We start from the raw sequence: 98,421 nt of genomic DNA, 5'->3' as shown, positions 1-98,421 counted from the left end.
GGTTCCCCTCACTGAAATCTTCCGTGCGGCACTGAAGTCTTCGCTGCGGTCCGACACCCGGCCAGACGGGCGTGAAACTCAGCGCGGCGCTCCACTGCGGCTGGTACTGCTCCTTGTAGCCGGTCTGCCCGTTGGTCTCCGCCGTGCGGCCGAGGTCCAGACCTCTGAACCCTTGGCTGGTCAGGTCGTCGATGAGCCGGCGGAGCAGGAGGTGTCCGGGAGCCAGACGGGCGGCGCCGGGGTCCATGGCGGGTCTGAGGGACCAGCACATCGTGCCGCGGAAGAGGCAGAGCTGGGCGGCAACGAGTGCACCGTCGATGGTGAGGGTGGCGATGAAGGAGGTGGTGTCGGTGAGGTCGCTCAGCACGGCTCCCCAGTCGGGCGCTGACGACCTGGGCCAAGAATCCGATGCCCAGCGGGCAGCGTGCAGCCGCTCCAGTTCCGGTTGCAACCGAAGGAGTTCGTCGGTGGAACGGGTGCGGGCGTAACTGATCGAGTGGCCGGTGCAGGCCCGTCGTTCCCGCTTGGCGTGCTGGCGCCGCAGGCTAGCGGGCAGGACATCCCAGTCCAGTGGAAGCGGCACGAGAGCCGTGCGCGCGCGGGTTGCTCGCCAGGTGCGTCGGCCGTCGAGAGCGCGGCCAAGCACCGAGTGGGCAGGGACGTGGGCCAGTTCGGCGTACTTCCAGTCCTGGAGGAGCTGGTCGAGACCGTCAGCGAGGGCCTGCGCGATGTGCGGGCGTCGGGCGCCGGGGCCGACAAGGTCGTTGTACTCGGCGTACGGCGTGAGGGCGGAGATCACGTCGGTGGCTCCGGTGCGGTGCCGGGCGAGCGGGAGGGCGGCACTGATGCCCCCTTCGTCGGCGACGGTCATGACGACGGGGGTGCTGGTGGCGGGCAGTTGGCGCAGCCAGGCAGTCACCCATTGTGGCGACTGGTAGGCGCTCGCACACGGGTCAGCTTCGTAAAGGGTGGGCCACCACCGGCTGATCCATGTGGCGGCCGCATCGTTCTCGAGCGTGCGGACGTGGGGGTTCTGGGGAATGGGCATCGGGATTGCTCTCCTCTTCGCGGGGTTCGCCGCAGCGTGGAGGAGAGCGCCTGTGGATGGAGGCCGGCGAGAGACAACGGGGGGCGCTCGGCCGGGCGGATCGAGGCCCCGCCGATTGACGACGCCGCGAGGCACGAGGTGTTTCACGATCAGCCCATCGGTGCTCCCTGCCGGTGCAACCTTCCCCGATGACGGTGCCGTTGCCGTGTGGGTTCCCTGGTCCCGGGTGACCGGTCTGGCAGCTGGGCGGCATCAGGCCTGTCGGTCGCGGGCGGCGCACTCCCACTCCTGCCAGGCGGTGTACTCCTGACGTACGTAGCCGCGCAGGCCATCGGGTGACTGCCATTGGGGCAAGTCGGCGCCCAGCGCTCCTTCGACGTGGACCTGGTCGAGCTCGAGGTCGAGGTGCAGGAGCAGGTCGGCGGCCATCACGGCGGCGTCCGCGGCGTCGGCGGCCTGCTGGGAGGTGATGAGCCGGCCGCGGGCGGCGACGGCCATCGCGTGGGCGGCCCGGTCGAGGTAGGCGGCCTGGCGCAGGTAGAAGAGTCGGTAGCCGCCGGGGTGGACGGCCGCTCCCTGGCCGTTGCGAGCGGCGTGGGCGCGCAGGTTGATGCCCTCGGCCCACATTGCGAGGGTCAGTTCCTCCTCGGCGAGGGCGGGTGCTGTGCCGTACGCCTGGTCGTAGTCGGGCGCCAGGACCTGCGGCAGCTCACTGGGGTGCCAACGGTGTCCGCACAGCAGGCAGGCGAGTGCCGGGATCGTCGACGGGTCGTTCGGGATGGGGTGTTGGGTCTCGACTTCGTCGCTCGGGCAGGCGGGGCAGTGGATCACGAGGTGGCCGGGCATCAGGGGGCCTTTCGCCGTGCGGATGGGGGTGGGCTGCTGTCGGTTCTGCGGCGGGCCCGGGACCGGTTCATGACGGCGGCCCCGATCATTGATGTGGTCGGGGCCGCCGTAGTCGTGTCGTGGGGTGCTCATCGTGCTCAGCCGGAGGACGGGGCGAGCGCCGTCGTCTCCCTTTCCTTCGGCACGGGCTGCGCGGGCTCCTGTTCGGAGGTGTCGGCCGCCGGCGTCGTCGTCGCGCGCGGGGCGGTGGGGGTGCGCAGACTGCGGGCGAGGGGATAGCAGGCGGCGACGGCGAGCGCGGCGCTGGCCGCGAGGAGGACCGCAACCAGGGGGCGGCCGCCGGCATCGAGAGCGACAGCGATGCCAAGGGGCGGCAGAGAGGCGAGCGCGGTGGCTCCGCTCACGACAGCCTGATAGCGGCCGGTGGCGCCGGGCGGGGCGGCGGTGGAGATGTAGGCGCCGACGGCGACGCTGAAGCAGATCTCACCGGGGGTCAAGACGATCGCGGCGATCGCGTATCCGAGGACGGTGTGCTGGAAGGCACCAACGGTGATGCCGAGTCCGAGGATGGCGGAGCCGGTGGCGAGCACGGGCACGAACGGAAATCTGACGGTGTCGCCGCTGCCGACGAGCAGGCGCATGAGCGGCGGCGTCAGGACGAGGACGGCGAGTGTGTTGGCGACCATGGTCCAGCCGTAAGCCGTCGCGGGCAACGAGTCGTTGGTCATCAGCAGCGGGAGGACCGAGACGAGCCCCCAGGCGCAGACCATCGAGCAGACGGCGACCACGGTGATCCAGCGCAGGGTGGGATCGCTCAGGACCTGCCGATAGCTGACCACTGGTTGGTCGGTGGCTGCGGGCTTGGGTGCCAGGGTCCGGCGGGCGATGAGCGCGAAGGCCAGGCATACGACGGCGTTGACGACGAACAGGGCCCGGTAGCCGTGATGCTGGGCCAGGTAGCCGCCGGCACCACCGCAGATGGAGATGCCGATATTGGCTGCGAAATACAGCCATGCCTGGGCGCGGGTCCGGCCGGCCTCGGTGGGGATCGCCTCGTTGATGGTGGCTGATACGGCCGGCCGGTGGGCCTCCATGGTCAGCCCCAGGCAGAGGGCGACAACCAGCAGGGCGGGCAGCGAGGTGGCGACTGTGAGCGCGAGGCACGCGACGGCGGAAAGGATCATCAGGGCGATGAGGGCGGCCCGTTGGCCGAGCCGGTCGGTCAGCGCGCCGGCCCAGACCTGGCCCAGGCACCAGCCGATGCCGAACGCTGTCAGTGCGGCGCCGGCCGCGGTGGTTCCGTGGTGGGTTCCGTCTGCCACGTAGTAGCCGAGGAAGTCCCAGCTGAAGCCCCCGGCCTTCACGGCGAGGGAGCTGATGACCAGGATCCAGACGGCGGATCGTGTTGTTTCTACGGACGGTACGGCAGTGGTCGCGGGTGCGTGCGTGGCCATGCAGCGTCTCCCTGCAGGCCCGGCCTGCGGTCGTCATGAACAGGGGCGGACAGCCCGAAGGCGGCCGAACCAGGGGCCGGCCGCCTTCGGAGTGGTGCTGGTGTGCCTTAGCGCACTGAGCGGACGCAACGGACGGAGCTCTTGCGGTAGGGGCGCATGGGTGTCTCCTCTCTGGTGGTGCCGACCCCCCGACGTCCGGGGATAGGGCGAACGTATGACCAGTCCAAAAGCGCAGAGGCCGCTGCGGTCCACCCCGGACATGGTTGAAAGGCAGAGCATGTCCGGGGTGCACCGCTTCGACGGCACACCGCAAGATCGGCTACTCAGCCTTCGTCACTCCCGGTCCGGGACGGTGCCCGCGGGCGTGATCGCGGCGCCGGGTAGGCCGGCGCGGAGCAGCTGGATAGTGTCCTGGCGGGGGTAGCGGAAGCGGAGCTCGGCCTGCTCGGCGATGGCGGTGACGCTCTGCTCGGCCACGTCGGGGTGATACAGGCTGAGCCACCCGAGGACCTCCTCGGCGGCCCCCGAAAGGACCTGTCCGGTAGCGAGGTTGGCGAGGACGGCCTGGGTGACGAGCTCGGCGAGTGCGGGGGCGGGGACGTCGTCGTGCAGTCGCTCAGCTGCGAGGTGTGCAAGGTCCGCGGCGACCTCGTGGACGGCATCGCGGGTGCGGTGGCGCAGCACCCACCGGGCACGCCGCTCGGGGTCATGCCACAACGCCGCGAAGAGGGCCGGGGTGAGGCGTCGGCGGATCTGCTCGGCGCCCTTCGGCAGGGCCTGACGGGCGTGATGGGCCGGCCAGCGGGTGGCGGGCGGGCGGCGCCGGTGGGCGGCCCAGTTCTCGGCTACGGCACGGGACCACATGGGCCGACCGCCGACGACCGCCTGAGGCTCGGGGACGGAGCCCTGGCCGCGGCTGATGTAGGCGCGCAGCGCCGAAGGGCTGATGGAAGCAACCTTGGCCAGCGCGGGGGCGCCGAGCAGCCGGTCGCCGGCCAGTTCCGGGGCGGTGAGGCCGACCACGCAGCGTTCCAGTGGCGGCCGCCCGTCAGCCGGCCTGCGCTGGGTGGCCCAGCGAGCCAGATCGTGCAGCCACTGTCCAGTGTCTGGGGCGGCGTCCTCGCGGAGGTCGGCCACCTGGTGCAGGCGTCCGCGGCCGGCGTCGGCCAGCGGATCGTCGAGGAGGCCGGCCGCGGTGATGGTGGAGGCGGCTGGCACGGGCTGTCGCTCGAAGCGGCCCGTGGTCTCGTCGCAGAGCTGGGGCGGGCGGAACCAGCGGGTGCCGTCCCACCAGTAGCCGCCGGCCCGCGCCACCAGCGGCCGCTCAGTCTGCCACTCCCACGGTCCGCTGCCATCGGGGCCGGCCTCGTACAGCAGGACGATCCGGCCAAGGTGCCGGTCGCTGTGGACGACCCACACGAAGCCGGCGCGGGATGGGTCCCTGGTCCAGGCCGGCCGGGCTGCAAGAGCCATCCCGAGCGCAGGGGCGCCCAGGTGAGTGTCGTCGGCGAACGGCAAGCCGGAGATGGGGTGATCGGTGCTGGCGCCGTTCGCCAACAGCCGGTGTGCGGCCATGGTGATGGTGTCCTTGGAGGTCTGAGTCACAGGGTCAGGCGGCCCGGCGGGCGGGCGCGGAACGAGGCTCGCGGCCGGCGGAGGTCATCGAGGTCCGGCTTGCGGCCCGACGCAGCAGAACCGCGAACTCCTGCGCGCACAGCGGATCGTGGAACAGGGAGTCGGCCCCGGTGAGGCTGAGGACCGCGACCAGGTGCTGCCCGCGCAGGACGGGCGTGGCCATCGTGCAGATGCCGGGGCAGCGGTGCAGCGCGATCCGGGTGGAGCAGATGGTGTCCCGAGTGGCGGGTGGCAGGGAGAGCGGCCGGTCGTCGGCGTCGGTGGCGAGTTCGGCGGGAACGTACGCGAGGGCCGCACGTCCGGCAGCCGTTGCCCGCGGGTCGCCGTCCATCTGCGCGGCCGCGGTGCGCAGATGGGGGCTGGGACACGCCAGGTCGACCAGGGTGAGGTGCAGGCCGCGGCCGGGCCGGAAGTGCGGCTCGTGCCAGGCCACGGCGAGCCCGGTCTCCTCCCGCAGGTGCTCGACGATGCGGTGTACCGCAGCCGTGGTCTGCGCGGTGTTCACCGGGGCGAGTGGCACAGCGTCGCGGGTGATGCGGTAGGTGCCGCGGCGGATGCCGTGTTCGACGAGGTCCTCCGAGGCCGCGGCCTTGAGGAGCTTGGAGGCGTGCGAGGGCTGCAGATGGGCGGCACGCGCGATGTCGGCGAGCTGGTGTTCGTCATGGACACCCAGACGCAGGAGTGCGTGCAAGACACGGAAGCCGCGGCCGGCGGACTGTGGCGGCTGACGCCCCTCGCTCACGGCAGCGAGGACCGACGGCACGGCGGGCGCAGACCGGCCGGCGGACAAGGAGAGTCTGGGCGGGACATCGATGCTGGACATGCAACCTCCGGGCCGGTGTCGGCGGTAGGGCCTTCGACGTCGAAAAGGCAGGGGAAGAGGGAGCCGGGCAGCAGGGCCCGGCTCCAGGCGGCGACATCGGCGACGGTCAGGGGCGATAGGGGCGCCGGCGGGGGCGGAAGGCCGGCGGTTCGGCCTGCGCCGGGACAGCGACCTCGTCGGCGTCGGTGTCGTCGCTGTCCGCCGCCGTGCTGAGGAATCGCGGCTCGACGAACAGGTGTTGAGCCCGCCACTCCGGATGCGGGGACAGGGGTGCGGGCCGAGGCCGGCGCACGGCCCCTTCGGTCCGGCGCGGCGGGATGCGGCGCTGGTTGTACACGGCTTCTCCTGTTGCTTTCGGGTCCGGCTGGGGCGACGCCCCTTGCTGACCTCGGTGGGCGGTGACTGGCCGGGACACATGGCCAATAACGCTTCGTGGCCGAGTTCTCTGATCCCTCGACCGCCTTGGAAGGGAGCGGGTCGCTCCCCAGGGCGAGGCAGGCAAGTGAGCCCCGCAACGTGTTCGCCGGTTCAACTCGGCGGCACCTTCATGATTCGGGCCCGGCCACGGTTCCATCACCCGCTGATGCTCACCCTGGGAGTGCTTGTGAGGAACCGGCCCGGTGCAGGGCGCGGGCGAAGGCCCTGACCTGTTCCATGGCACCGTCGAGCGCGCCGGCTGCAGTGTCGTGAAGAAGGGGACGGATCAGCGGCGAGCCAACTACTACCGCGTCGACGTACGGGGCAACGAGGGCAGCGAGGCGCGGCGTGGAGATACCGATCCCCCCGACCACGGGCAGCGAGGTGGTCGTGCGCAGCCGTGCGGTGAAGGCGTCCAGCGCGGGAAGATCCAGCTCGCCCTGGTAGCCGGTGGCCGCGGGGGCGGCCGGCGCGTAGACCCAGCCGGAGGCCGCCTTCGCGATGGCATCCAGTTGGTCGTCGTCGGCGCTGCGCGGGGCGAACTGCGGTGTGTGGATGCCGGCGGCGCGAGCCGCTGTGATCCACTCCCCTGCCTCCGTGACGGGAAGGTCGGGAATCATCGCGCCGGCGGCGCCGGACCGGGCCAGGTCCTGGGCGAACCGCTCGACCCCGTAGTCGAGGACGGGGGCCCAGTAGGTCATCGCCACCACGGGAACGCCTGTGCTGGAGGCAGCAAGGCGGATGGTGGAGAAGACATGAGCCATGCGGGCGCCCTGGCCCAGGGCCTGCGCGTAGGCCTGGGTGATGTCCGGGCCATCCAGGGTCGGCATGCTGTGCGGGACGCCGACCTCAAGGAAGTCGGCCCCGTGGCGGACGAAGGAGCGCAGGGTCTCAATCCCGGCCGTCCAGTTGGGGAAGCCGGCGGGCAAGAACGCGCCGAGGGCCGGGCGTTGGCGGTGGGCCAGCAGTGATGTCAGCCCGGTGGCGGCAGGGGTCAGTGCGGTCATGACAGGGCGCCTTTCGCAGGGCATGGTGCGGTGGGGCTCGCGGGGTGGAGGTGGGCAGCCACGTACGCGCAGGGGGAAGAGGGCCGAGCCCCGGCCGCCATCTGACGGCGGCCGGGGAGACGCCGGAGCTAGCCGGCGAGGTGGATGTTGATCATGTCCTCGCGGATCCAGCCGGTGGTCCCGGCCTGGAGTCCGCCCTTGGACCGCGTGATGAGCTTGGCCTTGTACCAGGCCCCGCTCTTGCAGTAGAGCCCCAGCTGGTCCTTGTCGTAGACCAGGCCCTTGCTCGCATACGAGGTCGAAGGTCCGGTGCGGAAGTTAATGCCGTTGCCGGCGACTTCGGCGCCCTGGTCGTAGCTGGAGCAGTCGCTGCCGGCGGCTGACGCTGCGGGCGCCAGGACGGCGGCACCGCCTGCCAGCAGTGAGACGGTCAAGGCGACCGTGGTGAATCGCTTCAGAGTCATGTGGTGGGTCCCTTCAGCAGGTGGGTGGGCGTTCCCGGTGAGCCGCAGGGCGCGGCCACCGGTGGTCGGGGCACGGCGTGGTGTCCCGGTGAGAGTGGTGCCGTCAGCCCTGGTCGGCGGTGCGGCGGTTGGCCCGGCGCTTGCCGTAGCCGACAGCACCCGCAGCCGCGAGACCGGCGGCGAGGAGTCCGCCCGCAGTGAGGGCCAGAGCAGTGGTCCCGTCCGCTCCCGTGTGCGCGAGGCTCCCGGCGGGCGTGACGGTGTTGCTGGCGCTGACCTGCTCGGCTGCCCCGCCCTTGGGTGAACTGTCCGAGCTGCCCGCCTTCCCTGAGCCTCCCTTGTTGCCCGAGGCCGGGTCAGGTGCCGGCTGAGTGGTCGGATCCGTGCCCGGGTTGGTCGGATCCGTGGTGGGCGGCTTCGTGGGGCCCGTGGTCGGCGGCTTCGTGGGATCCGTGGTGGGAGGAGTCGTCGGGTCTGTGGTGGGTGGGGTCGTCGGGTCTGTGGTGGGTGGGGTCGTGGGATCCGTCGTCGGCGGTGTTGTCGGGTCTGTGGTCGGTGGGGTCGTCGGGTCCGTGGTCGGCGGCGTTGTCGGATCGGTCGTGGGCGGCTTCGTCGGGTCCGTCCCCGGCTCGGTCGGATCGGTCGTCGGCGGCTTCGTCGGGTCCGTAGTGGGCGGTTTCGTCGAGTGGGTACCCGGTTCCCCCGTCGGGCCAGGAACCGGCGTTCCGGCGGCATGCACCGAGACCTCCGCCTTCAAAGCGGTCGACGCTCCATCCGCCGCCGAAGCCGACACCTTCGATGATGGTGAGTCGGTGAGGGCGAGCGCCGCCGGAGCGGCCAGCGCCCCTGACGCGGCAACAATCGCGGCGGTTGCCACGACGTGCCGCATAACGCGCGTACGGGTCATACGCATGAGTGGGATCAGCCTCCACTGGTCCACGGCAGGCTCGACCGTCAGCGCACGCTGCGCCGCGGCGAAGTACCTGCTGGTGAACTGATCTTGGAAGTGATGGCCTGTGGATAGAGTCCGGCGATTCCCGAACCCACCGGTCGCAGACACCCGACGCGGCCCCGTAGTTGGCCACCAAGTCACAGCGGTGGGCAGCACGCCCATCGCTGGTGTTGGCATAACCCGGGCTGGCGCCCCATCACGGGTGAAAACATGACGCCCGGCACACCCGCACAGGGCGGGACGGAAATGGAGAGCAGCACATGCTCGATCTGGATGATCGCGTCAATCGCGTGTACAACCCCGAGGTGCGTCCCCTGGTGCAGGAGGCACACCGCTGCTATTCCTCAGGCTCAGCACGCGGAGCGATCGTCCTGGCCTGGACAGCGGTCTGTGCGGACCTGATCACGAAGGCGCAGACCCTCAAGGAGGACGGGGAAGCCGCTGCGGCCGATCTGGTCGCGACCGTGGAGAAGGCCCAGGGGAGCAAGGAAGAAGAAGCAATCCCGCTCATGCTCGCCGTCGAACGGACTCTGCTCGACACCGCGGAGACGCTCGAACTCATCGACCACACCCAGAAGAAGCAGCTGGAGAGGCTGCGCGACGACCGGAACATGTGCGCTCACCCCTCGCTCCGCCCGCTGGGCGAGCTGTACGAGCCGACCATGGAGTACGCGCGCGCACATCTCGCCGCCGCGCTGGAGGCCGTCCTCATACACCCGCCGAGCCAGGGCCGGAAGATCGTCAAGAGCTTCGCGGCCCACGTCGCCGACCCGGCCTATGCGTTCGACGCCGCCTATCTCGCCTACGCGTTCTTCGACCGGGTGCGGCCCTCCGCCCGAGCGAAAGTCGTGGAGTTCGCGGCGAAGTTCGCCATTCTGGAGATCGACGCTCCGGAGCTCAGCATCACGCCGGAACGGTACGCCGACCGGATGGCGGAGTGTCTGCGCTGCTTCGCCGCACGGGATGCGGCCCTGGCGAAGTCCGCTGTGGCCAAGCAGATGGCGCGCCTGGAGAGGGCCGACCCTGGGGTGCAACTGCGTGCTCTGGCGCGACTCGGCGATCTCCCGGCTTTCTGGGCGTCGATGGCCGCTCCCATGCGTGCCTTGTACAACACCCGCATTGAGGGGATCACGGCGACGCTGCCGCCCGGCCGGATGAGCAAGGAGAGCATCGACGTCCTTGCGCTGGTCGCCCACCCCGAGATCCGTGCGTGCCTGCCGGCGCTTGTCACTGCCTTCGAGGCGCTGAGCACTTCCCGCACTGTGCGCGTCATCGCGGCCCGCCCCGACCCGTACTTTGTCCCCTTCCTTCCTGACCTGCTGAAGCAGGCGGGCTCGTTTGACGCCGGCGAGTTCAGGGCGGCCAATGCGGTCCTGCCTTGCGCGGCGTTCTTCGATCTCGAACAGCTGCGGGCGGTCCTCAGACAGTGGCAGGACAACGATCAGTGCTGGGGACGGGAGATGCCGTCGTACCTGATCGAGTTGTACGAGCTGACCGCCCACCTCGGTGCGGAGCGCGACACGGTGTGGCGGGCCTTCCTGACTGAACTGCTTCCGTACGACGACGTCTACGAGACGCTCTCCAGCGGCATGGGGCTCACCGTCGACAGGCCCGACGAGGACGCGTAGATATCATCCGCCGCCAACTGGCCGCAGATTCCTGTTCGTCCCCGGCAGCGTAGACCTGCGGTGCTTCCGTCAACGGGGCAGGTGTGAAGGGGAGATGGCCGCCAAGCAGGTCTGGAGCCGGGTGGCGGACGGGAGGGCGGCACCGTGAGCGTACGGGGAAGCGGCGGTGGGATCACCTAGGGGTTCAAGCTGCGGCAATCTACAGGCGCAGCACCGTTCCCTTCCGGGCGGCCGGGCCCCCGGCCTGGGGTCCCTGCTCCGAACCGGTGGGGCCCTCTGCCGTGCCCGAGTGCGCGGGTCCAGCCTGAGTCAGTCGGTCCAGCGCAGCATCGAGCCTCCCGTTGATCTCCTTGGTGTGATCAACTCCGTCAGAGGTGACGAGCCGAATGGAGTCCTTTGCCGCGAGGGCGGCACGCTTTGCGCCGCTGCGCCGCTCGGTCTCGAACACCAGCTGCATCGTGGCCTTGGCGAAGAGGACCTCGATGACGAAGCGCCGTTTGTCGTCGACACCCGTTGTGATCTCCACCCCCTCCCGGTCAGCCAGAGCCTGCTTCAGGCCAGACACCTGCTGATGGATCTCTACGGGGAGGCGGGTGCCGTCCGGGATCGGCGCCAGCGTGGGAAGGGCTGCAGAGCTGTCTTGGTCCGTGTGGTCGGTCCCTTCCGACAGTTCGGCGAACAGCGCGGCGTACTCGCCCCAGGAGCCCACCGGCGGTCGCTTCTCACCGTCCTGGAACAGCTGAGAGGAGGACCTCTTCCAGCCTTGGCTGCTCTTGCGGTAGATCGTCTCCACCCGCAGCCGGCTATGACCGTGGCTGATGCGGATGACTCCCGTGCCGTCATGCGACATCTCGGCTTCGGTGCCTGTGTGTTCGCCCAGCCAATCGGCCTCCTTCTGAGCTGCCGGAGGGATGTACCCCGTGGGTGAAGGGTGAGTTGCCACGTGCCTGCCTTCCGCGTCGAACGATGATCTGACTTCAGCCTATGGAGCGAAGGTGGGTGGCGGACCGGGTTCAGCCAACTGCCGCCCACGGATTCTTTTTGCGCCGATGGCGGGGGCTAACCGGCCCGGGGGAAGAAGGGCGGTGTCCAGCCCACGTAGTGGGCGCCCCACTTGCTTTCGAACAGTTCGGCGGGGACGACGTCGATGTAGCCGACTCTCAGGATGTCGTTGGAGGCGACCTTTCCGTTGCCGACGTAGACGGCGATGTGTCCGGCCCTGTGGCCCGTGGTCCAGTACATGAGAGCGCCGGGAGGTGGGTGGCGGTCGCCGTCGTGCCGCATGTCCTTGGGCACGACCTGGTAGTGGTCGATTGCGTAGTCGACGCCGGAGAAACTCCACCCGTAGACGATCGCGGTGAAGGCCAGACAGCGCTGGTACCAGCCGGGGCTGGAGCCGAGGCCGGAGTGGGTTTTTGCCCAGGCGATGGCGTCGTTGACCGAGCGGGGGTTGGTGAGCTGCCAGGTCTGGGTGCCGTCGGTGAATGTCCCGCCTGCTCCGCCCCCTGCGCCACCGGGAGCGGCGGGGGTGGCGCCGCAGCTGTTGTTCTCGCTGGTGACTGGCTCGCCGGCGCCGGCCGGGACGGTGGCCGACCCGCTCTGTTCGAGATCGATGCCGGCGTCCTTGGCGAGCTTGCGCATCTCCGTCTCGTGACCGCTGTACAGGCCCGGGAATCCGCTCTTCTGGACCTTCTGGGCGGCGGTGCCCAGCGGCAGTCTTTCCCAGCCCAGGATGCTGATCAGGCCCGGGTTGCCGCCACGGCCGAGGAAGAACGATTCGGCGGCGAAGCTGGGTGTCATGATCTGCTGCTGGGTGCCCCAGTTCATGGAGGGCCGCTGCTGGAAGAGCCCCAGGGAATCGCGGTCCCCGTGGTCGAGGTTCTGCATCGTGCTTTCCTGCATCGCGGTCATGAGCGCGATGAGGGTGGCCCGGCCGGGCAGCTTCGCCTTCCTGGCCGCAGTGTCGATGATCTTGGCGTACTGGATCTGCTGCTGGTGGAGGCTGCCGGTGGCCTGCCCGCCGGAGGTGTCGGAGATGGCCGAGGCGTTGCCGGTGCCGGGGCCGGAGTCCTCGCAATCGGAGGCGTCTGCCGTCCCGGCGGGGAAGAACGCTCCGAGCAGGAGCAGCCCGACGACGAAGACGACCAGGGCGATGGCGCCGAACTTGAGTTGGGCGCCTTTCTTGACGACGCCGGCGGCTTTGACCGCGCCGCGCATGAGTTCCCGCTCGTCCACGGCTACTCCTTCAGCCCGAGGACACGGGTGACCATCCAGCGGGAGACGGCGTCGGCGCGCGCGACTTCGATGGTCAGGTGGCGGGTGTAGGTGTAGGGGTCGGTGGCTTTGACGTCGAGGGTGACGTCGGCCTGCAGGTACACGCGGACCGAGGTGTCGGGTGCGGGCCGGTTCGAGGTGGGCGGCCCGATGCTGACCTTGGTGGGGGTGGCTTCGGTGGCCTGCGCGGCCACCAATTCGTTGAAGTCCCGGTCGTCGTGCTGTTCGAGGTTCTCCACCAGCGGGGTGGAGGCGTAGGGGGCGGCGCGTTCGACGGCTGCCCGGTGGCTGCCGTCCTGGAGCGGGCGCCGGGTGGTGTAGGCGGTGACGAACGCGGTGGCGATCGCCTCGGGGGTGTCGGCGACCGTGGGCGTGCTGGCCGAGGGGGTGGGTGAGGGGCTGTCCGGGGCAGCGGGTGCCTGGACGGTCGGGGACGTCTTGGCCTTGGCGGGGGTGCTGCGGTGGTCGGGCCACAGCAGGGCAGCGCCGGCGACCGCCGCGGCCAGGATCAGCGCGATGACCGGGACGACGACGGGGGTGGGGGTCTTCTTGCGTTCCTGGCGGATCCACTGGGTGCGCTCGTCGCGGCGGGCGGAGCGCCAGTGCCGTTTGGCCTTGCGGCGCTTACGGCCGCGCAACTCCCCGATTTCGGGCGGCAGTTCTTCCTTGCGGAGCAGTTCGCGCCATTCGGCGGCGCTCTGCGGCACCGGTGCCCGGCCGGGAGTGCGGCGGGACGAGGCGGACTCGGCGTCGGAGGCGTGGGGGCTGGGGGGATCGGTCTCGTGCGTCACGGCGGGCTCCGTACAGGGGGCAGCGCAGAAAAAGGGGTGTGCGGGCATGGCGAGATGGCCCCCGGGGTGGTCCGGCCGCGGCTGCGGCCGGACCACCGGGGGATGTCGAGCGGGTGGAACCGGGGGTGTTTGGTGTCAGGCGGGCTCAGGAGCTCCCGCGCGGCCTGGGCGGTCCGTTGCGGGTCCCGCTGGCCGGCAGTGCACCGCCGCCGGGCGTACGCGGCGGCCGCGGGGTTGAGGCCGGCGGGTAGGTGCGAAACCGTGCTCCGGCCGGGTTGGCCGGCCGGTTGATGACGGTGCCCTGGATGACACGTCCGCTGCCGCCGGAGGGGCTGGCCGGCGGGGGCCCGGAGGGCCGGGGCGCGCCGGGCCGCACGGTGTAGCCGCCCGCGGTCGTTCCGGGCGAGCCGGCGCGTCCGGGGGTTGTGGGCCGGCGCGGCCCGGGGCGGGGGCCGGTGCCGGGGCGGGTACGCCGGCCGCCGGGGGCGCCGGGTCCGGCACCGGCGGGACCGGTGGGGCGCGTCGGTCCGCCGCCTCCCCCACTGGGAAGGCCCGCGGGGGGCGGATAGCTGGGGGGCGCCGGGATCGTGCGGCTGGGCCGGCTGCGGACGTCGCCCGTGCTCGGCGATCCGCTCACGCTGCCGTCACCGCTGCCCGGGCGTCCCCCGCGGGGGTCGGGAGCCGGACGCCGGTCCATGTCGCCGAAGCGCCCAGCTCCCCGGCCGCCGGTGACTGCGTTGCGCAGGCGGCGGGCGGAGGCCATCCGGCCGATGGTGTTGAGCATGCCGCGGCCGGCCATCTGCGCGCCACCGGCGCTCACGATGCCGTCGAGGCGGCCCTTGACCTTCCAGGCCATCACCGCCGCGCAGATGTTCAGGGCGCTGACCATCAGCCAGCCGTAGGTCGGCAGCAGCGACATCATCGAGACACTGACCACGAGGACCGACCCGAGCAGCATGGTCGACGTGAACGAGACCATCACCAGGCCCAGGAGCATCTCGAACCACTGCACGCCCCACTGCCGCGGCTTGCCTGGAATGCACCACAGGGTCGCGAACGCGACGCCGCAGACCAGCAGCATGAGCGCGCCGATCAAGGAGGCCAGGGTCGTGAACGCCATGGCCATCACGAGGGCACAGAAAATGATGCAGCTGACGATGCCCGCGATGAGGACACCGATCCGTCCGCCCGGAGTGTGTCCCTGGCGCCAGTCCACGGCCTCGCTGCCGACGACTTCCTTTTTGAGGGTGCCGGAGAGGTAGTCCTCGCGCGCCTTCATATCGGTGCCGCGCTTGACGACCTCATTTCCCCACTTCTGACAGGCCTTGACCGATCCAAGATCGGCAATGCACCAGGGAGTTGCCACATAGGTGCGCCACACCGCGTCGGCGGCCCTGCGGACGGTGTTGTCCTTCTCGCTGTTCGACCAGGCAGGTTCTGGGGTCTTGAACGGCATCGCGGCATCGCTGCTGCCCGACAGGCCGGAACCGATCGTCGTCATCGCGACGGAGGCTCCCAACTGGCGCCCGTTGTCGACTCCCTTGACCCAGGTCGACGGGGCGACGAGGAAGGTCGTGGCGATCGCGGCGGAGGCTGCGACCCAGGCCAGCTGTCCGAACGGTGAGGACTCGGATTTTTTGGCCCAGGCCATGAACCCACCGACGGCGACCGCGGTCGGCAGGAACGTGGTCAGCATCGGGCCGGCCGCGGCGCCGATCGCCTTCGAGATCGAGGTTTCGATCTCGGGCAGGGACACCACGTTGAAGCACCAGCCCACCACGACCACGGCGGCACGGCCGATCAGCGTCAGCACCTGCATCAGCATGTTCCCGAGCCCGTGCAGCCAGCCGTCAATCAGGTCGCCGCCGGTCAGCTTGCTCGAGAGCTGCTTGTCGAGCTGATAGACCTCGGGGCTGTAGGACTCGAACAGCGTGCCCTGGCCCGGCGGTTTGAACGGGCTCGGCATCATGTCGCCGATCCCGCCAGGCTTGTAGTCGTCCGGGCCGTCGGCGGCCGCGGCCGGCGCGAGCACGCCCAGGGTGGCCAGGATCCCGGCCGTGGGGATCATCAGGGTGCGCAGTCGAGGCCGGGCCTGCCAGAGCCGTATCACCGCGCAGCAGAATCGTTTCAGCAGATGCTTCATTCCGTCCGCTCCAGAACGTCGGCCACCGGGCGCCCGGCGAGAGCGTGGCGGGAGCCGGTGGGATGGCTGCCGCGGCGGCCGGCGGAGCCGGGGGCCGCGCAGACGGCGACCGTGCTCGGGATGCGCTGTCGTGAGGTCACGGCGGGCTGCCTCCTTGGCTCGCAGGCGGCCTGTGCCGGCCCGCTCCGGGTGGGGGTCATGCGGCCTCCGACTCTTCCTCGGGCGGGTTGTGGACAGAGTCCGCCGGATCACCGGCGGTGAACTCTCCTTCAGGTACGGCGTCCTGAAGGCCGGCCGCACGGTCTTCGGCCTGGTCCTTGGGGTTGGTGGACAGCGCCCGCAGCAGCTCGTAGGAGGGGGCGTCCCACTGCATGGTGGCCACGCGGTCGCGGCGGTCCCGCACGATGCAGTGGCCGTGCCGGATGTCGCCGTGTGCGTCCTTGCCGACCCCGTGGATCAGAGCGCGAGTGTTGTCGGAGACGGGCAGGCGCAGCAGTTCGGCCATGGCGTCCTGCTGGGGCCGGGTGCTCTGCTCGAACGCACACACGGTGGTGATGGCTTCCAGGACACCGTCCATACCCAGGAGGGATTTCGGGTCCTGGGTGTCGATCGCGAGCGAGGTGTCCAACGCCCGTCCGGTGCGGGCGATGTAGTCGACGAACCGCCGGCCGTCGTCGGTGCCGGTCAGGACATGCACCTCCGGGATGGCCACGACCTTGGGGAGGTTGCGCAGGTCGGCACGGGCCGACGTGTTCAGCGCGTACGCGATCAGGCCCCGCATCAGGGCGAGGGAGACGCGTTCGGTCATGGTCATCTCGGCCGGCCGGGTGCCTGCCTGCGGCATCGTCAGGCCGGGCACCTGGACCAGCCACAGGCCCGGTTCGGGGCGCAGCGGCGAGGCGCCCGGGCGGGGCCGGCCGAGCAGCGGAGCGCCGAGCTGGGTACGCGACAGCTCCGAGAGTGCCTCGCCTGCTTCGGCGGCGAGCGGGTCGCTGCTGTTCTGCAGCAGTTCGATCACCCGCCAGGTCGCCGCGTCCTCGTGCTGGGCGATGGCGTTGCACGCGCGCAGCAGGTGTGTTTCCACGCCGGCGTCGCGCATCCGCTCCGGCAGGATGATCAGCAGCTGGCTGACGACCTGCAGGGCGGCGTCGCCCTTGGGGAGCAGGGCGAACACGTCGGCCACGGCCGGGGTGTCGACACCGCAGGTGACGTGGTGGGAGGGGAGGCCGAGGTACTCGCCGGCGCGGATCAATCCCCCTTCATCGCCCTTGAAGCCGAGCATCAGGGAGAAGGCGCCCTTGAGGCCGGCGATGAGCGTGGCGAGCATCATGCTCGTCGTCTTGCCCCGGCCGCTTCGGCCGACGAAGGCGGTCGTCGTCGCGTCGCCGCGGGCCGAGCCGGCGGTGATGTCGATACGGCACACGCCGGGCGTGGTGCCGGTGAGCAGCCCGGCGATGGGGCCTTCGTCGTCGCCGGCCTCGCTGCCGCCCCAGAACATGCTGGCGGCCAGCGCGTCGGTCGTGCGGATGTGGCCGAGGTCCAGGACCCGGAGCATGTCGCCGATCTGCGCCTCCAGCCACAGTTCGCGCTGTTCCTCGGAGGCGACCGTGACGTCGATGGACAGGCCCGCGTAGTGGGAGGTGACAGCGTCGCACCGGGCGCGGAGGTCCTCGAGGGACTCGGTGGAGGAGACGAGGATCCGCGGGTGGTCCTCCAGCAGGGTCATGCCGTCGCGCGACATCTTGCGGCGCAGGTCCTCCATGACCGCCTCGGTCTCCTCGGTCTCCGCGAACGTCTCGCCGGCCGAGCCCTCGGCGGCCGAGCGGCGCTGCTCCTTGGCGGCCTGGCGCTGCTTGTCGACCGCCTTGATCGCGGCGCCCTTCTGCCACACCGAGAACCGCACCGAGGCCTCCGGGCACACCAGCGCCTCGTCGCCGGTGACCGGATGGGTGTAGCTGATCTCGGAGAGGCAGCGCAGCCACTCCTGTTCGCCGGGGGTGATGAGTTCCTCGGGGAAGGCGGGCATTGCCAGCACGCTGACCCAGGCGGCGGTCTCGCCGCGGGCGTCCATCATGCGTACGTGGTCGGCGTGCGGGATGGCCTTGGACTGGGTCAGACGGACCAGGGATGCGCCGCTGATGGTGGGCAGATGGGGCGGGGCGGGCTGCGGGCGGAAGCTCTCGCGGGAGACAGCCCAGGCCAGCAACTCGGCCGGTGCGATCCGCGCGCGCCAGGGGGTGGCTTCCAGGCGCCGCTCCATGCGGCGGGCCAGGCCGTCCAGGTGGGCGAGTTCGCTCTCCTCCAGCCCAGTGTGCCCGACGCCGAGCGCGCCTGTGATGCCGTTCTTGACGGTGGCGTTCGCCGCGGAGTCGCGCTCGACGAGCCGTATGCCCAGCAGGATGTGGCGCTGTGGCAGGTCGAGGGTGTCCAGGCGCTGTGCCCACATCGCGGCGACCGCCTCGACGTCGCCGGCGGTGAAGATCTGCCGGGCTTCTTCCCGGTAGACCTCGCCGTCCAGGCGCGCCCAGATGACCTTGAGGTGGCAGTCGTAGCCCGGCAGGACCTTGGCGAGTGCGAGGGCGGCCGCGTCCTGCTCCATGTCCTGGCGGTCCTCGGGCATCAAGTCGGTGTTCGAGGCCGACAGTGTGAACCAGGCCTCCGCTGCGACGTCGGTGACGACCAGCCCGTCGGCGATGGCCACCAACTGTGGTTCCCGCATGAGGCGTTCGGCGCCCAGGCCCAGCAGCCGGCCGAACTTCGAGGCGGACTTCTTCGCTGCCTTGGTGGTGGTGCTCACAGGTGGGACTCCTTGGTGGGGCCGGCAGCCCGGGACGGGGCTGGGGCAGGACGGGAGAGGGTGGCGGCGTCGGTGTTGCTGAGGTGGGCGGCCTGCACCAGCCGCAGGCCGGCCGGGCTCAGGTGGTGCCACAGGCCCGGGCGGGAGCTGTGGCCGGCGGGTGCGGCCGCGCCTGGCGGGCCCGTCCACTGCCAGGTACGGCCGGCGGGTTCGGCCAGCAGTCGGGTCGTGAACAGGTCACGCCCGATGTGGCGCAGGGGCGGCGGCAACTCCCGGCAGGCGAACACGACTTGTATGCCGGCGAGTCGGCCGTGGGCGAGGACGGCGGTGAGCGCGTCGAGGGCCGTGCCGTTGGGGCGGGGGTCGGCCGGAGAACGCAGCAGCGCCTGGGTGGTGCCGTCGTTCTCCACCAGGACCAGGCGCCGGGCGCCCGGAACGCCGGCGGCGGCCCGGCTGCGGGCTTGATGTGCGAGACCGACCAGGTGGCGGTGCAGCCGCTCCGGGTCCTCGACGTGCCGCACGCCGTCCAGGCCGCGCGCCCAGGTGTGTGCCCGGTGGTGGACGTCGAGGATGTCGACTCGCTGCCCGCCGGCCAGGGCCTGCGCGCCGAGGGTGCGCAGCAGGTCGGTGGCGCCGTGCCCGCCGGGGGCGACCAGGAGGAGGTGCCCGTCGGCCGGGGTGAGAGGTACGGGTGCGCGGTCGGCGTCCAGGCCGATCAGCGGGTGCTCGCGGGCGGCCGCGCGCCAGCCCCAGCCCGTGCGCAGGTGCACGGTCTTGGGCGGAAGCTGCGTCGCGCCGTCGGTCCAGGAGGGGCTGGTGGTGTTCATCGCCCCTCTCCCCTCGGGATGACGCCGCGGGCGAACGCGCGGGCCTCGGCGTCGCTGAGGTAGAGCGCCTGGAACGCGGTGGCCGACCGGTCGGCGACCACGTGCATGCGGCCGGGAATGAGGGAGTACGGCGGGACCGACCAGACCTCGGGGGCGACGCGCTGCCACAGCGCGGCGCCGGCGTAGGCCAGCACGCGGGTGGGGAACACGTCGGCGACCGGCACCGCGCCGAGTCCTGGGAGGCCGACGCGCGGGTTGCCGGCGAAGACCTGGATGCCGAACGCGGGGCCGGCGGCGAGGAGGACGCCGAGCGCCTCGACGCCGGGTGCCTCTTCCAGCTGGCTCTCGGGCCGGGTCTGGCTCCAGTACTCGCGCAGCCCGTACGCAACGGTTCCCAGGTGCTCGACGACCAGGACACGGCGTCCGCTCCAGCTGCCGTCCCACCGTGCGGTGCCGTCCTGCAGGGCGGCGACGTTGATCTGCAGGTGGTCGTGGATCTCCGCGATCCTCGACAGGTAGCGCACCCCGGGCAGGTCACGGGCCCAGCGGTGGCCGGCGCCGCCCGGGTCGATCAGGTCGACGCTGGCGCCCAGGGCCAGGGCCTGCGCGGTGAGCGTGCGCAGCAGGGTGGTGGTGCCTCCGCCGGCTCCGGCGGCGACCAGCGCGTGCTCGACGCCCGCGGGCAAGGTGAGGGGCCGGTCGCCGTCGGCGAGGCCGAGCAGCGGCGCGGTTGCGGTGTTCAGGGCGGCCAGGGTGTGCCGGTCGCTCAGGCGCACGGCGTTGCGCAGCGCCTGGACCGGGATGGAGGTCTGTGTCGTCATCAGTGGGAGTCCTTCGGTGCGTGCCGGGCGGTGCGGCGCCGCTTGGCGGTCTTGGCGCGCGCCCTGGCCACGGCATCGGGCCCGTACATCCGCAGGCGGGGCCGCAGTTGGGCCGGCTTGCCGCAGGACTCCGCCGCGTCCGGGATGTCGTCGCTGGTGGTGAACAAGGAGGAGAAGGCCGGCATCTCGGCGAGCTGCGGGGCCCGTTCGGCCAGGCGCCGGGTGCGCAGCCGCAGGCCGCCCTTGGGTGCGGGGATGCGGCCGCGGCCGATGACCGGGCGCACCCCGTGGTTGAGGTAGTTCAGCCGCACCCCCCAGACCAGGAGGTTGGTGCGCCGCCAGTAGGCGGTGGAACGTTTCGCCCCGTAGTAGGTGAAGAACAGCGGCGGCAGCAGGAACAAGGGCACCAGCGGCCGCAGGGGAAACCCGAAGAGCATCAGCCAGGTGCCCCACCACAGGGGGAACAGCACCGCGCCGTACTTCAGCGTGGTCCGCGGCAGGCCCTCGCCCAGGTCCCACCCGAGCAGTTCGTGCTGGCGGGTCTCCAGGTCCCAGTGCCGGCTGTAGGTGTTGCTGGTTCGCATCGCCGCCGCCTCAGCCCGTGAAGACCGAGGCGATCTTGGCGCCCACGCTCTTGAGGATGGTCACGGCCAGGGTCGGCGTGAAGATCATGACGGCGACGACGGCGCCGCCGACGATGTGGCTGATCAGCGCGCCCCACTCCTTTTTGAACCAGTGCCCGAAGGCGCGAACGGCGAGCACAGCGGCGAACAGGGAGCCGACGACGGCCAAGATCCAGGTAACGAGCGCGTTGTCTCCGCCCATGGGGGATCCACTCCTTGGGTTGGTGGGGATGGTGAAGAGCCGCCCGGGCGGCGGGCCCATGGCAGCGGCCCGGAAGAAAATGGGGGCGGGGCCGGCTAGGCGGTCTTCGCGGTGACCGCCGCGACCTGCCAGCGGCTCGCGCTGCTGGCCGAGACCTTGATGAGGGTGATCTGGTACGTCTGCTGCAGTTGGGCGCCGCCGAGCTGCCAGCGCACGGACGCTGTGCCGACACGCTTGTCGCCGCTGCCGGCGTCCACGGCCCAGGAGTCCAGCGAGTCGAGCGCAAGGCCCGCGCCGAGCGGCTGGATGTCGGCACCAGGCGCGGCGGCCTGGTCCGCACTGCCCGCGGCCCAGGCCTTGAGGAAGTCCCGGACGGTGTCCCGGGTCTCGCCCGAGAGCTGGAGGTCGGCTTCGGGGGCGGCGGGCGCCGTGTAGCCGGCGGCGGTCGGCATGCCGACGATCGCGGGCTGCCCGGTGACCACGACGCGGCCCTCGCCCTGGGCGACCGGCACCTCCAGGCCACGCCAACTCGTCGCGGTCTGCTGGCCTTTGCCGTTGTTGGTGACAGTGCTCACCCGGACGTCGACACGCACACGGGCCCGCTTGCCGCCGACCTGGGTGACCGTACCGGGGATGGTCTGCGCGACCAGCTGGACGCCGGCGCCGTTCCACCCGAGTTTCGGGTCGGTGCCCTTGGCGAGGTCCGCCCCGAGCTCCTTGGCCCGGGTGTCGGGGTCCTGCGCGTTCCAGGTCATGTACGACCGGGCGAACCGGGCCGCTACCTCCTGAGCCTCGGCCTCGGGAACGTCGTTCTTTTTCGCCTCGGCCTGCGGGTCCGCCTTCTCCACGGGGGCAGGCGGCTTGGCGGGGAAGATCCACGTCCTGACCCCGGTGAACGCGGCCAGTCCGATCACCAGCCAGATCGCCACCCGGCCCGCCCGCCGGGCCGCCGACCGCCCCGAGGACTCCTCCTCTTCCGCCCAGCCGATCGCAGCCGGCGTCCGCGTCGGCTTCTCTTCCCCTTCCTTCGTCAAGGGCACCTCCACCGAGGAGTCCGTTTCAGCGGTGTTTCCGTCATCACCGCCCTTGGGCTCTTTCGGTGGAAGATTGAGCATCTTCCGCAGCGCACTCATCCCGTACTCCTCGGCCAATTCTCAATAACCGGCCTCCGCACAAAAGGGCATGACGGATCGTCATACGGCCTTACGCCTTTCGCGGAAAGCTCACACGGAAAACGTAGGAGCGCCCGCCTGTGGATAAGTTCCGGCGAATGCGGACCGCCGCACCAGCCAGGCCCGGCGGGCATGACAAACAGGGGGCCACGGGAATATCCCGTGGCCCCCTGAGGTGCCTATGCGGCAGTCCAGTCAGCCGTGACCGGCGCCGTGATGCGTGGCTCTACTCGTCGTCAGCCTCCTGCTCGCTGTCGTCCTGGCCGTCCTGCTCGGCCGGGACCGGCTCATCGGGCTGGTAGTACTCGGCGAGGTCCGCCAGGGCGAACAGCTCCTTGTCGTTCACGACGTGGCCGGCTGGGAAGTTCTTCCGGCGCCGCTTGTGCTGGCGCATCAACTCGGCACTGACCTCGATCCCCTCGACGGCCAGCCGCCGGGAGATCTCCGCCAGCGGCAACAACTCCACCTCGGCCACCGCCTCGTCAACCGGGACAGAGCCATCGCTGCTCCCCGGCTCCACTGGAGCGTCCTTGACCATGTTCACCGGCGGGGACTGCTCCGCATCGCCATCCTGACCTGCGGGTACAGCCTGCCTTTCCAAGGTGGTGTCCCTCTGGAACAGGGGCGTTGACTTCTGCAGCAGGGACGGCAGCCGCTGCGGACTGCGCCCGGGCGGAGCTCCGTACAAGTCCTCGGTGCTGTACCCGAACTCGGTACGCAACCCCATGCTGTGCTCGCGGAAAGCGTCCGGGTCTGCGTAGGGAACCTGGATCCAGACCCGCCGGTTCCCCTCGATGATCATCATGCGGCCAGCCCGGTCGACGGACTCCGGAACCGGAGTGGTATTGACAATCATTTTCCACTGGTTCGCGTTGTAGTTGCCCATCAAGATCATCCGGAACATGTTGCGCAGGCCCCGGCTGCCGACCGCGGCCTCCCGCAGGTCCTGGAACACGCCGATGATCGTGACGTTGACGTGCCGCCCCATGCGCATGATCGAGGCAATGTCACCCCAGATGGGATCGCTGGCTGGCTCGCCCTTCTCCTTGTTCTCGTTCCACCACTCCTTCGAGGCGTCCCCGAATTCATTGCCCTCTTCGAGAATGAGGGTCAGCCGGTCGAAGTCCTTGCGCGGATTCCCCTTCTTCACATAGTTCCGGGCCTCCACCTCCCGGGCCACCCAGGAGATCGCCGACCGCATGTCCCCGATATTTCCCGGGTCGGTGTAGAGGTGGACCCCCTCAACGCCTTCGAAGCAGTTGATGGACGCCATCTTCACGTCGATGCCGATAACCGTGGCCCGCTGCCGCACCAGCTGCGTGATGATCATCTGGAGGAACGAGGACTTACCACCACCGGAGCCCACCGACAGGGCCCACATCGCTGTCTCTCCGGTCATTGCCTTGACGACCGGCCGCTGCCGTTCGTCGAGCCCGAGGACCAACTGCCCAGGCTCGCACGCAGCGATCGCCTTCTGTACCTCGTCACTGAAGAAGTCGACCGTCTCGGGCGGCTCCAGCTTCGGCCTCGGCTTCTGCGGCGTGAACACCACATTGAAGGGGTGGTTCTTGAGGTTCCACTCCCCCGACCACAGTCCGCCCATCCGGTCTTGAACCAACTCGCGCATCTGGTCCTTGAACCCGCCCGGGTCGTGCCACCCATCGGGCAACCGAACCGCTACGAACGACCGGTCGATCGGGACGGTAAGGGCCCGCAACCGCTGCTGGTCATCCCACCCGGAGAGCAGCTCCTTGAGCGCCAGGGACATCGGAATCACCAAGGCCCGCATGTGCTGCCGCCGGCCGCGGCCACGGATCGCCCCCACGACCACAACCGGGACAGCCACCACCGCAGCGATGATCGACACCCAGATCACGCGGTCGTGGTCCTTCACCCACCACCACATCCACGCAGCCCAGCCAGCCCAAGCCAGGAACACCAGCCTCACCAGAGCAATCCCCCACCGCGGCAGACTGCCCGGGCCCCGCGGCTCACCGTCCAGCGGAGCTCCGCTGACGAACCGCCCGAAGACCATGACACCCTGCTCCAGGCCTTCCTCAAGCTGCTTGTCGAACTTGGTCTGCGCCACGGCCCACTACCCCTTCCACCCTCAACTCCCTCCCGACTCCCGCGCGCATGCGGAAGAACGATCAGGAGCGAACGTAGAAAGATCAGCCTGTGGACAGAGTCCACCAGAACTTTGCTGCGCATCCCACTGAACTGCATGTGACGACGCAGCACAGTCGGCAGAACAGAAAAAGGGGTGGCAAACGGCCAGGACGGTGCCCATGGAGCCCACCTCGATCTGCGCCGTCGAATCGGCTGCCTGCCAACTAACCTGCTTCACCGTTGCCAACCACGAGTCTTCAGGGCCGATCGCGCAACATGATCCGCCAACTACCCTGCTCGTCCGCAAGCTAGGAATCTCGGTCGCACCACTGTGGCCGAGGCTCATAGTTTGCGGTTCATGCTCAGTCCGGTGCAGGTCGGAGACCTGTCGAGGAAGCCAGTTTGCGGATCTTGAGAGCGGTGGTTTGCGGACCATGGCTCCGCGAGCCCCCGGCATGGATGCATCACCGCAGGTGACAGTGGCGGCCGTAGTTGGCGCATCATGGTCCGCCAACTACCGCGCTCGTCCGCGTACTAGGCGTCTCAGTCGCAACCACCGCCGAAGCCGCTACCAAGCCACCTCCGCTTAGGATCCGTCCTGACGAAGAATCGAACTGCTGAACATACGACTCCACCCGGATCCGCGGCGCGCTCGATGAAGCCTTCAGGCCACGTCCCCTTGGATGCCCCACACTCAGCGTGCGGCCCCGAACAGGTACGTCAGTCCGATGATCAGCCCGCCGTAGGCCGGCACCAGCATCGCAACGACCAGGAGTAGCTGACAGCAAGTCAGAATTGCGACCACGACCACTAGATGGCCCCGCCTACCGGCCGCTCCCGTAGGCGAGGGAGTTCCGACGAGTACCAGTTGCCCCGGAGAGGGGGAACGTGGGTAGCCCGCCAGTCCTTGGCGCGCTTCTGCAGCAGGACCGTCCAGCTCGCGAACGCTTGGAACATGAGCGACAGGCCGTGGCCGACCACCGCACACTGGCTAGACAACGCCGCAGGACAGCACATCGCCGACGTCCTCTCTCGCGGGCACCAGGCGAGCAACTCCTGGAGTTCTACGACCAAGACGTACACGACACGGTCACTGCGGCGTTCGGAGAAGTGACGCTGCCGGCGCCTACCCTTACGTCCACGTCATGGCACGGGCCGACCAGATCCTGACCGGCAGCGTGGAGGACTAGCCCGATGGAGTCCAAGACCGCACCGGCGCGGAGATAAACCACCGGATCACCGCCACCTGCTGGATCGCTCGGGAGCTGGACTCGCATAGCCGGGTCACCCATCGCTTGAAAGGCCGCCCTACCGATCACCGTCACACGGATGCCGATGAGCGATACACCACGCTCCCGGCCACGAGACGTCTCCTGCCATGCCGCCCGAGATAGCCGGCCAGTATCGCAACGTGTCGGGCATGAACATGGCGAGGGAGTAGCTACTGCCCCTGCAACAGCAAATAGCGGCGTCGCGAAGGGTGCCATAGCGGGAGCTCCACCCAGAGCAGCGGACCAACCGCTGATCCGCGCAGGAGTGTTATGGCCCTTACCGTCTGTCCAATCGGCCGCCGGCGCACTGTTGCCCGCCATGCGTTCTCCCCTCCTCCATCACATCACCACCTTCCGAGAGATGAGGCCGGAGAGGCCGTATGACGATCCGTCATGTCCTATTGTGCGGAGGCCGGCTGAGTTCGTTGCTGGCGCTCCTCCTCCCTCGTGATCCGATGCACTTGCCCGCGATTCACGTCACGACCGTGGGCAGCGAGCCATTTCACCACGGTCGGGGTGTGCGTGGAGCCCAGGGTTCTCATCGCGTACCGCACCGCAGCCGCATTCGACTGCAGCTCCCTGACAGCACACTCGTGCTCGGCACGCTCAGCGCTTCCAGCCGCCTCCAAATCCGCGATGTCAGATGCGCGACTCCCCGCCGCGGGTGGAGCCTCCTCGCCTGGGTTGGGGACGATGGGATCGGAGTCCGCTCTCCCTGTAGTCGCACAGTCGACTGGATCCTCGCCCAACACCTCGTCATCTGCTTTGTTTCCAGCAGCTGGCGCGCTGTCACTCGGGCCTGGCTCGGTGCTTGCACCCTGCTGAGAAGAAGCACCAGAGGACGCCAACGCGTCCCGCTCCGACGTGGTTTCGAATTCTTGGACTTCGACTCGGAGCGGACCTTGCTCGTGGCAGTCGGTGACGGACTCGTCTACCTCACCTCGCGACCGGTCACCGTGAAGTACCTCTTCCAGGACAACGAGCGACTCGTCCATAGACGGGGCTTCTTGTTCGGCGCCTCCGCCATGCTCGGGCCCTGCTGCGTGATGGAGGCGGTCACCTCCGTCGGGCAAGGAGTGCTTCTCCAGTTCGGTCGAGTGCCTTGCGCCCCCTTCCGGTTCACGAGGCTCCCTATATCTCGATACCTCAAGCGGCACGCCGTAGCGCGCGATCCGCAGGGGCAGCAGTTCCTCAATCGGGGCCTTCCAACGCCAGCGACGCCCATGACGACCTCGCAGTCGAGCCTGGTAGACGAGTCGCTGTTGCTCGGCCTGGATCACGTCGTCGTACGTCCGGATCTCCCAAAGCCTCATCCGACGCCAGAGCCTGAAGGTCGGCAGGGGGGCTAGCAGCCAACGCCACAGCCGAACGCCTTCCATGTGCCGGTCCGCAGTGATGGCCGCCAGCCGACCGACGGCATGCCGGGCCGCCTCCACTGTCACCACGAAGAGAAGGGGGATCACACCGTGCATGCCGACACCAACGGGGTCCGGCCAAGCCGCCGCGGCGTTGAACCCAATGGTCGCCGCGGTAAGGAGCCAAGCCGCTTGACGCAGCATCGGGAACGGGATGCGGAGCCACGTCAGTAGGAGATCCAACGCCAGGAGCACGGCGATGCCAGCGTCCACACCGATCGGGAAGACCACGGAGAAGGAGCCAAATCCCTTCCGGATCGCAAGTTCCCGAACTGCCGTGTACGAACCTGCGAACCCGATCGCAGCGATGACCATGGCTCCTGACACAACCACGGCTATCAGGCCGCGCTGGGTTCGGTTCAGGCTGATGCGCCCCGCGCTGCGCTCCACTTCCCACTCCTTTGGTCCAGGTCTAGGAAGCGTGCTGTGACCCACTTGTGGACAGAGTCCGCGACTGCCGTAACTACCCTGATGGACCCAGGCGAGTGAATCGCCCAGATAGTCGATGTGATCGATCCTCGGAGAGGGAATGGGTGAGTCTGGAGGGTCGTCTCTTCGAGGCGGTTGAGCTCCAGTTCCTCAAGGCCGGCATCGAGGATGCTTCTACAACGAGCCCCGGGGTCCCGCCCCCAGTCGACACGGACCGAACCGGGTACCCGGGGTACCCACCCCCGGCAGAGACCAACCGGGTACCCGGGGTACCCACCCCGCTCCCCCGCCCCCAGTCGACACGGACCGAACCGGGTACCCGGGGTACCCACCCCGCTCTACGCAACTACAGACCCAGGGATCCCATATAGCTCGCGTGCACAGAAAAACGACGAGGGCTTGACGCAATTTTGTAGCGTCAGGCCCTCGTCAGAGTCTTCGCAGTTCAAACCGATGCGTCGACCATGTCGATTCCCAGCTCGACGAACAGCTCCTGAGCCGCCTTCATGAACTCTATGGCGGCCTCCCTGGCCTTCGCCTCGTCGGTCGCTCGCAGTGAGCGAATCGCTTCCTTAGCCTGAGACACGCGATCGTCGCCCACCTCACTGCTCGATCTGGCCGGAGACTGCGAGACAACCTTGGCCTTCTGGTCTACAGGTTCAGCGAAGCCCAGGAAGGCGGCAGCCTCCTGAAGGTTCTTCTCTGTGATCTTCTTCCGAGAGGCTTCCGACCATACTTGCCTCACGGCCTCCTCGCCGAACGTCTCGTAGACCGGGCACAACGGACGTAGGTGCTTCTCGACAAGCTCCATCGACGTCACGGCCTCGAGTGCCATCACGACCGGGACAGCCCGGATGACCTTGTTTGCATAGTTCTTTCCGAACCCGAAGCGAGCCTTCATCAGGGCATCGAAGTGCGGGAATCCCATAGTCTCCCAGAGCTTCTCCTCCTTAATGGCGACGAAGTTCTGGCCTTGAACGATGATCTTCTGTTGCTTTGCCCGCTGCTCGTTCGCGCGCCCGGCCATCTCGGCTTGCGCGATGCTCCTGGCGTAGTGGCTGAACCGCTCCTTTGGATCGTCACTCTCCGGCCTGCTGAACGGCTGGATCTCCACGTACCCATTTCGGTCGCGGTTGACCGGCAGGTGGACCAGGCCGTCGCCATCGTCTCCGGGCAGCAGCTCCTCTACACCCGGTCCTTGCTCCTCATACAGGTTCGGTGCAGCCATCGGGAGGGCGTCGCTTGATGCTTCAGGCGCATCACCTGGCTCGCTGTCAGCATCTGACCTCTCGGCTCCAGCGGCATTCGCCGAGTCTTGGCTCGAATCCTCTTGCACGGCCTCCACCTCGACGGCCTGCATCTCAGCGGCCTTCGCCTCAGCAGCCTTCCGGTTGGTGGCCTCCCATTCGGCACGGATCTCCTCACGCGTGCGGACAGGTGGGACTGAGCCCCCTTCAGGCTGGCCGGATGTGCTGCCCTTCGGCAAGCTCTTGGGACGGTACTTGCTCATGCCGCCAACTCCTTGGCCAGCTTCCGCATCGCCTCAGCCTGCGGACAGTCTGGAGCGAACTGGAACAGAGGAATCTCGTAGTCCGATGACTCGCGTCCCTCGATGCTGTCCTTCAGTTCGGCCAGAACGATGGGGGAGTGCAGCGTGTTCCACTCGTCATAGAACCCGCGGGTCACGGTTCCCTTGCGGGAATCGTACGCGTTGATGATGAAGCCGAGTTGGTCCACCTCGATGCGCATGTTCTTGCACGTGGTCTCGATCTGCCCCTTCAGCAGGTTGTAAGCCCGGAAGGACGACTTGTCGGACCAGACCGGGATCAGGATGCCAGAGTGGTCCGTCAACTCACCAGGACGCCTGTGCACATAGTCGATCGCCAGCTCCATCCCGAGCCCCAGGTTGGGAGGGCCATCCAGGACGATCACGTCATAGTCATCCTCGACCGGCTCCAAGGCACGGCGCAGGCAGGTATCGCGGCCCGCAGACATCGTTGCGAGGGCAGCGTCCATCAGGAACGCATCCTCAAACGCCGGCAGTATGTGCAGCCGTCCGTCAAACATCGGACCCGGGTCGATCTCACGTCCCTCCATCGGGACTTCCTCAAGCGCGATGATGGAACGGCGCAGGTGCTGCGTGGCCTTACCGAGCATGTGCGTCAGAAGGCTGTCGCCGCCGGTGGGGAGTTCAGCCACCTGCAACCGCGCGGAGAGGTGCCCCTGGGGGTCGTAGTCAACGAGGAGTACCTTGAGGCCGAGTTCCGCGAGAGCCTGGGCAAGTGCAGCGGCGATGAAGGTCTTCCCAACGCCCCCCTTCTGATTGCCGACGAGGATTCGCTTGACAGGCTGGCGAACGACTCTTTCGACGGGGGAAGGGTGTCGGAGCAGCCAGAGGGTGATGGCCTGGGCGATGCCCTGAACCTTCGTCACCTTGCGAGCCTCGCACTCGTCCTCGAAACGAGCGACCCCGCCAGCGGGAACGTACGAAGCCCAGGACTTGGCGCCCTTCACCTCTACCTTCCCCGCGGATGGGGTGTCGTACCAGGAGTGGAGTGCATGAACGATCACGTCTGAGACGTTCAGACCGTGCTCAGCGGCCCTGATCTTCAGGTCGCGACGCATCTCTGGCATGACATTCGCGATGAGCTTTTCAGTGCCTGAATCACTGTTCGGGGTGGTCATGGTGGGCAACTTATCAGTCACCGACATGTCAGTGCGCTAGGGTACGGCGTGTTGCCCGAGATGATCATGTTTCAGGTGTGGTGACTGCTCCAGATGGGCGACACTGCCCGGACAATTCGGGCAAACTGGGCCTCATGTAGGGCTTGTTGGCAGCTTCTACCGGCCCGTCAGCCGGCATGGGAACCGGCAAACTAGCGGGGTCGTTGTCCGACCGATCTGCTCTATCGAGCAACACTCCCTCATCCACCAGGCGTTGGGTGCACCGAGCAACAGGGGAGGAGTCGGCGAATGATCTCACTGCAACCTCAACTAGACGCGGCGTGGCTTGCTCGGGTGGGCGGGGCAGTCGCCTCCGACACGGGACAGAAGTCAGCGCCGAACCGTGAGTCCCTACGAACGCTAACGGGCAAAGTTCCGGCCTGAACTTTGAGCAACAGAAATTTAGTTGGTCTCACCAAAATCCATTGTACTTTTGCGGAGAATCTTCGCTTCAGAATGGAAAAACAACCTCGCCTTTCACTCTCCACTTCCTCTCTCCAGTGAATCAAAAGCGGAGTGAAGTAATAGCCATTCTTGGGGTGCACTGCGTCCCGCCACGCCAATCCAGAAAGGTCAGCGTCGCAGGTCAGAGAGGGTGTAGGGTGACGAGCGCCTAATCGAATAGCGAGGATCTTGAACTCTGGAATTCACGGAATGATCCACTCACGGTGGCCTCGCTATTCAACTCGGATAAGCGAGTCGCTTGCCAGATCGGAGAGCGACAGAAAGCCCAGCTCAACCCGTCTGCAGAGGAGGATCGACCGTGCCTTCCTCCTCTGTGCTGCGTGCGGTGACCACTCAAGGATCAGCCGAGGTGATAACTGAAGAGCCTCTACGGCCAGCGCCCGCTATCGCTGCATGCGGACCAGCGGTGCCCGCCGGACCTTGTCCACAGATCATGCCCTGCAGGGTGGCTCAGAACGCGAAGAGCCCGGGACTGGTGATCCCGGGCCGTTCGCACTGCGTGGAGGGGGTGTTGGTCAGCCAGATAGCCAGCTGAGTGCCGTGTCGCCGGGTCCGTCTCTCGTGCTTTCCCTAGCCAGTCGGACCGCGGTGAGGGTGTCCCCTTCCCTCCTCGATTATGGAGCAGATCATCGCTGTCCGTACGAGGGCTGGCTCAGTCATGCCGAAAACGGCTGGCCGAGTGGCTCGTTCCAAGGTTTCCGGTACGTCTCTGAGGCGCCTTGCCCATCAGGGGCGGGTGATTGACCAGGCCGGTCCGGTCCCGGATAAGGGACCTGACGACCCGTTGGTTCTGAGCGACACGATGCGCGCGCGATTCCGATCCGCGCTGGATGCGCTGCTCGGTGACCCTGGTGTCCGCGGCCGTCCCGATGCCGAGCGGCTGGCTGTGGTGGTGCTGCTCGCCAAGGCCCCTGTGGGTTCCTCGAAGTTGGCGCTCCGGGCGGGAGAGATGGCCCGGTGGCTGGGGTTCAACAGGTCGTACGTCCTGCGGAGTGTGCTGCCGGGTCTGCGTGGGGCGGGTGCGGTGAGCACCGAGGTGCTGCAGGACTCGCAGGGATATGTCGATGGGCTGGAGTGGGAGTTGCTGCCGTTGACGGCGGCGCTCGGTGGCCGGGGCGGTCCGCTGGTCCTGGACAAGGCGGAGGCGGCGACGCTGCTGCGTTTCTGCGAGCGGCTGTTCGCTCCTGGGTGGGCTCCGGTGGACAAGGCGCCGACGCCGCCCGGTCTGCTGGGCGGCCGGCGGGGGAGGGGGGCTGCGACGGCCCGGTTGGCGCTGCTGCAGTTGGCGTTGAAGGCTCGCCCGAATGGGCGGGTGCGGTTGGACGGCGGTGCCGTCAAGAGCGGGCACCGACGAGCTGCCGCGACGATCGGTCATCTTCTTGGCTGTGGGGTGGGGGACGCCGAGGTGGTGCTGGACGACCTGATCGCCGAGGGCCTGGTCGAGTTCAACGCGCCGTCTCCTGGATCGGGTTCCGGTGAACGGTTGGCGATTCCCGCTGTCGCCGATGCTCACGGACGTGGCGCGGAGGCCGAGTCGTCTGCCGTGCCCGCCGGTACCGGCGAGGCGCCTGACGCCGAGTCGGGTTGTGCCCGGTGCGGGATGTCCGGGACTGAGACGGAGGGAGGCTCTGAGTTCGTCCTCGAAGGCGACGGGTGGGTCCAGGAGGCTTTCGACGTCGTTGATGAGGGCGCTTCGGTCGACGAGGTTGGTGCACTCAGGGATCAGTCACTGCCCGCGCCCGACCCAGAGGGCGCCGAAACCCGGTCTGACCTGGGGGAATGTTCCCCGGTGGGTGAGGGTTTCGAAGTGTCTTCCGGTGTCGTGCACCACGCCTCCCACGCTCCGTTGGCTGATGTAGATGGGTCTCTCTCGCTCTCTGTTGGGTTTTCCGGCGAAGCCGCTCCTGGGACCTGTGGTCTGCCGGAGCGCGCGGGTGCCCGCGAGGACGGGATGGACCACAGCGGGGAAGCTTCGGCTGCGGGGGAGCGGGAGCTGGACGACCCGCTGCGCGGGGAAAAGCGCAAGGAAGCGGCTCCGGGGTCAGCTGAGGTGACGGGGCGTCATTTCTCGAAGAGCTCCGCGCCGCGGCTCGGGCAGGTGATGTTCGTCAAGCCGGCCTCGATGCCGGAGGATCTGGCGCTGGTGCTTGCACCGGTGCGGTCGGTGTGGGAGCGGATCACCCGGTCGGCTGCCCGGCGGCATGTCACGGCGGCGGTGCGGGTCCAACTCGGCGTGATGCGTGGCGTCCTGGGCCCACAGGAGGGCGAACGCGTGCTCGCTGACCGCCTGGGGCGGCGGCTCGGGGAGCAGATGGGGCGACCGGTGACTGATCCGGTGGGGTGGATCCTGGGCCGGGGTCTGGTCCAGCGGGCGTGGTGCTGGTCCGAGCTGTGCGACGAGGGCTGGCGGATGGACACCGGCGCCGCCTGCCCCAGCTGCCAGAGCTTGATCGGGGACCGGCGCGGACAGCGCGCGAGCGTGTGGGCCCAAGCGGCCCGCGACATGGCCGGTGCCACACCGCAGGTCCTGCAGGCCGAGGTCGAGCAGCGGTTGAACACCGCCGTGAGGCACGAAGCCGAGCTGCGGGTCGTGCGGCATGAGGAGGCCCTGGCCGAGCAGCAGGCCCGTGCCCGGGCCATCGAGCAGCGGCGGGCTGAGCAGGCCGCTGCCGAGGCGGAGCGCCGCCGGCAGCCTTGTGCGGACTGCGGGACTCCCGACGCGGGCGGCCGGTGCCTGCCGTGTACCCAACGCCGCACGGTGGAGCAGCTGCTGGCCGAGACGGTCGATCTCGCGGTGATGGCCCGCTCCGATCTCGCCGACCCGGCGGAGGTCGCCGAGGTCACCGCCCGCTGCACAGCCAGCATCCAGGAGTTGCTGGAACAGCACCTGGCACCGCTGCGCAGTGAATCCCCGGAGGAAGTGGTGCTGCTGTTCGCGGCGCGCTGGAGGCTGGACGAGCTCCGTAACCAGCGCCTTAAGGGCCTGCGCGACCGGCTGATGCGGTCGGGCCAGGCCACGGCCGAGGCGGACCAGGCCTACGCGGCCACGATGCGCTCGCAGCACCGCTATCCGACCCCGGCGACGGCCGTCGCCGCTGCTGAACACGCGGCCGAGGAGGCGCGGTTGCGCACCGCGGAGTTCCTGCTCGCCGACCGGACGCGGCAGCTGCGGGCCGCCCGCGGCCTCCAGACCGAGCGCCCGGTACCCACCGACTGGGCAAGCCGTTGTGCCGAACTCGCTGCCCAGCCCCTGACCGAGGAACGCACCGCTGACGTACCCCGGGCGGCGGTGAGTGCAGCGTGAACCCGACCGCCACGCTGCAACCCCAGGATTTTCGTACGGTTCGCCTCACCCGGACCACGGCTCGGGGCGCGACGTCGGCCGGTGGTGTCCCCACCGCGACCGGGGGAGATGCCATGAGCGCCCGGACTGTGCGGCGGGCGCGGCGGGCTACGGTGCCGGTGTGGGAGCGGCGTCCGCTCACCGACCGCTCCAAGCGCCTGCTCCTCGACGGTGACGTGCATGGCCGCTACGCCGGACGCAACGAATCCGAGGCCGGCTACCGGCTCACGGCCGCCCTGGCGCTGGCCTGCTCCCAACCTGGTCGGCGTTGGACGCCCGCCGACTTCCACGAGGCTCTCCTCTACTCCCCGACTGCGGGCGGATGGTGGGCGCGCAAGCTCCGCGAACGCAAGGGCGGCGAGTACGCCGAGACCAAGCTCACCGCGATACTGCACAAGGCCCGCCGGTTCGCCGACACCCACGGCACGATCACCGGCCGCCAGGACGCCACCGAACATGTTGTCGAGATCCGGCGCGTCATCGAGTCGCTCGCCTGGAGGTCCCGCGGCGGGGGAGCAGTCGACCTCAAGAACCTCTCTGCCCGTCTCACGTTGTGCGAGCGCTCCGGCGGTACGGACCACACGATCGCCGTGCGGCCACTCGCCGAGGCCATGGGCTGTGCCCGGTCGACGGCTGAGCAGAGCAACGGTCGGCTGGAGAAGGCCGGCTGGATCGTCAAGGAAGCCGTCGGCCGGGGACAGAACCATGGCACCCGATGGCGTCTGCAGGTTCCCCCGGCTGTCCGCGAATTCCTGGCGGGTGCAGATTCGGGACAGTCACTGACCCCCCACCCACCACTGCAGCTGGAAAGTGTCCCGGACCTGCACACGTTCACCGACACCGCCGCCCTCGCCGAAGTGATGGCGCACGATGCTTGCCACCACCGGGCACACGGAACGAGCGGCGCCCGCCTGCTGGCCTGCCTGGACCCCACCGAGGGACTCAGCCCGGCTGCCCTGCACCAGGCGACCACCCTGCACCGCACCACCATCAGCCGTCACCTCAAGAGCCTCGTGGCCAGCGGCCTGGCCCGTGAACGCGAAGGCCTGTACTACCTGGCCCCTGAACTCGCCGGCCCCGTACGCCTCCACCCCGACGACCAGGCCCTCGACCAGGCTGCCGAGCAGCACGGAACCACCGGCACGGGAGAGCGCCGGCGCGCCCGCCACGCCCGTGAACGCACCAACTACCAGCGCTGGCTCACCGAACGCACCCTGCGCCACCGGAGACCGCGACCAAGGCCCCGCCTCGTACCAGAGGGCATCGTCGACCCCACAACCGGCGAACTCCTCGACGAACGATGGCGCGGCTGGGACACCTCCGACCCCGCCCGCCCCGTCTGGCTCACCCCCGGCGCAATCCCGCTGCCCAACCAGCCCACGCCGGCGCAGGCGGCATGAGCCAACCCGCCGTCGGGGTGAAGAGGAAACGTGAATCATCCCCAACTAGCTTCAACAGAGCCCTAGTTGCCCCGAGACTGGTCCCATGACCAGCGACCTCAAGGGCTCCCAGTCCCCGCATGCCCTCATCCAGAGCGTGATCATCAGCTATGGAGACGGACACTGCGACGCCCCGCGAGGCGACGCACTGCGCGTGGACACCCGCCCGCTCCGCAACCCACCCGAGGACCCGGCCATCCGCGCCCGGATGCTCCACTCCACCGGTCTGGACCCCGAAGTACGTGCCTACATCCGCAACTCACCCGGCGCCGAGCGCCTGATCGAGCGCACTACCCGCCGCGCCCTCGCGCTCCTCGCTCAGGCGGGCGACGGCCGGCGCGTCGACCTGCACGTGGTGTGCGGAGGCGGCCGTCACCGGTCGGTCGCAGTCGCTGAGGATCTCGCCGATCTCCTACGAGCCGCCGGCTACGGCGTGGAGACCGAACACCTCCACATCGACCGGCCGATCCTGCCATGACATGGCAACCACTGCTCACCGAGAACGAACTGACCGCGCTTCGACTCCTCGCGCGCGGCCTGCACCACACGGAAATCGCCAAGGTCCTCAAGGTGCGCCCCGAGACCGCAGGCCGGCTGCTGCACGGCGCCCAGAACGGACTACGCGCCCGCACCCTCCCTCACACAGTCGCGCGCGGCTACGAGACCGGCATCATTCAGCCCGGGCCGCTGGCGTACCCGAACGGGCACGGCACACCCCCGACGCCTGACGACCGTCAAGCGGATCCCTGAGCCCGCCAAACCCCTGCTCTACAGCTACGCCGCGCCGTGCGGAGACCTGGCCTGTGTCACCCCGGGCTGGCCCAGGAAGCCGCCACCGACCCATCGCCCGTCCCGTCGTGGAACCGGAGAACTGTACGGTGCCCGGCGCCGCGGAGGTCTTAGCCCACGCCGCCGGACTAGGCCACCATCCGGGCAAGCCCCTGCACTACGTGCAAGGACGCCGGACTCAGCCCCTCAGCCTCCGCCTCCCCGAACACCCGCAGGGCGAAGGACCGGGCCGTACGGCGGGGAAGCACACGGGTATTGAAGGCGGTGGACGCCATCACCAAGGTGGTGCCGAAGCTACGCGCGGCGACGCGCAGCTTCAGAGGATCACCGGCGTGGGCCGCACTCACCAGGTCGACGGCGCACTCGGCGAGTTCACGCTGCTCCTTGCGCACGGTGCGTACCGCGGCGACGCAGAAGTACAAGATCACCGGCACGAGGGGGAGGAGGCTGGACGTGGCGAAGTCGGCGGTCAGCGCCTCGTCCCAACTGATGTCCAGCCACCACAGGAGTACCGGTGCTCCGGCGGCGGTGAACAGCGGCCAGGCGATGGCCGACCCCCACGCCGCGGCGGTGAACCGCCGGCGCACTGCCACCGATGTCAGGGCCGGCGCTTCTCTCTCGTCCATGAGGAGCATCATGCCTGCTCGCACCAACAGTCAGCCGATCGGGCGGATGCCCGGACCGCGCTGGGCGCGTGGCCGGCGCGCTCGACGATGACCGACCCGGACATGGTGTCCCCGGCACGCAGGGGATCCAGCTCCCGACGGTGGGTGCCGCGGCCACGCCCGTCTCTCCGCAGCCGGGCGGCCGTCTCCGCAGCGAGGCAGAAGCACCGGCTCCGTGGGTGATCACGGCGATCTCGAATGATCGTCGCCGCCACAGCCATATCCAGGGAAGGGATCCGCCTGGACAGCTTCGCCCCGGTGCTGGAACTGCTCTCGTATCCAAGGCTGGCGACACAGGTACTCGGTGAAATGCTCGGCCTCGACAGCACCAACAACTGTCAGAGCACCCTGAGCATCACAGAGCTGTCTCGCCTTACGCCCAGGAGCCCTTGGAACTGTTCAGGAAACACAAAAGGGGGCCCGGCACAGCCGGGCCCCCTTCTTCCAGTAGCGGGGACAGGATTTGAACCTGCGACCTCTGGGTTATGAGCCCAGCGAGCTACCGAGCTGCTCCACCCCGCGTCGGTAACGCCACTCTACACACTGGCACGGTGCCACTCCGGCCCGGCCTCTCTGCAACGTGACGAGCGACTTCGCCAGGCTGCTCGTGGACCACCGATACGAACCCATGCACCGGCACACCGGCACTCAGCACGACGGCGTGGCGACGGCCGACGCTCGTCTCGGGTACCTGGACAGCCGGTCGCGGTTCCACACCGGCTGGGGCGGCCGGCGGCCGCGGCAAGGTTCCTCAAGCCCGTTTGGAGCCTTTGCTGTTCCCTCTTTCCCGGGACCGCCTGATTGCTAGAGTGGGATCGTGCTCTCCGCGCAAGCGGAGGTGGACCCGTGATCGCTCCGTCGCGCAGGTCGAACGCACCCGTTTCCCCGCCGACGCGGGGGTGGTCCGGACGTGCAAAGCTCTCCCCCTTTCGGGAAGTGCTCCCCGCCGCTGCGGGGGTGAAGCGGTGCCTGCTCCCTGCCGGGCAGGGACGCATGTGCCGCCTCAAAGACAGTGACGATCTCGCGTGTTCCATGTGCCTGCGGGCGATCCGAAAGGCGGCCCGAGGTGTCCCGAACCACCACCCAGCCCCATCCCCTGGCCCCGTACGCCGACCAGATCGACCCCGCCGAGGTCTACACGGTGCGCAGGGTCGCTGCCCTGCTCGGCATGGCGCTCACGAGCGTCAGCGGCCTGGTGAACCACGGATTCCTGCCGGGCAGCAGGCTGCGCCCCCACGCACGTGGGGGCCGTCAGCACGTCTGGACCGGCAAGCAATTGCTCCGGATCGCCCAGCGGCCTGTACGCGTCAACTACGACCACGAGAAATTCGCCGCGGTGACCCTGTACCGGGTCGGCTGCCGCTGCCCCGCCTGCGTGCAGGCACACAGCGCCGAGAGCCTGGAGCGCCGACGGGCCCTGGCCGAGAAGGCGTTCACCGCCGAGCAGCGCAACCGCGTCCTGGAGCTGGTGGCAGCCCAGACGCCGGTCCCGGTGGCAGCGCAGGAGGTTGGGGTGACGCTCCACCAGGTCTACGGCCGGGCGAACTGGGACCTGGACTTCGCCGAGGCCTTCGACGAGGCCGGGTGGTCGCTGTGCGTCCTCGGGCAGGAACACCCAAAGTGCAGCACGCCGAGCGGGTACCGGGGCAACGAAGGCGGAACGGCTGGGCGTCCGCCATGCCGGGGGACCGGCTGCCGGGAATGGCGACGAGGGACATCTCAGCAGGAGCGAGCAGCCGCATAGCGACAACAGCGCTCCGGCCGCACCCAAGACGAGGTCCGGCCCCACGCAGCGATACCGCGGGTCGGCGCCACTGCCGGGCGGCACAGCGTGGTTCAGCCTCGCCCGACCAGCAGGGACTACGCCCGTTACGGGGCCACGCCACCGGCCGTACGCGGGGTGGGGAGCAGCTCGCCGGCGATGATGCGGGCCGGCTTGTCGAGGGCCCGCGCCTGGCCCGTGACCACGCCGCGGCGGCGCAGATAGTCGAGGAGCTCCAGGGCGAGCGCGGGCGCCACGTGGGTGAGGCGGAGCTCCACCTCGCTCGCGTCGCGGCTCAGGATCACCCTCCCGCCGACGGGCAACGCGGCCTGGCCGTCCGGCACATAGGCGCTTCCGGGCCAGTACGAGGTGTCACGGGAGGGAGCGTTGCTGGGGCGCAGCCCACCGATGCCGTGAAGGCCCGGCACGAGCTGCTCGATGCGCTCGTTCAATGCGCTGCGCGCCTGGCGCTCCGCTTCACGCTGGCGGGCGTCTGCCAGCGCGTCGCGGATGGTGTCGCGGTAGGCGGGCATCAGCCGCCGCAGGACGTCGGCGGCGATGGCGTCCGGCGCGCGGTCCATCGACACGGTGATCGGCTCGGCGCGCCACCCGCAGTAGCCGTGCGGGTACCCGGCCTCGACGCGCAGGCGCCGGCCGGCCGAGCCCTTGCGGCTACGACTGTGGTGCTGGAGGGCGAAGCTCATCCCGTCGCGGTGGCCCACCGTCACGTTGCCCCAGTAGGCGGGATGGATGGTGTGGGTCCAGCCGCCCTCGACATCACGGGCGTTGAGGGCCGTCGCCACGCCGCGCCCGAGAGCGTCGAAGTGCGTGAGCATCTGGGCGAGTTCGGGCCTGCTGCGGCTGTCCTGCAGGAAGTGGTCGCCAGGGGAGACGACCGCAGTCAGGGCCAGGGCGAGGGCGGGTGTGGGTGCCTGGGTTCCCAAGTTGAGGACTCCTTGATGAGGCGGACAGGGGGCGATGCGGTCGCGGAGTGCAGTTCGGGTGTGGCTACCGGGGCGGGGTGTGCTCGTGATCTGGTCTGCGGGCCAGTTGCCCCGCAGGCAGTGCGGGGCAACTGGTGTTGGGTGGTTACGGGGCGAGGAAGGCGACGGCGAGTTCCGCGGGGACGGGGTAGACGGTGTCGGCGGGCAGGTATCCGTGCTTGCGCAGTTCCTCCACCGACTTGCGGACCACCTCGTGTCCCTCGGGCCCGTTGCCGATGGTCGAAGTGATGGTGAGGCCGGACGGGGCGTGGTAGACGGCAGGCCCGGCGGCGTCTTCGGTTGCGGTGGGCACGTTCTCGGTGTTGTCGGCGGCTTCAGGGGTCTTCCGCCTGGCGTTGGGGTCGGGTGTGTGACCGGACGCGCCGCGGGCGGTTGCCTGCCGGGCCTCTTCCTTGTCCTTGTCGATCGTCTCGGGAGTGGTCACGAGGTCTACCTGCGACCGGCAGACGCTGACCTTGTCGAAGATGTCTCCGTTGTCGTCGGTGAGGTAGATGCGGACGCTGTCGTAGGCGGAGCCGTAGCCGATGGCGAAGCCCTTGTAGCCAGCGAGGTGGCCGCGGGCGATGACGACCTTGCTGCGGTTGATGGCGGCGGCCTCGGCCTGGGTGATGTCCATCGTGGGCTCCTCTCGGCGGTGCGGGCTCCCCGCTCCCTCAGGACCCCAGGATGCCTAGACGGTCTTGGCATTGTCAAGTCAGTCTAGGCCTAGACTGGGTGGTAGCCTCTGGGTATGCCCATGAGCGATGACGAGATCCGGAAAGTCCTCACCGACTACGACACCGAGCTCGCCAAGGCGACCGCCGAGCTGCGCACGCGCCGAGCGCAACGGCTCCAAGCAGCCCTGGACTCGGGCCGCAGCCAGGCCGACATCATCCGAGCCACCGGCAAAAGCCGCGAGGCCGTCCGCCAGTTCCTGGATCCAGCGGCAGCGGACGCGGCAGCCGCCGCCAAGAGGAACGCGCGAGCAGCCGACCGCACCACCTGAGTAACCCGGCGGGCTGCCGACGAAGCAGGACTCTCATCCAGACGCCGCCCAGAGGCTTCGGGGCAGTCTCGTCGGCGTACTGAGACAGCGGCAATGACAGGGAGACGGGACACCAATAACCAGGGAGCACCAGGGAGGTTCATCCCGGAGTTCTGCCGGTCTGGGAACCGTGACCGTGACGGACGGGGCGGCGGACATGTTGTTCGCGAACAGCATGTCCCCGACCCTGGCTGGCCGTGGGCAACGTGGCAGCCGACCATCTTCGTCGGCCAGTGCGGTGGAGCCGCCCCCAAAAGGTTCGGGAACAGGTAGTAACACGCCCTGGGCATCAGTCAACTCCTCCGGCCGGTCCGCGGCACGGTGTGGCGAGTCACAGCCGTGGACATGTCGGTGGCCTCCCTTACTGTGAGCAAGTCCTGCCGTCAGTGACCGCCGTATGGCCCTGATGCCAGCGGCTCGTGTGAGGGGGAGCGGGAGTTGAGTTTCACGGCAGCAGCCGGTACGCAGGTGATCCGGGAGGGCCAGGACATAGCGGCGCTGGACCCGGACCAGTGGCACGAGGCGCTCAAGGACCTCGCCGGATCGGACGCCGGCCACGCCTTGATGGCTCACGACGTGGTGCGGCGCAGCCGTGCCGGCCTGCTGAGCGTGCGCGACATGCGGCTGGTCCTGCTGGCCACGACAGACGCTCCGGGCTGGGCACCCGCACGGCAGGCCGTCATGGATGGACTGGCCGGCAACTTCGAAACCGCCCGGCAGGTCCTGGCCACCCACACCCAGGTCGAGGTGTGGCCGCCACCCCGCTTCGACGAGCTCGCCTCTGAGGGAGCAGCCCCTGGGGTCACGATCGCCGCCGTGGTCGGTCCCGCCGGATCCCAGGTCACCGGTCCCGCGCAGAGCGCCCCCACCCGCCGCGAGGCCAAAGACCGTGCGGCGCTCGCCCTGTTGGCCCGCCTGGCCGGTGCCGCGCTGCCCGGAGAGCGGCAGGCCGCCGGCGGGGCCGCGGAGCGCCTGATCCTGCCGGGCATGCCGTCGGAAGTCTTCGCCCAGTACCTGCGCCGAGACATCGAAGCCGGGCAAGGACCGGGACCCGAGGTCGAGGAGGAGGCGCTGCACCGCGCCCACGCCGGACGGCTGCGCCACCGCGACATCTACCTCCTGCTCCTGGCCGCCCGCGGACAGGCATGGACAGCCGTACGGACGGCGGCACTCCAACGAGCCGCGCTGATGCCCCCGGCCCCGGCCCGGATGCTGCACTGGCACGCCGAACACCACGGCGAGGACCACGGCCTGACCTACCAGGAAGAACCGGCCGACACGCAGGGCCGCCACCACGTCCGGGCCCAACTCCGGACAGGGACGGGGACATCGACCGGCCCGACACGGTCCTCGGACACTCGCAAAGCGGCCCGGCACTTGGCCGCCTGCGCGCTGCTCGCCCAGCTGGCCGGCCTGCCCGAACCCACCGGCATGATCGAGGACAAGCCGTCGAAGCCTCCCAAGATCACGATCCCCGGGCAGGGCCAGGACCCGGTCAAGTTCCTCAACAAACACCACCAGCTCGAGACCATCACCAAACCCGAGTCCATCCTGCGCACGAGGGACTCACGCACAGAGTGCACCTACACCTGCCGGCACCGGGACACCGACACCCAGGTCACGGCGACCGCCGCTGGCCCGGACAAGAGCACGGCACGCCGGGCGGCGGCACTGAAGCTGCTCCGCAAGCTCAGCTCCATCGGCCACACCACCCCCACACCCGCCGACGCTCCCGGCCGCCCCGGCGCCGACCTGCCTCCAAGGAAGTTGGAACAGGCTGCCGCCGCACCGCCGCCCGCCCCGGCCGCCGTGCGGGATCCGGAGCGTCCCGTGCTGGAGGTGGGGGACAGGCCGGCGCCCGCCCTGCTGCTGGACGCCATCACCTGCGGCTGCGCGGTCGTGTTCGTACCCGCCGGGGCCGGCCAGCCTGCCGCCTGGTGGGTGCAGGACAGCGGACGGCGGAGCCTGCCGATGACAGGCCTGCCCGACCCGCTCACCGCCGGACACCGCCCGGACGGCACCGCCGGCTGGCGGGTACCGCTCCTGGACGGCCTGCCTCTCCTGCACCAAACGCACAGCGGCGCGAGCTCGACGGTGGTGTTCTGGCAGCGGGCCCTGCACATCGCCCTGCAGCTCATCGCCGCCCGACTCGTCTACCCCGCCCTCACCGACAGCGGCGAGGCGGTGTGGCGCGTCGGCCCGATCCCGCCGACCGCCGAGGACGCACTGACCTCCCTCGCCGCCGCCGCGCCCCCCGACGCGGTGCCCCACCCGGTGCCGGCCCGCCAGATACTCACCGCCTGCTGCGACGCGATCGCCGACGCACTCCTGCGCACCCCGGCCGCCGCCCTCTTCGACGCCACCCCCTGGACGGCGAGCCGCGCGCAGCCACTGGAGGCCGCTGACGAACGCGCGGTGCGCGGATGGCTGGACCGGGTGGAGGACCAGGTCGACGGCGGCCCGGCCCCGCTGCTGCTCCTGCACATCGCGCACCCGAGCGACGACCAGGCCGCCGCGGGCCGCCTCACCGCCGACCTCTGCCTGGCCCCCGCCGACACGGACACCGATTCCGAGGGCCCGGTGGCCGCCAGCCAGGTCTGGTCGGGAGCGGCACGCCTGGCCGGTGAGGGAGCGGCCGCGGTACGGCCGCAGGTGCGGCGCGCCCTGCGCCGGGCCGCGCGCCGGTGCCCGGCCCTGGCCGTACTCGCCGGCCAGGACAACCCGCGGCGCTGCACGCTGCCCGCCGAGGCGATCGAGATGCTGCTGGAGCAGGAGAGGGAACTCGCCGACGCGGGCGTGCGGGTGGTGTGGCCAGAGCGGCTGCGCACCGCCCTGCAGACCGCCGCGATCATCGGCACCGACCCCGACCCCCGCGACCGCACCGGCGGCCAGCCGGCCGCCCCGGGGGAGCCGCCGCGGTTCAGCGTGACCGCGCTGCTCGACTTCAGGTGGCAAGTAGCCCTGAACGGGACGGTGTTGAGCGAGGAAGAAATGGACGCCCTGGCCGAGGCGGCCCGGCCCCTGGTACGGGTACGCGGGCAGTGGGTCCTGGCCGACCCCGTCCTGCGCCGTCGCGCCCGCCACCGCCTGCTGGGACAGTTGCCCGGGACGCAAGCGCTGACCGCGGCCCTGACCGGCACCGTCACCGTCGACGACGCCGTCGTCCCCTGCCGGCCCGCCGGGAAGCTCGCCGACATGATCGGCGTGCTGCACAGCGGCGAACACCACCACACCCCGCTGCCTGCCCCGCCCGGGCTGCGCGCGACACTGCGCGGCTACCAGCAGCGGGCCCTGACCTGGCTCGCGCACACCACCCGCCTCGGATTCGGCGCCGTCCTCGCCGACGAAATGGGCCTGGGAAAAACCCTCACCGCGCTCGCTTTCACCCTCCACCACCAGCAGCACACCCTCGGCCCCACCCTGGTGATCTGCCCGGCCTCCCTGGTCACCAACTGGTGCCGCGAAGCAGCCCGGTTCACCCCGAACCTGCCCGTCCTCGCCTACCACGGGCCCGAACGCACCCTGGACGCGGTCACCGACACCACGGTGGTGGTCACCACCTACGGCGTCCTGCGCCGGGACAAAGCCCGCCTCGCCACCCGAACCTGGGCACTGGTCGTAGCGGATGAAGCCCAGCACGGAAAGAACCCCTCCTCCGCCACCGCCCGGCAGCTGCGCACCCTGCCCTCCACCACGCGCCTGGCCCTGACCGGCACCCCCGTCGAGAACAACCTCTCCGAGCTGTGGGCCCTGCTCGACTGGGCCAACCCGTCCCTGTTCGGGAAACTGCAAGCCTTCCGGACCCGGTGGGCGAACGCGGCGGAGAAGGACCCGGGCGGCCCCGAGGCCACCGAACTCGGCCGCGTCATCGGCCCGTTCCTCCTGCGGCGACGCAAGACCGACCCCGGGATCGCCCCGGAACTCCCCGCGAAAATCGACCAGCCCCGCCTGGTACAGCTCACGCCCGAGCAGGCCGGCCTCTACGAAGCCCTCGTACGCGAAACCCTCCAGCAGATCCAGGCAAGCAGCGGCACCACCCGCAACGGCCTCGTCTTCAAACTGCTGACCGCGCTGAAGCAGATCACCAACCACCCCGCCCACTACCTGCGCGAACCCCCGCCCCACCCGGCCGAATCAGCCGCGTTCACCGCGCGTTCGGCCAAGGCCGCGGCCCTGACGGAACTGGTGGAGACCATCCGGCTGCGCGGCGAGGCCGCCCTGGTGTTCACCAGCTACGTCGCCATGGGCCACCTGCTCACCACCCACCTCGGCAACCTGGGCTACGACCCGCTCTTCCTGCACGGCGCAACGCCCCTGCCCGAGCGGCAGCGCATGGTCGACGCCTTCCAAGCAGGCAGGCACCCCGTGATGATCCTGTCGCTCAAGGCCGCCGGAACAGGCCTGAACCTCACCCGCGCCGGCCACGTCATCCACTACGACCGCAGCTGGAACGCCGCCGTCGAGGATCAGGCGACCGACCGCGCCCACCGCATCGGCCAGCACCAGACCGTCACCGTCCACCGCCTGATCACCGAGCACACCGTCGAGGACCGCATCGACGAACTCCTTCACCACAAGCGCGCCCTGCAGTCCGCGGTCCTCACCGGCGGCGACCACGCCCTCACCCAGCTCACCGACCGTGAACTCGCCGACCTCGTGACCCTGGGAGCACGCCGATGAGCATCCAGCACACCACCGCCGGCTGGGCCCGCGCCCTGACCGCGGCCCTCACCGCAACCGCCGACGCCGCGCTCCTGGACGCCGCACGGCGCCTGCTCGCCACCGGCACCGCCTCGCTCAACGTCAACCAGGGCTTCGCCACCAGTAAGTTCCCCCTGCCCGACGGCCGCGTCGCCCGACCCCGTCTCCTGGTCGACGAACTCTCCCCCCAGCAGTGGGACCGCATCGAGGACTCGATCGCCGCCCACCCCGATGCCGCACGCATCGCCGGCACGGCAGCCATCAGCGACATCCTCGCCGACCCCGCCCACACCGCCGGTATCCCCCTGGTCCCTCCACCGCAGGACATCTCCCACACATGCACCTGCACCCCCGACCCGGTTACCTCCTCGCCGTGCGCGCACTCCGTCGCCACCGGACTCCTTCTCGCCGAACGGCTCCGCACCAGCCCAGCCCCGCTGTTCACCCTGCGCGGCCGCCCCCACCAGCACCTGAAGAACCGCCTGCGCACCACGCCCAGCACGGCAGTCCCCCGACAACCCCCGCCCCGGACGCCCGAACCGTCACCAGCCTCGCCGGCCGATCCGACGCGTCCGCCCCGCACCACCATTCCGCTGACTCCCACCGCCGCGATGCCCGAGCCGGCCGACCTCGACCTCACACAGGCGCACCCGGTACTGACCAGCGCCCTCGATCCGCCGCCGGCACAACTGCCGGACCTCCAGGCGCTCACCGCGCTGGCCGCAGACGCCGCCCACCGCGCCCAGAGCCTCCTGGCCGGGAACGACACGCCGCTTTGCCCTGACACCGCCAGCGACCTCGCCCGGTTCATCGCCCTCCCGCACGGCGCACCCTTCCGTCAGGCCGCCATGGACCACCTCGGCCTCGACATCGTCGCCATGGGCCACCTCACGCTCGCCCACACCTACGGCGGCCCGTCCGGCGCCGCTGCCTACCTCGAACCCTTCGCCGTCGACCACGACGTCCTCGCCCGCGCCCAAGCCGACATCCAGCCCCTGCGGCCGGCACCCATGGCCATCGTCGAGTGCGAGGACAACCGAATCACCGACACCGCCGCCGGCATCCAACTGCGCTACGGGCCCGACGGACGCTGGTACCCCTACCGGGCCCCGTACGGTGCCTGGCAACCCGTCGCCGGCCCCTCGGCCGACCCGGCCCAGGCATATCGCGCCGCACGAACCGCAGCTCGCCCGCGCCGACGCAGCGGCTAGAAGACGCGCCCGCTCGACACCGACTACGATTCCTGGACCCGGCCCTGGTAAGGCCGGAGCGTTGCCGCCGCCCACTGCCAAGGGCGCACGGCGCGCAGCCGCCACCTGGTGGTTCCAGAAGGCGGCGACCATCCTGTTCGTGGCAGCGGACACGATGGAGCCTCGGCCTCATAGCCGAGGGAGGTCGACCCCGCCCTGGCTGCTAACCGGGGCGGGCCGACCACTCACGCCGTAGCCGGAACTCCAGCGGCCAGCCCTGACGGGCACGCTCAACGACGACGGTGCTCGCGCCCTCCGGGCCCCGGCGCAAAGATCATCAGGTGGTGGGCACAGTACGTCGTATGGCCAGGGGGCGTCGCGTACAGCCGGTCAGCTCTTGCGGGCGCGGACTGACAGGGCCGTTCCGGCGAACATCATGATCACCAGAGCGGCGACCAGGGACCACTCGGCCACCGGACTCGCCTCCCAGTCAGTAGCGAGCACCGTCGCGGCGAGCGTCAGGGCCCCGGCATGGCCGGCCAGAGCAAGAGGGTGCTGTCGGTGCTGGTGGGTGTGGGGCATGAAACAAGCCTATGAACATGCCATGCGGATCGGAACCGTCCGCTGTTTCTGGGCACATGAACAACCATCAGCCGAAGGCAACCCCTGGGGGCGCAAAGGAGTTCGACCGGCAGCGCGGGCTTCACGGGGGGCACCGCGCCGCCGGGGTCACAGGGCGGTCCCCGTCCGGGGCCTGCCCGACCGCCACCTCGTCGTCACCGTCGATCTTCCCGAACCTGCCTGCCCACCTGTCCAGCCCGCGACGCACCCCCGCGCGTTGGGGCGTCCGCGGGAGACTTCGCCCGGCGCGGCGTGGGCGTCCACGAGCTGCGGGCCGACAGTCAGTGCGGGCGGAGCCAGGCCCAGCACGGCGAGCCCCGGGCGCGACGGCACCGCCTCGGCGGCACAACGGCTTCACGACGCGGCCTGCGGGCCGGGTTTGGCCCTGCTGGCCGCACGCCGCCGGGTACTGATCGAGTCCACGACGGCCGCCGACCCTTCACCGGCTGCTACACGGGCGCGGTAGGCCTGCCAGTCAGCGGCCGTCCAGCCGTCCAGCGCGGCCGGGAACCCCTCACCCGGCTCGGGACGGTTCCCGTTCAACGGTCCACCGCCGCAACGCCGTACAGGCCCGCACACGACTCGCACGAGCGCAGCACCGCCGAACCGCGCAGTATCGGCACCGGGAACCGGTCGCTCGCCCAGCCGGAACACCAGCAACACGAACGGCCTGCCCTCTGCGCCGGGCTCAACTGGTGCTCATGGATCGCCGGAGCGTCTACAAGACCCCGGTGGTTTGGGGGTGGAGTGCTGCGCTGCGTCATGGTCATCGCCGCCGCCTCGGTCGTCTGGGGAGTGGGGCTCCGTCCCTCACGGGGGCACGGGATGAAACCCTCAGGCGCATCAACTGGGGTCTGGAGCTGCCGAGTTGGGCGCTGACCTCTAGTCAACGATCACCGAGTGCTGTGGGACCATCACGCATGCGGCACCCGCATATGGATATGCGCTCAGCGGGTACGGGTAGGCGCTCGGGGCCGCGATGACTCGTAGCGTGGGGGTATGCCGTGGACTTCCAGACAGGGCTGATCCGGGATGCCTCCCGGGGCGGGGACTACGGACGCGTTATCGAGCTGTTCCGTATCGAACGGCGGATGACGCAGACCGCGTTGGGGCAGGCCCTCGGGTTTTCCCAGTCCGCTGTCTCCCGTCTGGAGAACCGCGGCACGAGCGCATACAGCACGGACATCCTGGCAGCGGCGTCCGCACATCTGGGCATCCCGCCGGCGCTGGTGGGGCTCGCGGACAGTCGCCCGCAGGTGCAGGCGAACGGTGACGACGACGTGGAACGACGAAAACTCCTGGGCGGGGTGGTGGCTGTGGCCGCGGCCCCGGTACTGGCCGCACTTCCCGACGCGGCTGCGGACGGCCCTACCGGGCAGGCCGCAGCTCTGCGCCTGTCCACCACCGCGTTCAGGCGCCTGGACGGCTCGACGCCTTCCCGCGATCTGGCCGAGTCGGCACACGCCCATATGCGGCTGATCCAGTCCATCACCCGCGACGCCCCGGAATCCGAACGCCCGCGTCTGGCCTCCGTCGGAAGCGAGGCTGCGAGCCTCGCCGGGTGGCTGGCATGGGACATGGGCGACCACGGGTCGGCCCGAGCCTGGTACGGCTCGGCGATCAAGGCCGCACGCGCGGCAGGCGACCCGCTCCTGACCGCCTATCAGGGCGGCAGTCTCGCCCAGTTCGAGGCGCACGCAGGAAACGGCGTGCAGGCGCTCAACCTCGCCCGCAGGGCACGGCGGGCGATGGGCGCGCGGTGTCCGGCCGTGGCCGATGCCTGGCTGTCGTCTGTCGAAGCCCTCGCGCACGCGGCAGCCGGTGACCGGCGGGGTGCCGACAAGGCACTGACCGCATCCCGAGCAGCGGCCGAGGAGCTGCCGCAGGAACCGCCCCCGTGGCCCTGGGTGTTCACCTTCAATCCGGTGAAAGTGGCGGCATGCCGAGTCACGTGCGGCGCCCGTCTGGGCCTGCCGGAATGGGTACTCGGCGATGACGTCGAAGCCCTCACCACCGGGCACGCCAAGCAACGCGCTCTGCTGGTCCTCGACATCGCCGCCGGACATCTCGCCAGCGGAAAGGTCGAGGCTGCGTTCGCGCTCGCCAGTCGGGCACTCGACACCGGGCTGAGGTACCGGTCCGGGCGGATCGTGGAGAGGGCGCGGGCAGTGCGCCGTACCCTCACGACCAGCGCGCCGCCCAAAGTGGTGCGCGACTTCGACGAGCGATTGCACGGCGTCTACCTGTAGGAGGACCACGGCATGCGTGTAGGGATCACCGGCCACCGCGGACTCAGCGCCGACGTGGAACGGGACGTGCGAGCACTCCTAGAACAGGCCGTGCGTACCTACGACCCCGCCGACCTGACGGCCGTCTCCTGCATCGCGGACGGTCCTGACACCTGGCTTGCCGAGGCGGTTCTCGCGCATGGCGGGCGCCTTGAAGTCGTCGTCCCGGCAGCCGAGTACCGCCAGGGCCTGCCCGGCTGGCACCACGCCACGTACGACCGGCTGAAGCGGCAGGCCACCGACGTCCACGAGACAGGACTGACGGCGTCGGACAGCGCCGCGCACATGGCAGGCAGCGAAGTCCTGGTGGGCGTCGTAGACGAGCTGCTCGCCGTATGGGACAGGAAACCGGCACGGGGGCACGGCGGGACGGCGGACGTAGTTGCCTACGCCGAGCGGACCGGCATCCCTGTACGCGTCCTGTGGCCGGAGGGCGCCACCCGCTGACCCCGTGCCATGACGAGCCCGGCCCCACCGTGAACTTTTACGCGAGATCCGTCTCCAGGTCGGCGACGGGAATCATCCCCGTCTGCTCGCAGGACGGGGGATAGCCGCCGGGAACCCGGCGGATCAGCCGGCACAGGCAGAGGCCGCCCCACACAGAGCACTGGCCGCACTCCCACGCGAGTACCGGCGCAACCGCGCCATGACAACCGTGGACCTCGCCCTTGCACAACTTCATCAAGGCGACGTGGAGCAGGCCTGCGCGACGACCGAGGACGTGTTCGGGCTGATGTCCGGCAGTCCCCTGCCCGGGGCCGCCTGCGGGTACTGCTGGGGGGACTTCTACCGCGATCTCCTCACGCTCGCGCCGTCCGCCCGGGCGGCGCGGGAGTGGGCCGACCATTACCGATCCGAATGGAGCCCTGCGTGACCACGGCAATCCAGCTACGCCACTTCGCCCACGACGATCTGCCCGGCATCCGACAGGCCCTCCTCGATGTCCACGCCGACGCCTACGCGGACCGCAAGCACGAGGAATTCGTCCAGCGCTTCCCCTGGTTCGTGGACCACTGGGGACAACGCAAGGGATTCGCCTGCGTGATCGCCTACGACGGAGACGAACCGGTCGGCTTCACCTATGGCGCACCAGGCGAACCGGGCCGCGAGTGGTGGCGAGAGTACCTGACCGAAGCACCCGTCGATCCGTCCACCTTCTCCCTGTCAGAGCTGATGGTCAGGCCGAGGTGGCGCAAGCAAGGCCTGGGCGAACGTCTCCATGCGGCCCTGCTCGACGACCGGCCCGAGGCCCTGGCCGTGCTCACCGTCGACACCAAACGCCCCCGCCTTCAGGCGATGTACGAAAGCTGGGCCTACCGCAAAGTCGGCGAGCGCCAGCCCTTCCCTGACTCCCCGCTGTACGCCGTGCTGCTCTTGGACCGCACTCCTTCCCGAGGGCGGGCCGCAGACGTACTCGGCAGTCGCCCATCGGAGCCCCCAGGTCTAGCGCACCAGACACCGATGCTCCTCGCCCGCACGAGCGGGCTTCCTGACCAGGGCGGGCGGATACTGCGGGTCCGGCAGGAAGCCCCGTCGCCGGTAGGCGCGGGCGAGTTGTTCGTTGCGGGCGGCGGCCACCAGGCCGATGCCCTGGGCGTCCGCATGGCTCAGCGCGAGGCGTACAAGGCGGCCGGCGGAGAGCGAGTCGCCCTCGGCAGCGGCGAATTGACCGACCTCCCACCAGATGCCGCCGGTGCGGCAGCGGGCGATGCGACACCGGGTCACCGCGAGGGAGGGCCCCATGCGCAGCCCACCCCGGATCAGGTTGGCCAGAATCAGCAGACCGAGCAGGAACATTCCGGCGTGATCTGCCAGCCCTCCGGGCACACCACAGGCCGCCGCAACGGGTGCCAGGACGGGGTCCAGGCCCAGGGCGAGCAAGGCCAGCAGGAGGGAGAAGGGGAGAAAGGCAGCACCGAACGCGAAGCGGCGGGGCCAGCTGAGACGCGGTCCCGACACGGTCAGAACCGCGCTGCCATGGGACAGCAGCCTGCCGCTGCTCTGCCACACGAACAGCAGCATCATCCACATCAGCGCGCCGACGGCCGCGCGCGGGCGGCTGACGGTTCGACGGCGACTGAAGCGGCTCTGCAGCACGCGGGCGTGGCGCGGGAGATCCCGCCAGCGAGCACGAAGGTCGGCGGGCACGCCAGACCGGGCAAGGTCCCGCTCGTGTCTCACCGGTCTTCGGGTGACCGGAGCGGTACCGCGGGCCCCGGGTAGTAGTGCGCGATTGATTCTCGCCAGACCTGGAGCTGCCACTCGCCGGCGGCGGCTCGCCGGGTGGCCCAGGCGCGGGCCGTGGGCGCGTCGGGGTGCGGGACCAAGGAGAACTCCTGCTCGTCGCGTTCGGCGGCGGTGTAGCAGGCCGGATCGGTGCACAGCACCCGGGCGGTGAGCTCGTTTCCCCCGGCGCGGTGTGGGGTGACGATGACGCCCAGGTCCTCGTGCTGGATGGCGAGGCAACTGCCGGAGCTGCGCAGGTACTCGATGACCGTGGCGCCGAGGTTGGCGAGGCCGCCGTTGCCCCACAGCGTGGCTTTGTCCCAGGTGAGGCTGTAGGAGTGCACGACCGCCTTGGTCCTGTCGGGCAGGGTCGTGGTGGTGCTGCGATACGGGATGCTCACGCTGCGCCTCGCTGGATGGTGTAGACGATCCCGAGGGACTCGCCTACATAGTCCGGTGCTGGATGATCGGGCGCCGGGTGTGGCGTGCGCATCGGGATCCTCCTGTCGCCCGGGGTGTCCGTGGGCAGCTGTGGGGGTCAGGGTAGTCGGCTCCTCCGCCCCCCTGACGATCTGGCGCATCCTCGTCGCCGGAGGCCGGGGGAGCCAAACCGCGCTGAGGTGCCGTGCCCGGTCAGGTGGCAGGGGGCTTGCCGCCGCGAGCAGCTCGGCCCCTTCAGCCAGTGCCATCTGCCAGCATGCTCGATGCCGGACAGATGAGTCGGGACGATCGAGCCACGTGGCGCAGGGCCCGGTGAGATACCCAACCGCCGTTCGGTCGCCGGCCGGGTGCCGCGGTCTAGTCGCAATCCTCCGTGTCCAGCGACCGAAGTGCTGAAGCCGCCGCAGCCGCGAGGGGATGCTCCGGGCCGGCATGGTCCACCACGTTGGTGAGAGCGGCGCGCGCGATGGTGTCCCGGCCGTGCAGATGCGCCGCGATGCCCAGGGCGTACTGGTCGCCGGCGTCCACCAGAAGCCTCTGCACCTGCTCCCAGGCGCGCTGGTCGAGCGGGCGGGCCTTGTGCCCGTGATCGCCGTCATCGGCACCGGCGGCATAGCCGAGCACCCGCCAGGCTCCCGGCGGGCGCGACGGGCCGCTCGCCGAAGGGAAGAGAAGACCCGTCGAGGCGTCCTCGGGCGCGGCGCTGGCCCATTCCAGCGCCCGCTGGAACCGCGCATCGGAGCCGTCGGCGCTCCGCGCGTGCCACAGACGGTGCAACTCGTCTTCGGACAACGGGCGGTGGATACCGCAGCGCCGTACATCCACGGCCGCCTGGACCAGCAGATGTCCGTCGGGGTTCGCACGGGCGGCCCGGCGATAGCGCTTGACCAGGTTCTCTCCACCGACGAGCGACTCGGCGAGCCCCTTGCCGACGGGGTAGCCGTTCTCCCGCAGATAGGACCGCTCGCGCGCTGTCATGGTGAACGGGACCGAGACACGCTGCGCGTACTCCAACAAGACCGTCCGCGCAGGCGCGGTGACGGCCGACCGGTCCTGCAGGATCCGCTCGTACCAGACCGAGTTCACGCTGGCCATCACCACCGCGCGGGGAAGCACCTGGTCGAGTACGCCCTGCCCGAGCAGGACGAGATCAGCCGGCGACAGGCCATCGAGCCACACCACGTACTGATGGCCCGTCCCGAACAGGCCCGAGACGTCCGGCCGGGTGCAGGCATCGGCGAGTTCGCAGGCGGTCAGCTGATACAGGCGCGCGTGCGGGAGACGGGTCTGCAGGGCCTCGTACACGGTCCGCGACACCCCGGACAGCGGAGGCCCGTCCAGCAGCACCATGGGATTGGCCGGACCGGCCGCCGAGCTCAGCAGCCGGAGAACCTCACCGACCGGATCGTGCGGAGTGCCGGGCTGGGGATCCTGGCTCACGCAGATCCCTCCGCCGGAACCGACACCGTGCCGCGCTGCGCGGCGAGTTCGGCGAGCAGCGCCGGATTGACGATGCGCACGATGGCCTCGACGTCCCGGGGGTCAGCCGCCGGCCACAGCGCGGCCCGCGCGGCGCGGTACTTTCCGGCGAGCCGTTCACGCTTGTCGGCGGGCAGTTGAGCCGCACGGTCCGCGCGGGAGTTGTGCGCATTGTCGGAAATCTTCACGAGTGTGGCCTGCGGGTCGGCGGTGATCCGCCGGATCTTCTCTTCGTACGTCATGCCCGCCTGGTTGGTCACCACCTCGACGATCTCGACGACCCGCGCCGGGATGCCGCTGCCCAACAGCTTTTCGGCGGTCCAGTCGGTGTCCTCCAGCACGTCGTGCAGCAGCCCCGCCATGACCAGTTCGTCACCGAACGGTTCGAGGCCGTCGGCCACCGCGCGAACGTGACCGAAGTAGGCGACACCGATCTTGTCGACCTGACCGGAGTGGGCGCTCTCGGCCAGGGCGGCGACCTCGCTGACGGACCTCATGCCATTTCCTCCTTCACCGGGCGGCGCCCGGCCTCGACAACAGCCGAAACACGGCCTGGTTGGTTGGGAAACACCCTGCCGCACGCCGGGCAGCGCCAGTCACGGTGTCCGGTAGTGGTGCCGGTCAGGCGGCGGCCGCGAGGGCGGCCAGGACGAGCGCGGTGACGTGGCCGGCCTGGTCCACGAAGGCCGCACCGCCGCCGGCCGCGTACTTCGGCGCCCGGCCGACGTGCTCCATCCACCACAGGACCGGCCACCGGCGGTCCAGAAACGCGTGCGAGGCACCGACCCACGCCAGGGAGACGGCCGTGACCGGAGCACTCAACGGCAGGTCCAGCACCACCGTCCCCAGGGACAGCAGCACCGCCGAGACCAGCACGTGCGTCGCGGCGTGGGACAGGTTGGCACACCATCCGGTGACGCCGCGCTCGGCCTTGTGCTCGGCCTGGTGATCGCTCTGCAGGGCATAGTCGGAGAGCAGATGTGCGACGTACAGCAGAACGAACACGGTGGCGAACATGAGCAAGTTCCTCCACGGCTGGGCGAGTTAAGCGCGTCGCAATGCGCAGACCCACTGTGCGAGCGCCGGGCCCGCCGCTCCGCTCCCGAAGACCAGACCAGGCGTGAGGCCCCTCACAGCGCAGCAGCGCGCGGATGACGCATACCGACGGCTGAGTTCGAAGCGGACCCGCGGCCAGGGGGAGCCGGGTGCGCGTCGCATCCGGCTCGGGCCATGCCATCACCCTGACGCCTGGCCCTTGGCAGCGTCGGCACCCTTGCCGATCGCGCGGGCCACTCCCTCGAAGGCGTCGAGCGCGCGGGCGTCGAAGCGACCGTGACGGGTCTGGATTTCCTTGCCGAGCTGGTCGTACAGGCGTGCAGCAGCACGGAACTCGCCCTGCTCCACGGCCTGCGCGGCGTCGGCCATCCGACGCTGGATCTCGGCTGGTGTGAGGTCCTGATGACTCACCGGTGATCTCCTGACTTCCTGGGGCTACATGTCGGGCGGCGGGACGGGACGTACAGAGGGAGGTGTCGGGCCGAGCACTGCTCACGGCGGGTTCGCTACCCCCAGCGGCTTCGCGGGACGCGTGCCCGGCGCCGGCAGGGCGGGCAGAGCCGCAGTCGCGGCGTCCTGCGCCGCCTGGAGAGCTTCGTTGAACAGCTCAAGGGCCTTGGCGACCTCGTCGCTCATCTCCGCGATCTGGGCGACCGCGAGTTCATCGCGGGCGGTGGCCGCCAGGAGGTCGAGCAGGTCTTCGTTCCCCGTCGTCAGCTCTCGCAGCTGCCTGAGCTCGTGGCGCCGCAGTTCGGCCTCGGCGATCTGCGTGGCGTAGTTCTCCAGGGCCTCGACGCGGCGCCCGGTGCTGGAGAGGCTGATCCGCAGGGCCTTGCGGCGGGGTTCCATCGCCTGCGCCACCGCCTCGCTCACCGCCTTCGCCGGCCCTTGTGCGGCCACCCGGCTGTAGATGCGCAGCGCCTCCGCGATCTCCCACACCTGGCCCTGAAGCCGCCGGTCGTGGTGCTCCTTGTCGGCCGGATCCAGCCGCTGCGCCGAAGAGCGCAGGACGCGAGTGGCTGCCTGCTCGGCACGGGCCAGCAACTCGCCCACCTCAGGGCGGAGTTCATGACCCAGCACAAAGCGGTCGTGCACGCCGGCTATCTGGAGCAGTACAGCATGGCGATGCCGGCGCTTCCAGACAGCGACCGCGCTGCTCAGCCCGTAGGCGACGGCACCCACACCGACCATGACCGTGCTGCGGGCGAACGCACTGAGCAGGAGACCCCCGAACCACCATGCGGCGCGACGGCCGCCGAGCGGATCGGCCAGACCCCACCACGGGCTCGTGAGTCCGCCACGCACGGCCTTGCGCAGCAGTGCGGGATCGGCCTGCCGCAGGAGCTCCTGGACATGATCCGGCAGTTCCGGGTCCAGGGTCAGGGGCGGCACAACGCCGGTGTCCCCCGCAGCCGCGTACCCAGCATCCGCCGGCATCCACCATTCCGTCACCTCGGTAACTCCCCACCGTGCCGTTGCACTTGGCTCTCAGCCCTCGGGATGGACGTCGGCCACGGCGGCTGCCGGCGGAGCGAACGAGGCCAGCGCGCGGAGCACCTCGTCGTAGACGGTCTGCTCGTCGAAGACCTTGAGCTCGAAACCCTGGGCGCCGCGCGCGAACCGGCCCTCGTAGGCCGGGCCCTGCTGCACAGCGAACCCCTTTCCGCCGCGCACCAGAGCGTCGTCGATCCCGCCGAGCCACGCCTGCTTATCCGGAACCTCGGCGCTGGGCTCCACCCAGGTCTGATGCCACTGCTCGGAGGCCTCCGGCCCGTACATCAGGTGGAAACGCCGGGCGAAGTGGCTGGCGTTGACGAGCTGCTGCTGGCGGAACTGGCGGCTGAAGAGCACCGCGTAGGTGCCGTCGAAGGACTCCACCCCGAGGACGTCTCCGTCACCCGCGCAGACCTGCCCCTTGCCCGGTCTCACCGGCCCGTCTCCGGGCCGGTCGCTGAGGCGAGGTGGTCCTGCCCGGCACGGCACGGGCCCTGCTCCGGCAGCACCCGGTCGCACGTACCCCACTGGGTGGGCTGCGTGCAGCGCTCCAGGGAGACATCGCCGAGCTCGCGCAGCGCCGCGGCCAGGTTGTCCGCGCAGGCCACGACCTGCTGCCAGGTCTGCTCGGTCCGGGTGCGGGGCCACTGCCGCCCGCGCGCCTGGGCGAAGGCCTGGTGCGCCTCCGTGAGCTGCGGGTAGCGCAGCGTCCACCCCAGACTCGCCTCGTCGAGCATCGCCAGCGGACCCGTCAGCTCGGGCGACAGATGCCGTACGGCGCTCAGTTCGCCGGCCAGCTCCGCGGCCGTGTACTCCTCGTTCACCGTGAACTTCTCCTTCAGCTCGGGGATCTGATCAGTCCTGCAGGGCGTGCACCGTCCTCGCCGGCGCCTGACCGCGGAGTCGGCCGGGGTCAGCTGCCTTCCTGGGCGCCGACGTCCTGCGCGCCGGCGGACTCCGCGGCCGCGGTCGTGGCGTCGATGTCGGCGTGACGGTGTCCCTTGCCGGTGAGGGTGACGACGAGGTCCTCCTCGTGGCCGGCGTCAAGCTCGTGCAGCTCCTTCTTGTAGAGCTTCCGGGTGGAGGCCAGGCCGTGCTCGATCAGGGTGCCGAGCGCGACGGTGAGGTCGGAGTCGGCCGGCGAGGTGTGCAGCTGCAGCTGACGGCCGTTGCCCACGACGCCCTCGATCGCGGCGCCGACGGCCTGGTGGTCCGGGGTGGGGGAGGACACCTCGGTGCGCAACTCGGCCGCGGCGAGCGACTCCAGCAGGGCGCGCTCGAGCGGAGTGAGCGGGATTTCGGTGCGGCGCACCCCGCGCACACGGTTGTGGTTCCGGGCCGCGAACCTGCGCACACCCTCGGCGAGGTACACCGGGCCGGAAGCCAGCTCCTGGACGAGCCACTGCTTCAGCTCGGGGCGCAGCTGACTGGCGCGTCCCTTGGAGGCGCCGGTGATCCGGGTGACCTCGGCCATGCCGGCCAGCTCGGGGACGTGCGGCTCGTCGAGCCGGCGCTCGAACTCCGCCTCCGTGATCACCTCGTAGCCGCTCATCAAGGTGATGTCGAGCCCCTGCTTGAGCAGCGCGCCCTGGACGTACTCGACGCCCCGGGTGCCGGCGTCGACGGGACTGTCGGCATCGAGGAACAGACGCACGGTCAGTCCGCCGGCGGGGGAGGAGCCGATCGATCCGCCGTAGGGGGCCAGGTCCTCGTAGAGCGCCGTGATGATCTCGTCGGGCGGAGTCTCGGACACGTCGTACTCGACGCGCACGTTGTAGCTGGTCTGGGTCATGGCTTCCTCATCTTGGGGGCAGGGCGGTGACGGCGCGGTCGGCCGGGCGCCGGGAGTGTCCCCCGGCGCCCCCGGCCGGTCAGTTGGAGCGCTGGGGCTTGGGCTTGCCCTTGCGCTCGGTCTCGAAGACGAAACCAAATCGCTTGAGGTCCGCCTTCGCGTTCTTGAGCCCCCGGTACTCACTCGGGGTGCTGGGCATCGTGCAGACGAACGTCAACACCTCCTCCTGGGTCGCGGTGGCTTCCGTCACGACAAGGAACACCTTGTAGTGGCTGCTCTTGGTCTCTATGAACCGAAATCCCTGCTGCTCCGCCTTCTTCTTCAGCTGGTACAGGTCCTTCTTGGTGGCCATGTTCTCCCCTAATGCTAAACGCCGTCAAGAATTATGATCTCACACATAACTAAACAACGTCAAGAATTAAGGAAAAAGAGCTTGGCGGGGTGGGTGAAGGTGCCCCGGCACGGCGCCACGTGGCCGTGTCGCCGCCGCACGTACCGCCTGGGGACCGGTAGAGTGCGGCACGGCCGAGCGCATCGGCCCACGCGAGCACCGCGGCCCATGACCGCGGAGCAGCAACATCGCAAAGGTGCCCGGACTGTACGTAGTTCCGGCTTGGCCGCATCAACTGCGCGCACACCCGCCGCCACGTCGGCTGGCCTTCGTCCGTATGCCGCTCTTCGCCGCGCGCACCGGAGTCATGGGCCCGATGCGTCAGAAATGCGAGAGCCACCATGCCCAAGCACCACGCCCGCAAGAACAAGGCCCGCCGCCTGCGCGAGCGCACCGGCGCTGCCTACACTTCAGCCGCCGCCGGAACACTCCACCGACACCCGCTCATCAACCTGGCGCCCGCGGCCGCCGACCCTGACACCGACATGTCCTGCGCGAGCGCCCTCGTCGCCGCGATCCGAGCCGGGTGCACTACCTGCCAGCGGCCCCTCAAGAGGCGCCTGCTCACCCAGCCCGAGGCCCTGGCCGCCCTGGAGAGCAGCCTGATGCTCATGGAAGCCACGCACACGGGCGCCAACCAGCCTGGTCAGCACGCCCCGGAAACCCGCCTCGATCAACTCCTCACCTTCTGGGCGGCACCGTTCTCGGCCACCTACCTGCGGCAGATCCTGTGGCGCCTGCCCGTGCTGCGTGCCCTGCCTCCCGGTGCCGTGCGCGTGCTGCGCGAGCGTCACCACCGCGTTCTTGCGCGAGTCCACCGAAACCACGGTGACGCGGCCGTGCGCGCAGTCTGGGACGCCTGCGCGGGCAATCCGACCACGCAGAACCTGATCGCAGTCGCCGATTCCTACACCACGTTGACCGATTCGCCCCGCACCACGTGAACGTGACCACCCGCGCCCGCCCCGCCTCGGGCGGGCGCCGGTGGCCGGAATCGCCAGACCGATACCCACCACCAGGAGCCCCCGTCGCGGGGGCTGGAAGCCCTGTGCCCGGCACCTCCGGAACAGACGTCGGGCTGGTGAGCCGCATCCCGCCGCCCCGCGCGGTCAACGCCCCCAGAGGAACGCGCGGGCGAGTCTCAGCTACTGCGTGTGTCCGAGGAGGCCGTCGCGCTGTGCTTCAGGGCGCTGCTCACCACCGCGCCGAGTTCCTCCTGGACCGGCCTGACCCGCTCGTCGTTCCAGGTGGACGGCGCGAAGAGGAGCTCCTCGAAGGCCTCGCGCTGGGCCACCGTGCACAGCCCGACGACCCCGTGGCCGCGCAGAGCGGCAGCTGTCTCGGCGACGGCTTCGGGCTCGCCCACGGACCGGTACATGTTGATGATCACGGCCACGGGCGTCTGCGGGTCCAGGCCCAGAGCTCGGACTTCGCGCAGCAGGGACTTGGCCGTCTCCTCGCCGGTGGCGGGCCGCTGCCGGCGCTCGATCATGTCGTCGAAGTCGTGGACCCGCGCGGCGTCGCTCCGCACCCCTGCCAGCCACTGCCCGGTGATCGCGTCCCAGTCCACTCCTGCGGCCGTGACGGGGGCGAGGGAGGCGATGAACTGGCGGCGCAGCTCGGTAAGTTCGGCCTCGTCGGGCGCGAACGGCTCCTGCTCGTTCTGCTCCAGGCGGCGGTGATGCTCCGCCCAGTGGTCTCGGACCTCGGGCCACACCTCGCCGTGCCGGCGGGCACCCTCGGCCTCGACCGCGGTGAGGAAGGATGCCCGGTCCGCGTCCCGGGCGGGCGGGAGCGAGTCGGTCCCCTCCAGGGACCGGGCGGCCGCCGGCGCGTCCCACCACTCGTCGCCCGTTACCGCATCGGCCAGGGACGCGAACCCCTCGGTGTTGTGCGGTCCGTGCGTGTGGAAGCGGGCGTCGAGAACCGCCATCACGGTCTGTGCCGCGGGCCGGGGCAGGTACGCGGCATCGAGGCGCAGGTGGGCGGCGAAGCGGGCGTCGAGCCACCGCGTCAGCATCGCGGTGCGCCAGGTCTGACGCTCCTCGGCACTGGCCGCACGCGGCTGCAGGTCCTGCCCGGCCGTCTGGCTGAGGAACTCGGAAGTCCGCTTGGTCAGTTCGTCGAGGGTGGCGCCGTCCGCGCTGAGGCGCTGCAGGTTCCGCATCCGGTTGTGCGTGATCCAGGAGTCGCGTACCGCGTCCCAGTGCTCCGGGTGCCGGCGCTGCCCCTCGGGGGTGATGAAGTCCAGGAAGTGGCGCCGCCACGAGTCGAGCGGGGCTGCGTCTTCCGGCGGCAACAGGTCGTCGGGGTGTCCGGGTCCCCAGTGGGATCCGAAGTCCCACCACTCCTCGACGTCCTCGGCATCGTCCGTGTCCCAGACGTCTACCTCGTCGGGGGCTTCGAGCCGGACCATGGCGTAGAAGAAGAATTCGCGATCCAGTGCAGAACGCAGCCGGTCGGCGTCAGCCGGCTCCGCCGAGGGATCCCGCCACTGCCCGAAGGCCTCGTTCAGCGCGGCGAACACCCGAACCTGCTCGGGCCGTGTGTCGACGACGTCGGCCCGTACCCAGTCCCGGCCGCGGTAGCGGTCGGTCAGCACGGTCAGGTCGGCGGCCGGGAGCGCGGCGAGTTCGGCCGGCGGGCGATTGCCCACGTCCAGGACGACCACGTCGCCGCGGCTGGTCGCCTCCGCGGCGCGCGCATCCAGGTTCTCTCCGAAGTAGCCGTGCGCGGCGGCCATCAGCCGCCCGCCGGAGGCGGGCGCGAACGGCTCGTGCCACACCGCCGTTTCATCGGCCGCGTCCTTCGCAACGTGCCGCAGCATCGCCTCGTCGGTCACCAGGGCCACGGTGCGCCCGGTGCGGGTCAGCCCGTAGGCGATCTGGACGCTCAGGGTGCTGCAGCCGGTCCCGCCTTTCGTCGAGCGGACGTGCACGATCTGCGGGCGCCGGGAGGCCGGCCCGTGCGGGCGCGGCATCAGGGCGGACTCATCACCGGCCAGCTCGGCGAACGTGGGCTCCCGGCTCGACCACGCGGCCGCGGCCTTCTGAGCGAGCAGAGGACGGCGCAGCGCGCGGCTCCAGGCGGGCGCCGTCTCAAAGAGGGAGACGTCGATGACACGGCGGGGGGTGTCCTCGAACACGGTGCCGTCCTGATCCCACAACGGCAGCAGCCCCGCTTCCGTGCACAGGCGGGTGGCCTCCCGTACGTCGCGGGGCTGCGCGGCGAGCTGGACCTGAGCCGCGGCGCCGCCCCGGGCCAGCGTCAGGTACTTGCCGTTGCGGACCCAGCGCAGCCCGGCCACGCCGGTGACGGTCGAGTTGGCCTCGTCCGTGCGGCTGGGCAGCAGGCGGGCCAGGACCTCGGCCTCGTACCCGGTCGCCGGCCACAGCCTGAGCTCGTCGCTGGGGCCTGGACTTGCCTTGGCAATGCCGAACAGGGTTCCGGCCGCGGTGACCGGGCCGAAGGGGCCGCTCGTGCGGGTGAGGGCGAACAGGATGGAGGCTTCAAGGAGTTGCTGCTCGGTGGAGGCGGCGTCGGGGACCAGGCCCTGCAGGAGGCCGTGGGCTTTGATCCAAGAGGCCGCCTGGGCGTGGTTCTCGCCGGTGACGGCGGCGCGGGCGACGGCATTGCGGTCGGCTTTCGCCATGATGTCCCTAATTCTCGGCGTGGCTCCCGGACCGGCACGCCGTGCATGGGCGCAGCAAGGTCAGCTCACTGTGAGGATCTCCCCCTTAGCGCCCTCAAGCGCATGCGCGGGTCCGGGCCGCGATGCGAGGCGGGTGGCAGCAGGTCTGCCCGCCCGTCATCGTAACGGCCTGCGGGCCGGATGCACCGGCGGCCGCCATGGATCGAGGGCGATGAAGTCGAGTTCGCCGCCCCGGGCGGAGATCCGGGCGTCGGTTGGCGCCAGGGCGACCTTGATGAGGACCTCGTCGCGGGCATCGACCCATCTCGGCATCGGGCACCTGGCGGACGCCGGCTGCGACGAGAGCGTTGCGGATGCCGAGCCGGAGGTCGAGCCCGGCGGCCGTGCTGCTCATGGGAGGTCCATTCTTCGGGCCGGCGGGTGCCGATGGGATCAGAGGTTGATCAGGTCGCGGACCGCGTCGGGCAACTGGGCGACGAGCTGGGGCCGGTCGAAGTAGTAGTCGCGGATGCGGCTGGCGAGTTCGCTGTCCACGGTGACCTCCTGAGGCGCCGCCGGCAGGCCGAGCGCGGTGCGCGCGGCGTCGTCCAGCTGGGCTGCGAGCGGCTGGTAGTCCCGTCCGTCCTCCTGGCCCATGAGCTGGTCGAAGGTGGGCCGGGGGCCGACCTTGGGGAGCGGGCCGACGGGCCGCATTGCGGGCTGGTCCGCCAGCCGCGAGTCGTGGGGAGTGGGCTGCTGCTGGTCTGTCATGTCGTCCTCCATGTCCGGTGGTGAGTCTGGATGTTCCTCACCCTTCACATAAGTCTATTCATAAAACTAAACGATGTCAAGTATTACGAAAAGACAGGAATGGCTAGTGGCGGTGGACCTCGTTCATGTCGACGAGCTGCACCACCACGCACGCGCGCCCCTTGATCGTCACGTTCTCCTGGACCCCCACGGACACCCAGTTCGAGCCGCTCTCGTGCAGCCGCTCCCGCTCCAGATTCCCGTACTGCGACACGTGCGCGACCGCGGCCCCGCGGCGCGAGACCATCTCGAACACCACGGCGTGGTCAGCCTCGCCGTACTGGCCGTTGTCCTCCCAGTCGGTCCGCGCGAAGTACTCACCGCCCGCCACCTCCGGGCAGTGCGAGGAGGAGAGGAACGAGGGGCTGTTGTAGCGGCTGCCGGCCGGGAAGGTCTCCCGCGCCCACTGCGCGACCCGGTTCCCCTTGCGGACCTCCAGCGGGGGAGTGAACCCGCGGAAGGTGCGGTGCGGCACCTCGGCCGTACCGGCCGAGCGGATCGCCGAGTTGATGCTGTCGGTGACCACCCGCATCGGCACGTCCATCGTCTCCGCCGGCTGGTCCAGGTCATGCCCGTTATAGAGGTGGGCGTTGATCTGCCGGTACTTCGAGCCGGTGTACGTGCTGACCCAGTGATGCTGCTCGGAGTTCAGACGCGACGCCCACGCCGACGACTCCGGCACCAGCGCACCGGCCCGATGCTCGTGCAGCTGATCGCGCTGAGGATCGCGGCCCAGGCCGTGCCGCTCCCAGGGGCGGGCCGCCTGCCGGGCGCGCGCCGCGCCGATGATCTGCTCGGCGTGATCGGCAGGAACACGGTCGTAGATGACCTGCCCGTTCTCGATCCGATACGGCCAGGGCGAGTCTGCCAGCGCCTGGTAGCGGCCCTGGTCGAGCCGGTTGAACACGACCCGGGCGTGCGGCGGTTCATCCCCGTTGGCCGGATACACCGTCGCGGACCCGGCGAAGTCGTCCCCGCGCCAGGCCACCGTCTGACCGCCGTCGGCGCGCGGCACGAACGTGGCGGCCCCGCCCGCCCCGCTGGCCCGCGCGAACGCGTCGGCGGCCCGGACATGCTCGGGGTACTCCGGCAACTGCGCCGCGCCCCACCCGTCATCCTCCGGCGCCGGGGCGGGCATCGCCCAAGCGACGCGCGGGTCGGCGGCGTTGGGGTAACGCGGCGTCTGCTTGCGGTCCTTGAGCAGGGTGCGCGTCGCGGCCGCGGACAGTTTCGCGTTGCCCGCGTACAGCTTGGCCTGCTCGTCCTCACCGCTCTCGACGGCCTGACGGGTCTTGGCCTCCCACATCTGGGCCGTGGCGTACGCGCCCAACGCGGGGTGCCCGGCGCCGGCCACCGCGACGTCCTTGCGCAGCGCGGTCGAGGCAGCGCGGCGCGCGGCCCGGACAGCCGGGTGAGACGAGCCGCACCTGCGCCCGCCCTTGGATAGCGACCTGCACACCGAAAGCCCTCCCTTCCTCGCCCGCGACCCGCGGGGCTGCCCCGGACAGGCAGCAACGCGATCTTGGAAGGAGTGGCCTGTGGACAGAGACCCAGGAGCGGTGTCAGAGCAGCGCGCACAAGCTGAAGGCCGGGAAGGCCGAGAAGGCCGACGTGGGGCCGGCCTTCCGCTGCATCCGCACGCATGGCAGCCGGTTCAGTACCGCTTGGATTCGTTCACGTCGGCCAACTGAACGACCACGCACGGCGTGCCGGCCACGCGCACGTTCTCGTGGACGCCGACCACCACGAACTCTGAGCCCCGCGGCATCAGCCGCTCCCGCTCGTCGTTGTCGAACTCCGAGATATGCGCGACCGCGGCGCCGCGACGGGAGACCGTCTCGAAGACCACGCCGTGGTCGGCGGTGCCCCACTCCCCACCGGACGACCAGGAACGCTCGGTGAACCTGGCGGCCACCTGGGGACAATGGGAGACCGACATGTACGAGTCGTCCCGGTAGCGGCTGCCGACGACGAAGGTTTCCCGGGCCCAGGAAGCGACCCGGTTCTCCTGGCGGACTTCGACGGGCGGGGTGTAACCGCGGAAGCACCGATGAGGCTCCTGGGACTGTCCCGCGGCCGTGATCGCGGAGTCGATGTGGCCCGTCACGACCCGCATCGACGTATACATGCCGTCGGCCGGCTGGTCGAGGTCCCGGCCCCTGTACAGGTGCTGGTTGATCTCGCTGTACGCCTCGCCGGTGTACGTCGTGACCCACTGGCGCTGGTTGTAGTCGAGTTCGGACGCCCACTGCTCGGACTCCGGGACCAGGCGATCGGCCGTCACCTCGTCGAGGCGATCCCGGTGGCCTGCATCGCTCAGGCCGTGCCGCTCCCATGGTTTGGCCGCACGACGGGAGGCGGCCGCGTGGATGATCTGCTCGGCGTGATCGACGGGGACCCGGTCGTAGATGACCTGCCCGTCCTCGACCCGGTAGGGCCACGGCGAGTCGGCCAGCGCCTCGTAGCGGTCCCGGTCGAGCTGGCTGAACACCACCCGCGCATGCGGGGGTTCATCGCCTTCGCCCGGGTAGACCGTCGCCGCACCGCCGAAACCCTGGTCGTTCCACGCAGTCGTCTGCCCGCCGTCGGCCCGCGGCGGCAGCACCCGCGCCCGTCCGCCGATGCCGGCCGCCCCGGCCAGCGCGCGGGCCGCACGGGTCTGCTCGGGCGGCCGCGGAGGCGGCGCCGCGCTCAGCGCGGCCGGATCCGCGGCGTCCGGGTAGGGCTCCTTGGGCTGCTTGCCGCGGGCGTACGCGCGGGCCGCGGCCGCGCACTTCTTCGCGTTGTCCGCGTACATCCGCGCCCGGTCGTCGTCACCGTTCTCCAGGGCGTCCTTGGTGTGAGCCGCCCAGGCTTGCGCGTTCGCGTACGCGGCCTGCGCGTCCGGATCGCCGGCATCGGTGACCGTCTTGCCCAGCTGGGCGGAGGCGGCCCGCCGTGCCGAGCGCATGGCTGGCTGCGACGACGTACACCGCCGGCCTCCCTTTGCTATGGACCTGCACACGCCCGCTCCCCACTGCCGTTTGTCGCGTGACCACCCTGGTCGGGCGGTTCGGCGATCTTGCGGAGAAGGGCCTGTGGACAGAGGTCAGTCACGGCGCGTGGGAGGTGTAAAGGGGGAAGGGATGCGGAACGCGAAGGAGGCGGGGCGGCCGGTGAGGGCCGCTCCGCCTCCAGCAGGGCAGCGAGGGTCAGGAGAGGTGATCGGCGACCAGGTCGGCGAACTCCTGCTCACTGAGAATCTTCGTGCCGAGCTGCTCGGCCTTGGCAAGCTTGGACCCGGCCCCCTCACCCGCGACCAGAAGCGTCGTCTTCTTCGAGATGCTGCCGGAGGTCGTCCCGCCCGCGTTCTCGATCAGTTCGTTCATCTGGTTGCGGTTGCGTCCGGCCAGCGGCCCGTGCATTCCGCCCGTGACCACGACCACCTCGCCCGCGAGGGGCTTGCTGCTCGCAGTGCTGCCGCTGTCGGTGGTGGGCTCGTCCATGTTCAGCCCGGCCGCGACGAGCTTGTCGATGACCGGGCCCATCGCGGCGATGTGTGCGGCGATCTTCGGCGCGTTCGCCCCCGGCAGCTTGTTGACCTCGGCGAGCGCCTCGGGAGAGGCGGCGCGAATCTTCTCCATCGTGCCGAAGTGCCGGGCGATTTCGCGGGACAGGGTGCGACCGGTCCGTACGATGCCCAGCGCGCAGAAGACCCGGTTCAGGGGCTGCTGCCGGGCCTTGTCGAACTCGGCCAGCAGCGAGTCGGCGCGCTTCTCGCTGCCAGTCGCCTCGGCCAACTGCGCGCGGGAGAGCCCGAACAGGTCGCCCAGATCGTTGACCCGGCCCGTCTCGATGAGGGTCTCCAGGTAGGTCACGCCGAGGCCGTCGATGTCGAGCTGGTCGCGGCCGACGGCGTATTTCAGGGACGGCAGCAGGCCGCAGGAGCCGTTCACGCCGCCCGCGCACTCCCACCGCTCGCCCGACTTGTCGATCTCGCCGTCACACTTAGGGCAGGACTCGGGGAAGACGATGTCGGTCTCGGCCCCGGTGCGCAGCCCGGTCACGGGCGACTCGATCCGGGGGATGATGTCGCCGGCCTTCCACACCTTCACGGTGTCATTGATCTTCAGGCCGCTGTCCCGGATGAACGCCGGGTTATGCAGGGTCGCGTACGTGACGACGCTGCCGTCGACCTCCACCGGCTTGAGCACGGCACGCGGCGCGATGATGCCGGTGCGCCCGACGTTCCACTCCACGGCAAGGAGCTGGGTCTGCGCTTCGACGGCCGCCAGCTTGTACGCGATCGCCCAGTGCGGGTGGCGGGTGGCGAACCCGGCGGCCTTCTGCTCGGCGAAGCCGTTCGTCTTGATGACCACGCCGTCGATTCCGTACGGCAGCTCGGGCCGCAGCGTCTGGATCTCCTCGACGCGGGCCTGGACCTCAGCGAGTGTGGTGCACACCTTGAGACCGACCTCGGCGCTGCCGGTGGTCTGCACACCCAGGGCGGCGACCTGCGCCATGACGGCTTCGTGCGTCTCCCCGGCGAGGAAGTCGACGTCGTCCAGGCCCACCGCGCCGTAGGCGAAGAACGTCGTCTCGATGACGTACGGGCGGTCCTTTGCGCGCAGGGTACCTGCGGTGCCGTTGCGCGGGTTAGAGAACATCTTCGCCTTGTGCGCGACGCGGATCTCGTTCGCCTTCACGAACTGGGCCGCCGTGAGCAGCGCTTCGCCGCGGATCTCCACGGTCACGGGCTCCGGCAGCTGGACGGGGAGACCCACGATCGTGCCGATGGCGTGCGAGAGGTCCTCGCCGTGCACGCCGTCACCGCGGCCGACGAGCTGCACCAGGCGGCCGTCACGGTAGCGGGCCGCGATGGCCGCCCCGTCCAGCTTCGGCTCGACCGCGTAGCCGCCGGTGACCGGCCCGTCGATCCGGCGGTCCAGGGACGCGCCCCACTTCTGGAGGCCCTCGGCGTCGAAGACGTTGTCCAAAGAGAGCATCGGCACGGTGTGCGCGACGTCGCCGACGGGGGCCGCGCCGCCGCCGACCTTGCCGGTGGGGGAGTCGGCCCGGGTGTGCTCGGGGTGCTCGCGCTCGTAGGCGGCAATCGCGCGGGCAAGTGCGTCGTACGCGGCGTCGTCGAGGGTGGTGTCCCCATCCCCGTAATACGCCGCGCTCGCGGCGATGGCCTGGTCGATTGCCGTCTCGTAAGCGGCGCGGTCGGTCATGGAAACGGCGGGTGCAGCAGTCGTCATGCAGTGATCCTTACGTAGGGGTCTGACAATGGGCGGGGTGCGGCAGCGGAGCTACGACCGTTGGTGATGGGAGTCGCACACCCACCGCTGCACCCAGCCGTGCGCGACACGGTCGACGAGGACCACGTGGCTGTTGGTGCCGGGCTTGCACAGTGCGCACTCCACGTGTTCGGGGCGCAGCAACTGGACGGCGGTGAAGCGGGCCGCTTCGGGCAGGGTCCACCCCTCGGTGCGGACGGTGTCGTTGTCGTAGGGGCGGAAGCTGACCGAAACGCGGCGCATCCCGGTCAGGACGTGGTCATCGGCGGGGCTGGTCACGGTGACCTGGGTGCCGCTCACGCGCAGGAGGTCACCCTCGCGCAGTTCGCGGGCCTCGACGGCGGTGACGACGGAGCCGGTCAGCATCAAGATGCCCGTCGGCAGGTCGGAAAGAAGCATGGGAAGCGGCGGCCTTTCAAGACGGTGATGGGGGCGGGACCGGGAGCCGTGCGGGGGAGGCCGGCGACCGGCCCGCCCCGCGCAGCCCCCGGGCTACGCGACCGCCGCGAACGCCTTGCGGATGGACGCGAGCTGCGTCTCGGCCGCCTTGGCGCGGGGCTTCAGGACGTCCAGCTCGCGGGTGGTCTTTTCGAGCTTCTTCAGGGCGGCGTCGAGCTGGACGCTGTACCAGGTCGCCTTCCGGGCCCGGTCGATGACCTCGGCGAGCGGCAGGCCGTCCACGTCGATGTCGGACAGGTCCGCGGTGGCCTTCGGCGTCCTGGTGGTCTGGTTCTTGTGGGCCTTGACGTGCGGCCATACCCCGCTCGCCTTGGGCCGGGTGAACTCGCAGTTCGGCCAGACGCAGTTGTAGACGACGGTGCCGTCCGCCAGCAGGACCCTCAGCACTTCCTTGAAGTAGCGGGGGTTGGCGGGGGTGCTCTTCGGGGTCTCGGCGAACTCGAACTCGATGACCTCAAGGCCGTTGAGAATTCCATTGGGGGTTGCCATAGGTGCGGTTCCTAACGTGGTTGGCAGAAGGGGGACGGGGCGGCGGGGAAGAGACCGACGTCCCGTGGCTGCTCAGTGGGGCGGGCGACTTTGCGGTGCCTGGGGTGGGAGAGGCAGGGTCGGGCTGGGTGTGAGGCGGGTTCAGGGGCGCTGCCCGGCGGGCAGCGGGGCGGCCACCCGGTGGGCGTCGACAACGTCGTGGACCCAGGAGGGCGCGCTGAGAAGGCTGGTCGGGTAGTAGCTGCGGCGCCCACGAACCTGGTCAGGGCCCGGCGTCCTGCCCGTGGCGACGAGCGGGCCGTCGAACCGGGCCTCGTCCCAGCCCCACGCGGTGTCCCTGCTGTTGAGGTAGGTGATGCGGACCACGTCCGGCCGGATCGGAACAGGCATCGGCCAGTCAGAGATCTCGCCGCCGCCGTGGACAGTGAAGAACCGCGCACGCCGGGCCAGGTCGCTGGTCACGGTGGCGCGCATCGCACCGTCGGTGACGTTGCGAGCGGGGACTGCCACAGCGCGGGCCAGATCGGTGGTCCACGGCGGCCTCGGAGGGGTGGGCCAGTAGGAGTTGGGGGGATACAGATGCAGCCCATCGGCCATGCGGTCCGCCCACTGGGAGGCTGGCTCGGCGGGGACGTACGGGCCCCGGATGCGGAGCGCGTCCAGCTCCCAGGGCGACCCGCCACGGCTGTAATACGTCACATGCAGTTGGGTCGGCCGCATCGGGGGGACACCCGCAGACGGGTCACACAGGTACTCCGGCGGGATGTCCGGAGCGCCGGTGACATCGAAGGTGATGACGCGCTGGGCGTGCTCGCGGGTCAGAAGCAGGACAGACACGGGACTCCTTGCGGGGGCCGCCGGGACTACTGGCGGAGGGACGGGGCACGCCAGCGGCGGGGACACGGTGCTGCTCGGCGAACTGTGCAGCCACAGCGGGAAGTTGGTGAAAGGGGGAGCCACGGGACGACGGGGACGGGTCCGGCGCCCCGTGGCCGCTCAGTGGGCCGGTGGGGCGGGGCTCTGGTGGGCGGGCGTCTCCACGACGCAGTGGCGGGAAGCGCCGCCCGCTCAGCATCACTGCGGCAGGTTGTCGTGCTCGATCTCGTGAGCCTCGAACCGTCCGATGTACCGGCCGCCCCAGGTGACGATGCACCGCCACGCGGTGGAGTCGTACTCCAAGGTTGCCCACTCCTGCACGATGCCGTCCGGCGGCAGGGTGACCGGCTGGCCGCCCGCACGCCTGACGCGGTCGCCGGAGCTGAATCCTTCGCGGCTGGCGGCGGTCTCGACGTGAGGTATCTGGAGTGGCTGGAGCATCGTGGTCCTTCGGGGATGTTCGTGGTCAGGTTGGCGGGGGCGGCTCGGTGGGCCGGAGCTGGGTGTGGCGGGCCCGGAGTTCGGCGCCGCTGAGACGGCAGGACGGGCACGGGCGGGCGGTGGTGTCGGATGGCGGGCCGGACTTCCAGGCCAGGCCGCGCCCGCAGCGCGCACGCGCCGAGGAGATCCAGTAACTGGCGCGGTCCTCGGACCACAGGCTGTCGGGGTGGCCCGGCCAGAAGCGGGTCGACCAGGGGCCGCCCGCGATGTGGACGTAGTGGCCGTCCTCGTGATCGCTGACGCCGTGCCCGTACAGGGCGGTGTCCAGCTCGGCGTCGGGGGACACAGAAATCTCCGTCGCTTCAGTCGCTTCGATGGCGGGCGAGGGGCCGCCGGGAGCGGGTGGGGGGGGTGCTCCCGGCGGCCGGTCCAAGGGCCGGTCAGGCGGCCAGGGTGAGGAGCTGGCGGTGGGCGGCGGTCTTCTTCTTGGTGACCTCGCCGATGTCGGACAGCGACCGCGCCGCGCGTGCCGCGAGGGAGTTGGCCTTGGCGTAGTGGTCGAGGTACTCGCCGATCGCGTTCCACCCGGCCCATGCGGTGCCCCGGATGCTCTCCTGGGTGGCCGCGTTCTCGAACAGGCCGCGCAGGGTGTCCATGCGCGTCTCGTAGTTCTTGCGGGTGCGGGTGGTGGGGCTGGTCGGGACGGGCCACAGGTCGCGGCTGGTGACGAGCTTCTCGAACTGGCCCATGCTGAGCGGGGTGTTGATCATGCGCTCGGCCTCGTGCTCGAAGTGGTCCTGCCAGTCGAAGAGGACGGCGAGCTCGTTCTCCAGGGTGACGAGCTTCTTGAGGGCCGAGGCGGTGTGCGGGACCGACACCTTGTGCTTGGCGCCCGCGATGATGATGCGCTGCATGTTGCCGCAGTCCAGGCGGGTCGGGCCGATGTGCAGGGAGTTGGACGAGGAGCCGTCGTGGCTGCCGAAGAGGGTCAGGTGCATGTGGTGCTCGTCGATGCCGCCGATGCGCGTGATGCCGGGCAGGCTCATCGAGATGAAGAACTTCCTTCCGCCCGCGTAGGCACCCGCCTTGTGGAAGACGGCACCGGACTCGGTCCGGGCCAGGTCCAGGACCTTCTCGTACGCCTCGATCTGGACCGGGGTGTACTTGCGGCCGACGGTGCCGAGATACTCGGTCTCGCCGGTGCGCGGGTTGGTGCGGACCGTGGCGCGGGTGTCGGGCATCTTCACCGTGGTGGTCGTGACGCCGTCCTCGCTGATCTCGGAGGTCTTCGCGGTCACGTCGCCCATCAGGCGAACGTCCCAGTCACGCAGGTCGGCCATTTCCAGGGCCTTGCGGGCGGTGGTCGCCTCGCTCACGTCGGCACCCAGGATGCTCCAGGCGTCCTTGCGGCCCGGGGCACGAAGGGCGGTTCCGGCGGTGGGGATCTCAAGAACAGTCACAGGCAATAGCTCCTCAATCGACTGGGAGCCCGTCCGACTCCCTGACCCTTTAAATATTACGCATAAGGTTCGCTGACGTCAAGTTAAAAGGGTCATTGGGATTGAGGCAGTCCCACGCCGCCCACGGCACACGACAAATGCCCGACAGCAGACAAGTCGTCGACCGGCAGGCAGCAGGACCAGGCGTGCGCCACACTCAGCCGTGGCGCAGGAGAGTCTTCGGAGGAATGAACATGGCTGGGAGTACGGACAGGCCGGCCCGGATCCGGGTGAACGCGGTCGCAGTCGTGATCATTGGAGTCGTGGCCTTCGCGGCCGCCCTGGTCGCCAACTCGGCACACCAGGCCGCGGGCACCGGGGCGGGCATCGCGGTGGTCGCCGCATGCACCGCGTGGCTCGCCAGGGACGCATGGCGCCGCCGGCAGATGGAGCGGACCAACCGCCCCGGAGGCGCCGCCTAGCAGCGAGCAGGTCCGCGACGCGGACAGCAGAGTCGGGGCCGGACAGCAGACCGAAGTCTCCCCCTCCGGTGAAGAAGGGGGTTTGCAAGACCGTCCGGCCCCTCACCACGGACACACCCGACCCGCAGCACCGAAGCGCTGAGAGAGGTGACCGTGCCCCTACTGTAGCGGCCGCGCCCCGCGCGAAAGGCCCCGTCCCGACACCGGGACGGGGCCTCGGCGTAGGCGGGTGCTCGCCGCGGCGCGGAACGTGGTGTCCCCACCGCGACCAGCGGTGATGGAAGCCCGGCGCGCTCACGGCGCCGGGACACCAGCGCGAGCCCCACACCGGGTGACGGCGCCCGCCGGAGCCGTGAGGGACGTCTAGACGTCGAGCACCGCGGACAGGGCAGCGGAGATTGCACTGGGCGGGGCGCTCGCCCGCAGACTCCCGTGCACCTGGCCGACTTCGACTGCCCACCCGGCAGCGGTGAGGGAGGCATGGCAGGCGGCCTTCAGGTCGGCGCGCTCGGCACCGAGCCGCCGGGCCCGTTCGGCCAGGACACGCTCCCGTGCCGCCGGGCTGACCGCGGCACGGGAGATCTCTTCCGGGGTGAGAAGCGACGGCTTCACGATCTGCACGGAGAGCTGGGGATTGCTCGGCGTGACCTCCGGGTCGAGGCCCACCTCGAAGCCCAGCGACACGACCGCGTGCGTGGAGTCGTAGCGAGCAGGGGTGCATCCGGCGGAAACCATGACCAGCGCGGCCTCGTGACTCAGCGCCTTGTTGAAGGCGTAGCGGTCGGGCTCCACGGCCAAACTCCTTCCGGTCGCGTCGGCTTGCCCATTTTCCTCCCCGCACACGCCCCGAGGGGGGATTGCCCGGGGCGGTCGCGGAGGTCGGATTGGTCAGGCGGCCTGGCGGCCGGCCTCGTCGTACGGCTCGTCGTCGTCCTCGGCCTCCGATACGCCGCCGGCGTAGCCGGCGGCCGCACAGTGGGCGAAGGGGATGGTGGTGCGGGGGAGTGGCCCAACTGCTGTGCGTGATTCAGCTGTTGGCCGCCTGGTAGAGATCGCGGATCTCCTGGGAGATAGGGCCGCGCGGCTTGACTTCGTGTCCGTTCTCGACGGCCCACGCGCGGATCGCGGTCGCGTCGCTGCGACGGACGGAGGGACGGGGGGTGTGGACCGCGTCCGTGTCCGCCTCGGTGAGGTCGCCCTCGGAGGGCTGCATCTTCCGATTGCGGATCAGCCAGGCGCGGACCTCGGCGACGTCGCGGGCGATGGAGGAGTCCTTGGCCGGATAGGGGTCCTCGGACGTCTCCGGTGTGTACGCGCGCGCGAAATGCTTCAACGAGTCAACACTCACGCCCAGCTCGCGGGCCAGCGCGGTCTGCTTCAGCCGGGGCTGCTCCTGCGCGAGGCGGGCGCTTTCCTCCATGCTCGGCGCGACCGGTGCGGCGTCCGCCTCACGGAGACGCGACTCCAGCCACTCCGCCTGCCCCGGCTCCTCCAGGTGGAGCACTTCCGCCAGCCACTCGACTGACGTCCTGACCTGCCGGGCACGGGCGAGACGGGCCCGCTCGAAGACGTCGCGCTGACCGACGGTGAGCCCCAACTCATCCAGGTAGACACGGCCGTTGACGGGCTCGGCGCCGTCGTCGATGTGCCGCAGCAGCCACACCCGCAGATCCGCCCAGGCGGGCTGGCCGTTCTTGCCCGCCGCAGGCATCGGATCGCTCTTGCGCAGGAACCAGGCCCTTACCTGGCTCCAGGACCGCTGGCCGTCCGGATTGGCGAGCGGGAAGGGGTCGGTGCTCCCGGACGGATAGCGCTCGGCGTACTTGTTCACCGCGCGCCGCGTCAGGCCGAGCAGGTCCCCCAGGGCGATGGAATCCATCAGCACCTGCGTGGGGCGGACGGCGAGAACCCTCGCGTTCACGTTGCTCGGACCGGACCGCTTGGCCGTCTGCGCAAAGGGCTGGGCGACGTACCAGTCGAGGACCGCGTCGCGGTCGCGCAGGACGGTGCGTCCCTTGCGGTCGACCTCGCCGGGGAAGGCGGGATCCTTCACCCAGTTGTGTACGTGGGTGCGGTCGGTCGCCTCGGCGATCTGCGTGGTGGTGACGTGCTTCGGCAGCTTCTTGAATGCCTTGCGGACTTCGGCGATGTTCCTCATGAGGGGGCTCCGGATGGGCGTATCGGCAGGTGAATGCGGGACTTGGTGAAAGGCTCCACCCTCCCTCTATCCGCTAATGTTCTCATGATAGGGTGACTGTGTCAATTTTTAGGGTCACTCGCGAGTGGTGGCAGAGGATGCCCGCCGCGCCGCGCACGGAGGGGGCCGCCGGCCGCCCGCGCGGCCTGTATCCCTGCGGCGGTCAGCCGCAGAAGGTGCGGGTGACCGCGGTGCACGCCGTCGGGGTCCGGCTCGCCCAGACAGTGGCCGCAGCCGTCGAGGAAGCCCACGAGGCCGAGCAGCTCCAGGGCGTGGACGTCAGCCTCGCCCACGAGCATGGGGTGCACGGTGCCGGAGGAACGCACGGCGGCGTCGCGCAGCGCGGTGAGCCGACCGGGCGTCAGTCGAGGCGGCACGCGCTCAGCCCCAGGCCACGTCGCGGCCGCGCGCGGCGCACCACAGAGCGAGAGCGTGCAACTCGAGCAGGCGCTGCTGGAGATACCCGGCCCTGCGCCCGCCCGTGTACCAGCGGCCGCGAAAGTAGCCGTCGACGCCTGCGTCCTCGGGGGTCAGGGCGAGGGCGGCCAGCACCCGGCCGAGGAACTGCTCGGCGGGCATCTGGCCCGCGTCACCCGTTGCCGGCTCCCGGTCGGCGGCGGAAGTGGTGTCCCCCGCGCCCGGGGCGGAGGCGACTGCGGTTCCGGCCGGGTCCAGGGCTCCGAATCCGAGCAGGTGCGCCAGGCGTACCGCGTTCCGCACGCTGACGTTCACCTCGGGCGCGTATGCCTCCGGGTCGGCGTCGTGCACATACAGCGGGTACTGCGGGCAGATGTCCGGCATCTCGCAGCCGGGCAGTGCGTCCCGCTCCGCGGGTGCGTCGAGGACTTCGGCCAGGGCCTGTTCGTACGTACGGTGGCGCACGGCGAGCTCGGTGGCCGGCCAGCAGCCGCAGCTGGCGGCGAACGCGCTGGCCGGCCGGTAGTCGGCGGTGAAGGTCACGGACACGGTCCCACCCTTGTTGTCGCAGTTCAACGGCTCAATCCGCAGGCGGCGGGCGGGTGCTGCATGTCCCGCAACGCCCGCCCGGCCGGTCACAGGCGAGCTGCAGCCGGGCCGACGGTGTGGACGTTCGGGGTGAACGGGGACTCCATGCCGGGGTCGGTGTGGAACAGCATCTTGTGGATCGCGCGGGCGGTGAGCCAGTGCTCGTCCCAGTCGCCGTCGCTGTCGATGGCGAAGTAGTCGGGAGCGAGGGTGTGGGCCCGCAGCATGACGGCGGTGACCGCGATGTCGTACGGCTTGGGCCGCACGTCGCCGGTCTTGCAGAACGAGTAGGTGAAGCCCCGCTCGTCCCGGAACTGCGGCTCCAGCTCGATGGCGAAGGTCTCGTAGTCCTCGTCCGCGGCCATCAGGCCGTTGAAGACGATCGCATCGTCGTCGATCCGCGGCACCCCGGTGCCCGCGCCGCCCGCGAGCGCGATGTTCTGGGTCTGCTCGACCAGGTCCAGGATTGCGGCCGCGTCCAGGCGCAGCTGCAGCCAGTTGGAGAGGAAGTTCTCCGCCTGGGGCGTGTACGCGAAGTAGTTGGCGTGTCCCATGGGGCAGAGCTCCTTGCGTCGGTACGGGGTCGTGGCGGCTGCCCCGGCGTTTGCGTCGCCCGAACAGCTATCCACTAATGTACCCCTGAAGGGTCATTGTGTAAAATCATGAGGGTCGCTCGTGTTGTGTGTGCCGACGGTGCGGTGGCGCCCGGGGCCCTATGCGGCCGCCGCGCCCTCCGCGGCCATGCCGCCGAGGATGCGGAGGTGGCTCTCGCAGCCGTGGGCGAGCTCCCGCATGTGCGTGTCGAGCGTCTTGTAGTCGACACCGTCCCCGAGGCGCAGGCCGCGGGCGGCCTCAACGGTCTGCTGCTCCACGGCGGTGAGCGGGTAGCCCTTGGCGACGGCGACCTCGATGTGGGCGAGGAGTTCCGGCACGTTCATGCCGGTGAACGGGAAGCCGGGCCGGTTGTGGGCGCCGAGGCGCGGAGTTGGCGGGATCCCGAAGGTGTAGTCGCGGCGGTAGGTCTCGCACGCACGCTCGGAGCGGTCCGCGATACCGGAGAGTTCCGACACGTGCTCCGCTGCCGGGACGCCGCAGCCCTCGCACGGACCGGCGTGCTGCTGGTACTCGCGGCACACGTCGAGGTGTTGGGCGCGCGCGGCGTCCTCCGCCTGGCGAAGGGTGCTGAAGGTGTCGGGCTCGTCCCAGTCGTAGTACTGGGCGTTGACGTAGTAGTCCTGCTCGAACTGCCCGTTGTAGGACCACTGCCCCTTGGGGACGTAGGAGGCCGATGTGAGGCCGTGCGGGTCGAGGATGAGCCCGTTGTCGGCCCATACCTGGGCCGTGCAGCCGCATTCGGGGAAGCGGCGCACCCAGGAGACCGTGACGGTGTCGCCGCCCAGGGCGGCCGCTTCAAAGGCGAACGGCTCCGGGTGCCAGATCCACTTCAACTGGTCCCAGGCGTCGGGGGTGATGGACGCGGCGACGCCGGAGGCGGTCAGAACGAGCGGCAGGGCAGGCGCAGCCACGATGCTCCTTGAAGGTTGGATGTGCGGGACGGCGGCGGGAAGTGTCGGCCTCGGCGGCGCGTGCGCGGCCGAGCGCGGTGATAGGGCGTCCTGGCGCCCGGGGGCGGATGCTTCCCGGGGCCGCTCGGGGAGGGCGGCCGCCCTCCCCGAGCGGGGCGCGGGTCAGCTACTCGGGTGCGCGCTCGGAGCCGTACAGCAACTCGTCGAGCAGCCTGAGCTTTTCCTCCGTCCGGAACGGGTAGATCTCGACCTTCCAGAGCATCCCGACGCGTTCCTTGTCCATGTGGGTGAGTTCACGGGCGTCGTGCAGCTCGGTGTGCTTGAGCAATGCGCCCTCGCCCCAGACAACGCGGATGTGGGGCTCACACTGAAGGCCACTGCCTGCCGCCCGGCAGAAGTGGCGATGATCTAGGGCGTGCGGCCCTGGCGCCGGACCGCGGCCTGGGCGCGGTCGGCGCGGATCAGCGCCGCGGCAGCGCCTTCGGGAGAGTGGAACGGCTCCGTGATGCCCGGTCCCGTCCACCGGCCGTCATCGGTGGGGCGCACCGGCCCGAGCTCCGTGGAGCCCATGCGGACGGACAGCTGGCCGCTCCCGGACAGGACGCCGAGCCGGGCGAGGCCGAGCGCGTCGTTGATGTCGCGGACGGTCCCCAAACGGTCGGTGTCGTTGAGCACCAGCGCGGTGGCCTCCAGCCGCTCGCCGGTCTCAGCGCTCAGCGCCGACAACTCCCGCAGGAGGCTGTGGGCCTCGCCCTGGCCGCCGGGCGCGGCCGTCGCGGCGGCTTCCCCGGCGGCGGCCCGGACCGCCTCCAACTGCGAGCTCGTCGAGCGGCAGTTGCGCGCAGACCCGGCGAACTTTTCGACGGGCAGGGCACCCATGGCCGCTTCGATCCCGGAGAAGTCCGTCCCGGACGAGGACGTCGAGCACAGGTCCTGCCAGATGCGGTGCAGCGTCGCCAGATCCGCGTCGGCGCCGTGCCGTACGGCATACCGTCCGGACAGACCGGCCGGTGGCTGCGCGGCGGTCGCCTCCAGGCGTACGCGGGCCTGGTGGCAGAGGGTCAGCAGTCGCGCGAGCGGGAGGCCGAGCCAGTCGCGGGCGTCGCCGGCCGACGCGTCCAGCAGGGTCTGGGCGGGGACCTGGACCCGTGGGATCAACCGCGCGATGCGGCGGCACCCGGTGCGGCTGTGCACCGCATCGAGCTCCCGGCGGACGGTCTCGAGCCCGTCGAGTATCGCGGCGACGGACGGCTCGCGCAGGGCGTAGAAGGTGAAGACCCGGGCGGTGGTGTCGATCAGGTCCTGGCGCTGCAGCGGGATCAGGCCGACCGCGACCCGCGCCTCGGGGGCACCGGAGTAGGGCGTGGGCGGAGCGTCGGGCAACCCGTGCGCGGCGATGTGGAACATGGCGGCGTCGTCGCCCGCGCTCAGCAGGCTCGGCCGGATGGGGCCGACGTCGCGGCCGACCCGGGCGCGGTGTCCCCCGCCGCTGCAGGAGCGCACCTGGCCCACGGTGCGGCCGTCCGGGTCCAGGAGGTCGTGGTCCTCGGGTCCGGCCGGCCGCAGCCGGAAGGCGGGGAAGGAGTCGAGTGGTCGGGTATCCACGTAGATCGCTTTCGGAACTGTTTGCTGCGCACGGAATGCAGCTGCCAGGCGGCCCCATCGGCCCGGGTGAAGTAGACGTAGAAGACCAGCGGGATCCGGTAGTGGGTGCGGACCTCGGCGAAGAGCCCCAGGACCGGATCGTCGCCGGGACCGGGGCGCGTGGGGCTGAAGGTGATGGTGGCGGGCCTGCCGTCGAGGTCGTGGGAGACCGTCACCGAGGGCGGGGCCTGGCGGTAGTCGATCGGCGGGGTGTTGTGCGGATCAGGAATGGCGAGTCCTCAATTCACGTCGCGGCGGGTGAGCTGGGGCGGTCAGGCCGTCCGCAGGAGCAGCCGCAGGGCCTCGGGCCGGATCTCGTTGTCCTGGACGACAGTGCCGTCCGGGGCCGTCCAGAACGCCAAGGTGGTGCCGTCCCGGTCGATGACGGTGCGCATCAGGGTGCGGGAGCCGTCGGCGACGACGTCGCCGCGACGGAAGGGACCGGGAAGGACTTCGATGTTCAGGTCGTCCTCGGACTCGAAATCGATGTACGTGCGCGACGTGAGCTCGAGCTGGCCCGGCGCGTGCTGCTCAACGGTCCCGGCGATCACGATGCGTACGTGGTCGCCGGGGGACAGGCGGGGGATCGGCATGAAGCCTCCTCGGCGAAGGGGTGCGCGGCCCAGAGGCCGGCCATCGGGCTGACCGGCGCAGGGAAAGTGGTGTCCCCTCGCTGCCGGCGCGGGGATCAGACGGCGAGGGTGAGCGCGGCGCCGCGCTCCGGCGTGACGGCCGGCGCGGGGACGGAGGCGGCGGTGATGACCATGACGAGCTCGTCCGGCCGCCACACGAAGGACTCGCCGTCGAGCGCGAGCAAGTCGCCCGCGGCGTCCATCACCGGCTGGGCCTGGTAGGTGGCGTAGGTGTGCACGCCCCAGAAGATCCCGCGCCGGGCCGCGGTCGGCTGCTCGCAGTCGCCCAGGTACCAGTCGCCCGGCTGAACGTCCCGGGCGGGGATCACCCGTAGCCCGGCGGGGTCGATCCCGGCCGGCGGCTGCTGGTAGGCGTAGCCGAGGGAGTCGGCCAGAGGCCGAGCGGTCACGATGACCGGGATGAAAGCGGCGTCCATGACGGCCATGAGCAGACTCCTCGGCTAGGGGGCGTAGTGGTCTACGGCCCGGTGCTTGTTTCACCGAACCCGACAACATCAATGTACTTCAGGAGGGCCGATGGGGCAATTTAAAAGGGTCGCTAAGTGCGCTGCAGGCCCCGCGCGCCATCCCCTCGACCGCGCTGCACCGCCAGCGACCGGAGCTCCTTTACTCCCGGCTGATGCAGCAGCCACCGCCCATGACAGCGCATTGGAGCCGGGTCCAATGCTGCGCCTCGCTGCGCCTGTGACCTGCGCATTCACATTCCGCTGCAGGGCAGACGTCGCCGGACGCGGGACGCAGCGCCGCGCAGCGCGGCCACACGCTGCCCTGGGGAGTGCCGATTGCAGCCGCTGCCTGCTGCCCGGGGCAGCACGAGCTGCTGCACGCGGGCGGGGTCGAAGGCGACTGCGCGGTCCCCGGCCGGAGTTGAGCGTCGCCCCTCCGGGGCGGGGCACGTCCGGCGCCAGCGTCAGGACAGCATCCTTTTCAGCTTCGCCGTTCCCTCCGTGATCTCCTCGCCGAGGCGTTGCAGGTCCCGCAGGATGCCCGACGGAGGCCGGTTGACCACCGCTTTGTGGTCAACCGGTTCAGGGACAGGTCGTAGCCCCGCGCAGGGATCTCTGCCTTGGAAACCGTGAAGGGCTGCCCGGAGCCGTCCCTGCGGCGCCAACGGATCAGCAGGTCTGGGAGGTTGTTCTTCGCGTGCTCCTCGCGCCGCCGGACGACTCTGCACCACGAGCCCGGGGCCGGCGGGAGAAGCCCGCCCTCACGGGTCGTGGAAGACGAGATGGGCTGCATACCGGGTGGGCGGAGTTCCGTCGCGGTGCCGTACGAGGATCAAACCGTCCGTGCCGGCCTCGTGCCACACGCCGTCATGGTCAATGGGCGACACCACGCCGGCGCGCTCGCCGTCGGCCGTACGGATCACCACGCGCTGGCCCCACTGCAGCCGAGCCGGGTCAACCGGCTGCCCGGTCAGCCACGGCAGCACGTTGTCCCGGTAGCTGTAGAGGCTGCCGAGCTCTTCGAGCAGCCGCTTGCCGATGATGCACCGCTCGAAGGTGCTCCAGAAGGTATGCGCGCGCCGGCACAGCGAGCAGCGCGCGGATTCCTCGTAGATCGCTCGGGCCAGGTGGGCGCGGCAGTCCTCGATCTGCGGCCCGGTGGGGCGCAGCGTCTCGTCGACGTAGACCAGGCTGCTCGGAGTGGCGCAGTCGTCCGTGCCGTCGCGTCCTCCGAGGACGACCTGCCGGTGGCGGGACGATGCGTCCAGTCGCGTACGGACCACGGTGCGCGGGGTCCGGTCGGGGTCGCGGGCCTGGAAGACCAGCGATCCCGCCGGGTACTGCAGGACCGACTCCACCGGACGGCGCACACGGCGCGTACGGCGTTCGGGTCCCTTCGGGGTGCTGGGCGTCGTGGGTGTTGCCGAGGGCTCAGGTGACGGGATCAGAGGAGAAGTCACCGGGCGCCCGCCCCACTGCGGACGGCCGCGGGCCCGCTACCTGCGGTGAACCCGGCGAAGGCGCCGACTCCGAGCGTCATGGTGGGCCGCGGCCGTGGCCCACGGGTGACCGTTCCCATCGACAGATGCCGTTCGTAGGCCATGGCCGGCCCCAGCTCGTAGTCCCAGCCGTACGGCAGATCGTCGGGGGTGACGTCCCGGTAGGTGCGTTCGATGACGACCTCCATCGGCACCAGGTCGTCCGGGGTCCGGGTGCACCGATGGCACTCGCGCATGTCTCCCTCGCCAGGCAGGCGATGGAGCATCTCCCAGTCGGTGCGGCCGTGCTCGCGCCGGTGAATCCCGGCGAGCCGGGCCAGCTCGGCGCGCACGGCGTCGCCGGTCGTCAGCACGGTGGGCCCCTGGCCGTAGAACCGGTAGAAGAGGGAGCTGTCAGGGTTGGGCGGCGCTGGCGTCGGATCACCGGGGCCCGGCAGCGCGTCCAGCGCGATCGGCCGCGCCGTGGTGATCGTGTGCTCCTCGGCCAGACGGTCCACGACGCTCCACTTCTCGGCGAACGCCCCGTGCCCGCGGACGGCGTAGGGGACGCTGATGTGCGCCCGGTCCGTGGCGCTGCGGGCGCGGTAGTGCCGGGAGTGGATGATCCACGCGACGTGGTGGATCCGGGCCAGGCGGAAGACGTGGTCGGGATCGACGGTCATGCGTGGGGCGGGCAGGTGGGGCTCGTCCGGCTCGAAGAGGAGGCGGACCCCGTCGCTCAGGTCAGAGCCGTGCCCGTCCAGCGCGGCGATGCTCGCCGGCCGGAGGCCGTCCGTGATGACGACGGCGCCGGCGTACAGGTCCTTGGCTGCGATGCTGTGCATGTGCTCCTTCAGGTCGTTTGGGGAAGTGCCGTACGGCCCGAACTCCTCCGGTAGCCGCGCCCCGGACCGGTCAGCCGGTGGTGGTCGTGGCCGAGCCGGTGAGGGCCGCATCGAAAACGAGATCACGCGCCTCGCTTGGTTCCAGCAGTGCGGCGATGCGGAGCTGCTGGATCGTCTCGGGCATGTCCCAGGGGCCGAAGGTGCGGCCGGGCAAGGCGGAGAACTCGGCGGTGTAGCGGCCGCGGCCGGGGGCGGCGTGGACGGTGACGGTCGTGGTGGCCACGAGGCGGGACTCCTTCGGGAAGGCAGGCTGCCGGCGGCCCGGCGGCCCGGCGGGTGGTGTCCCCCTGGGCGTGGCATGGATCTGGCTGATCCCGGGGGAGAACGAAGCCCCCTCTATGCATCCCCTAATGTACTCAACTATTTCAATACGTCAAGGTAGTAGGGTCACGAGAAGGGGGGGTGCGGCCCAGGGTGGGCCCGTCTCGGACGCCGAAGAGCCGCCGCTCGGCGGAACGGCGCGGGCAGGAGCCGGTTGCGGCCGATATCCGGGAGCGGAGGCCCAGGCCGCGTAACGACGGCCGGCCCGGGTCGTTGGCGGTGTGGGGCGTCTGGTGGGGTCGCCCCCGGTCCCGGGAGCGTACGGCCCGGCTGGCCCGAAGGTGCCCCGCATCATCCCCACCGGCCACCCTCCGGCGTGACGCCCGGCAAGGTTCGCCGAGCCGCACCACGCGAAGGCGCGTCGACCGGCACCGCGCCCGCCCCGGCTCGCCTCCAGGAGCGGCCTCACTCTGACGGCGATCAACACCCCTTCGGGTACCGCCTCGCCAAGGCGGAGCGGATGCAGAGAGCCCTCGGCGCGGCCGACGGATCCCCCTGATGCTGCATGGCCGGACTTCGTGCAGCACGCTGCCCTGCAGCGAGGCGCCGGCCCGCCGTGCTGCCCGGCACGCTGCCCCCAGCGCTCCGCAGAAGCAAGGACGGGGAGCAGCGCGCGACGGGCAAGGCTGCTGCGCGAGCGCTCCGGGCGCGCCGCTGCCGCCGCTGCTCCCGGCTGCTGCCGCTCTGATCTGCGGAAACGTGAGGCAGCGCCGCCGAGCAGCAGACGGTGGCGGGCTGCGCAGTACGTGCAGCACAGCCCGGCGCGCTGCGCACTCCCGTGTGCTCGCCGAGAGTGCTGCGCGCGGCTGCTGCTGCAGCCCACCGGCTTGCAGCGGACTGGACGGGCTACCAGGCGACGTTGATCAGATACTCGCCCGGCTCCAGGTGCCCGCTGCATGCGAGGTCGTGCAGCAGCTCCCCGGGGTACGGGTCGTAGCCGAGGGTGCCGGACCGCCACCTGCCGAGCGTCTCCGCGACCTCGGGGTCCAGGCCCTCGCGCCAGGTGAAGTGTGATCCCTCTTCGGCGTCCGGGTCGTAGTGCTCGTAGTTCGCGGACACCTTTACCGCGTGGAGCGCGCCGTTGTGCGCTTCGAGGCCGCGAATCACGCTGTACGGCAGGCCGTAGTGCGCGGTGATGAAGTCCTCGAGGTCCTTGTACTCGACGTGCAGGTAGGCCTTGGTCGTCGTCTTGAGAGGCAAGTCGGGTCCTTCCGTTCGGGGAAGGCCCCGGCCGGCGGCCGGGGCCGGTGGGGCGGGTCAGGCCGCCGGGGCGCGGTTGAGGTGGATGGCGCTGGCGCTCGGCTCGCCGAAGTGGCGGCGGCCGTCGACGGTGACGGCGATCCACGCGGGGCGGCACTGCTCGGGATTTCCGTACTGGGCCAGCAGCGGCGCCGTGACGGTGGCGACGGCGGTACGGCTCGGGCCGCCGCTCCAGCCGACGGTGATCTCGTAGCGCTGCATCCCGTGCCCGCGGCCGCGGCGCACGGAGAACTTCACCCCGGGGAAGGTGCGGCGCAGCAGCCGACGCAGGTACTCTGCCGTGGCTCGCATCGTCAGGCCCAGCACGGCGTTCATCAGCTCGTCCTCGGAGGGTTCCGGGATGACGGAGGTGTGGCGGACGTGGGTGACGCCGGTGGGCCGACCGTCGGCGGTGCGCAGCTCGTAGCGGGTCGCGGGCAGGCCCCGGAGGACGTCGGCGGCGCACATGCCGCAGGAACACGGCTGGACCGTCGCCGGGCCGTGGAGGCGGGTCGCGGTGCCGACGTAGCGGACCGCGGCGCCCGGGGTGAGGCGCAGGGCGAGGTAGGCGGCGCTGAGGCGGCGGGCGGTGGCGGAGGTCATGGCGCACGTCCTTCGGTCGGGGAGTTCGTGGTGGCCGGTCGGGCGCTTGCGTCGCCGTCCCTGCAATCACTAATGTACCCGAAGAGGGTGCGTAAATCAAGTATGAAGGGGCACGTTCGGGACCTCCGCGCGCTGGGACGCGTGCTGGACCGTGCTCCCCGGACGGGCCGGCGCACCCCCTACGCGTACGGCCCGGCCCAGTCCTCGGCGCTCATGTACTGGTGGGCGTTCTCGCCGCCATGGGCGCGGACCAGAGCACGCAGCAGGTCGGCCGGGACCGGACCGAACCACAGGGTGGCCGCGGCGTCGTACGGGTCCCGGCGCGGTCCTGCCGGAAGCGGCGCGGGCCATCCGTCGGGCGCCGCGAGCGGCGGGACCAGGCCCACCTGGAGCGCGTCGTAGGGGCCCGCGAAATCGGCGGGCGCACTCGCGGGCAGATCCCACCGGGAAGGGCGCGGCGAGGCGGGCCGGGGGATGCACTGACTGGTGTGGCCCGTGATGATCTGGATCTCGAACCAGTCCTCCAAGCGCACCTGGAGGACGGCGCCGGAGGTGCCGCTCGCGATCGCGGCGTCGGTGATCTCGGTGCGCATCGGATGCTTCCTGTCGAGTCGGGACGAGTCCGGCGAAGGGCCTGGCGGGCGGGGCGGCGGGTGTCACGCGCCCGTGTCACGAAGGGGTGTCACGGCGGCTGTCACGCTGGGGAACGTGACAGCTGTGACCTGCGAAAACGCGCCCCGGAGGGCGCGCGTGGGCGGTTTTCGGGGCCGCGCGGTTCCCCGCTCGGCAGCGTGGCAGGCGGGCTTCAGCAGGAGAAGCGGCGGGGGCGGGTGAGGGGGGTCTCGGTGCACCCGGGGTGCAGGGCGCTCGGGCGGGTGACGCCGCTCTGGCCGAACTCGTCCGCGTCGTAGAGCCACGGGCGGCGGCGCCGGTCACTGCGACCGTCGAAGGTGCTGTACGCGGTGCGCGGGGCGAACGCCCATGCGTGCGACTGCGCCCAGTCGCCTTCCCGCGGGCCCCCGTTCAGGTTGTCCAGGCACGTCCAGGCGAGCGGCGTGAAGCGGCGCCGCAGGGGGTGTTTGACGTCCTCCCATCCCCACTCCTGCGAGAGGTACTCCGCCTCCAGGGACTTGAGCTGGGAGAGGCTCGCGCCGTAGTGGTGGAGGATCGCGGCCGCGAGCGTCGCGGGCTTGCCGCGGTACACGAACTGCGTGTACTCCGGGTGCGCGTCGTCGGCGCGCAGCGCGTTGCCGTCGAGGAGCTCGTGAAGGGCCTGGTGGAGGTCGCTGGTGGTGTGGCGGACGCGCGGCATACTCGGCTCCTCGGGGCGGCGGGTTCGTGGTGTCGCCGAGGAGCTTGCATCACCTCCGCATTCACTAATGTACTCCACAAGGGTGTTTACGTCAAACGTGTGTCCCTCGTGATGGGGGTGGGAGATGCCGTCAGCTTCCGCCGAGGGCCCGGCGCAGGCGCTCGTCCGCCTCGGCCTGCGCCGCTGCGGACCGGGCGGAGAACAGGCGCCGGTAGCGACCCAGGTCGCAGTCCTTGAGCGCCTGCGCCATGGCGGCGCTGTACGCCTCGAAGGAGGGGGGCCGAGCTTCGGGCGCGGTCACTGCCTGTCCGCCTCGTCGGCGTACCGCGTGGCGTACGCCGAGGTCGCGGGCTCGTCCGACCAGGCCACTACGCGGCGCGCGCTCACGCGCCATCCCGGTGCCGCCTTCACCCGGTCACCCCACCGGCTACGGCCCTCGGCGCACACCGAGCAGAGCAGCCGGCCGTCCAGCTCCCACACCTCCGGCTCGGTGGTGAAACACACGGGGCAGCATCCCTCGGACCAGGCCGGGGGGTGGTGAGCCGTGTACACCAGGCCCGTGATGATCACGCGGCCGCAGTGCGCGCATGCCGTTCCGAAGAGCGCGTAGCGGTCGCATCGCGGGCAGAGCTGCGCGGTGGGCGTCGGGGCGGCGGAGCCGCCGGTCGTGAGGGGCATGGGGACTCCTTGGTGAACCGGGTCGGGGGCTGGGCGCCAAGGAACGGCGGCCCGGCGGCTCAGCGCAGCTGGCGCCGGGTGGTGACGGAGTAGCGGGTCAGCTGGATCCAGTCGCAGCCGCCGTGGACGTACAGGTCGCCGGTAGAGGGGTCCTCGCCGGACCGGTCGACGTCGAGCGTGCTGTAACGGGCGAGGTCGCGTACGAGGTCGAGGAAGTCGTCGGCCGCCAGGTCCCGGTCGGTGTAGACGCCTTTGACTGAGCCGCCCTCGTAGTCCTCGCCGGCTTCGAGGATCCACACGCTCGGCCCCTGGCCGTCGGTGGAGTGCTCGGTGGCAGTGGTGGCGAGCTCAGACATGGGCGTTACTCCCTTTCGAGGCGGGGGCCGTGGTGGTCGAGGTGGGCTTGCCTCCCCCCTCTATCTATTCACTAATGTACCCCAGAGGTTCCATTTTAGTCAAATCAAAAGGGCGCATCGGTGTGGTGTGGGCGGTGATGCTGCGCGCGGGACCGGACGCGGGCGGGCGCCGCCCGCCCCCCCGGGACGGCCCTGACCAGGGCTCCGGGCGCAGAGGTTGGCGCCCGAGCCGGGCACCTCGGCCGCAGCCGGCGGCTGCGGCCGACAACGTGGTGTCCCCCTGCCCCCGGGCGGCGGGCAAGGTGAGCCCGGCGGCCGGGGAATGTGACGGCGGGACGCTCTTGAGACGCCCCGCCCGGTGGTCACTTGCTGTATGCGGCCCGGTCGCCGTACTCCCACACGAAGCTCTCGCCAATCCAGTCGTCGTCCGCCGTGTCGTCGCTGGCCGGCTCGGTGGGTGCGGCCGCAACGGTGGCGCGGCGGTGTGCGACGTGGTGCAGGGCGAGCAGCGCCGAGAGGGCGCCGAGCGCGGCGAGCGTTCCGGAGGTCGGCGGCGGGACGGCGGCGTAAGCGCGGTCGATGGCCAGGGCCGTCATCAACGCGAGCGCCACGAGCAGGCCCAGCAGGTCCGTGACGATCGCGAGGGCGGCCCATCCCCGGCGCACGCTCAACGGCCGGTGCTCCCAGGGGCGGGGCCCGCCCTCGGGGGCGAGAGCGTGCGCCAGCAGCATCACGCCGAGCTGAACGCCTCCGAGGAGGGCGAGGAGGACCGCCGTTGCTGCGCCTCCGTAGGTGACGGCCGTCAGCAGGCCGGGCAGCAGCATGAGCAGGACGAGGTGGTGCAGGAGGGTGCACTGGCGGTGCGGGCAGGCGCGGGTGGGCAGGTGGCCCTGGTCGGCGTTCACAGCGGAGTCTCCCGGGCGGAGTTGAGGTACACGCGGGCGCGGGGCCGGTGGCCGGGCAGGAGCGCCCGGCCACCGGTGGGCGGGGCTCAGGACCGGCGGGCGCGGCGGTGCGCGACGTGGTGGACGGCGCACAGGGCCAGGAAGGCCGTCACCGTGATGACGCCGCCGGAGGAGAAGAGGACCGATCCGGAGCCGCCGCCGAGCTGGGCGCCGATGATGAGACCGGCCGCGATGAGCAGCACTAGGACGTCCGTGGTGAGCGCCACGGCGGCCCGCGCCGGGCGGATCGGGCGCTTGGGGGCACGGCGGGTGGCGCGCAGCGCCCCGGCCACCATGAGCAGTCCGAGGACGGCGAGAGCGACGAGTGCGAGCACCGTCACGTTGGCGCCGCCGCCGAACAGGGCGGGCAGGACGCCCACGACGAGGACCGAGCGGCCGACCAGGGTGCACCAGCGGTGCGGGAAGGTCTGGGCGATGCCGTGCTGTGCGGTGCAGCTCATCAGGATCCGACTCCTCGTAAGGGGTGTTCGCGGTGTCCGGGGCCGGTGCTTGCTTCACCCGCCGCCGTTATTCACTAATGTACCCGAGAAGGGTCGTGAGGGCAAGTTAAAAGGGTCGTCGAAGGTGTGGGAGTGCCGGAGTCAGGGGCGACGAGCCGTGGCCGTGCGGCGGGCGTGCCGCCGAGCCAGCGCCGCCTCGATGGGCCGGACCCAGTACGAGGCCGCGCCAGCGGCGCAGAGTCGCGCCCACAGCGGTGCGTGGTGGTGCGTTGTGAGGCACCAGGCGACTTCGAAGAGGAAGGCCATGGCCCCCCAGATGAGGATGTGCGCGGTGCTGAAGACGCGTTCGTAGAGCATGTGTCGCCTTTCTGGCGGAGGGGTGGGCGGCCCCGCCGGGGCCGCCCGGGAGGGGGAGGTCAGCAGGGCAACTCGTCGTGGCAGGTGTGGCAGCAGCGGCCGCAACTCGCCTCGCAGTTGATCTGGACTCGCTCGCCGCAGCCCTCGCACGCGATGTGCGCGTCGTCGGGGGCGAAGTAGCCGCCGATGCCGCTCCCGTCGCAGGTGCAGGGGGTAGTGGCGGTGCGGGGGGTGGTGGCGGTGAGCTGCATCTCGACTCCTCGGGGCGGCGTATCGGTGGTGATCGTCCGGGCGCTTGCCTCGCCCTTTCGACATTCACTAATGTACTCGAAGGGGTGACATGCCGCAACTATTAGGGATCGCGGAGCTGGGTGGGTCCGACGGGTCAGCGGCGGGTCAGGTTGATCGCGTCCACCAGGGGCGTCCCGTACGACGCGCGGCCGAACCGGGTGACGGTGATCGCCCGCGCCCGGCGGCGCTCCGGCGTGGTGTAGTCGGCCAGCAACGGGGCCGCGACAGTCGCGACCTCGGTGTCCAAGGGGCCGCCGCTCCAGCTCACCGACAGGCGCCAGCCGCGCCGGGTCCGCACCGAGAACCGCACACCGGGAAAGCGCGCGCGGAGCAGTCTGCGCAGATGGGCGGCGGTGCGCGGCAGGGGCAGGACGGGCGGGTAGGTCTGGAACAGCTCTTCGGGGTGCAGGTGGGGGACGACCGAGGTGTGCCGGACGTGAACGAGGGGCGCCATGTCGCCTTCATGGACGCGCAGTTCGTAGTGCGTGCCGGGAGCGCCGAGGAGCGTCGCCGACATGCAGAGCGTGCAGGCGCAGGGCTGCGCGATCCAGATGCGGCGGGTCTCGTCGCCCTCGTGCCGCACCCAGGTTCCGGCCGGGAGCCGCAGTGCAAGGTAGCCGGCCTCCTGCGGGCCGCAGGCAGTCGCGGTCATGGTCGCCGTCATGCTCGTGTCCTTCTTCCGCTGTCCAGGAGGTGGGTGGAGGTCGCAGGCCGCTACGCGGTCGCGGGCCGCAGCGCGCCGAGCAGAAGCCCGTCGAGGTCGTAGCCGACCGTCTCGCGGCCCGCGTACTCGGCATCGACGACCTCGCGGGGAAGGTCCATGCCGTAGCCGTACGAGGTGACGTCCGGTCCGGTCTGTGCCGAGGCGGTCACGTCCAGGAGCGCGCGGAGGGCGGTCCTGGCCTGCTCCAGGGTGAGCGCGTCGCTGTCGATGAGCGTGCGGATCTCGGCCTGGCGCTCGATGGCTCGCTGGTCCATGGGTTCCTCCTCAAGGTCGGTGGTGTGCGGGGCAGGGGCGGCCGGTCGGCCGCCCCGGGTGGGGCGGGTCAGACGACCCGCATCCCGAACAGGCGGGGGGTGGTGTCGCGGACGCCGCACCAGTCGTCGGCGCAGTCCGGGCACATCTGGTGGAGGCAGCCGCAGTCGTCGAGTTCGTCGCCGACGTGCCATCCGGCGTCGTGCGCCGCGTCGGTGCCCTCGTCCGCGTCGTCGAGGAAGGCGGAGAGCTTGCCGCACTGGCCGCACTCGATCCGGTCGAAGTCGGTGACCTCAAGTACGTCGGTGCCGAGGAGGCGGTACGTGGTCTCGGTGAGCATGGCGGTCATGGCGCACTCCTCGCGGCGACGGTTCGTTCGTGGTGGCCGGTGGGGTGCTTGCTCACCCGCCCCGACAAACTCAAATGTACTCTAAAGGGGGTGGAGAGTCAAATTAAAAGGGTCACTCATGGTGTGGGTGACCCCGCGAGGATGTCAGTCCGGGAGTCCGGCGGCGCGCAGTACGGAGCGGGCCTCGACGTACAGGCCGAAGATCGACGAATCTCGGGGCTCCGTTTCGATCACCACCAGTGCCGGAACAGGTAGTCACCGCGCGGGAGTTCGCCGCGACGGATGAGATCGGCGAGGATCAGTCTCAGCGACGGGGAGAAAGCGCGATCGGCGAAAAACCGGTCCTCGAACACGGCGCTCTCAAGATCTTGCGTTGCTGGCGGGTTCGCCTCGACAGTGGCCGGGGTGTTCTCGTCAGCGATGCGGATGCTCAGCCAGTAGTCCAGCTGAGTCACGCCGGTCTTGACGACGCTCTCGCCGGTGCGGGAGTCCCAGCCCAGATACATCTCGGCGTCGTCGAGGTCGCCGAGTGCCTCCAGGTAGTCCTCGTCGGAGGTGAGTTTGTACAGCTTCATGCTGTCATTGCCAATGCGCTCGTCATCCCGCTGGCATCCGCGCAGCGAGCTGTACGGCTTGCCGTAGACGCGCTCGGCAATGGCCTCGATCGGGATGTAGCCGTTCTCGGCGGTCACGTAATCAGCGTGTGGCTCCAGCATGTAGATGCTGTAGGGCGTGTACTCGGGTGCACCGGGCATGACGGATCCTCTTCTATGGGGTCGGAGCGGGTCGTGGTGGCCGGCTGGGAGCTTGCTTCACCCGCCCGGCAATCACTAATGTACTTCAAGAGGTTGTCAATATCAAATCATATGGCGCCAGGATTGGCGTTCTCGCTACTCGGCGGCAAACGCCGCGCTGAAGGTGCCGCGCCCGTCGGCGGGCCACTCGCCGCCGGTCTCCAGGGCGAGCTGCTTGTGGAAGAGCGGCGCGTGGACGGTGGCGGGCACGGTGGCCGCCGCGATGCCGTCGAACTGCTCACGCGGAATCAGCAGCAGCTCGCCGCAGGCCGCACAGTCGGCGCTGGCGCCGCGCAGGTCCCCCACGGTCCACCGGGGGTGGCGGCGCTTCAAGGAATGGCCGCACCCGGTGGTGAAGCGAGGGCCGATGATGGTCCGGCGGATGTCTGGGTCTCCTTGGGTTCGGGGGTGGTTGGGGTCGACGGTGAGCCACGGTCTGCGGGCGCCTATATCCAGGTCCGGCCGTCTCCGGGGTGGACGCCGCGGACTCCGGCGTGGCCGAGGAGTTCGGCCTCGACGGGGTCGCTGGCGTAGTCCCAGCCCTCGGCTTCGCGGTGTACGGCGTAGGTGTAGCTGTGGCCGCGTGAGCAGTGGTAGCCGGTCTCGGTGTGGCGTACGGGGGCGCCGCACTCGAACGCCGTGGGTCCGTCCTCGTCGTACCCCGCGATCAAGTCGCCGCACGGCTCGCCGGTGTCGTCGGCGCCGGCTCCGCCCTGGTTGGCGGCGGGGATCTCGACCGGCATGCGGTACTCCTTCGAAGAGGGTGGCGGCACAAGCTCGGCGCATCGGAAAGCGGCCGGTGAGGCGGCCTGATGGGGCCGAGCGCGACCAGTGCAACAGTACCCGAATTCGGGGATGTGGGGCAAATTATAAGGGTCGCGTGTTGGAGGGTGAAGACCTGGTGTCCCCGTCGCACGCACGCGATGCTCGACGGCGGCCGCGCGGGGCACGCGATGAATGACCCGCCCGCTCAATCCCCTGCCCTGCGAAGGCGGGAGGCCGGAACTCCGGACTCGGCGGGACGGCTCCGGCAGGCGCTGCTGCTTGCCGGTGTGCGGCTCGTCCGCACGCGCTCTCCAGGTGCCGCGCCAACGGAGCTCTGCGGCCCAGCAGCGCCCGCAGGGAAGGGGCGCGCCGCACGCGGCGGCTCGTCCGGGGCCTGGAGGCCAGGGACGAGCCGCCGCGCGGCCGCTGACGAAGCCCAGCCTCGGCGTGCCCCTTCTCAGATGATGTGGCCCCGAAGGCACCTGCGGCGGACGAGTGGCCGAACACCCAGGGCCTTGGACCTTGGGCGTCTCGGGCGAGTTGGCCCGTCGCGTGCGCACCGGGCCGGATCCCTTGAGACGGAGGCCAGTTCACCGGAGACGGGCATCGAGCCGTGGGCGCGCAAAGTGGAGGCAGTGCAGGGCCGGCCACTGTCACGGCCACTGTCACGGCGGGTGTCAAGCTCCCGGACGTGACACCTCTGACCTGCTAAAACGCCCCTGAGAGGGTCGATTCCGGGGGATCCGTCGGAGCGAGCCGGCGGCGTGACACCCCTGGCGGGCGACTGGGAGTTGTCAGCAGGTGCCGACCCTGTCAGCGGCGGAACCATCCGCCGCGACGTGCAGGGGAGTCAGCCGGAGCGCGAACCCTGCGGCCCCGGGTCTCGACGATGAGAACCCCACTGGAGTGCACGGGAACGTCGCTCTTGAGGGCGTCCCGTGAGCTCCAGCTGCCGCGCCCGGCGTGGGTTGCTTCGACGCCGTAGCGGTTGGCCAGCGCGTGGGCGGAGGTCATCCGCTTCCAGCCGGGGGCGAAGCGGTAGCTGGCGTACATGGTCACGGCGCCGTCGTGCACGGTTGCGATGCTGTCCGCGGCGTGGAGCAGTGCGGCACCGGCCAGTTCGGCGATCGTGCCGTCGGGCATCGTGTAGCGATCCAGCGTCTGCCAGGCCGAGTCGGGGCTTTCCCTGCGCTGGAACGAGTAGCGCGCGGCGAGATCCGGGATGGTCAGGTGGCCGTGGGAGTCGAGCGAGATGAGCGAGGTCAGGGGGAGCCCCTGGTGGGTGGGAAGCGGAGCGTGCGCCCCGCACTGCGAACATAGAATACCCGTGGCGGGTTAGGTGGGCAAATAAAAAGGGTCAATCGGAGGGTGAGTGGGCTACTGCGACGACCCTTAAAAATTGACTCAAGATGCCAAGTGGAGTACATTAGTGAATGCGTGGTGATGCAAGCACCTCGCACCACCACGACCACCCCGGAGACTTCCGTGAACGTCCCGCTCCCCACCTCGCTCGAAGACCTCGCAGTTGAGATGACCCGGCACGGCTGGGAAGTCTCCTGGCAGCGCAACCACGGCGAAGCACGTGTCGAAGGAAGCCTGCGAGGCGGAGCTGCCGCCATGGCCACCGCGCGCTACACGCTGGAGAAGGGCTGGGTCACGCGCTTCTACGCGATCGAGTCCGTCGAGGACGGAGGCACCCACTGGCTCCGCATCCGGCGCCACGCACTCCTGACGTTCATCTCCACCAGCCGGGTCCCAACCGACGCGCCCCAGTGGATTGTGCGTGACACCAAGTGCCGCTGCCGCAAGCGTTCACAGGCCACGCAGTGGCGCGCCCTGCACCTGCTGGCCGGCCTCCAACTGGAGCGCCTGAGCACCCGGGGCGTCGAGGAGGAGAAGCGGGTCTACCGCTGCCGCCACGACGCCCGGCGCTGGCACCTCACCACACAGGAGGAGCGCACCCCGAACTCCTGGCACGGGACCGCCGCCGCTCTCTAACGGCCCGTCCCGACCGCACCCCGCACACCACGACACCCAGGAGTCCCGCCCCATGTCGAGCGACCAGCCGCCCCTGAATCTCAACGGCCACGCCCTCCTCCCCAAGCGTTCGGACGTGATGATCTTCGTCGAGCCCGACGAGGACCCTTTCGTGACGGGTCTGCACTGGCGCTGCGCCACGTGCGACGAGAGTCCCAGGTTCGTTCTGCGCGACGGCACCGTCGATGTCCAGGAGCCGTGCGCCTATCCGATGGGCATCACGACCGAGATCACCCTCGATGTTCCGTCAGGGAAGCTGATCGTCACCGACGACCTGCGCGACGTCTACAACGTCGACTTCGACGCGGGCGCCTCGTACAACACCGACCTTGGCCAGGCCCAGGTCGTCCAAGCGATGGCCGCAATCGGCTGCGCCTTCGGCCCGGTGGGCGACTCCAGCCCCAACCTCTACCGCGACGGGGAGAACAGCTACTTCATCGCCTCCCCGCTGTACGACGACAACGACGTCCCCTCCCTGCCGGAATCGAAGTGCCTGGCCGAGATATTTACCGAACTGCGGGCGTACTCGATCGCGGACTTCGAGGACTGGAAGGCCAAGGGCGGCACCCCGGGATCGAAGCTGCTCGGCGAGTACACCGTCGTCGACGTCGCCCCGGGCACCTACAAGTTCACCCTCCACGTCGGCGAGCGGGGCTTTGACAAGTTCGACTTCGACACCGAGCGGGTCTTCACCCACATCGAGCGCGTCGCCCCGCTCCCCTCCTCCTGACACCGAGGCTCGTCCTCGGGCTGGCCCTGACCGCCATCCCAACACCCCTGGAGTTGACTATGTCTCTGCTGTCCCGGCGCGACTGGCGCTTGTCGATGGTGGTCGGACCGAAGCCCATCGAGGGCCATGACGAGGGCCTTCGGGGCCTCCTCGTCAACCGGCTCCGTGGCGAACTCAAGGCGATCGTTCGCGTTCCCCTGAAGACGAACCTTGCGACGGCGGAACTCAAGAGGTACTCGGTGCACTGCGAGCCCTGCGGCAAGTGGTTCCCCCTGCCGCAGTGGGGCGAAGAAGTGCAGTGCCCGAAGTGCAAGCGCCTTTACGCCCTCGAAGCAGCCGTGTTCTCCGCCGTGCCGGATACCACCGCCTGATGGGGCCCGGCGGGGGGCCGCGGTTCTCATGCTGTCTTACGTGGTGCCCGCCGCGTCCGCGCCGTTGCTGCCGTGAGGGTCGCCATCCCATCAATGCGACCCTTAAAATTTGACACATGCCTTCTCTTTTGGTTAACATAAAAGGGTCAGTGAGGGTGATCGCCCCCGCTGGCGCTGGACAGTACGGAGCGGCCGATCCGCGGTGGCTGGCAGGTCCGTAGCTCATGGCGGTAGAGCGCCCCCCCAAGCCGGGGGGCGACTCCCCTCGGATCGCGATGTGTTGGTGTGTGCCCCTCCAGAGGCGATGTCCCCGTTGAGAGGGTGCGCACCGGCACAGCAGAACGAACCCGACCGGTTGATCCCCGGCGTGGGTTGAAGGAGGGAAAGCGCGCCCTCCGGGACTCGTGGTGTCAGCAGCACGCCCCTGTGTGGGGGAAGAGCGGGAGCAGTACCCGCAGAGTCCACGACGTGCCAGCGGAAGGTGATGCTTCCCCCGGCGGATCCGGTCCGCTGGCACGCGTCGCCCGAGGCTCCTGGGGAGGAGCCGACGGCGGCCCCGGCCCGGCCGGGGAAGGTGACGAGCAAGCCCTCACGGGCCCTACCTGATCCGATCCCCGGCCGACGGCGGGAAATCCACGCCCTCGTGGAGTAGTCCGGCTCAACTCACCCCACTCTCAATGGGGAGACCGCGGGTTCGAATCCCGCCGGGGGTACGGACTGCACAACCACCGTGCGCGTGAGATGACGCGCGCCCGCTCTTGTCGTCCAACGGAGAGGACACCGGCCTACGAAACCGGGAATCGGGGTTCGAGTCCCCGCATGAGCACTCACCCGACGTCCCGATACCCGCCCGTTTCAAGGAGGCGTAGTGGCCCGATACTGCAACCGGCCGAACGCCATGCTCGCAGCGCCGATCGTCACTCTGCCCACCGCGATCGCCCGCCACCTGTGCGCCGACCTTCTCGGCCGCTGGCACCCCTACTGGCATCGCCTGGCCCACCGCGTCACCGAGCAGCTCTTTCCCGGCAGCGCCCGCCACACCGTGACCCTGGCTCCCCGGGACCTCCAAGATCTGCTGGTCGTCTTGCTGGACGTCTGCCTCGACTTCTACGACGGCACGCTCTCGCCTCAGGCGTGCGGCTTCACCGAAGCCGACATCCAGGAAACCATCGACCTCCACCAGCACCATTACGGCCCGCTCCTGGACTACTGACCACCGGCTGTCCCCGCCGCACTGCCGCGTCCGGCCCGCGCTCGGTGCCTGGCCCGATGCGATCACATACGCACACAACCGCTACATACCACAGGGCTGACAACCTCAGCCCCGACCCGCCTTCCGGAGTTGCCGCCTTGTCCCTGACCAGGAAGTCCGCCGCGCTGCACCAGCCTCCGACGGACCACACCCAGGACACCCAGGTGATGGCCGACCCATTCGCGCCCCGGTCCCGGCGGGCGGCGACGTTCGCTCCCCGGATGAGGCTGTGGCCACCGGACGGATACCGTGCCCCGGATGTGCAGGAGTTCACCGCGCTGTGCACCTCGGCAGCCCGGTTCGCGCGGCACGGCATGACCGGCGCCGCCCGGGAACGCATGGACAACGCAACGCTGACCCGCAGTCTCCAGCTCATCGAACTCATGGGCGACGACAGCCGCGCCGTCTACGAGTACGCTCACGCGCTGCGCCGCGAGATGACCCGCCGTGGCCTGGTCCATCGGTCGATCGCCCTCCTGCGGTGCGAGTCGTGCTCGCACAGGACCGAGCGGCTCTTCGAGGCAACACAGAAGACTCACCCCGGTATGAGCAACAGGTCGTCGGAATTCGTCGCCTCGGCCTGGTTTTGCGTCCGTTGTTGGTCCGGCGACGACACCGTTGCCGAGGACGACGATGACGGGGACAAGGAAGCAAGCGAATGAAGTGCAGCCGAGGCTGGCGCCCAGTGGCGCGCCCTGCCACCAGTGAGCCGGACGCCCACGGGGATCGCACCGGCCGCATGGTGGCTCGCGGGCTACGCCACCTCGTGCCCCCCCAACCTGCTGCTGCGGCGAACCGTCCCGGCAGCACCCCGCCCAAGATGACCACCCGCGCGGTGATGGAGAGGAAGCAGGACATGGAACAGAGGGCTGACGGACCGTCCGCACCCGCACAGTTCACGCCTTCGCTGCGCGTGGAGCGGTTCGACGAGGTGGTGCAGTACGACATCGCGATGACGGCCAATCCGCCACAGCGGACGTACGAGAGGGTATGGCAGGGGCAGTGCGGACCGGACTTCACAGTCGAGGACGGCGAGGACAGCTACCGCGTCCGGCCCGTCCGGCTGCGTGTCCGCTGGTTCCAGGACGGCGATGCCACGCCCCGCTGGAACAGCATCGAGGTAACCGGCCACGAGGTCCTGCTCGACGAGCGCCTGGGGCGCCGTCCCGTCAGGGAGATCTGGACGCCCTACCACGCCAGCTGGGGGCAGGTTCCCGACTGGTTCCTCCAGTTCGTAAGTGCCAACTCGCCGGCCCCGCGGGCTGCCGCGGAGGGCTGACACACCACGTGGCCCAGAGCTGATGGCCCCTGTAGGGGGCGTGATCGCTGAAGTCCCTCGGGTCTCCGGGACTTGCCTCCCGGGGGCCCGAGCGGTCTCACATCCTGACTTCCGCCGAAAATGGAGCGCCTCATGCCGTACACCCCCGATCCGGCGCAGGTGCGCCGTGTTGCCCTCCGGCTCCTGGACCAGGCCCGCGAGGAGATCGACTCCGTCCTCGTCGACGATGCCATCACCGATGACCTACTCAACGGCGAGGCCGTTGACGACGGGGGCGAGGCTCGGCTGACCGGCGAGGACGTGAAGGTCCTGCACCGGGCCGTGACGGCGGCCGTCCGCTCCGCCCAGGTGCTTCTCGCGCCGCAGGTCCCGCTCTACAGCCATGCCGGCCACGCCTGCATGCCGGGCGGATCCGAGGGAAGCCGCCCGTCTCACGAACTCTCAGGGTGTGGAACGCGCATGAGCTTGCCGGTGGAAACCGTCGCTTACCGCCAGGTTGAATTCGAAGCACTTGAGGGCTTGATCCGCTGTCACTACGGTCTGGAGTACAGCGTGATTCGGGCGCTTGGCGTGTCGAACGGCTCGTACTGCCGCGTCGAAGCGTGGGCGGAACCCTTGGATCCGGATGAAGCCGGGGAGATTGCTGCGTGGCTTGCGGGTGGGGCTGAGCCCCACTTGGCGTCGGTCTTGAACGACCTCGCGTACAGCCGTGTCATCGACAGTGGCGAGTACCTCGTGCACGTCTGGTGGTAGTCCGTGCCGTGCTCATCCAACTCGATGTTGTTGGCCGGTGGTTGGGCGAGTTGTCATGGTTGGTGTGTTGGCTGGGTTGAGGAGGGGTGTTATGTCCGGGGTCCAGGGGCGGTTGTGGCGGGATCGGATGCTGACTGCGGGTCTGGCAGTGGCTGCAGTTGTTTGTGTGGTTGTGGGTGCGGGTACGGGTGTGCGGCTGTTCGTGTTGATGGCGGTGGGTCTGGTGGCGGGGGCGGTGATGGTGTTCCGGCGGACGGTGCCGGGGCAGCGGTATGCGCATTGGGTGGCGTGGGCGGGTAGCTCGGTGATGTCGGTCCTGTTGATCTGGGTGAGGCCGTCTTCGGGGTGGCTGTTGCTGCCGTGGGCGGTGGTCGCGGCGACGGCGGCGGCAGCTCTGTGTGTGGCGTGGCGTCAGAATCGTGTGCGCTGATTACGTGGGCCCTGTGCGCCGTGCTGCTCCCGGATCCGAAGTGGCCTCCTCGCTGCTCCCACCACGCCGGTCTACCTGATCCCGAACGCGGGGCCCCGAAGGGTCGGCAATGCCTCGACGCCGCGCCCTGCCCCTTCCGCCGCGCTGTCCTGCGTTCCGTCCGTCGGCGGCCTTCGCCGTCCGCCTCCCGTACGTGCGCCGCCTCTGGCTGCTTCCGTGTCTCGGCCGGGTCGCCTTTCCGTACGCCGCCAGCCGGGCCGGGCCGCTGCGCCCCGCCCCTTCCGCTGCGTGCTGCGCTCCGTTCCTGGCTGGCGGCGTCGC

The 98,421-nt window shown here is 70.1% G+C and carries 107 protein-coding genes, 3 tRNA genes and 1 pseudogene; 28 read left to right on the top strand and 83 right to left on the bottom strand.

Annotation, left to right across the window (positions count from 1 at the left end; all coding sequences use genetic code 11):
• The 8 genes from IE206_RS34600 to IE206_RS34565 form a co-directional block, all read right to left on the bottom strand.
• Positions 1 to 1,048: GNAT family N-acetyltransferase (locus IE206_RS34600; protein ID WP_189969319.1), on the bottom strand; the 1,048-nt coding region annotated here is incomplete at its 3' end.
• Between the two features lie 252 nt (positions 1,049 to 1,300).
• Positions 1,301 to 2,026, bottom strand: a complete 726-nt coding sequence (locus tag IE206_RS34595; RefSeq protein ID WP_189969317.1) for a hypothetical protein — start codon at positions 2,024 to 2,026, stop codon at positions 1,301 to 1,303.
• A 5-nt stretch (positions 2,027 to 2,031) separates the two neighbouring features.
• Positions 2,032 to 3,348, bottom strand: a complete 1,317-nt coding sequence (locus IE206_RS34590) for an MFS transporter (RefSeq protein WP_189969315.1) — start codon at positions 3,346 to 3,348, stop codon at positions 2,032 to 2,034.
• 333 nt (positions 3,349 to 3,681) lie between these two features.
• The gene (locus tag IE206_RS34585) at positions 3,682 to 4,953 is read right to left on the bottom strand and encodes a hypothetical protein (protein WP_189969313.1); all 1,272 of its coding nucleotides are present in this window, start codon (positions 4,951 to 4,953) and stop codon (positions 3,682 to 3,684) included.
• A gap of 4 nt (positions 4,954 to 4,957) precedes the next feature.
• Positions 4,958 to 5,806: an IclR family transcriptional regulator gene (locus IE206_RS34580; protein WP_189969311.1), complete on the bottom strand. Its 849-nt coding sequence runs from the start codon at positions 5,804 to 5,806 to the stop codon at positions 4,958 to 4,960.
• Positions 5,807 to 5,912: 106 nt separating this feature from the next.
• On the bottom strand, positions 5,913 to 6,143 hold the full coding sequence (locus IE206_RS34575; RefSeq protein WP_189969309.1) for a hypothetical protein: 231 nt from the start codon (positions 6,141 to 6,143) through the stop codon (positions 5,913 to 5,915).
• Positions 6,144 to 6,393: 250 nt separating this feature from the next.
• Entirely contained in the window at positions 6,394 to 7,230 is an 837-nt protein-coding gene (trpA, locus tag IE206_RS34570; protein ID WP_189969307.1) for a tryptophan synthase subunit alpha, read from the bottom strand.
• A gap of 128 nt (positions 7,231 to 7,358) precedes the next feature.
• The gene (locus IE206_RS34565) at positions 7,359 to 7,694 is read right to left on the bottom strand and encodes an SH3 domain-containing protein (protein WP_189969305.1); all 336 of its coding nucleotides are present in this window, start codon (positions 7,692 to 7,694) and stop codon (positions 7,359 to 7,361) included.
• Positions 7,695 to 8,065: 371 nt separating this feature from the next.
• Here IE206_RS34565 and IE206_RS34560 point away from each other — a divergent pair, with 371 nt between their 5' ends.
• Both IE206_RS34560 and IE206_RS34555 read left to right on the top strand, forming a co-directional pair.
• The gene (locus IE206_RS34560) at positions 8,066 to 8,692 is read left to right on the top strand and encodes a hypothetical protein (protein ID WP_189969303.1); all 627 of its coding nucleotides are present in this window, start codon (positions 8,066 to 8,068) and stop codon (positions 8,690 to 8,692) included.
• Positions 8,693 to 8,906: 214 nt separating this feature from the next.
• Positions 8,907 to 10,274, top strand: a complete 1,368-nt coding sequence (locus tag IE206_RS34555) for a hypothetical protein (RefSeq protein ID WP_189969301.1) — start codon at positions 8,907 to 8,909, stop codon at positions 10,272 to 10,274.
• A gap of 199 nt (positions 10,275 to 10,473) precedes the next feature.
• On the opposite strand, the gene IE206_RS34550 is transcribed toward IE206_RS34555, so the two are convergent.
• The 12 genes from IE206_RS34550 to IE206_RS34495 form a co-directional block, all read right to left on the bottom strand.
• Complete coding sequence (locus IE206_RS34550) at positions 10,474 to 11,124, bottom strand: hypothetical protein (protein ID WP_189969299.1); 651 nt, start codon at positions 11,122 to 11,124, stop codon at positions 10,474 to 10,476.
• A gap of 209 nt (positions 11,125 to 11,333) precedes the next feature.
• Positions 11,334 to 12,509, bottom strand: coding sequence for a C40 family peptidase (locus IE206_RS34545; RefSeq protein ID WP_189969297.1), 1,176 nt, complete (start codon positions 12,507 to 12,509; stop codon positions 11,334 to 11,336).
• A 2-nt stretch (positions 12,510 to 12,511) separates the two neighbouring features.
• Positions 12,512 to 13,339 (bottom strand): hypothetical protein, encoded by an 828-nt coding sequence (locus IE206_RS34540; RefSeq protein WP_229853286.1) that lies wholly within the window; start codon positions 13,337 to 13,339, stop codon positions 12,512 to 12,514.
• A 145-nt stretch (positions 13,340 to 13,484) separates the two neighbouring features.
• A complete protein-coding gene (locus tag IE206_RS34535; protein ID WP_189969295.1) occupies positions 13,485 to 15,482 on the bottom strand; it encodes a hypothetical protein in 1,998 nt (665 codons plus the stop codon).
• The gene (locus IE206_RS34530; RefSeq protein WP_189969293.1) at positions 15,479 to 15,622 is read right to left on the bottom strand and encodes a hypothetical protein; all 144 of its coding nucleotides are present in this window, start codon (positions 15,620 to 15,622) and stop codon (positions 15,479 to 15,481) included. The genes IE206_RS34535 and IE206_RS34530 overlap by 4 nt, the downstream gene beginning before the upstream one ends.
• Positions 15,623 to 15,678: 56 nt before the next feature.
• Positions 15,679 to 18,279: an ATP-binding protein gene (locus IE206_RS34525; protein WP_229853285.1), complete on the bottom strand. Its 2,601-nt coding sequence runs from the start codon at positions 18,277 to 18,279 to the stop codon at positions 15,679 to 15,681.
• Positions 18,276 to 19,106, bottom strand: a complete 831-nt coding sequence (locus tag IE206_RS34520; protein WP_189969292.1) for a hypothetical protein — start codon at positions 19,104 to 19,106, stop codon at positions 18,276 to 18,278. The genes IE206_RS34525 and IE206_RS34520 overlap by 4 nt, the downstream gene beginning before the upstream one ends.
• Positions 19,103 to 19,927, bottom strand: coding sequence for a cell division protein FtsK (locus tag IE206_RS34515; protein WP_189969290.1), 825 nt, complete (start codon positions 19,925 to 19,927; stop codon positions 19,103 to 19,105). Before IE206_RS34515 ends, IE206_RS34520 begins: the two co-directional genes overlap by 4 nt.
• On the bottom strand, positions 19,927 to 20,511 hold the full coding sequence (locus IE206_RS34510) for a hypothetical protein (RefSeq protein ID WP_189969288.1): 585 nt from the start codon (positions 20,509 to 20,511) through the stop codon (positions 19,927 to 19,929). Before IE206_RS34510 ends, IE206_RS34515 begins: the two co-directional genes overlap by 1 nt.
• A 10-nt stretch (positions 20,512 to 20,521) precedes the next feature.
• Entirely contained in the window at positions 20,522 to 20,752 is a 231-nt protein-coding gene (locus IE206_RS34505) for a hypothetical protein (RefSeq protein WP_053726532.1), read from the bottom strand.
• Positions 20,753 to 20,847: 95 nt separating this feature from the next.
• Positions 20,848 to 21,792, bottom strand: a complete 945-nt coding sequence (locus IE206_RS34500; protein WP_229853288.1) for a conjugal transfer protein — start codon at positions 21,790 to 21,792, stop codon at positions 20,848 to 20,850.
• Positions 21,793 to 22,150: 358 nt separating this feature from the next.
• Positions 22,151 to 24,013 (bottom strand): hypothetical protein, encoded by a 1,863-nt coding sequence (locus IE206_RS34495; RefSeq protein ID WP_189969284.1) that lies wholly within the window; start codon positions 24,011 to 24,013, stop codon positions 22,151 to 22,153.
• Positions 24,014 to 24,988: 975 nt separating this feature from the next.
• Between IE206_RS34495 and IE206_RS34490 the strand changes: the two genes are divergently transcribed.
• Positions 24,989 to 25,147, top strand: coding sequence for a hypothetical protein (locus IE206_RS34490; RefSeq protein WP_189969283.1), 159 nt, complete (start codon positions 24,989 to 24,991; stop codon positions 25,145 to 25,147).
• Between the two features lie 555 nt (positions 25,148 to 25,702).
• On the opposite strand, the gene IE206_RS34485 is transcribed toward IE206_RS34490, so the two are convergent.
• From IE206_RS34485 to IE206_RS34475, 3 genes are all read right to left on the bottom strand, one after another.
• Positions 25,703 to 27,034, bottom strand: coding sequence for a DUF2637 domain-containing protein (locus IE206_RS34485; protein ID WP_229853287.1), 1,332 nt, complete (start codon positions 27,032 to 27,034; stop codon positions 25,703 to 25,705).
• Between the two features lie 559 nt (positions 27,035 to 27,593).
• Entirely contained in the window at positions 27,594 to 28,658 is a 1,065-nt protein-coding gene (locus tag IE206_RS34480; protein WP_189969281.1) for a hypothetical protein, read from the bottom strand.
• Entirely contained in the window at positions 28,655 to 29,833 is a 1,179-nt protein-coding gene (locus IE206_RS34475; RefSeq protein WP_229853284.1) for a ParA family protein, read from the bottom strand. The genes IE206_RS34480 and IE206_RS34475 overlap by 4 nt, the downstream gene beginning before the upstream one ends.
• Positions 29,834 to 31,073: 1,240 nt before the next feature.
• Between IE206_RS34475 and IE206_RS34470 the strand changes: the two genes are divergently transcribed.
• From IE206_RS34470 to IE206_RS34455, 4 genes are all read left to right on the top strand, one after another.
• Positions 31,074 to 33,641, top strand: a complete 2,568-nt coding sequence (locus tag IE206_RS34470; protein ID WP_189969279.1) for a hypothetical protein — start codon at positions 31,074 to 31,076, stop codon at positions 33,639 to 33,641.
• A 113-nt stretch (positions 33,642 to 33,754) separates the two neighbouring features.
• Positions 33,755 to 35,080, top strand: a complete 1,326-nt coding sequence (locus IE206_RS34465) for an IclR family transcriptional regulator (RefSeq protein ID WP_189969277.1) — start codon at positions 33,755 to 33,757, stop codon at positions 35,078 to 35,080.
• 85 nt (positions 35,081 to 35,165) lie between these two features.
• Entirely contained in the window at positions 35,166 to 35,597 is a 432-nt protein-coding gene (locus IE206_RS34460) for a RapZ C-terminal domain-containing protein (protein ID WP_189969276.1), read from the top strand.
• Entirely contained in the window at positions 35,594 to 35,869 is a 276-nt protein-coding gene (locus IE206_RS34455; protein ID WP_189969274.1) for a helix-turn-helix domain-containing protein, read from the top strand. The genes IE206_RS34460 and IE206_RS34455 overlap by 4 nt, the downstream gene beginning before the upstream one ends.
• Positions 35,870 to 36,036: 167 nt before the next feature.
• Here IE206_RS34455 and IE206_RS34450 read toward each other — a convergent pair whose 3' ends face one another.
• Positions 36,037 to 36,534 carry a hypothetical protein gene (locus tag IE206_RS34450; RefSeq protein WP_189969271.1) on the bottom strand — a complete coding sequence of 166 codons (498 nt, stop codon included), beginning with the start codon at positions 36,532 to 36,534 and terminating at the stop codon, positions 36,037 to 36,039.
• A 487-nt stretch (positions 36,535 to 37,021) separates the two neighbouring features.
• Positions 37,022 to 37,095 (bottom strand) — tRNA-Met (locus IE206_RS34445).
• A gap of 544 nt (positions 37,096 to 37,639) precedes the next feature.
• Here IE206_RS34445 and IE206_RS34440 point away from each other — a divergent pair.
• Positions 37,640 to 38,317, top strand: coding sequence for a hypothetical protein (locus IE206_RS34440; RefSeq protein ID WP_189969270.1), 678 nt, complete (start codon positions 37,640 to 37,642; stop codon positions 38,315 to 38,317).
• A 125-nt stretch (positions 38,318 to 38,442) separates the two neighbouring features.
• Here the strand turns inward: IE206_RS34440 and IE206_RS34435 are convergent, their stop codons facing one another.
• Together IE206_RS34435 and IE206_RS34430 are read right to left on the bottom strand one after the other, a co-directional pair.
• Positions 38,443 to 39,279, bottom strand: a complete 837-nt coding sequence (locus tag IE206_RS34435) for a hypothetical protein (RefSeq protein WP_189969268.1) — start codon at positions 39,277 to 39,279, stop codon at positions 38,443 to 38,445.
• Positions 39,280 to 39,424: 145 nt separating this feature from the next.
• A complete protein-coding gene (locus IE206_RS34430; protein ID WP_189969266.1) occupies positions 39,425 to 39,955 on the bottom strand; it encodes a hypothetical protein in 531 nt (176 codons plus the stop codon).
• 114 nt (positions 39,956 to 40,069) lie between these two features.
• Here IE206_RS34430 and IE206_RS34425 point away from each other — a divergent pair, with 114 nt between their 5' ends.
• From IE206_RS34425 to IE206_RS34415, 3 genes are all read left to right on the top strand, one after another.
• Positions 40,070 to 40,324 (top strand): hypothetical protein, encoded by a 255-nt coding sequence (locus tag IE206_RS34425; protein ID WP_189969263.1) that lies wholly within the window; start codon positions 40,070 to 40,072, stop codon positions 40,322 to 40,324.
• 477 nt (positions 40,325 to 40,801) lie between these two features.
• On the top strand, positions 40,802 to 45,043 hold the full coding sequence (locus IE206_RS34420; RefSeq protein ID WP_229853283.1) for a DEAD/DEAH box helicase: 4,242 nt from the start codon (positions 40,802 to 40,804) through the stop codon (positions 45,041 to 45,043).
• Positions 45,040 to 46,275 carry a hypothetical protein gene (locus IE206_RS34415; protein ID WP_189969261.1) on the top strand — a complete coding sequence of 412 codons (1,236 nt, stop codon included), beginning with the start codon at positions 45,040 to 45,042 and terminating at the stop codon, positions 46,273 to 46,275. Before IE206_RS34420 ends, IE206_RS34415 begins: the two co-directional genes overlap by 4 nt.
• Before the next feature lie 369 nt (positions 46,276 to 46,644).
• Here the strand turns inward: IE206_RS34415 and IE206_RS34410 are convergent, their stop codons facing one another.
• Positions 46,645 to 46,836, bottom strand: coding sequence for a hypothetical protein (locus IE206_RS34410; protein ID WP_189969259.1), 192 nt, complete (start codon positions 46,834 to 46,836; stop codon positions 46,645 to 46,647).
• Between the two features lie 393 nt (positions 46,837 to 47,229).
• Complete coding sequence (locus IE206_RS34405; protein WP_189969257.1) at positions 47,230 to 47,418, bottom strand: hypothetical protein; 189 nt, start codon at positions 47,416 to 47,418, stop codon at positions 47,230 to 47,232.
• A gap of 461 nt (positions 47,419 to 47,879) precedes the next feature.
• Here IE206_RS34405 and IE206_RS34400 point away from each other — a divergent pair, with 461 nt between their 5' ends.
• The 4 genes and pseudogenes from IE206_RS34400 to IE206_RS43670 all read left to right on the top strand — a co-directional run.
• Positions 47,880 to 49,124 (top strand): helix-turn-helix domain-containing protein, encoded by a 1,245-nt coding sequence (locus IE206_RS34400; protein ID WP_189969255.1) that lies wholly within the window; start codon positions 47,880 to 47,882, stop codon positions 49,122 to 49,124.
• 12 nt (positions 49,125 to 49,136) lie between these two features.
• Complete coding sequence (locus IE206_RS34395; protein ID WP_189969253.1) at positions 49,137 to 49,610, top strand: hypothetical protein; 474 nt, start codon at positions 49,137 to 49,139, stop codon at positions 49,608 to 49,610.
• Positions 49,611 to 49,809: 199 nt separating this feature from the next.
• Positions 49,810 to 50,037 (top strand): hypothetical protein, encoded by a 228-nt coding sequence (locus tag IE206_RS34390; RefSeq protein WP_189969251.1) that lies wholly within the window; start codon positions 49,810 to 49,812, stop codon positions 50,035 to 50,037.
• A pseudogene (locus IE206_RS43670) lies at positions 50,022 to 50,411 on the top strand (GNAT family N-acetyltransferase); the annotation flags it as partial. The gene IE206_RS34390 and the pseudogene IE206_RS43670, both read left to right, overlap by 16 nt.
• Positions 50,412 to 50,606: 195 nt before the next feature.
• Here the strand turns inward: IE206_RS43670 and IE206_RS34380 are convergent.
• The 11 genes from IE206_RS34380 to IE206_RS34330 form a co-directional block, all read right to left on the bottom strand.
• Positions 50,607 to 51,260 carry a hypothetical protein gene (locus tag IE206_RS34380; RefSeq protein ID WP_189969333.1) on the bottom strand — a complete coding sequence of 218 codons (654 nt, stop codon included), beginning with the start codon at positions 51,258 to 51,260 and terminating at the stop codon, positions 50,607 to 50,609.
• Positions 51,261 to 51,340: 80 nt separating this feature from the next.
• On the bottom strand, positions 51,341 to 51,790 hold the full coding sequence (locus IE206_RS34375; protein ID WP_189969249.1) for a hypothetical protein: 450 nt from the start codon (positions 51,788 to 51,790) through the stop codon (positions 51,341 to 51,343).
• A gap of 397 nt (positions 51,791 to 52,187) precedes the next feature.
• The gene (locus tag IE206_RS34370; RefSeq protein ID WP_189969247.1) at positions 52,188 to 53,270 is read right to left on the bottom strand and encodes a hypothetical protein; all 1,083 of its coding nucleotides are present in this window, start codon (positions 53,268 to 53,270) and stop codon (positions 52,188 to 52,190) included.
• Complete coding sequence (locus IE206_RS34365; RefSeq protein ID WP_189969245.1) at positions 53,267 to 53,806, bottom strand: HD domain-containing protein; 540 nt, start codon at positions 53,804 to 53,806, stop codon at positions 53,267 to 53,269. The genes IE206_RS34370 and IE206_RS34365 overlap by 4 nt, the downstream gene beginning before the upstream one ends.
• 124 nt (positions 53,807 to 53,930) lie before the next feature.
• On the bottom strand, positions 53,931 to 54,326 hold the full coding sequence (locus IE206_RS34360; protein WP_189969243.1) for a DUF3307 domain-containing protein: 396 nt from the start codon (positions 54,324 to 54,326) through the stop codon (positions 53,931 to 53,933).
• 219 nt (positions 54,327 to 54,545) lie between these two features.
• Positions 54,546 to 54,776: a hypothetical protein gene (locus IE206_RS34355; RefSeq protein ID WP_189969241.1), complete on the bottom strand. Its 231-nt coding sequence runs from the start codon at positions 54,774 to 54,776 to the stop codon at positions 54,546 to 54,548.
• A gap of 81 nt (positions 54,777 to 54,857) precedes the next feature.
• Positions 54,858 to 55,802: a hypothetical protein gene (locus IE206_RS34350; RefSeq protein WP_189969239.1), complete on the bottom strand. Its 945-nt coding sequence runs from the start codon at positions 55,800 to 55,802 to the stop codon at positions 54,858 to 54,860.
• A 51-nt stretch (positions 55,803 to 55,853) separates the two neighbouring features.
• Positions 55,854 to 56,294: a hypothetical protein gene (locus IE206_RS34345; RefSeq protein ID WP_189969237.1), complete on the bottom strand. Its 441-nt coding sequence runs from the start codon at positions 56,292 to 56,294 to the stop codon at positions 55,854 to 55,856.
• Positions 56,291 to 56,683, bottom strand: a complete 393-nt coding sequence (locus tag IE206_RS34340; protein WP_189969235.1) for a hypothetical protein — start codon at positions 56,681 to 56,683, stop codon at positions 56,291 to 56,293. Before IE206_RS34340 ends, IE206_RS34345 begins: the two co-directional genes overlap by 4 nt.
• 89 nt (positions 56,684 to 56,772) lie before the next feature.
• Positions 56,773 to 57,651, bottom strand: coding sequence for a hypothetical protein (locus tag IE206_RS34335; RefSeq protein WP_189969233.1), 879 nt, complete (start codon positions 57,649 to 57,651; stop codon positions 56,773 to 56,775).
• 79 nt (positions 57,652 to 57,730) lie between these two features.
• Positions 57,731 to 58,003, bottom strand: coding sequence for a hypothetical protein (locus IE206_RS34330; protein WP_189969231.1), 273 nt, complete (start codon positions 58,001 to 58,003; stop codon positions 57,731 to 57,733).
• Between the two features lie 380 nt (positions 58,004 to 58,383).
• Between IE206_RS34330 and IE206_RS34325 the strand changes: the two genes are divergently transcribed.
• On the top strand, positions 58,384 to 58,986 hold the full coding sequence (locus tag IE206_RS34325; RefSeq protein ID WP_189969229.1) for a hypothetical protein: 603 nt from the start codon (positions 58,384 to 58,386) through the stop codon (positions 58,984 to 58,986).
• 197 nt (positions 58,987 to 59,183) lie between these two features.
• On the opposite strand, the gene IE206_RS34320 is transcribed toward IE206_RS34325, so the two are convergent.
• From IE206_RS34320 to IE206_RS34265, 12 genes are all read right to left on the bottom strand, one after another.
• Positions 59,184 to 61,694, bottom strand: coding sequence for a P-loop NTPase family protein (locus tag IE206_RS34320; protein WP_189969226.1), 2,511 nt, complete (start codon positions 61,692 to 61,694; stop codon positions 59,184 to 59,186).
• Between the two features lie 156 nt (positions 61,695 to 61,850).
• Entirely contained in the window at positions 61,851 to 62,006 is a 156-nt protein-coding gene (locus tag IE206_RS34315) for a hypothetical protein (RefSeq protein ID WP_189969225.1), read from the bottom strand.
• A 120-nt stretch (positions 62,007 to 62,126) separates the two neighbouring features.
• Positions 62,127 to 62,444, bottom strand: coding sequence for a hypothetical protein (locus tag IE206_RS34310; protein ID WP_189969223.1), 318 nt, complete (start codon positions 62,442 to 62,444; stop codon positions 62,127 to 62,129).
• Positions 62,445 to 62,547: 103 nt separating this feature from the next.
• A complete protein-coding gene (locus tag IE206_RS34305) occupies positions 62,548 to 63,942 on the bottom strand; it encodes a hypothetical protein (protein WP_189969221.1) in 1,395 nt (464 codons plus the stop codon).
• Positions 63,943 to 64,137: 195 nt separating this feature from the next.
• Positions 64,138 to 65,433, bottom strand: coding sequence for an ADP-ribosyltransferase (locus tag IE206_RS34300; RefSeq protein ID WP_189969219.1), 1,296 nt, complete (start codon positions 65,431 to 65,433; stop codon positions 64,138 to 64,140).
• Positions 65,434 to 65,674: 241 nt separating this feature from the next.
• Positions 65,675 to 67,723 carry an NAD-dependent DNA ligase LigA gene (ligA, locus tag IE206_RS34295; RefSeq protein ID WP_189969217.1) on the bottom strand — a complete coding sequence of 683 codons (2,049 nt, stop codon included), beginning with the start codon at positions 67,721 to 67,723 and terminating at the stop codon, positions 65,675 to 65,677.
• 51 nt (positions 67,724 to 67,774) lie between these two features.
• On the bottom strand, positions 67,775 to 68,161 hold the full coding sequence (locus tag IE206_RS34290) for a hypothetical protein (protein WP_189969215.1): 387 nt from the start codon (positions 68,159 to 68,161) through the stop codon (positions 67,775 to 67,777).
• Positions 68,162 to 68,254: 93 nt separating this feature from the next.
• On the bottom strand, positions 68,255 to 68,710 hold the full coding sequence (locus tag IE206_RS34285) for a hypothetical protein (protein ID WP_189969213.1): 456 nt from the start codon (positions 68,708 to 68,710) through the stop codon (positions 68,255 to 68,257).
• A 141-nt stretch (positions 68,711 to 68,851) separates the two neighbouring features.
• Entirely contained in the window at positions 68,852 to 69,547 is a 696-nt protein-coding gene (locus IE206_RS34280; RefSeq protein WP_189969211.1) for a hypothetical protein, read from the bottom strand.
• Positions 69,548 to 69,784: 237 nt separating this feature from the next.
• Positions 69,785 to 70,027: a hypothetical protein gene (locus tag IE206_RS34275; RefSeq protein ID WP_189969209.1), complete on the bottom strand. Its 243-nt coding sequence runs from the start codon at positions 70,025 to 70,027 to the stop codon at positions 69,785 to 69,787.
• A gap of 25 nt (positions 70,028 to 70,052) precedes the next feature.
• Entirely contained in the window at positions 70,053 to 70,373 is a 321-nt protein-coding gene (locus IE206_RS34270; RefSeq protein ID WP_189969207.1) for a hypothetical protein, read from the bottom strand.
• 94 nt (positions 70,374 to 70,467) lie between these two features.
• Positions 70,468 to 71,487: a DUF932 domain-containing protein gene (locus tag IE206_RS34265; protein WP_189969205.1), complete on the bottom strand. Its 1,020-nt coding sequence runs from the start codon at positions 71,485 to 71,487 to the stop codon at positions 70,468 to 70,470.
• A gap of 233 nt (positions 71,488 to 71,720) precedes the next feature.
• Between IE206_RS34265 and IE206_RS34260 the strand changes: the two genes are divergently transcribed.
• On the top strand, positions 71,721 to 71,948 hold the full coding sequence (locus IE206_RS34260; protein ID WP_189969203.1) for a hypothetical protein: 228 nt from the start codon (positions 71,721 to 71,723) through the stop codon (positions 71,946 to 71,948).
• Between the two features lie 363 nt (positions 71,949 to 72,311).
• Here IE206_RS34260 and IE206_RS34255 read toward each other — a convergent pair whose 3' ends face one another.
• From IE206_RS34255 to IE206_RS34105, 31 genes are all read right to left on the bottom strand, one after another.
• Positions 72,312 to 72,740, bottom strand: coding sequence for a hypothetical protein (locus IE206_RS34255; RefSeq protein WP_189969201.1), 429 nt, complete (start codon positions 72,738 to 72,740; stop codon positions 72,312 to 72,314).
• Positions 72,741 to 72,975: 235 nt separating this feature from the next.
• Positions 72,976 to 74,106, bottom strand: a complete 1,131-nt coding sequence (locus IE206_RS34250; RefSeq protein ID WP_189969199.1) for an Lsr2 family DNA-binding protein — start codon at positions 74,104 to 74,106, stop codon at positions 72,976 to 72,978.
• Between the two features lie 101 nt (positions 74,107 to 74,207).
• Positions 74,208 to 74,522 (bottom strand): hypothetical protein, encoded by a 315-nt coding sequence (locus tag IE206_RS34245; RefSeq protein WP_189969197.1) that lies wholly within the window; start codon positions 74,520 to 74,522, stop codon positions 74,208 to 74,210.
• 4 nt (positions 74,523 to 74,526) lie between these two features.
• Complete coding sequence (locus tag IE206_RS34240) at positions 74,527 to 75,111, bottom strand: hypothetical protein (protein ID WP_189969196.1); 585 nt, start codon at positions 75,109 to 75,111, stop codon at positions 74,527 to 74,529.
• 86 nt (positions 75,112 to 75,197) lie between these two features.
• The gene (locus IE206_RS34235; protein WP_189969194.1) at positions 75,198 to 75,704 is read right to left on the bottom strand and encodes a hypothetical protein; all 507 of its coding nucleotides are present in this window, start codon (positions 75,702 to 75,704) and stop codon (positions 75,198 to 75,200) included.
• Positions 75,705 to 75,863: 159 nt separating this feature from the next.
• Positions 75,864 to 76,676 carry a hypothetical protein gene (locus IE206_RS34230; protein WP_189969193.1) on the bottom strand — a complete coding sequence of 271 codons (813 nt, stop codon included), beginning with the start codon at positions 76,674 to 76,676 and terminating at the stop codon, positions 75,864 to 75,866.
• A 166-nt stretch (positions 76,677 to 76,842) separates the two neighbouring features.
• A complete protein-coding gene (locus IE206_RS34225) occupies positions 76,843 to 77,004 on the bottom strand; it encodes a hypothetical protein (protein WP_189969192.1) in 162 nt (53 codons plus the stop codon).
• 80 nt (positions 77,005 to 77,084) lie between these two features.
• Positions 77,085 to 78,281 carry a hypothetical protein gene (locus tag IE206_RS34220; protein WP_189969191.1) on the bottom strand — a complete coding sequence of 399 codons (1,197 nt, stop codon included), beginning with the start codon at positions 78,279 to 78,281 and terminating at the stop codon, positions 77,085 to 77,087.
• A 311-nt stretch (positions 78,282 to 78,592) separates the two neighbouring features.
• Positions 78,593 to 78,913, bottom strand: coding sequence for a hypothetical protein (locus tag IE206_RS34215; RefSeq protein ID WP_189969190.1), 321 nt, complete (start codon positions 78,911 to 78,913; stop codon positions 78,593 to 78,595).
• Positions 78,914 to 79,008: 95 nt separating this feature from the next.
• Positions 79,009 to 79,398, bottom strand: coding sequence for a hypothetical protein (locus IE206_RS34210; RefSeq protein WP_189969189.1), 390 nt, complete (start codon positions 79,396 to 79,398; stop codon positions 79,009 to 79,011).
• A gap of 782 nt (positions 79,399 to 80,180) precedes the next feature.
• Positions 80,181 to 80,789, bottom strand: a complete 609-nt coding sequence (locus tag IE206_RS34205; protein ID WP_189969188.1) for a hypothetical protein — start codon at positions 80,787 to 80,789, stop codon at positions 80,181 to 80,183.
• A gap of 86 nt (positions 80,790 to 80,875) precedes the next feature.
• A complete protein-coding gene (locus IE206_RS34200) occupies positions 80,876 to 81,742 on the bottom strand; it encodes a hypothetical protein (protein WP_189969187.1) in 867 nt (288 codons plus the stop codon).
• A gap of 70 nt (positions 81,743 to 81,812) precedes the next feature.
• The gene (locus tag IE206_RS34195; RefSeq protein WP_189969186.1) at positions 81,813 to 82,025 is read right to left on the bottom strand and encodes a hypothetical protein; all 213 of its coding nucleotides are present in this window, start codon (positions 82,023 to 82,025) and stop codon (positions 81,813 to 81,815) included.
• A 944-nt stretch (positions 82,026 to 82,969) separates the two neighbouring features.
• The gene (locus tag IE206_RS34190; protein WP_189969184.1) at positions 82,970 to 83,323 is read right to left on the bottom strand and encodes a hypothetical protein; all 354 of its coding nucleotides are present in this window, start codon (positions 83,321 to 83,323) and stop codon (positions 82,970 to 82,972) included.
• Positions 83,324 to 83,380: 57 nt separating this feature from the next.
• Entirely contained in the window at positions 83,381 to 83,965 is a 585-nt protein-coding gene (locus tag IE206_RS34185; RefSeq protein ID WP_189969182.1) for an LPD29 domain-containing protein, read from the bottom strand.
• Between the two features lie 179 nt (positions 83,966 to 84,144).
• Complete coding sequence (locus IE206_RS34180; protein WP_189969179.1) at positions 84,145 to 84,558, bottom strand: hypothetical protein; 414 nt, start codon at positions 84,556 to 84,558, stop codon at positions 84,145 to 84,147.
• Positions 84,559 to 84,770: 212 nt separating this feature from the next.
• Positions 84,771 to 85,277: a hypothetical protein gene (locus tag IE206_RS34175; protein WP_189969177.1), complete on the bottom strand. Its 507-nt coding sequence runs from the start codon at positions 85,275 to 85,277 to the stop codon at positions 84,771 to 84,773.
• Positions 85,278 to 85,407: 130 nt separating this feature from the next.
• Positions 85,408 to 85,578 carry a hypothetical protein gene (locus tag IE206_RS34170; protein WP_189969175.1) on the bottom strand — a complete coding sequence of 57 codons (171 nt, stop codon included), beginning with the start codon at positions 85,576 to 85,578 and terminating at the stop codon, positions 85,408 to 85,410.
• On the bottom strand, positions 85,575 to 85,955 hold the full coding sequence (locus IE206_RS34165; protein ID WP_189969172.1) for a hypothetical protein: 381 nt from the start codon (positions 85,953 to 85,955) through the stop codon (positions 85,575 to 85,577). Before IE206_RS34165 ends, IE206_RS34170 begins: the two co-directional genes overlap by 4 nt.
• 59 nt (positions 85,956 to 86,014) lie before the next feature.
• Entirely contained in the window at positions 86,015 to 86,311 is a 297-nt protein-coding gene (locus IE206_RS34160; protein ID WP_189969170.1) for a hypothetical protein, read from the bottom strand.
• 362 nt (positions 86,312 to 86,673) lie between these two features.
• On the bottom strand, positions 86,674 to 87,216 hold the full coding sequence (locus IE206_RS34155; protein ID WP_189969168.1) for a hypothetical protein: 543 nt from the start codon (positions 87,214 to 87,216) through the stop codon (positions 86,674 to 86,676).
• An 86-nt stretch (positions 87,217 to 87,302) separates the two neighbouring features.
• Entirely contained in the window at positions 87,303 to 87,716 is a 414-nt protein-coding gene (locus tag IE206_RS34150; RefSeq protein ID WP_189969166.1) for a hypothetical protein, read from the bottom strand.
• Positions 87,717 to 87,857: 141 nt separating this feature from the next.
• Positions 87,858 to 88,073 (bottom strand): hypothetical protein, encoded by a 216-nt coding sequence (locus IE206_RS34145; protein WP_189969164.1) that lies wholly within the window; start codon positions 88,071 to 88,073, stop codon positions 87,858 to 87,860.
• Between the two features lie 59 nt (positions 88,074 to 88,132).
• Entirely contained in the window at positions 88,133 to 88,324 is a 192-nt protein-coding gene (locus IE206_RS34140; RefSeq protein ID WP_189969162.1) for a hypothetical protein, read from the bottom strand.
• 134 nt (positions 88,325 to 88,458) lie between these two features.
• On the bottom strand, positions 88,459 to 89,028 hold the full coding sequence (locus IE206_RS34135; protein WP_189969160.1) for an LPD29 domain-containing protein: 570 nt from the start codon (positions 89,026 to 89,028) through the stop codon (positions 88,459 to 88,461).
• 50 nt (positions 89,029 to 89,078) lie between these two features.
• A complete protein-coding gene (locus IE206_RS34130) occupies positions 89,079 to 89,342 on the bottom strand; it encodes a hypothetical protein (protein ID WP_189969158.1) in 264 nt (87 codons plus the stop codon).
• Between the two features lie 68 nt (positions 89,343 to 89,410).
• Positions 89,411 to 89,689, bottom strand: coding sequence for a hypothetical protein (locus IE206_RS34125; RefSeq protein WP_229853282.1), 279 nt, complete (start codon positions 89,687 to 89,689; stop codon positions 89,411 to 89,413).
• A 230-nt stretch (positions 89,690 to 89,919) separates the two neighbouring features.
• Positions 89,920 to 90,444, bottom strand: a complete 525-nt coding sequence (locus IE206_RS34120) for a hypothetical protein (protein ID WP_189969156.1) — start codon at positions 90,442 to 90,444, stop codon at positions 89,920 to 89,922.
• Positions 90,445 to 90,579: 135 nt separating this feature from the next.
• Positions 90,580 to 90,816: a hypothetical protein gene (locus IE206_RS34115; RefSeq protein ID WP_189969155.1), complete on the bottom strand. Its 237-nt coding sequence runs from the start codon at positions 90,814 to 90,816 to the stop codon at positions 90,580 to 90,582.
• A gap of 113 nt (positions 90,817 to 90,929) precedes the next feature.
• Complete coding sequence (locus IE206_RS34110; protein WP_189969153.1) at positions 90,930 to 91,226, bottom strand: hypothetical protein; 297 nt, start codon at positions 91,224 to 91,226, stop codon at positions 90,930 to 90,932.
• Positions 91,227 to 92,061: 835 nt separating this feature from the next.
• Positions 92,062 to 92,391, bottom strand: a complete 330-nt coding sequence (locus tag IE206_RS34105) for a hypothetical protein (RefSeq protein WP_189969152.1) — start codon at positions 92,389 to 92,391, stop codon at positions 92,062 to 92,064.
• 342 nt (positions 92,392 to 92,733) lie between these two features.
• On the opposite strand from IE206_RS34105, the gene IE206_RS34100 reads away from it, so the two are divergent.
• The 11 genes from IE206_RS34100 to IE206_RS42770 form a co-directional block, all read left to right on the top strand.
• A complete protein-coding gene (locus tag IE206_RS34100; RefSeq protein WP_189969150.1) occupies positions 92,734 to 93,246 on the top strand; it encodes a hypothetical protein in 513 nt (170 codons plus the stop codon).
• A gap of 52 nt (positions 93,247 to 93,298) precedes the next feature.
• Positions 93,299 to 94,015, top strand: a complete 717-nt coding sequence (locus IE206_RS34095; RefSeq protein ID WP_189969149.1) for a hypothetical protein — start codon at positions 93,299 to 93,301, stop codon at positions 94,013 to 94,015.
• A gap of 59 nt (positions 94,016 to 94,074) precedes the next feature.
• Positions 94,075 to 94,386 (top strand): hypothetical protein, encoded by a 312-nt coding sequence (locus tag IE206_RS34090; RefSeq protein ID WP_189969147.1) that lies wholly within the window; start codon positions 94,075 to 94,077, stop codon positions 94,384 to 94,386.
• A gap of 637 nt (positions 94,387 to 95,023) precedes the next feature.
• Positions 95,024 to 95,099 (top strand) — tRNA-Glu (locus tag IE206_RS34085).
• A gap of 41 nt (positions 95,100 to 95,140) precedes the next feature.
• A tRNA-Arg gene (locus IE206_RS34080) sits at positions 95,141 to 95,212 on the top strand.
• Between the two features lie 42 nt (positions 95,213 to 95,254).
• The gene (locus tag IE206_RS34075) at positions 95,255 to 95,599 is read left to right on the top strand and encodes a hypothetical protein (RefSeq protein ID WP_189969145.1); all 345 of its coding nucleotides are present in this window, start codon (positions 95,255 to 95,257) and stop codon (positions 95,597 to 95,599) included.
• A 137-nt stretch (positions 95,600 to 95,736) separates the two neighbouring features.
• Positions 95,737 to 96,300, top strand: a complete 564-nt coding sequence (locus tag IE206_RS34070) for a hypothetical protein (RefSeq protein ID WP_189969143.1) — start codon at positions 95,737 to 95,739, stop codon at positions 96,298 to 96,300.
• A 194-nt stretch (positions 96,301 to 96,494) separates the two neighbouring features.
• The gene (locus IE206_RS34065; RefSeq protein ID WP_189969140.1) at positions 96,495 to 96,917 is read left to right on the top strand and encodes a hypothetical protein; all 423 of its coding nucleotides are present in this window, start codon (positions 96,495 to 96,497) and stop codon (positions 96,915 to 96,917) included.
• Between the two features lie 132 nt (positions 96,918 to 97,049).
• Entirely contained in the window at positions 97,050 to 97,670 is a 621-nt protein-coding gene (locus IE206_RS34060) for a hypothetical protein (RefSeq protein WP_189969138.1), read from the top strand.
• A gap of 91 nt (positions 97,671 to 97,761) precedes the next feature.
• On the top strand, positions 97,762 to 98,100 hold the full coding sequence (locus tag IE206_RS34055) for a hypothetical protein (protein WP_189969136.1): 339 nt from the start codon (positions 97,762 to 97,764) through the stop codon (positions 98,098 to 98,100).
• A gap of 109 nt (positions 98,101 to 98,209) precedes the next feature.
• On the top strand, positions 98,210 to 98,421 hold a 212-nt coding region (locus IE206_RS42770), incomplete at its 3' end, for a hypothetical protein (RefSeq protein WP_229853281.1).

The sequence above is a fragment of the Streptomyces violascens genome, assembly GCF_014649955.1.
Lineage (GTDB): Bacteria > Actinomycetota > Actinomycetes > Streptomycetales > Streptomycetaceae > Streptomyces > Streptomyces violascens.
Note: the sequence above shows the minus strand (reverse complement) of the source record. Positions and strands in the feature narration are given on the sequence as shown.

Coding starts and splice junctions, on each gene's coding strand:
- IE206_RS34595 (WP_189969317.1), bottom strand. CDS start 2,026: ATGAGCACCCCACGACACGACTACGGCGGCCCCGACCACATCAATGAT.
- IE206_RS34590 (WP_189969315.1), bottom strand. CDS start 3,348: ATGGCCACGCACGCACCCGCGACCACTGCCGTACCGTCCGTAGAAACA.
- IE206_RS34580 (WP_189969311.1), bottom strand. CDS start 5,806: ATGTCCAGCATCGATGTCCCGCCCAGACTCTCCTTGTCCGCCGGCCGG.
- trpA (WP_189969307.1), bottom strand. CDS start 7,230: ATGACCGCACTGACCCCTGCCGCCACCGGGCTGACATCACTGCTGGCC.
- IE206_RS34565 (WP_189969305.1), bottom strand. CDS start 7,694: ATGACTCTGAAGCGATTCACCACGGTCGCCTTGACCGTCTCACTGCTG.
- IE206_RS34555 (WP_189969301.1), top strand. CDS start 8,907: ATGCTCGATCTGGATGATCGCGTCAATCGCGTGTACAACCCCGAGGTG.
- IE206_RS34550 (WP_189969299.1), bottom strand. CDS start 11,124: ATGTCGCATGACGGCACGGGAGTCATCCGCATCAGCCACGGTCATAGC.
- IE206_RS34535 (WP_189969295.1), bottom strand. CDS start 15,482: ATGAAGCATCTGCTGAAACGATTCTGCTGCGCGGTGATACGGCTCTGG.
- IE206_RS34520 (WP_189969292.1), bottom strand. CDS start 19,106: ATGAACACCACCAGCCCCTCCTGGACCGACGGCGCGACGCAGCTTCCG.
- IE206_RS34515 (WP_189969290.1), bottom strand. CDS start 19,927: ATGACGACACAGACCTCCATCCCGGTCCAGGCGCTGCGCAACGCCGTG.
- IE206_RS34510 (WP_189969288.1), bottom strand. CDS start 20,511: ATGCGAACCAGCAACACCTACAGCCGGCACTGGGACCTGGAGACCCGC.
- IE206_RS34505 (WP_053726532.1), bottom strand. CDS start 20,752: ATGGGCGGAGACAACGCGCTCGTTACCTGGATCTTGGCCGTCGTCGGC.
- IE206_RS34490 (WP_189969283.1), top strand. CDS start 24,989: ATGAGCGACAGGCCGTGGCCGACCACCGCACACTGGCTAGACAACGCC.
- IE206_RS34485 (WP_229853287.1), bottom strand. CDS start 27,034: ATGGTCATCGCTGCGATCGGGTTCGCAGGTTCGTACACGGCAGTTCGG.
- IE206_RS34480 (WP_189969281.1), bottom strand. CDS start 28,658: ATGAGCAAGTACCGTCCCAAGAGCTTGCCGAAGGGCAGCACATCCGGC.
- IE206_RS34475 (WP_229853284.1), bottom strand. CDS start 29,833: ATGACCACCCCGAACAGTGATTCAGGCACTGAAAAGCTCATCGCGAAT.
- IE206_RS34465 (WP_189969277.1), top strand. CDS start 33,755: ATGAGCGCCCGGACTGTGCGGCGGGCGCGGCGGGCTACGGTGCCGGTG.
- IE206_RS34460 (WP_189969276.1), top strand. CDS start 35,166: ATGACCAGCGACCTCAAGGGCTCCCAGTCCCCGCATGCCCTCATCCAG.
- IE206_RS34455 (WP_189969274.1), top strand. CDS start 35,594: ATGACATGGCAACCACTGCTCACCGAGAACGAACTGACCGCGCTTCGA.
- IE206_RS34450 (WP_189969271.1), bottom strand. CDS start 36,534: ATGGACGAGAGAGAAGCGCCGGCCCTGACATCGGTGGCAGTGCGCCGG.
- IE206_RS34430 (WP_189969266.1), bottom strand. CDS start 39,955: ATGGACATCACCCAGGCCGAGGCCGCCGCCATCAACCGCAGCAAGGTC.
- IE206_RS34425 (WP_189969263.1), top strand. CDS start 40,070: ATGCCCATGAGCGATGACGAGATCCGGAAAGTCCTCACCGACTACGAC.
- IE206_RS34415 (WP_189969261.1), top strand. CDS start 45,040: ATGAGCATCCAGCACACCACCGCCGGCTGGGCCCGCGCCCTGACCGCG.
- IE206_RS34410 (WP_189969259.1), bottom strand. CDS start 46,836: ATGCCCCACACCCACCAGCACCGACAGCACCCTCTTGCTCTGGCCGGC.
- IE206_RS34395 (WP_189969253.1), top strand. CDS start 49,137: ATGCGTGTAGGGATCACCGGCCACCGCGGACTCAGCGCCGACGTGGAA.
- IE206_RS34390 (WP_189969251.1), top strand. CDS start 49,810: ATGACAACCGTGGACCTCGCCCTTGCACAACTTCATCAAGGCGACGTG.
- IE206_RS34365 (WP_189969245.1), bottom strand. CDS start 53,806: ATGAGGTCCGTCAGCGAGGTCGCCGCCCTGGCCGAGAGCGCCCACTCC.
- IE206_RS34360 (WP_189969243.1), bottom strand. CDS start 54,326: ATGTTCGCCACCGTGTTCGTTCTGCTGTACGTCGCACATCTGCTCTCC.
- IE206_RS34350 (WP_189969239.1), bottom strand. CDS start 55,802: ATGCCGGCGGATGCTGGGTACGCGGCTGCGGGGGACACCGGCGTTGTG.
- IE206_RS34335 (WP_189969233.1), bottom strand. CDS start 57,651: ATGACCCAGACCAGCTACAACGTGCGCGTCGAGTACGACGTGTCCGAG.
- IE206_RS34330 (WP_189969231.1), bottom strand. CDS start 58,003: ATGGCCACCAAGAAGGACCTGTACCAGCTGAAGAAGAAGGCGGAGCAG.
- IE206_RS34325 (WP_189969229.1), top strand. CDS start 58,384: ATGCCCAAGCACCACGCCCGCAAGAACAAGGCCCGCCGCCTGCGCGAG.
- IE206_RS34320 (WP_189969226.1), bottom strand. CDS start 61,694: ATGGCGAAAGCCGACCGCAATGCCGTCGCCCGCGCCGCCGTCACCGGC.
- IE206_RS34315 (WP_189969225.1), bottom strand. CDS start 62,006: ATGCCGAGATGGGTCGATGCCCGCGACGAGGTCCTCATCAAGGTCGCC.
- IE206_RS34310 (WP_189969223.1), bottom strand. CDS start 62,444: ATGACAGACCAGCAGCAGCCCACTCCCCACGACTCGCGGCTGGCGGAC.
- IE206_RS34300 (WP_189969219.1), bottom strand. CDS start 65,433: ATGCGCTCGGCACGGCGGGCCGCCTCCGCCCAGCTGGGCAAGACGGTC.
- ligA (WP_189969217.1), bottom strand. CDS start 67,723: ATGACGACTGCTGCACCCGCCGTTTCCATGACCGACCGCGCCGCTTAC.
- IE206_RS34290 (WP_189969215.1), bottom strand. CDS start 68,161: ATGCTTCTTTCCGACCTGCCGACGGGCATCTTGATGCTGACCGGCTCC.
- IE206_RS34285 (WP_189969213.1), bottom strand. CDS start 68,710: ATGGCAACCCCCAATGGAATTCTCAACGGCCTTGAGGTCATCGAGTTC.
- IE206_RS34275 (WP_189969209.1), bottom strand. CDS start 70,027: ATGCTCCAGCCACTCCAGATACCTCACGTCGAGACCGCCGCCAGCCGC.
- IE206_RS34260 (WP_189969203.1), top strand. CDS start 71,721: ATGGCTGGGAGTACGGACAGGCCGGCCCGGATCCGGGTGAACGCGGTC.
- IE206_RS34250 (WP_189969199.1), bottom strand. CDS start 74,106: ATGAGGAACATCGCCGAAGTCCGCAAGGCATTCAAGAAGCTGCCGAAG.
- IE206_RS34235 (WP_189969194.1), bottom strand. CDS start 75,704: ATGGGACACGCCAACTACTTCGCGTACACGCCCCAGGCGGAGAACTTC.
- IE206_RS34215 (WP_189969190.1), bottom strand. CDS start 78,913: ATGCCGATCCCCCGCCTGTCCCCCGGCGACCACGTACGCATCGTGATC.
- IE206_RS34210 (WP_189969189.1), bottom strand. CDS start 79,398: ATGGCCGTCATGGACGCCGCTTTCATCCCGGTCATCGTGACCGCTCGG.
- IE206_RS34200 (WP_189969187.1), bottom strand. CDS start 81,742: ATGCACAGCATCGCAGCCAAGGACCTGTACGCCGGCGCCGTCGTCATC.
- IE206_RS34185 (WP_189969182.1), bottom strand. CDS start 83,965: ATGACCTCCGCCACCGCCCGCCGCCTCAGCGCCGCCTACCTCGCCCTG.
- IE206_RS34180 (WP_189969179.1), bottom strand. CDS start 84,558: ATGCGCACCGAGATCACCGACGCCGCGATCGCGAGCGGCACCTCCGGC.
- IE206_RS34175 (WP_189969177.1), bottom strand. CDS start 85,277: ATGCCGCGCGTCCGCCACACCACCAGCGACCTCCACCAGGCCCTTCAC.
- IE206_RS34165 (WP_189969172.1), bottom strand. CDS start 85,955: ATGCCCCTCACGACCGGCGGCTCCGCCGCCCCGACGCCCACCGCGCAG.
- IE206_RS34160 (WP_189969170.1), bottom strand. CDS start 86,311: ATGTCTGAGCTCGCCACCACTGCCACCGAGCACTCCACCGACGGCCAG.
- IE206_RS34150 (WP_189969166.1), bottom strand. CDS start 87,716: ATGAGCTGCACCGCACAGCACGGCATCGCCCAGACCTTCCCGCACCGC.
- IE206_RS34145 (WP_189969164.1), bottom strand. CDS start 88,073: ATGCTCTACGAACGCGTCTTCAGCACCGCGCACATCCTCATCTGGGGG.
- IE206_RS34140 (WP_189969162.1), bottom strand. CDS start 88,324: ATGCAGCTCACCGCCACCACCCCCCGCACCGCCACTACCCCCTGCACC.
- IE206_RS34135 (WP_189969160.1), bottom strand. CDS start 89,028: ATGACGGCGACCATGACCGCGACTGCCTGCGGCCCGCAGGAGGCCGGC.
- IE206_RS34130 (WP_189969158.1), bottom strand. CDS start 89,342: ATGGACCAGCGAGCCATCGAGCGCCAGGCCGAGATCCGCACGCTCATC.
- IE206_RS34125 (WP_229853282.1), bottom strand. CDS start 89,689: ATGACCGCCATGCTCACCGAGACCACGTACCGCCTCCTCGGCACCGAC.
- IE206_RS34120 (WP_189969156.1), bottom strand. CDS start 90,444: ATGCCCGGTGCACCCGAGTACACGCCCTACAGCATCTACATGCTGGAG.
- IE206_RS34110 (WP_189969153.1), bottom strand. CDS start 91,226: ATGCCGGTCGAGATCCCCGCCGCCAACCAGGGCGGAGCCGGCGCCGAC.
- IE206_RS34105 (WP_189969152.1), bottom strand. CDS start 92,391: ATGCCCGACGGCACGATCGCCGAACTGGCCGGTGCCGCACTGCTCCAC.
- IE206_RS34095 (WP_189969149.1), top strand. CDS start 93,299: ATGTCGAGCGACCAGCCGCCCCTGAATCTCAACGGCCACGCCCTCCTC.
- IE206_RS34090 (WP_189969147.1), top strand. CDS start 94,075: ATGTCTCTGCTGTCCCGGCGCGACTGGCGCTTGTCGATGGTGGTCGGA.
- IE206_RS34065 (WP_189969140.1), top strand. CDS start 96,495: ATGGAACAGAGGGCTGACGGACCGTCCGCACCCGCACAGTTCACGCCT.
- IE206_RS34060 (WP_189969138.1), top strand. CDS start 97,050: ATGCCGTACACCCCCGATCCGGCGCAGGTGCGCCGTGTTGCCCTCCGG.
- IE206_RS34055 (WP_189969136.1), top strand. CDS start 97,762: ATGTCCGGGGTCCAGGGGCGGTTGTGGCGGGATCGGATGCTGACTGCG.